Origin of the sequence: Pseudovibrio axinellae (assembly GCF_900110875.1) — a bacterium.
Taxonomy (GTDB): Bacteria; Pseudomonadota; Alphaproteobacteria; order Rhizobiales; family Stappiaceae; genus Pseudovibrio; species Pseudovibrio axinellae.
Window position 1 is genome coordinate 1 of sequence record NZ_FOFM01000003.1, and the last position, 115,343, is coordinate 115,343.

102 protein-coding genes and 1 tRNA gene (1 of these 103 running past the window's edge) are annotated in these 115,343 nt (G+C 51.1%); 54 read left to right on the top strand and 49 right to left on the bottom strand.

What is annotated here, in order from left to right:
* Positions 1–231: hypothetical protein (locus tag BMZ51_RS24285; protein ID WP_208979385.1), on the top strand; the 231-nt coding region annotated here is incomplete at its 5' end.
* Between the two features lie 654 nt (positions 232–885).
* On the opposite strand, the gene BMZ51_RS08485 is transcribed toward BMZ51_RS24285, so the two are convergent.
* Genes BMZ51_RS08485 through BMZ51_RS08500 form a run of 4 tightly spaced genes read right to left on the bottom strand, consistent with a single transcriptional unit; the run spans position 886 to position 4,193 of the window.
* On the bottom strand, positions 886–1,191 hold the full coding sequence (locus BMZ51_RS08485; RefSeq protein ID WP_068000774.1) for a hypothetical protein: 306 nt from the start codon (positions 1,189–1,191) through the stop codon (positions 886–888).
* Between the two features lie 12 nt (positions 1,192–1,203).
* Positions 1,204–2,277: a hypothetical protein gene (locus BMZ51_RS08490; RefSeq protein ID WP_068000771.1), complete on the bottom strand. Its 1,074-nt coding sequence runs from the start codon at positions 2,275–2,277 to the stop codon at positions 1,204–1,206.
* Positions 2,264–2,689: a hypothetical protein gene (locus BMZ51_RS08495; protein ID WP_068000768.1), complete on the bottom strand. Its 426-nt coding sequence runs from the start codon at positions 2,687–2,689 to the stop codon at positions 2,264–2,266. The genes BMZ51_RS08490 and BMZ51_RS08495 overlap by 14 nt, the downstream gene beginning before the upstream one ends.
* Positions 2,682–4,193, bottom strand: a complete 1,512-nt coding sequence (locus tag BMZ51_RS08500) for an FAD-binding oxidoreductase (protein WP_068000861.1) — start codon at positions 4,191–4,193, stop codon at positions 2,682–2,684. The genes BMZ51_RS08495 and BMZ51_RS08500 overlap by 8 nt, the downstream gene beginning before the upstream one ends.
* A gap of 632 nt (positions 4,194–4,825) precedes the next feature.
* On the opposite strand from BMZ51_RS08500, the gene BMZ51_RS08505 reads away from it, so the two are divergent.
* Positions 4,826–5,125, top strand: coding sequence for a TetR/AcrR family transcriptional regulator (locus BMZ51_RS08505; protein WP_139201362.1), 300 nt, complete (start codon positions 4,826–4,828; stop codon positions 5,123–5,125).
* The gene (locus BMZ51_RS08510) at positions 5,086–5,361 is read left to right on the top strand and encodes a hypothetical protein (protein ID WP_476748451.1); all 276 of its coding nucleotides are present in this window, start codon (positions 5,086–5,088) and stop codon (positions 5,359–5,361) included. Before BMZ51_RS08505 ends, BMZ51_RS08510 begins: the two co-directional genes overlap by 40 nt.
* Positions 5,362–5,412: 51 nt before the next feature.
* Here the strand turns inward: BMZ51_RS08510 and BMZ51_RS08515 are convergent, their stop codons facing one another.
* Positions 5,413–6,183 (bottom strand): GNAT family protein, encoded by a 771-nt coding sequence (locus tag BMZ51_RS08515; RefSeq protein ID WP_074882019.1) that lies wholly within the window; start codon positions 6,181–6,183, stop codon positions 5,413–5,415.
* Positions 6,184–6,775: 592 nt separating this feature from the next.
* Between BMZ51_RS08515 and BMZ51_RS08520 the strand changes: the two genes are divergently transcribed.
* From BMZ51_RS08520 to BMZ51_RS08555, 8 genes are all read left to right on the top strand, one after another.
* A complete protein-coding gene (locus tag BMZ51_RS08520; RefSeq protein WP_244271352.1) occupies positions 6,776–8,077 on the top strand; it encodes a CmpA/NrtA family ABC transporter substrate-binding protein in 1,302 nt (433 codons plus the stop codon).
* Positions 8,078–8,157: 80 nt separating this feature from the next.
* A complete protein-coding gene (locus BMZ51_RS08525) occupies positions 8,158–9,234 on the top strand; it encodes an ABC transporter permease (RefSeq protein ID WP_068000751.1) in 1,077 nt (358 codons plus the stop codon).
* Positions 9,235–9,244: 10 nt separating this feature from the next.
* Positions 9,245–11,011: an ABC transporter ATP-binding protein gene (locus tag BMZ51_RS08530; protein WP_068000748.1), complete on the top strand. Its 1,767-nt coding sequence runs from the start codon at positions 9,245–9,247 to the stop codon at positions 11,009–11,011.
* Between the two features lie 12 nt (positions 11,012–11,023).
* Positions 11,024–13,471: a nitrite reductase large subunit NirB gene (gene nirB, locus BMZ51_RS08535; RefSeq protein WP_068000744.1), complete on the top strand. Its 2,448-nt coding sequence runs from the start codon at positions 11,024–11,026 to the stop codon at positions 13,469–13,471.
* On the top strand, positions 13,468–13,809 hold the full coding sequence (gene nirD / locus BMZ51_RS08540) for a nitrite reductase small subunit NirD (RefSeq protein WP_068000740.1): 342 nt from the start codon (positions 13,468–13,470) through the stop codon (positions 13,807–13,809). The genes nirB and nirD overlap by 4 nt, the downstream gene beginning before the upstream one ends.
* A 26-nt stretch (positions 13,810–13,835) precedes the next feature.
* Positions 13,836–14,684 carry a formate/nitrite transporter family protein gene (locus tag BMZ51_RS08545; protein ID WP_068000739.1) on the top strand — a complete coding sequence of 283 codons (849 nt, stop codon included), beginning with the start codon at positions 13,836–13,838 and terminating at the stop codon, positions 14,682–14,684.
* A 134-nt stretch (positions 14,685–14,818) separates the two neighbouring features.
* Positions 14,819–17,497, top strand: coding sequence for a nitrate reductase (locus BMZ51_RS08550; protein ID WP_068000735.1), 2,679 nt, complete (start codon positions 14,819–14,821; stop codon positions 17,495–17,497).
* Positions 17,469–18,479 (top strand): precorrin-2 dehydrogenase/sirohydrochlorin ferrochelatase family protein, encoded by a 1,011-nt coding sequence (locus BMZ51_RS08555; RefSeq protein WP_068000732.1) that lies wholly within the window; start codon positions 17,469–17,471, stop codon positions 18,477–18,479. The genes BMZ51_RS08550 and BMZ51_RS08555 overlap by 29 nt, the downstream gene beginning before the upstream one ends.
* A 75-nt stretch (positions 18,480–18,554) precedes the next feature.
* Here BMZ51_RS08555 and BMZ51_RS08560 read toward each other — a convergent pair whose 3' ends face one another.
* The 5 genes from BMZ51_RS08560 to BMZ51_RS08580 all read right to left on the bottom strand — a co-directional run bounded on the left by BMZ51_RS08560 (position 18,555) and on the right by BMZ51_RS08580 (position 23,620).
* The gene (locus BMZ51_RS08560) at positions 18,555–19,139 is read right to left on the bottom strand and encodes an ANTAR domain-containing response regulator (protein ID WP_068000727.1); all 585 of its coding nucleotides are present in this window, start codon (positions 19,137–19,139) and stop codon (positions 18,555–18,557) included.
* Positions 19,140–19,342: 203 nt separating this feature from the next.
* Positions 19,343–20,086: a phosphonate ABC transporter, permease protein PhnE gene (gene phnE / locus BMZ51_RS08565; protein ID WP_068000724.1), complete on the bottom strand. Its 744-nt coding sequence runs from the start codon at positions 20,084–20,086 to the stop codon at positions 19,343–19,345.
* Positions 20,086–20,880, bottom strand: coding sequence for a phosphonate ABC transporter ATP-binding protein (locus tag BMZ51_RS08570; RefSeq protein WP_068000721.1), 795 nt, complete (start codon positions 20,878–20,880; stop codon positions 20,086–20,088). The genes phnE (BMZ51_RS08565) and BMZ51_RS08570 overlap by 1 nt, the downstream gene beginning before the upstream one ends.
* A complete protein-coding gene (locus BMZ51_RS08575; RefSeq protein WP_074881963.1) occupies positions 20,877–21,767 on the bottom strand; it encodes a phosphate/phosphite/phosphonate ABC transporter substrate-binding protein in 891 nt (296 codons plus the stop codon). The genes BMZ51_RS08570 and BMZ51_RS08575 overlap by 4 nt, the downstream gene beginning before the upstream one ends.
* Positions 21,767–23,620 (bottom strand): cytochrome c peroxidase, encoded by a 1,854-nt coding sequence (locus BMZ51_RS08580; RefSeq protein ID WP_068000718.1) that lies wholly within the window; start codon positions 23,618–23,620, stop codon positions 21,767–21,769. The genes BMZ51_RS08575 and BMZ51_RS08580 overlap by 1 nt, the downstream gene beginning before the upstream one ends.
* A gap of 130 nt (positions 23,621–23,750) precedes the next feature.
* Here BMZ51_RS08580 and mntR point away from each other — a divergent pair, with 130 nt between their 5' ends.
* The 3 genes from mntR (at position 23,751) to BMZ51_RS08595 (ending at position 27,440) form a co-directional block, all read left to right on the top strand.
* Complete coding sequence (gene mntR / locus BMZ51_RS08585; RefSeq protein WP_082825536.1) at positions 23,751–24,236, top strand: manganese-binding transcriptional regulator MntR; 486 nt, start codon at positions 23,751–23,753, stop codon at positions 24,234–24,236.
* Positions 24,237–24,948: 712 nt separating this feature from the next.
* Positions 24,949–25,515 carry a DUF1993 domain-containing protein gene (locus BMZ51_RS08590; protein ID WP_068000715.1) on the top strand — a complete coding sequence of 189 codons (567 nt, stop codon included), beginning with the start codon at positions 24,949–24,951 and terminating at the stop codon, positions 25,513–25,515.
* Between the two features lie 848 nt (positions 25,516–26,363).
* Positions 26,364–27,440 (top strand): alpha/beta hydrolase, encoded by a 1,077-nt coding sequence (locus BMZ51_RS08595; protein ID WP_068000712.1) that lies wholly within the window; start codon positions 26,364–26,366, stop codon positions 27,438–27,440.
* A gap of 55 nt (positions 27,441–27,495) precedes the next feature.
* On the opposite strand, the gene BMZ51_RS08600 is transcribed toward BMZ51_RS08595, so the two are convergent.
* Both BMZ51_RS08600 and BMZ51_RS08605 read right to left on the bottom strand, forming a co-directional pair.
* Positions 27,496–28,173, bottom strand: a complete 678-nt coding sequence (locus BMZ51_RS08600) for a dioxygenase family protein (RefSeq protein ID WP_203416109.1) — start codon at positions 28,171–28,173, stop codon at positions 27,496–27,498.
* Positions 28,174–28,188: 15 nt separating this feature from the next.
* A complete protein-coding gene (locus tag BMZ51_RS08605) occupies positions 28,189–28,794 on the bottom strand; it encodes a dioxygenase family protein (RefSeq protein WP_068000706.1) in 606 nt (201 codons plus the stop codon).
* A 176-nt stretch (positions 28,795–28,970) separates the two neighbouring features.
* Between BMZ51_RS08605 and BMZ51_RS08610 the strand changes: the two genes are divergently transcribed.
* On the top strand, positions 28,971–29,762 hold the full coding sequence (locus BMZ51_RS08610; protein ID WP_074881966.1) for an IclR family transcriptional regulator: 792 nt from the start codon (positions 28,971–28,973) through the stop codon (positions 29,760–29,762).
* 15 nt (positions 29,763–29,777) lie between these two features.
* Here BMZ51_RS08610 and BMZ51_RS08615 read toward each other — a convergent pair whose 3' ends face one another.
* Positions 29,778–30,656, bottom strand: coding sequence for a beta-keto acid cleavage family enzyme (locus BMZ51_RS08615; RefSeq protein WP_068000703.1), 879 nt, complete (start codon positions 30,654–30,656; stop codon positions 29,778–29,780).
* Positions 30,653–31,999, bottom strand: coding sequence for an aspartate aminotransferase family protein (locus BMZ51_RS08620; protein ID WP_068000700.1), 1,347 nt, complete (start codon positions 31,997–31,999; stop codon positions 30,653–30,655). Before BMZ51_RS08620 ends, BMZ51_RS08615 begins: the two co-directional genes overlap by 4 nt.
* A 120-nt stretch (positions 32,000–32,119) precedes the next feature.
* Here BMZ51_RS08620 and BMZ51_RS08625 point away from each other — a divergent pair, with 120 nt between their 5' ends.
* The 21 genes from BMZ51_RS08625 to BMZ51_RS08725 all read left to right on the top strand — a co-directional run bounded on the left by BMZ51_RS08625 (position 32,120) and on the right by BMZ51_RS08725 (position 52,916).
* On the top strand, positions 32,120–33,286 hold the full coding sequence (locus tag BMZ51_RS08625) for a CaiB/BaiF CoA transferase family protein (protein ID WP_068000698.1): 1,167 nt from the start codon (positions 32,120–32,122) through the stop codon (positions 33,284–33,286).
* Complete coding sequence (locus BMZ51_RS08630; protein ID WP_082825535.1) at positions 33,283–34,170, top strand: SMP-30/gluconolactonase/LRE family protein; 888 nt, start codon at positions 33,283–33,285, stop codon at positions 34,168–34,170. The genes BMZ51_RS08625 and BMZ51_RS08630 overlap by 4 nt, the downstream gene beginning before the upstream one ends.
* 12 nt (positions 34,171–34,182) lie before the next feature.
* Positions 34,183–35,082, top strand: a complete 900-nt coding sequence (locus tag BMZ51_RS08635) for a dihydrodipicolinate synthase family protein (RefSeq protein ID WP_068000695.1) — start codon at positions 34,183–34,185, stop codon at positions 35,080–35,082.
* The gene (locus BMZ51_RS08640) at positions 35,079–35,375 is read left to right on the top strand and encodes a (2Fe-2S)-binding protein (RefSeq protein ID WP_068000691.1); all 297 of its coding nucleotides are present in this window, start codon (positions 35,079–35,081) and stop codon (positions 35,373–35,375) included. The genes BMZ51_RS08635 and BMZ51_RS08640 overlap by 4 nt, the downstream gene beginning before the upstream one ends.
* Positions 35,372–36,793, top strand: a complete 1,422-nt coding sequence (locus BMZ51_RS08645; RefSeq protein ID WP_068000688.1) for an NAD(P)/FAD-dependent oxidoreductase — start codon at positions 35,372–35,374, stop codon at positions 36,791–36,793. Before BMZ51_RS08640 ends, BMZ51_RS08645 begins: the two co-directional genes overlap by 4 nt.
* A complete protein-coding gene (locus BMZ51_RS08650; RefSeq protein WP_068000685.1) occupies positions 36,790–37,884 on the top strand; it encodes an NAD(P)/FAD-dependent oxidoreductase in 1,095 nt (364 codons plus the stop codon). Before BMZ51_RS08645 ends, BMZ51_RS08650 begins: the two co-directional genes overlap by 4 nt.
* 1 nt (position 37,885) lies before the next feature.
* On the top strand, positions 37,886–38,671 hold the full coding sequence (locus tag BMZ51_RS08655) for an SDR family NAD(P)-dependent oxidoreductase (protein ID WP_068000683.1): 786 nt from the start codon (positions 37,886–37,888) through the stop codon (positions 38,669–38,671).
* Between the two features lie 99 nt (positions 38,672–38,770).
* Entirely contained in the window at positions 38,771–39,727 is a 957-nt protein-coding gene (locus BMZ51_RS08660; RefSeq protein WP_068000680.1) for an acetyl-CoA carboxylase carboxyltransferase subunit alpha, read from the top strand.
* Between the two features lie 384 nt (positions 39,728–40,111).
* Positions 40,112–41,383: an urea ABC transporter substrate-binding protein gene (urtA, locus tag BMZ51_RS08665; protein WP_139201372.1), complete on the top strand. Its 1,272-nt coding sequence runs from the start codon at positions 40,112–40,114 to the stop codon at positions 41,381–41,383.
* Between the two features lie 106 nt (positions 41,384–41,489).
* On the top strand, positions 41,490–43,109 hold the full coding sequence (gene urtB, locus BMZ51_RS08670; RefSeq protein WP_068000673.1) for an urea ABC transporter permease subunit UrtB: 1,620 nt from the start codon (positions 41,490–41,492) through the stop codon (positions 43,107–43,109).
* Entirely contained in the window at positions 43,106–44,257 is a 1,152-nt protein-coding gene (gene urtC, locus BMZ51_RS08675; protein ID WP_068000670.1) for an urea ABC transporter permease subunit UrtC, read from the top strand. Before urtB ends, urtC begins: the two co-directional genes overlap by 4 nt.
* On the top strand, positions 44,254–45,006 hold the full coding sequence (gene urtD, locus BMZ51_RS08680; protein WP_068000667.1) for an urea ABC transporter ATP-binding protein UrtD: 753 nt from the start codon (positions 44,254–44,256) through the stop codon (positions 45,004–45,006). Before urtC ends, urtD begins: the two co-directional genes overlap by 4 nt.
* A 15-nt stretch (positions 45,007–45,021) precedes the next feature.
* Positions 45,022–45,723: an urea ABC transporter ATP-binding subunit UrtE gene (urtE, locus tag BMZ51_RS08685; RefSeq protein ID WP_068000664.1), complete on the top strand. Its 702-nt coding sequence runs from the start codon at positions 45,022–45,024 to the stop codon at positions 45,721–45,723.
* A gap of 43 nt (positions 45,724–45,766) precedes the next feature.
* On the top strand, positions 45,767–46,582 hold the full coding sequence (locus BMZ51_RS08690; protein WP_068000847.1) for an urease accessory protein UreD: 816 nt from the start codon (positions 45,767–45,769) through the stop codon (positions 46,580–46,582).
* A 27-nt stretch (positions 46,583–46,609) separates the two neighbouring features.
* Positions 46,610–46,912: an urease subunit gamma gene (locus tag BMZ51_RS08695; protein WP_068000661.1), complete on the top strand. Its 303-nt coding sequence runs from the start codon at positions 46,610–46,612 to the stop codon at positions 46,910–46,912.
* A 10-nt stretch (positions 46,913–46,922) separates the two neighbouring features.
* The gene (locus BMZ51_RS08700; RefSeq protein ID WP_068000658.1) at positions 46,923–47,228 is read left to right on the top strand and encodes an urease subunit beta; all 306 of its coding nucleotides are present in this window, start codon (positions 46,923–46,925) and stop codon (positions 47,226–47,228) included.
* Between the two features lies 1 nt (position 47,229).
* Positions 47,230–48,942: an urease subunit alpha gene (ureC, locus tag BMZ51_RS08705; RefSeq protein ID WP_068000656.1), complete on the top strand. Its 1,713-nt coding sequence runs from the start codon at positions 47,230–47,232 to the stop codon at positions 48,940–48,942.
* A complete protein-coding gene (locus tag BMZ51_RS08710; protein ID WP_068000651.1) occupies positions 48,942–49,406 on the top strand; it encodes an urease accessory protein UreE in 465 nt (154 codons plus the stop codon). Before ureC ends, BMZ51_RS08710 begins: the two co-directional genes overlap by 1 nt.
* Positions 49,399–50,082 (top strand): urease accessory protein UreF, encoded by a 684-nt coding sequence (locus tag BMZ51_RS08715; protein WP_068000648.1) that lies wholly within the window; start codon positions 49,399–49,401, stop codon positions 50,080–50,082. The genes BMZ51_RS08710 and BMZ51_RS08715 overlap by 8 nt, the downstream gene beginning before the upstream one ends.
* Positions 50,079–50,720 (top strand): urease accessory protein UreG, encoded by a 642-nt coding sequence (gene ureG / locus BMZ51_RS08720; protein ID WP_068000644.1) that lies wholly within the window; start codon positions 50,079–50,081, stop codon positions 50,718–50,720. Before BMZ51_RS08715 ends, ureG begins: the two co-directional genes overlap by 4 nt.
* Before the next feature lie 192 nt (positions 50,721–50,912).
* Complete coding sequence (locus tag BMZ51_RS08725) at positions 50,913–52,916, top strand: metallophosphoesterase family protein (RefSeq protein WP_208979387.1); 2,004 nt, start codon at positions 50,913–50,915, stop codon at positions 52,914–52,916.
* A gap of 131 nt (positions 52,917–53,047) precedes the next feature.
* Here BMZ51_RS08725 and phnE (BMZ51_RS08730) read toward each other — a convergent pair whose 3' ends face one another.
* From phnE (BMZ51_RS08730) to BMZ51_RS08750, 5 genes are all read right to left on the bottom strand, one after another.
* Entirely contained in the window at positions 53,048–53,842 is a 795-nt protein-coding gene (gene phnE / locus BMZ51_RS08730) for a phosphonate ABC transporter, permease protein PhnE (protein WP_139201373.1), read from the bottom strand.
* 2 nt (positions 53,843–53,844) lie between these two features.
* Positions 53,845–54,660, bottom strand: a complete 816-nt coding sequence (gene phnE / locus BMZ51_RS08735; protein WP_068000640.1) for a phosphonate ABC transporter, permease protein PhnE — start codon at positions 54,658–54,660, stop codon at positions 53,845–53,847.
* Complete coding sequence (gene phnC / locus BMZ51_RS08740; protein ID WP_068000637.1) at positions 54,657–55,463, bottom strand: phosphonate ABC transporter ATP-binding protein; 807 nt, start codon at positions 55,461–55,463, stop codon at positions 54,657–54,659. The genes phnE (BMZ51_RS08735) and phnC overlap by 4 nt, the downstream gene beginning before the upstream one ends.
* A 68-nt stretch (positions 55,464–55,531) precedes the next feature.
* A complete protein-coding gene (gene phnD, locus BMZ51_RS08745) occupies positions 55,532–56,506 on the bottom strand; it encodes a phosphate/phosphite/phosphonate ABC transporter substrate-binding protein (RefSeq protein ID WP_068000634.1) in 975 nt (324 codons plus the stop codon).
* Positions 56,507–57,208: 702 nt separating this feature from the next.
* A complete protein-coding gene (locus tag BMZ51_RS08750) occupies positions 57,209–58,135 on the bottom strand; it encodes a LysR substrate-binding domain-containing protein (protein WP_068000631.1) in 927 nt (308 codons plus the stop codon).
* 247 nt (positions 58,136–58,382) lie between these two features.
* Between BMZ51_RS08750 and BMZ51_RS23885 the strand changes: the two genes are divergently transcribed.
* Positions 58,383–58,637: a hypothetical protein gene (locus BMZ51_RS23885; protein WP_139201364.1), complete on the top strand. Its 255-nt coding sequence runs from the start codon at positions 58,383–58,385 to the stop codon at positions 58,635–58,637.
* A gap of 75 nt (positions 58,638–58,712) precedes the next feature.
* On the top strand, positions 58,713–59,975 hold the full coding sequence (locus tag BMZ51_RS08755; RefSeq protein WP_068000628.1) for a NupC/NupG family nucleoside CNT transporter: 1,263 nt from the start codon (positions 58,713–58,715) through the stop codon (positions 59,973–59,975).
* 129 nt (positions 59,976–60,104) lie between these two features.
* On the opposite strand, the gene BMZ51_RS08760 is transcribed toward BMZ51_RS08755, so the two are convergent.
* Complete coding sequence (locus tag BMZ51_RS08760) at positions 60,105–60,554, bottom strand: GFA family protein (RefSeq protein WP_068000841.1); 450 nt, start codon at positions 60,552–60,554, stop codon at positions 60,105–60,107.
* Between the two features lie 82 nt (positions 60,555–60,636).
* On the opposite strand from BMZ51_RS08760, the gene BMZ51_RS08765 reads away from it, so the two are divergent.
* Positions 60,637–60,993: a winged helix-turn-helix transcriptional regulator gene (locus tag BMZ51_RS08765; protein ID WP_068000625.1), complete on the top strand. Its 357-nt coding sequence runs from the start codon at positions 60,637–60,639 to the stop codon at positions 60,991–60,993.
* 53 nt (positions 60,994–61,046) lie between these two features.
* Here the strand turns inward: BMZ51_RS08765 and BMZ51_RS08770 are convergent, their stop codons facing one another.
* The 7 genes from BMZ51_RS08770 to hutI form a co-directional block, all read right to left on the bottom strand.
* Complete coding sequence (locus BMZ51_RS08770) at positions 61,047–62,606, bottom strand: TRAP transporter large permease (protein WP_082825534.1); 1,560 nt, start codon at positions 62,604–62,606, stop codon at positions 61,047–61,049.
* Complete coding sequence (locus BMZ51_RS08775; RefSeq protein ID WP_068000838.1) at positions 62,603–63,121, bottom strand: TRAP transporter small permease subunit; 519 nt, start codon at positions 63,119–63,121, stop codon at positions 62,603–62,605. Before BMZ51_RS08775 ends, BMZ51_RS08770 begins: the two co-directional genes overlap by 4 nt.
* 151 nt (positions 63,122–63,272) lie before the next feature.
* Complete coding sequence (locus tag BMZ51_RS08780) at positions 63,273–64,373, bottom strand: TRAP transporter substrate-binding protein (RefSeq protein WP_068000622.1); 1,101 nt, start codon at positions 64,371–64,373, stop codon at positions 63,273–63,275.
* 115 nt (positions 64,374–64,488) lie between these two features.
* Positions 64,489–66,174 (bottom strand): urocanate hydratase, encoded by a 1,686-nt coding sequence (gene hutU, locus BMZ51_RS08785; protein WP_068000618.1) that lies wholly within the window; start codon positions 66,172–66,174, stop codon positions 64,489–64,491.
* An 11-nt stretch (positions 66,175–66,185) separates the two neighbouring features.
* A complete protein-coding gene (gene hutG / locus BMZ51_RS08790; RefSeq protein ID WP_068000616.1) occupies positions 66,186–67,013 on the bottom strand; it encodes an N-formylglutamate deformylase in 828 nt (275 codons plus the stop codon).
* Complete coding sequence (gene hutH, locus BMZ51_RS08795; protein ID WP_068000612.1) at positions 67,014–68,582, bottom strand: histidine ammonia-lyase; 1,569 nt, start codon at positions 68,580–68,582, stop codon at positions 67,014–67,016.
* A gap of 15 nt (positions 68,583–68,597) precedes the next feature.
* Positions 68,598–69,833: an imidazolonepropionase gene (hutI, locus tag BMZ51_RS08800; protein ID WP_068000609.1), complete on the bottom strand. Its 1,236-nt coding sequence runs from the start codon at positions 69,831–69,833 to the stop codon at positions 68,598–68,600.
* Between the two features lie 275 nt (positions 69,834–70,108).
* Here hutI and BMZ51_RS08805 point away from each other — a divergent pair, with 275 nt between their 5' ends.
* Both BMZ51_RS08805 and BMZ51_RS08810 read left to right on the top strand, forming a co-directional pair.
* Complete coding sequence (locus BMZ51_RS08805) at positions 70,109–71,485, top strand: formimidoylglutamate deiminase (protein WP_068000606.1); 1,377 nt, start codon at positions 70,109–70,111, stop codon at positions 71,483–71,485.
* 137 nt (positions 71,486–71,622) lie between these two features.
* Positions 71,623–72,333 carry a histidine utilization transcriptional repressor HutC gene (locus BMZ51_RS08810; RefSeq protein WP_068000603.1) on the top strand — a complete coding sequence of 237 codons (711 nt, stop codon included), beginning with the start codon at positions 71,623–71,625 and terminating at the stop codon, positions 72,331–72,333.
* A 25-nt stretch (positions 72,334–72,358) separates the two neighbouring features.
* Here BMZ51_RS08810 and BMZ51_RS08815 read toward each other — a convergent pair whose 3' ends face one another.
* The 5 genes from BMZ51_RS08815 to pdxR all read right to left on the bottom strand — a co-directional run bounded on the left by BMZ51_RS08815 (position 72,359) and on the right by pdxR (position 78,138).
* Positions 72,359–73,228: an SDR family oxidoreductase gene (locus tag BMZ51_RS08815; protein WP_068000601.1), complete on the bottom strand. Its 870-nt coding sequence runs from the start codon at positions 73,226–73,228 to the stop codon at positions 72,359–72,361.
* A 331-nt stretch (positions 73,229–73,559) separates the two neighbouring features.
* Positions 73,560–74,429: an ABC transporter permease gene (locus BMZ51_RS08820; RefSeq protein WP_068000597.1), complete on the bottom strand. Its 870-nt coding sequence runs from the start codon at positions 74,427–74,429 to the stop codon at positions 73,560–73,562.
* Positions 74,430–74,438: 9 nt separating this feature from the next.
* The gene (locus BMZ51_RS08825; RefSeq protein ID WP_068000594.1) at positions 74,439–75,221 is read right to left on the bottom strand and encodes an ABC transporter ATP-binding protein; all 783 of its coding nucleotides are present in this window, start codon (positions 75,219–75,221) and stop codon (positions 74,439–74,441) included.
* A 123-nt stretch (positions 75,222–75,344) separates the two neighbouring features.
* A complete protein-coding gene (locus BMZ51_RS08830; protein ID WP_068000590.1) occupies positions 75,345–76,331 on the bottom strand; it encodes a taurine ABC transporter substrate-binding protein in 987 nt (328 codons plus the stop codon).
* A 292-nt stretch (positions 76,332–76,623) separates the two neighbouring features.
* Complete coding sequence (gene pdxR / locus BMZ51_RS08840) at positions 76,624–78,138, bottom strand: MocR-like pyridoxine biosynthesis transcription factor PdxR (protein ID WP_068000584.1); 1,515 nt, start codon at positions 78,136–78,138, stop codon at positions 76,624–76,626.
* Positions 78,139–78,309: 171 nt separating this feature from the next.
* On the opposite strand from pdxR, the gene aptA reads away from it, so the two are divergent.
* Together aptA and BMZ51_RS08850 are read left to right on the top strand one after the other, a co-directional pair.
* The gene (gene aptA, locus BMZ51_RS08845; protein ID WP_068000581.1) at positions 78,310–79,647 is read left to right on the top strand and encodes an omega-aminotransferase AptA; all 1,338 of its coding nucleotides are present in this window, start codon (positions 78,310–78,312) and stop codon (positions 79,645–79,647) included.
* A gap of 79 nt (positions 79,648–79,726) precedes the next feature.
* A complete protein-coding gene (locus BMZ51_RS08850) occupies positions 79,727–82,282 on the top strand; it encodes a GcvT family protein (protein ID WP_208979388.1) in 2,556 nt (851 codons plus the stop codon).
* A 47-nt stretch (positions 82,283–82,329) separates the two neighbouring features.
* Here BMZ51_RS08850 and xsc read toward each other — a convergent pair whose 3' ends face one another.
* The 6 genes from xsc to BMZ51_RS08880 all read right to left on the bottom strand — a co-directional run bounded on the left by xsc (position 82,330) and on the right by BMZ51_RS08880 (position 89,981).
* On the bottom strand, positions 82,330–84,108 hold the full coding sequence (xsc, locus tag BMZ51_RS08855; RefSeq protein ID WP_068000578.1) for a sulfoacetaldehyde acetyltransferase: 1,779 nt from the start codon (positions 84,106–84,108) through the stop codon (positions 82,330–82,332).
* 220 nt (positions 84,109–84,328) lie between these two features.
* Positions 84,329–86,134, bottom strand: coding sequence for an aminodeoxychorismate synthase component I (pabB, locus tag BMZ51_RS08860; RefSeq protein WP_068000576.1), 1,806 nt, complete (start codon positions 86,132–86,134; stop codon positions 84,329–84,331).
* A 240-nt stretch (positions 86,135–86,374) separates the two neighbouring features.
* Positions 86,375–87,853, bottom strand: coding sequence for a methyl-accepting chemotaxis protein (locus tag BMZ51_RS08865; protein WP_068000573.1), 1,479 nt, complete (start codon positions 87,851–87,853; stop codon positions 86,375–86,377).
* 415 nt (positions 87,854–88,268) lie between these two features.
* Positions 88,269–88,748: a MarR family winged helix-turn-helix transcriptional regulator gene (locus BMZ51_RS08870; protein ID WP_068000570.1), complete on the bottom strand. Its 480-nt coding sequence runs from the start codon at positions 88,746–88,748 to the stop codon at positions 88,269–88,271.
* Positions 88,749–88,964: 216 nt separating this feature from the next.
* Entirely contained in the window at positions 88,965–89,633 is a 669-nt protein-coding gene (msrA, locus tag BMZ51_RS08875) for a peptide-methionine (S)-S-oxide reductase MsrA (protein ID WP_068000566.1), read from the bottom strand.
* A gap of 30 nt (positions 89,634–89,663) precedes the next feature.
* Positions 89,664–89,981 carry a hypothetical protein gene (locus BMZ51_RS08880; RefSeq protein ID WP_208979389.1) on the bottom strand — a complete coding sequence of 106 codons (318 nt, stop codon included), beginning with the start codon at positions 89,979–89,981 and terminating at the stop codon, positions 89,664–89,666.
* Positions 89,982–90,294: 313 nt separating this feature from the next.
* On the opposite strand from BMZ51_RS08880, the gene BMZ51_RS08885 reads away from it, so the two are divergent.
* Positions 90,295–90,384, top strand: a tRNA-Ser gene (locus BMZ51_RS08885).
* Positions 90,385–90,623: 239 nt separating this feature from the next.
* Here the strand turns inward: BMZ51_RS08885 and BMZ51_RS08890 are convergent.
* The 5 genes from BMZ51_RS08890 to BMZ51_RS08910 all read right to left on the bottom strand — a co-directional run bounded on the left by BMZ51_RS08890 (position 90,624) and on the right by BMZ51_RS08910 (position 96,821).
* Positions 90,624–91,607 carry a LacI family DNA-binding transcriptional regulator gene (locus BMZ51_RS08890; RefSeq protein ID WP_068000563.1) on the bottom strand — a complete coding sequence of 328 codons (984 nt, stop codon included), beginning with the start codon at positions 91,605–91,607 and terminating at the stop codon, positions 90,624–90,626.
* 284 nt (positions 91,608–91,891) lie between these two features.
* Entirely contained in the window at positions 91,892–92,890 is a 999-nt protein-coding gene (locus BMZ51_RS08895; RefSeq protein WP_068000560.1) for an ABC transporter permease, read from the bottom strand.
* On the bottom strand, positions 92,887–94,455 hold the full coding sequence (locus BMZ51_RS08900) for a sugar ABC transporter ATP-binding protein (protein WP_068000557.1): 1,569 nt from the start codon (positions 94,453–94,455) through the stop codon (positions 92,887–92,889). The genes BMZ51_RS08895 and BMZ51_RS08900 overlap by 4 nt, the downstream gene beginning before the upstream one ends.
* A 69-nt stretch (positions 94,456–94,524) precedes the next feature.
* Positions 94,525–95,445, bottom strand: a complete 921-nt coding sequence (locus BMZ51_RS08905; RefSeq protein ID WP_068000554.1) for a sugar ABC transporter substrate-binding protein — start codon at positions 95,443–95,445, stop codon at positions 94,525–94,527.
* Positions 95,446–95,948: 503 nt separating this feature from the next.
* Positions 95,949–96,821, bottom strand: a complete 873-nt coding sequence (locus BMZ51_RS08910) for a LysR family transcriptional regulator (protein WP_068000551.1) — start codon at positions 96,819–96,821, stop codon at positions 95,949–95,951.
* 92 nt (positions 96,822–96,913) lie between these two features.
* Between BMZ51_RS08910 and BMZ51_RS24050 the strand changes: the two genes are divergently transcribed.
* Entirely contained in the window at positions 96,914–97,084 is a 171-nt protein-coding gene (locus BMZ51_RS24050) for a hypothetical protein (protein ID WP_175485008.1), read from the top strand.
* A 13-nt stretch (positions 97,085–97,097) separates the two neighbouring features.
* Here BMZ51_RS24050 and BMZ51_RS08915 read toward each other — a convergent pair whose 3' ends face one another.
* The gene (locus BMZ51_RS08915; protein WP_139201365.1) at positions 97,098–97,373 is read right to left on the bottom strand and encodes a GIY-YIG nuclease family protein; all 276 of its coding nucleotides are present in this window, start codon (positions 97,371–97,373) and stop codon (positions 97,098–97,100) included.
* 860 nt (positions 97,374–98,233) lie between these two features.
* On the opposite strand from BMZ51_RS08915, the gene BMZ51_RS08925 reads away from it, so the two are divergent.
* On the top strand, positions 98,234–99,922 hold the full coding sequence (locus tag BMZ51_RS08925; protein WP_139201366.1) for a P-loop ATPase, Sll1717 family: 1,689 nt from the start codon (positions 98,234–98,236) through the stop codon (positions 99,920–99,922).
* Between the two features lie 32 nt (positions 99,923–99,954).
* Here BMZ51_RS08925 and BMZ51_RS23890 read toward each other — a convergent pair whose 3' ends face one another.
* Complete coding sequence (locus tag BMZ51_RS23890) at positions 99,955–100,218, bottom strand: hypothetical protein (RefSeq protein ID WP_139201367.1); 264 nt, start codon at positions 100,216–100,218, stop codon at positions 99,955–99,957.
* A 178-nt stretch (positions 100,219–100,396) separates the two neighbouring features.
* Here BMZ51_RS23890 and pheS point away from each other — a divergent pair, with 178 nt between their 5' ends.
* Positions 100,397–101,479, top strand: coding sequence for a phenylalanine--tRNA ligase subunit alpha (pheS, locus tag BMZ51_RS08930; RefSeq protein WP_068000541.1), 1,083 nt, complete (start codon positions 100,397–100,399; stop codon positions 101,477–101,479).
* A 27-nt stretch (positions 101,480–101,506) separates the two neighbouring features.
* Positions 101,507–103,930 (top strand): phenylalanine--tRNA ligase subunit beta, encoded by a 2,424-nt coding sequence (gene pheT, locus BMZ51_RS08935; RefSeq protein ID WP_068000538.1) that lies wholly within the window; start codon positions 101,507–101,509, stop codon positions 103,928–103,930.
* 137 nt (positions 103,931–104,067) lie between these two features.
* On the opposite strand, the gene BMZ51_RS08940 is transcribed toward pheT, so the two are convergent.
* Complete coding sequence (locus tag BMZ51_RS08940) at positions 104,068–104,496, bottom strand: DUF134 domain-containing protein (RefSeq protein WP_068000533.1); 429 nt, start codon at positions 104,494–104,496, stop codon at positions 104,068–104,070.
* A 1,286-nt stretch (positions 104,497–105,782) separates the two neighbouring features.
* Here BMZ51_RS08940 and BMZ51_RS08945 point away from each other — a divergent pair.
* Entirely contained in the window at positions 105,783–107,159 is a 1,377-nt protein-coding gene (locus BMZ51_RS08945; protein WP_068000530.1) for a tyrosine phenol-lyase, read from the top strand.
* Positions 107,160–107,378: 219 nt separating this feature from the next.
* A complete protein-coding gene (locus BMZ51_RS08950; RefSeq protein ID WP_068000829.1) occupies positions 107,379–108,665 on the top strand; it encodes an amino acid permease in 1,287 nt (428 codons plus the stop codon).
* Between the two features lie 235 nt (positions 108,666–108,900).
* Here the strand turns inward: BMZ51_RS08950 and BMZ51_RS24490 are convergent, their stop codons facing one another.
* Positions 108,901–109,602 (bottom strand): DUF2267 domain-containing protein, encoded by a 702-nt coding sequence (locus BMZ51_RS24490; RefSeq protein WP_244277615.1) that lies wholly within the window; start codon positions 109,600–109,602, stop codon positions 108,901–108,903.
* A gap of 91 nt (positions 109,603–109,693) precedes the next feature.
* On the opposite strand from BMZ51_RS24490, the gene BMZ51_RS24055 reads away from it, so the two are divergent.
* From BMZ51_RS24055 to BMZ51_RS08970, 4 genes are all read left to right on the top strand, one after another.
* Positions 109,694–109,831 carry a hypothetical protein gene (locus BMZ51_RS24055; protein WP_175485009.1) on the top strand — a complete coding sequence of 46 codons (138 nt, stop codon included), beginning with the start codon at positions 109,694–109,696 and terminating at the stop codon, positions 109,829–109,831.
* A gap of 366 nt (positions 109,832–110,197) precedes the next feature.
* Complete coding sequence (locus BMZ51_RS08960; protein WP_068000525.1) at positions 110,198–111,076, top strand: alpha/beta hydrolase family protein; 879 nt, start codon at positions 110,198–110,200, stop codon at positions 111,074–111,076.
* A gap of 193 nt (positions 111,077–111,269) precedes the next feature.
* Entirely contained in the window at positions 111,270–111,764 is a 495-nt protein-coding gene (locus BMZ51_RS08965; RefSeq protein ID WP_068000523.1) for a DUF2165 domain-containing protein, read from the top strand.
* Between the two features lie 137 nt (positions 111,765–111,901).
* Entirely contained in the window at positions 111,902–112,561 is a 660-nt protein-coding gene (locus tag BMZ51_RS08970) for a hypothetical protein (protein WP_068000520.1), read from the top strand.
* A gap of 231 nt (positions 112,562–112,792) precedes the next feature.
* On the opposite strand, the gene BMZ51_RS08975 is transcribed toward BMZ51_RS08970, so the two are convergent.
* Together BMZ51_RS08975 and lepA are read right to left on the bottom strand one after the other, a co-directional pair.
* The gene (locus tag BMZ51_RS08975; RefSeq protein ID WP_068000518.1) at positions 112,793–113,371 is read right to left on the bottom strand and encodes a PhnA domain-containing protein; all 579 of its coding nucleotides are present in this window, start codon (positions 113,369–113,371) and stop codon (positions 112,793–112,795) included.
* 226 nt (positions 113,372–113,597) lie between these two features.
* Positions 113,598–115,343 carry the 3' portion of a translation elongation factor 4 gene (gene lepA / locus BMZ51_RS08980; RefSeq protein ID WP_068000514.1) on the bottom strand. It continues 60 nt past the right edge of the window, so only the last 1,746 of its 1,806 coding nucleotides appear in the window; its start codon lies beyond the right edge, outside the window — the gene reads right to left on this strand; the stop codon is at positions 113,598–113,600.

The window sequence follows — 115,343 nt, forward strand, 5'->3', positions numbered from 1 at the left end:
CCCAGTGCGACACGGGAGGTCGCTATTGTGCAGAGCTTATGTGCTGTGAAGTTGCGGAGCCTCAGAAGCGCTCAGGCAGCGTTTGCTGGAAAGGCCATCAGCGGGGATAACAATGGTGCAGGCTTGGCATTGTGTAGCTTCCAAGCAAACCGTTGCAGCACTGATGAGCTTGTGAGCGCAAGCCCCGCTATGAATGGTTTGAAGCTAATATGGCAGCCGGAGGTAAGCTGAGAGGCTGACGCGCCTCGGTGGCGGATCAATCAAGCAGTTTCCTTCAAGTCGTTGAATTGCCGCCCAAACTCCCCATCCATGAACTTTGCGTTGTTTTGTGCGTTGCTATGTTAAGGTTTGCGTTGCTTGCGCGGTACAGCCGTTGCTGTGCGCGTTTGGGGGGAGCTTCGGCGTAAGCCGTGTCAGTGGGCCTAACCCCGTTAAGGTGCGCTTGGGGAGCTATCTTTGAAGTGCTCTAACAAGCGTCGAGCAGGATGAGACCGACTGCAGCTCAAACAGCACCGGAGTAACTGGGCAGGGGGATAGATTCGAGTGGTGGACGAAGTGAAAATAGATATCCCCTGCGTTTGGTGAAATCTGATGTTGGCTGGAGAAACACGTTATCCTCGGTAACGGACCGCAAATGGACGATACAACCGCTGTTCTTTCAAGAGTGGAATCTGCATTTGCATAAAGCGGGATAGTCTGTGACGCTGATTTCGTTTTGCCAACGGATTAACGCTGCTGTCGACAGAAGGTCGGTTTGTCCTTGTTGGTGTGATGAGAAAAGTCGGGCGCCTTAGGGCGTCCGAACAAGAAGAAAAACCATCATGAATCGAATACGTTGCATTATGCTTGGTATTTTCTGAATGCGATTAATTCGCGAGTTTCAGTTTACTCGTAGAAAATTGAGGTTTTTGAGAGATTGATACAGCTGCCGTTTGAAGAGGGGAGCACAGCCCACGCGCCAGCCTCGTAAAGGTGGGAGACAAGCTGTGGTTCTTCACTTGCAAACACTGCGATCTTATCGTCGTAACTCAGAATCCTGACTGAAGCCGGAAGCAGTTCCATCTGCAGGCTTTGCGGAAAGGGCACCGCCACTTCATCCGCGTTGCCAAAGAATGGCACGGCGAGCCCGATGGCCCCCCATGCTAAGCCGATGAGAACGAGGATAAGAGCTATATGCTTTGACTTGCGCAAATCAGAGTTCCGCTAGTAATCGTAAATATGCTCAACAACGACGCCTTGTTGCGCCAGCTCCTGAAGCGTCCGCGACAGAGCTGGAACCTTTGACTCTATCAACAATCTCTGCTGATTGCCCGTATTCCTCTCGGTTTCAGACAGGATAGAAGATGCTGACAAATTCGGTTTTTTTGCGGAACTTCCAGCAAGAACAGATATCAAAATGTCATCGTTGCCAGCAATCTCGTGGAACATGATGCCGTCTTGCGAAAGACGAAGCACCAGCTCAGTGAACTTGCGATACCGGGGCGTCTGGATGATGAGTTTATCATCAAGCTGCTGAACCACCTCCAGATCATACTCTGAAAGAAAATCTGCTCCGTAGGGACTGCTGATGACGGATTGCATGGTCAGTTCATCATGACCAACCGTATCCACCGCAGCCGCAATAGCTTTGGCGTACTGCGCCTTTGCCCACCACTCAAGATTTAGTGCAAACCACCGCTCCCAGCTCCGCACGCCATTATCGGTTGTTGCGGCGTTGAGTTTTTGACGTGCACCATCAAAGTCAAACCGATACCAGGGTGTCTGGTGGAGGAATTTGGCGTAGTCTGATGAAACGCTGTACTCAAGCCGGTCCTGCAAGGAGGCATTGTTCGTGCTGGTCGCTGCTGTCAGCCTGCCCAAAGTCTCTTCATAGGCCGCTTTCATCAGCATCTCGAAGGAGAAGCTAACCCCGATGGTGTAGATGGTGGCTTTGGTGTCAAACTGAGCCGCCCCCCGTGTATCCGCTTCACTCTTCAGCGCGCACAAACTGGACCAGAAGCTGCCAATGGCGTTCAGATAGTTGAATTCATGTGGCATGCCGTTTTCGAGTGTGGCGGCATAGTCCTCATAAGCATAAACAATGTGCCATTCCGGGTAAGTCAGAAAACTGCGGGCTTCCTCGCGCCTGTGAGCAGGCTCCAGCAGACTCTGGTAGTTATCGGCAACCTGCGGTGACGTGCAGGCCTGCTCCACGTATAAAATAGGCGCTGCAGCACCAACACCAATGACCAGAACCAGACATAAAACGCCGATGGAGAGCCGTTTAAGAAGCTTCACGTTGGCTCTCCCTTACAAACTTCTCACGTCCCCAAAAGCTTGCTGTCAGAGCGAAACCGCCGAGTGCAAAGTGTGGCAGGTTCGCAAGAATCTTCAGGCCGAGCGGGAAAGACTGGAAGCCGATCGTAAAGATCGCAAAATCCAAGTAACCAGACCCCGTCAGCAACCCGAACACAGCATCCGCCAAATACAGGGCGCCGAAGTAGCGCAGGAATATTCGCGATGCATTTTGTGAGATCAAAGCAGCAACAAGAGCCCATGTGGCACTTGCTCCATGAAGGCTGTCATCAAATAAATCCAGGGCAAAGATGCTGAAAACATACCCATTTTCATCAGGAATGCCGGGGATGTAGTTGAGCGATGTAACAGCGAAAAGGATCAGGGCATAAGCAAATGCAATTTTTCTATACATTCAAAGGCTCCTTGGCTGACATGTACGTATCCCAAAGCTGATTGGTAAACCGCATCTGAGGGTCGTATTTCTGCTTCAGCGCGATGAATCTTTGATGGTCAGGGTAGGCACGCTCAAACTGGTCCTGCGTTGCGTGCAGGCGGTAAGGCAGATAATAGGTTCCGCCAATTGCCAATGTGCGCTCGATAAGGGCGCGGGTCATCCTTGCCATATCCGCTTCGCCGCGCTTCGACTTCTCCTGAGAGAAAAGCATCACAGCCGCAATCCGGTCTGTTGGGGCAAAAGGCAATACACTCTGCGTGTCTTTGCGAACGTAGCGCAGGGTGATATTGAGCAATTCCTGATAGGAGGAAGGAATGACATCCTTACAGGCCTCTATAAACTCCGCAAACCGTGCAGGTTCAACAAAGTATTCGTGCAAGATATCCGTTCTGTTGGGGTCTTTATCATCCAGCGTAATAACTGGCTCATTGAGCAAGCTGTTGCGAGTAACGGGACCACTGCCCAATGAGGCGCCAATGCCAGTTTCAATATCCCAGCGCGTCCTTTTGATTGACTCAGAATGCAGCTGACCACGGAAAATATGTCGGGATGCCTTGCTGATAAAGCCAGAACCACTTGCCGCTGGCAAGTTTGATTGATCTTCATCTGGACGATAAACAATCAACAATGAATCTTCAAAGAAGCGATCAATATCAACGTTCATGCGGCCATAGGCCATCTGGATGGACGGATCTTCCGCAAGCACCTCTTGCATGCGCAAACCATATTCGGCAGAGGGCAATTCGATGAACTCGGGAAGCAACCGACTGTTCGGAACCATGTCCAGCTCCAGTTCGGTGATGATGCCAAAGAGCCCGTAACCACCCATGGCAGCGTTGAACAGCTCACTGTTCTCAGATGGGCTACAGCGCCGTGTCTGACCATCTGCAAGCACGATTTCCAAAGACCGAACCGTTGACCCGCACCCGGAAAACGGAACAGGCCAGCCGTGAGCATTAACGGAAAATGTGCTGGCCACGCCAAAGTCATTGTTGGACTGCATTACAGCAGGTGAAAAGCCATTTGCGTCCAGTTTTGTGATTACTTCATGCCACCGCACGCCACCTGAAACGGTGTAAGTTTTGCGCTCTGGGTGAAGCTCAATGGTCCCGCCATGCAATGAAAGGGCAGCCCCATTGGTTGGCAGAGACTGTCCACCCATTGAATGGCGGGCAACACTTGCCATCACAGGGTGATTTTCGTCGGCCGCCTGCTTCAATTGCGCTGACAGCTCTGTGCGCAGCGCATCGCTGGAAAGGCCGGAGAAGGTCTCGTGCTTTTTGACAGTTACTTGAGTGAGTTCGCCAGCGTCACTCAAAATAGTGTCAGCTACTTCATTTTGCGGATCTGCTGGGAGTGCGCCGCCATAGGACCGAGGGGAGGGTGAAAGAAAATGATACCCGGCAGCACCTGCAAATGCTGCGCCACCAAGAAGAAATGCTCTTCTACTGATTTTTCCCATAAATGCCTCTGCAATAATCAAATGAATATCCATCAGAGTTAGGGGGCGGTACCTGTAAATGCAACCGATTGTTGGTTTTACCTATGTGTTCTCCAATTATTGCTTGGCCAGGATTCAACGCTATGTTGGCCTCGTTTATCCGGGCAGTTATTGCTTGGCTCTTCGCTTGCTAGGCTTTCGCTATGCGCTCTGTGAAATGACTACATAACTAACTTACAACCAGCGGCGATGACGGAAGTCTTTGTCGATCAGATTGAACCCACAGTGGAGTGTGCAATCATAGCTTTTTGCGAATAGTGATGTGGGTGAGTTTTAAAGTAAGCCAGCATGACGGCCTCAGAAGAAGACCGCTTGCCAGGTCGCCGCTTCTCAAAAAGGCGGCAGTTTTCAGAGCGAGGGTCTGCAGGCTGTCGGCTTCTTCGGGGCAGTCGTGCTGGCTATGGGGAGTTCCAGTTGGGCACGCGATGAACGCTTAAAGCTGTCCGTGTTTTTCTGGTATTTCTGAACTGCCTTTTCCTGCTCTTATTTCACCTGCGAAAATTGGGGTTTTTTCGCAGGTGTCGTGATGCGCACACCCCTGCAAACAGGATTTAACTGGGACTCCACCACCTCAGGATTTGAATGTGGCCTTGATGAAAGCACCGACCTGCGCGAACTTTTCGCAAATTACCGGCATGGCAAAACCTAGTTTCTACGCAAACTTCGGCGGGAAAGAGGAATTCTTTCTCAGAACCTTGCAAAGATACGCGCAGGTCGTTGCTGAGCCACTTCTGCAAGCGCTATTGTCCGAAGATGTGTCGACACGGGCAGAGTTTCAAAGGCTACTTATGACAATCGCATCCACTGTGGCCACAAAGGGGGGCCGAGAGGATGCTTCATATCCGCCTGCTGTTTGGAATACACAGGCTTGCCAGAAAAACTACGCCATGTAAGCGATGAGCTGATGGAGCGTCGGCTTTCGGTTTTCTGTCAACGGCCGGAAGTTGCTAAAGAAAATGGTGAGATAGCACAGGACACCAGCGTGGTAGCGATGGCTGGTTTTTTATCTGGGCAGACCCTTGCGATCACCGGAAGGGCCCGTGCCGGGGCGGAGATGGACAGGCTGAGTGATTTCATCCAAGTCGCGCTCACGGTTTTCGACAAACACAATACTGTAAGCGATCCCTGAAGCCAGCGTAATAAGACGGGCGTATCTATCGTTTGCACCTTTCGCGGTGCCTCAACCCACGTTGTACTCATAGGGGCGGGTTTCGGTTATGAATTTGAAGCCAACTTTTTCCAAAATGGGTCGGCTCATGTTTGAAGCATCAACACTCAAATATTGAACGCCTCGTTCGTCTGCTTCCGCTGCACGGACGCCGAGCAAATTACGATAATATCCCTTACCTCTGGCAGCTTGAAGTGTGGAGCCACCCCACAAGCCCGCAAAAGGGCTTTCAGGTGTATAGGTTATCCAGGCAGATGAGACTGGGACTTCGTTTTCATAAGCAACGTAGATCGAAATTTGATCAGGTGTAGTCTGAATGCGTCTTATAAGGTCCTGTTTTAGGCCCGAAAAGTCAGTTCCCCAGACCTGCTCTGAGACCTGCACCGCATCCTTCACTCCAACTTCACTATCCACTCGCTGAATAGTGCTTCTGGTTGTTGCGCTATCAAGGCTCAGTTTGCCAACTTTGCAGAGCATGAAGGCCTCAGTGTCACCTGGGGTGAAACCTTGTGATACTAACTCTGCAGGCAAAGTTGCAGGTTCATCGGTTCCATAAACTTTCCATTCAAACGATTTTCCTCGTTTGGAAAAGTAATCAATCTCGTCCTGAACCGCTTGGTTGATGCTGTCTGCCGGGAACCGATACCCCGCGATATAAGAACCATATTCTTCGGTGGCGACCACCCGAATGGTATTGCGCGTATTTACTTTTTGCGCGTGGAGAGGATGGCATCCTTCACGCTCATGTCGATAATACAATTCCATCAATTCAGAAATAGTCATGCCGGTGCCTCGCCCAATCATACCGCATAGTTTGTGCCCGTTCTCATCAAGGCCTGTCGCAGGTTATCGGAAATTTGCGCGCTTCTATCAATGGTTGAGTTCATAGCGTCGCAAACATGGTGTGAGATGACCTCACCTGAAAAGCTCTCAGGGCAAAGCCTGAACGCGGCTATCTGCACTTTCAAAGCTATATTTGCTTAAGCCTGCCAATTTTCTGCACAGTTGCTGCCCATGCTGCCTGTTTCTTGCCCACCAATTATATGTGCCTTTTCCACACTCAACCTAACGCTACGAAAACATTGATGAATTCCATATGAGACGATCTGGCATGAATTCTGCTTAGAAGAGCGTACATAAAATTTTGCGTCCAACGAGGGGCGCTTTAGGCAAAGCCGCCAACCTGACTTACTCATTCCCTCACGCCCTGCGCTGAGTGACGAGACTGGTCAGTTGGCGGCTTTTTTTGTTCTGGCGGCGAGCTGGCACCAATGTATTTGAGGGCATCTGGACTATGACACCAACTAGGAAACGCAGTTTTAAATCAGCTTGTATCGCGGGGCTCTTGGTGGGCTCCAGTCTTGTTTCGCCAGCCATGGCTGAAATGCTGGATGTCGAAAAAGATGAACTCAAGCTAGGGTTTATCAAACTCACCGATATGGCGCCTCTCGCCGTAGCCTATGAACTTGGCTATTTTGAAGAGGAGGGCCTGTTTGTAACATTGGAGCCGCAGGCAAACTGGAAGGTGCTGCTGGACAGGGTCATCACCGGTGAGCTGGACGGCGCACATATGCTGGCAGGGCAACCACTTGCAGCAACAATCGGCTATGGCACCAAGGCGCATATTGTAACGCCGTTTTCCATGGACTTGAACGGCAACGGCATCACAGTTTCCAACGAAGTTTGGGACATGATGAAACCGCACATTCCCTCTGGCCCGGACGGGAAACCTGTTCACCCAATTAAAGCTGACGCTCTTAAGCCTGTGATTGAGCACTTCAAAGCTGAAGGCAAGCCCTTCAACATGGGGATGGTGTTCCCAGTGTCCACGCACAATTACGAGCTGCGGTATTGGCTTGCTGCGGGCGGCATCCATCCCGGGTTTTACGGTGAAACCGATGTTTCTGGCCAACTCCAAGCTGATGCGCTGCTTTCTGTAACGCCGCCACCACAAATGCCGTCAACGTTGGAAGCGGGGACGATCAACGGCTATTGCGTTGGGGAACCCTGGAACCAGCAAGCGGTGTTTAAAGGCATCGGTGTTCCGGTGGTAACAGACTACGAGATCTGGAAAAACAACCCGGAAAAAGTCTTCGGTCTTTCAAAAGCGTTTGTCGACGCAAACCCGAACACCACCCTTGCTCTGACCAAAGCGCTTATTCGTGCAGCAAAGTGGCTGGATGAGAATAACAATGCCAATCGTGCAGAAGCGGTCGAGATTTTGTCGCGCTCTGAATATGTGGGCGCTGATTATGAAGTCATTGCCAACTCTATGACTGGAACCTTTGAGTATGAAAAAGGTGATCAGCGGGCGGTTCCTGACTTCAACGTGTTCTATCGATATTACGCCACCTACCCGTATTACTCCGATGCTGTTTGGTACCTGACGCAGATGCGTCGCTGGGGACAGATTGCGCAATTCAAGCCAGACAGTTGGTATGACGAGACTGCCAGATCCGTCTATCGCCCTGACATTTACATCAAAGCCGCCGGTATGTTGCTTGAAGAAGGTCATGTTGCCGAAGAGGAGTTCCCGTGGGGGAGTGATGGCTACAAAGCGCCAACGCCAGCAGCGGACATTATTGATGGTGTGCCCTACGACGGCAAAACGCCCAACGCTTATTTGGAGAGCCTGAGCATCGGGCTCAAGTCCGGTGAGGTTGTTTCCGGGTCTTAAGTTCTTTTATGGCTGCGCTGCTCGCTGGCAGCGCGGTGCTTTCGAAAAATCAAAGAGTTTAGAATAATGGACACCTCACCATGAGCAATATTTCACAGGGGATTTCCGCTGATGGTTCAGCGGGCAAAGAGCGCTTCAAAGCGGTGCTGCGAAAGCTCTCTAATCTTTCACAAATTCTGGGGTTGGCCTGGTTCGTCCCGCTGTTTCGTCTGGGCGCTGGAGAGAACCCAAAGGAACAACTTGCAGAGTTAAATCGCACACTAGTGATTCCGCTGGTTGGCGTGCTGTTCTTCTTGTTTGTGTGGGGCGTGAGCGCCCCGCGCATTCAAACATCACTTGGCGCGATCCCCGGTCCGGTTCAGGTGTGGGAGCAGGCAGGCAACCTATGGGATGACCATGTGCGTGAGCGTGAAAAGGCAGAAGCATTTTATGCGCGCCAAGATGCACGCAATGCCAAGCTGGAAGCCGCCGGCCAGTCAGACAAGGTCAAGCACCGCAAATATACCGGGAAGCCGACTTATCTGGATCAGATACTGACGTCTTTGTTTACTGTTAGCCTTGGGTTTGTAATAGCGACCGCCGTTGCTGTGCCATTGGGCATTGCATCTGGCCTGTCGCGAACCGTCAATGGTGCTCTCAGCCCGCTTATTCAAATTTTCAAACCAGTCTCACCACTGGCATGGCTGCCAATCGTGACAATGATTATTTCGGCTGCCTACTCGGACCCTTGGAGCTTTATGCCCAAATCCTTGTTGGTGTCGGCAGTGACTGTAACGCTGTGCTCGTTGTGGCCCACGCTGATCAACACTGCGCTCGGCGTTGCCTCTATCGATAAAGACCTGATGAATGTTGGTCGCGTGCTTCAGCTCTCAACGCTGAAGACAATCACAAAGCTTGTTTTGCCTTCATCCTTGCCGCTGATTTTTACCGGCCTGCGCTTATCGCTCGGTGTTGGCTGGATGGTGCTGATCGCAGCCGAAATGCTGGCTCAAAACCCGGGCCTTGGCAAGTTTGTGTGGGATGAGTTCCAAAATGGATCCAGCCAGTCCTTAGCAAAGATCATAGTTGCCGTGCTTACCATCGGTCTGGTCGGCTTCATGCTCGACCGGGTGATGTATGCCTTGCAGAGCATCTTTAGCCACAACGCGAGCCGGTAGGGAGGAAACCATGACAATCCTCGAAATATCTGGCCTGACGAAGAGTTACGGCGAAGGTGATGACAAGCGGTGCGTGCTGCAAAATGTGAACCTTAAGGTGCAAGAAGGTGAATTTATTGCCATTGTCGGGTTTTCCGGCTCTGGCAAAACCACGCTGATTTCGGCTCTTGCAGGCCTGATTACCTCAGACAAAGGCGGCGTTATTTTTCGCGGTAAGGAAGTGGACAGTCCAGCTCCCGAACGTGGCGTAGTGTTCCAGTCTTACTCTTTGCTGCCATGGCTTACCGTTTCTCAAAACGTTCAGCTTGCAGTTGATAGCGTCTTTAAGGCCAAACGAAAATCAGAGCGGGCACAGATTTCTGATCACTACATTGAGATGGTGGGCCTGTCTCATGCCAGCGACCGGCGCCCGGCAGAGCTTTCGGGGGGGATGCGCCAGCGCGTGGCGGTTGCCAGAGCGCTTGCGATGCGACCAGACGTTTTGCTGATGGATGAGCCATTGTCTGCGCTGGATGCTCTGACACGGGCCAAGCTTCAAGATGAGTTTGCCGATATCTCTCAAAAGGAAGAGAAAACCATCATCCTTGTCACCAATGATGTGGACGAAGCTATTCTTCTGGCAGACCGTATTATTCCGCTCAAACCCGGCCCGAACGCGACCTTTGGGACGGAGTTTAAGGTCAACTTGCCCCGACCCCGTGACCGTGGAGCGATGAACTCTGACCCGGAATTTACGCGCTTGCGGGCAAAAGTAACGGAGTACCTGCTGAAGATCAGTCCGGGGCAAGATGCTGAGAACGAGACAGAACAGGTTAGCCTGCCCAATATCGTTCCGCTGGCGCCTAAGGTCAAAGCCAGCAAGGAGGAGTTGCCGGCGGCCTATAGGCGTGAGGCAGAAGCGATAAATGCAGACCGCTATCTGGAGCTCAGCCAGCTCACAAAAGTTTACCCGACCCCGCAAGGCCCACTGACGGTCGTCGATAACCTCTCCATGAATGTTAAAAAAGGGGAGTTTATCTCGCTGATTGGGCATTCAGGATGCGGAAAATCTACTGTTCTTTCAATGGTCTCTGGCCTGAATGATATCAGTGGCGGCGCCATTATTCTGGACGGTAAACACATTACCCAGGCAGGCCCTGATAAGGCCGTTGTCTTTCAGGCCCCCTCGCTGATGCCATGGCTGACAGCCTACGAAAACGTCGCCCTTGGGGTCGACAAGGTGTACCCAAATGCAACTGCAAATGAGCGTGATGATGTGGTGCGCTATTACCTTGCACGCGTTGGTCTTGCTCAGGCTGCTGATACGTTTGCAGCAGATCTTTCCAACGGAATGAAGCAGCGGGTCGGCATTGCAAGGGCATTTGCCCTTTCTCCTAAAGTGCTGCTGCTGGATGAGCCGTTTGGCATGCTGGACAGCCTTACCCGCTGGGAACTGCAAGACCTGCTGATGGATGTGTGGAAGCGCACACAGGTGACCGCCATTTGCGTAACTCATGATGTGGATGAGGCGATCTTGCTGGCGGACCGGGTGGTGATGATGTCCAACGGGCCAAATGCCACCATCGGCAACATCATGGACGTGGACCTTCCGCGCCCACGCAGCCGCAAAGCCTTGCTCGATCACCCGGATTACTACGCCTACCGCGAGGAACTACTTGATTTCCTTGAGGCCTATGAGGGCGGCGCAAATCCGAGCGAAGAGCAGCTGCAATCTATCCAGCACAAACGCGCCGTGCGCCTCGCTCGCCAAAAGGCCAGCGTTGATGCGGCAGAATGAGGGCACGAAAACATGACAAAGAAACTAATAGTTATCGGTAATGGCATGGCCCCGGGGCGCATGCTGGAAAAGTTGGTGGAGGCAGATGCTTCTGCCTATGACATCACAATTTTTAATGCCGAACCACGGGTAAACTACAACCGCCTGATGCTTTCACCGGTGCTCTCTGGTGAGAAAACCTATCGAGATATCATCACCCATGATGATGCGTGGTACGCCAGCCATGGGATCACCCTGCAAAAGGGTGAAAAAATCACTTCAGTTGACCGTGACGCCAAAACAGTCACGAGCGCAGGTGGCATCACCGCATCCTATGACAAACTTGTAATCGCAACCGGCTCTTCACCCTTCATCATACCGGTGGAAGGACATGAGCTGGAAGGCGTGCTGGTTTACCGCGATCTCGATGATGTGGACGCGATGCTGAGCGCAGCCAAATCAGGCGGGCGCGCGGTCGTCATTGGGGGTGGTCTGCTGGGTCTGGAAGCTGCAGCCGGGCTGAAAGAGCAGGGCATGGATGTAACCGTGTTGCACCTCATGCCAACACTGATGGAACGCCAGCTCGACGAGGCCTCAGGGCACCTACTGGAAAAGGCCTTCAAAGATCGTGGTGTTGATGTGCTGACCAAAGCCAACACCAAACGCATTCTGGGAAGCTCAGGCAGGGTCACCGGGGTTGAGCTGGAAGACGGTGTGATCATCGATGCAGCAATCGTGGTTATGGCTGTCGGCATTCGCCCCTCCACCCAACTGGCAAAAGCAGCGGGTCTGGATGTTAAGCGCGGGATTGTGGTTGCAGATGATATGCGCACATCAGACCCGGACATCTTCGCTCTGGGCGAATGTGTAGAGCACAATGGCCACTGTTATGGCCTTGTTGCGCCCTTGTACGACATGGCGACCGTCATCAGCCAAAATCTGCTTGATGGCAGCGCTCTTTACGAAGGCTCTGTCACTGCAACCAAGTTGAAAGTCACCGGGATCGACCTTTACTCTGCAGGAGACTTTGCGCAAGGAGAAGGCCGTGAGGAAATCGTCCTGCGAGATGCCACTGCAGGCGTTTATAAGCGGTTGGTCTTGCAGGAGAACCGCATAGTTGGCGCAGTGCTGTATGGGGAGACCTCTGACGGTCCCTGGTTCTTTGATCTTTTAAAAAAGGGCAAAGACGTCAGCGAAATGCGGGACACGCTGATTTTCGGGCAGGCCTTCCAAGGGGGTACTCCGCTGGACCCCTCAGCAGCCGTTGCAGCCTTACCGGATGACGCAGAAATCTGCGGTTGCAATGGCATTTGTAAAAGCACCATCACTTCTGCCATCACCTCAAAGGGCCTGACGACACTAGAGGAGGTTCGCACTCATACCAAAGCCAGCGCCTCTTGCGGCAGCTGTACCGGATTGGTGGAACAGCTTATGGCGGCAACGCTGGGCGCTGCGTATAGCCCGGCTGCAATTACACCGGTGTGTGGTTGCACAGACCTTGGTCACGACGAGGTCCGCCGTTTAATCCTTGCCAAAGAGCTGAAGAGCATTCCGCAGGTCATGCAAGAGCTGGAATGGAAGACCTCATGTGGCTGTGCCAAATGCCGACCGGCTCTGAATTACTATCTGGTCTGCGATTGGCCAGAAGAATACGCCGATGACTACCAGTCCCGCTATATCAACGAGCGCGTTCACGCCAATATCCAAAAGGACGGCACGTATTCTGTGGTGCCACGCATGTGGGGCGGAATGACCAGTTCTGCTGAGCTGCGTGCAATTGCGGATGTGGTTGATAAATATGACATTCCGAGTGTGAAGTGCACGGGTGGACAGCGCATTGATATGCTGGGTGTGAAAAAGGAAGACCTCCCGTTAATTTGGGAAGATCTTGGCAAAGTCGGCTTTGTGTCCGGCCATGCTTACGCCAAGGGCTTGCGCACGGTGAAAACCTGTGTCGGGACAGATTGGTGCCGCTTTGGCACTCAGGATTCCACTGGGTTTGGCATCCGGCTTGAGAAATTCATGTGGGGGTCATGGACCCCGGCCAAGCTAAAACTGGCAGTCTCTGGTTGCCCGCGAAACTGCTCGGAAGCCACCTGCAAGGACATTGGCATCATCTGCGTTGACAGTGGCTTTGAAATCCACTTTGGCGGTGCTGCGGGCTTGGAAATTCAGGGCACACAGGTGCTCGGCACGCTTCCTACTGAAGATGAAACTCTGGAACACGTGGTCGCTTTAACTCAGATGTACCGCGAGCAGGGGCGTTATCTGGAGCGCATCTATAAATGGGCTGATCGTATCGGATATGAGGAAATCCGGCGTCAGATCATGGAGGACGCCGATAAGCGCAAACATTACTTTGATCGCTTTGTTGCCTCCCAGAAAGTTGCTCAGGTCGACCCGTGGAGTGAGCGCGTTTCCGGCAAAGACAAGCACGAATTTAACCCGATGAAAACCTTAGAGATGGAGGCCGCGGAATGAACGCCAATATCAAAACCTGGATTGAAGTCGGGTGCTTAGAGGATATTCCCCGCAATGGTGCAAGGTGCGTCAAGAACGGGGAAATGACCATCGCAGTATTCCGCACAGCACGCGATGAGGTCTTCGCTTTGGAAGACAAATGCCCTCACAAAAAAGGGCCGTTAAGTCAGGGGATCGTGCACGATAATTGCGTCACTTGCCCCCTGCACAACTGGGTGATCTCCCTGAGGAGTGGCAGCGCTCAAGGGGCCGATGAAGGTCATACCCAAGCTTTCCCAGTGAAGCTTGAAGGCAACGTTGTCTTTATCGACCTGTCTTTCTCCAAAACGACTGGCTGAATCAGGATTCAGCGGAAAGGATACTTATGTCCTACGTCACGCCACGAGAATTCGCCACCAAGATGATTGATGCAGGCGAAGCCAAAATTTTTATGTCGACCAAAGACACGCTTATTCGAGCGTATATGGCAGGTGCAATCTTGGCACTTGCGGCAGCTTTCGCTGTAACTGTTGCGGTCAATACTGGCCAGTTTTTAGTTGGCGCCCTCCTTTTCCCGGTGGGCTTCAGCATGCTCTATTTGCTCGGCTTTGACCTTCTGACCGGGGTCTTCACGTTATGTCCTCTCGCTTGGTTTGATAAACGCCCAGGCGTTACTGTCAAAGGCATTTTGCGCAACTGGGGCCTGGTATTTATGGGGAACCTGGGTGGTGCAATCACCGTTGCCATTTTCATGGCGATTATTTTCACGACCGGTTTCACCCATGAGCCGAACGCCGTTGGCTTGAAAATCGGACTAATCGGAGAAAGCCGCACAGTCGGGTACGCCGAAGCTGGTGGGGCTGGCATGCTCACTCTCTTTGTACGTGCGGTGATGTGCAACTGGATGGTATCGACGGGCGTTGTCGCGGCCATGATGTCCACCACGGTCTCCGGCAAGGTCATCGCAATGTGGATGCCAATTCTGGTGTTCTTCTACCTGGGCTTTGAGCACTCTATCGTCAACATGTTCCTGTTCCCATCCGGCCTGATGTTGGGCGGCGACTTCACCCTGATGGACTACATTTTCTGGAATGAACTGCCGACGGTAATTGGCAACCTCGTAGGCGGCCTGACCTTTGTTGGCGCGATGATCTACGCCACCCATTACAAGCCTTCCAAGCAACAGGAGCTGATAACAGACCCCGTATCATCTGTAGGTGTTGCGGCTGAATAAGGCCACACCTCCTGCCAGAAAGGGCTGGCAGGAGGTGTGTCGAAACCAAGGTTAGAGCCGTTTGATGCGTGCAAATTGCTCTAACCACCAACTTATGCAGCTGGGTGACGACCAGATTACGAGGGAGATGCATCATGCAAGAAGCGCGAGTAGTCAAGACAACCTGTCCGTACTGTGGGGTTGGGTGCGGGGTCCTTGCAACGCAAATGGAGGATGGCTCTGTAGAGGTTAAAGGCGACCCGGATCACCCGTCGAATTTCGGTAAGCTTTGCTCCAAAGGTGCAGCTCTTGGCGAAACGCTGGGGCTGGAAACCCGGCTGCTTTTCCCGCAAATACGGGGCAAACGGGCAAGCTGGGATGATGCTCTTTCGCTTGTTGCAGATCGTTTCAGCTCGGCAATCAGGCAGTACGGGCCAGACAGTGTCGCCTTTTATGTTTCCGGGCAAATTCTGACAGAGGATTACTACGTCGCAAACAAGCTGATGAAGGGGTTTTTGGGCTCAGCCAATATTGACACCAACTCACGGCTTTGCATGGCCTCCTCTGTTGCTGGGCACAAACGTGCGTTTGGCGCTGACACCGTGCCATGTTCCTATGAAGACCTTGAGGATGCGGATCTGCTGGTTCTGGTGGGAAGCAATCTGGCTTGGTGCCATCCCGTGTTGCAAAGGCGCATTGAAGATGCTCGCAAAAGCCGGCCCCATATGAAGGTTGTTGTGATTGATCCCAGAGAGACCGCAAGTTCAGACGGAGCGGACCTGCACCTTGCCATCGCTCCAGATGGAGACGTTGCCCTGTTTAGCGGATTGCTGGCGTATTTGAGCAAGGCAGGTGTCGTAAACCATGAGTATGTAAGGGATCATACAGCAGGATTTGTTGAGGCCTTGAATGAGGCTCAGCGATGGGAGGAGGCAAGCCTGGTGGAAGCGACAGGCCTGAGTGCAGGTCAGTTACACCAGTTCTATGACCTGTTTGCGCGCACGAGCAAAACCGTCACGCTGTACAGCCAGGGGGTCAACCAGTCGGTCAGCGGGACCGATAAAGTCAACGCCATTCTTAATTGTCATCTGGCCACTGGCCGTATTGGCCAAAATGGCATGGGGCCATTTTCGATCACCGGCCAACCCAATGCCATGGGCGGGCGTGAAGTCGGCGGCCTCGCCAACACGCTTGCCGCGCATATGGAGCTGGACAATACAGAGCATCGCTCACTTGTTAAGCAGTTCTGGAAAGCGCCAGCGCTTGCACCCAAGCAAGGCATGAAAGCTGTCGAGCTGTTTGATGCAGTGGCAAGTGGACGTATTAAAGCACTTTGGATTATGGGCACCAATCCAGCCGATAGCTTGCCAAATGCAGGCAAGGTGGAAGCCGCGCTCGCAAGCTGCCCGTTTGTTGTGGTTTCTGAGGTGGTGAAGCAAACAGACACCAGCCGCCATGCTCATGTCCTGTTACCCTCTGCTGCATGGGGTGAAAAAAGTGGGACGGTGACAAACTCCGAGCGCCGAATATCACGCCAACGGCCATTTTTGCCCATGCCAGGAGAGGCCAAACCAGACTATTGGCAATTTGCACAGGTGGCTCGGCGTATGGGGTTTCGTCAGGCCTTTGACTATGGCGGACCCGACGCAGTGTTTCGCGAACATGCAACCCTTTCGTCTTTTGCAAATGCTGGCGCACGTGATTTCGACATCGGTGCGTATGCAGACATCACAGCAGAGGCCTATGCAGAGCTATCACCGTTTCAATGGCCAGCTCCAAGCGAAGGCAATGTAAACCCACGCCACTTCTTTGCCGAGGGCGGCTTTTATCATGCAGATAAAAAGGCACGCTTCATACCGCTCAAACGCAAGGATCACCTGCCAGCGCGCAAATCAGGTCAAACGAAATACGCGTCCACTGTCAGGTTAAATACAGGCAGAATTCGCGATCAATGGCACACTATGTCCCGCACCGGTCTCTCTGCACGTCTGTCTGCTCATTCTGCTGAGCCGTTTTTGGAGATCTCTCCGCAAGATGCCGAGGATGCCGGTCTACAACAAGCTGATATTGCTCAGGTCACCAGTCCGCATGGGAGCGTGCTCCTGCGTGTGGTGGTCACATCCCGTCAGAAAACGGGTGCGGTCTTTGCACCACTCCATTGGACAGATCAATTTGCAACAAACGCACGTATTGACAGGTTAGTGACAGCAGATTTGGACCCGTTTTCTGGTCAACCTGCATATAAACACACTGATGTTTCGATTTCTCCTTTTAACGCAGTTGTTTATGGCTTTGCAGTCACCCGAAACAAGCCAAGTCTTAAGGGGCTGGATTATGCTGCCGCTGTGCGTTGTGATGGTGGTTGGCGTATGGACTTTGCCCATGGGTCTTATCTGGATCAAAGCGCATTGCTCAAACATCTCAGGGCACCTCAAAAAAATTCCGGTCATTGGAGCGAGTATCGCCAAAGCGGCGACGCTTACCGAGCTGCGTGTTTTGATGAAGATGGTTTGGTGGTCGCCTGCCTAACCTCTGCAAAGCCGGTGTCGCTTTCACGCTCTCATCTGGTTTCCCTATTAGCAAAAGAGGAGTGGTCGCAACAAGATCGCCTTTCTGTTCTAGCTGGTTTCCCATCTGCAACCCAGCCTTCCAAAGGTGCAATTGTTTGTGCCTGCATGAATGTGGGTGTCAACGAAATCGGCAAGGCGATAGCTGAAGGCGCGCATTGTGTTGATTCTGTTGCAGAAATCACAATGGCTGGTACCAACTGCGGCTCATGTCGCACTGAAATTGAAAGGATGCTGCATGGTCAGTTCCAGCAAGCGGCACAATAAGCCAGCCAGAATCTCTCGTATTGAGAAACTTTCAGTTCTACCGGTCTTCTTCAATTTGCAGGGCAAGCAAGTTTTGATCATTGGGGGAAGCAATGGTGCTTACTGGAAGTCAGAATTGTTAGCAGCAGCCGGTGCAAACCTGCAAGTTATTGCCCCAGCAGACCATATAGCAGAGGACTTTCGCCAGTATTTGGAAGTTGCCGACAAGAACCACGTCATGTGGGAGGATCGCAACTGGGAGAGCGAAGACCTGAAAGGGAAATCTCTTGCAGTTGCTGATTTAGAAGAGCTGCAAGAGATCGAGCGCTTTAAACAAGCTGCAAAGCAACATGCTTGTCCGTCCAACCTGATTGATAAACCGGAGTATTGTGATTTTCAGTTTGGGTCCATCGTCAGTCGCGGGCCTTGTGTGGTGGGGATCTCAACCAGCGGGGTTGCGCCAGTTCTTGGTCAAAGCATCCGGCTGCGCATTCAGGCCTTGCTTCCGCAGTGGCTTGAGCAATGGGGAGAGTTGGCACAACGTATTCGCCCGCAAGTGATGAGGCGTTTTGTCAGCGGCGTTGACCGTCGGAGATTTTGGCAGAAATTCTCAGAAAAAGCATGGGACAGCGCGCCCAGCCAATCAACCATCCATGGCATTTATGGGCAGTTAAAAGAAGAGGGGCAAGGCGAACAGGAAAACCAGAACAACCTCCTGTATTTTCGAAAGAAAACACGCTCTGAAGTGAGTGAGGGGGCCTCTGTTGTTGAGGTGTCCCAGCTCGGTGCTGACTATTTGACACTACGCGATTTACGCCTCTTGCAATCCGCCAGCCGCATTGTCAGCGCGCCAGATGTTCCCGAAGCCGTCCTTCGGCTTGCACGTCGTGAGGCATTGCACCAAACGCTGGAAAACGACCAGCGTGTGAAGGCAGGTGACGAGAAAGGGTGCGTTCTTGTGCGAATGAAGAGCGATAGCTTGCAACAAAACTCGGTCGGGTAGGGCCCTTTGAAAGTTGCGTGCGCCCACAGCCCAGGGCACACAAGGGCTAAAGGTGGTGCACGTGCTGATAGCCGACTAAAGCAGTTGCGAGGCAGTAATGATGCTGTTTGCGACTTCCACTATCTTTTGATTCTGGTTCATCGCAGTCTTGCGCAGGGCTGCATAAGCTTGGCCTTCAGAGATGCTTCGACTTTTCATGAGAATAAGCTTTGCGCGGTCAATGCTTTTCTGGCTCTGCAACTGCTCTCTGGCATTTTCCAACTCATCCTCTAAGCACAAGTTGGCATTAAATCGCGCAAGTGCCAGATCAACCACACTCGCGAGCCTGTCCTGATGCAAGCCGTCCACGATAAACGCGGAAACTTTGGCGTCCACAGCTGCTTGAATTGATGCAGGCTCCGCCTCGTCCACGAACATGACAACGGGAAGCTTTAGGGAATGAACGAGCCGCAGCACACTGTTCAGCTCCGAGCCGCTTGGTACTCCAAGACTAAAGATGACCATATCCGGGTGCAGCTCTAAGATAACACGCGCAATGCCATCCAGCGCGCAAGCTGTCATCACACAGTTATAACCGGCACCCTCTAATCCAGCCTGAATTGTGCGCTGTCGGGCCACATCGTCGTCAACGACCAAAATATCAAGTTGCTCTGTTTTCATGATATCTATTTTTGCATGCAGGCTTTAGATCCGCAATTTATGCGACGAGCATATTTTGAGCATACAACCTCAAGAATTGCCAATAATGCTTGCAACTGCCCCAAAGTTAAGCGCTGACGTCACCCCGCGTGTGTTTCACAGCGTGCCTGCTACACGCCGCCACGAGGTCCGTAGGTGCGGGCGCCGTCAAATGGGATCTTGGGTCACGAGAACTTTCGCCGGATAGCTGAATTGATAAGCTCGATCAGGACAATCAGCACAGCAATCACAATCGCAACAGTGGCTGCCTTGTCGTATTGAAAGGAGCGGACATAGGTCTGGATGTAAAAACCAACGCCCCCCGCACCAACAACACCCAGCACAAGGCTTTCCCGCAGGTTCAACTCAAAGCGGAAGATGGTATCGCGCAGGATGACCGGCGCCATTTGCGGCCAGATCCCGAACTTCAACCTCTGCAAACCAGAAGCGCCCATGCTGTCGAGAGCAAGAACGGGGGCCGGTTGAACATCATCAATTGCTTCTGCATAAAATTTTGCAAGCATACCCGTGGCATGAAATGTGATCGCCAAGATACCAGGTAGCGGACCAAGCCCCACAGCACCAACCATCAACATTGCGACGAGGATCAAGGGGATGGAGCGAATCAAAGCCAGAAGGGAGCGAACCGGTCTGTAAACTGCGGCAGGCATCAAAGTCTGCGCCGCGAGGACGCCCAAAAAGGTTGAGATGAAGACTGAACCGAGTGTCCCAAGAATGGCGATCCTGAGTGTTTCCAGCAGGCCTTTTTGCACTTCTGGCCAGACAGAGAAGTTTGGCGGGTACATTCGGCTTAGGAAATCACCCATGCGTACGCCGGAACTTACCAGCTTGCTCAGGTCAATATCTGCGCTGACGCCAGACCAGATAACCACTGCAACAAGCGCAAGTGTGAGAGGAAACCCGCGCATCAGCCTATTTTCCTCAGCAGCTGAGGCTGTTCGCTTGCCTGATACAGAACGCGCATATCAAGAGAGGTGAGCTCGCTAGTCGGACGATCAACGATGATCTTGCCATCTGCAAGGCTGAGAATACGGTCTGCGAATTTGCTCGCAAGTTCTGGTTGGTGACTGCTGAAGATCACAGTGATATCTCGTTTGGCTGCAAGGGATGTGAGCAATTGCAGCACAGCCTCCGCACGCATCGGGTCAAGGTTACTGATTGGCTCATCTGCTAAAATGAGCTTTGGTTCCTGGGCAAGGCAGCGGGCAATCGCCACGCGCTGACGTTGACCTCCAGAAAGCTGGTCGGTACGGCGCTCTGTAAGGTCAATCAAATCCACGTCTTCAAGGGCTTGCGTCACAGCCCGCTCATCCTCAACGCTAAACCTGCCCATTAGGGAGGCGAGGGTACCCATGCGGCCTAAACGGCCATTGAGCACATTTTGCCACACACTTGCGCGCTCGATGAGGGCAAATTCTTGAAAGACAAAGCCGATGTCAGCACGGTGTGCTCTGCTCAGCTTTTGCCCCGGCAGCACAGTCTTACCAAGCACACTGGCCTGACCCGTCCAGCTTGCAAGCCGCCCATCCAAAAGGGCAAGCAAACTGGATTTGCCTGCCCCCGATGGCCCAATCAAGGCGACCCTTTCCCGTTTGGGGATCGTTAAAGAGACAGCATCCAGCGTCGCCTGTCTCGCTCCACTATATTGGTGCGAGACAGAAGAGAGAGTGACTGCTGGATGCTGCCGAGTTTTTGTTGTCATTTCATCAGTCCGTAACGGCGGGCGAGTGCACGAACTCCGTCATAATCATCAGTGTTGGATTTAACATAGCCTTCAGGGCCGTAGATGTAGGCGAGGTACTGCTTATTTTCTGCGGTGTTGAGTGCAAGCATAGCCTCAACAAACTTGGCTTCAAGGCCAGCGTCAAGACCATTGCGGGCAATGACCATGTGGCTTGGAATTGGCTCTGATTCCGCAATAGAAATCACTTCAGACTGCTGCTGCGGAGTGAGCAGCAAGTCTGCATATTGGCTGGAGCCAGCAGCGTCAACAAGGCCAGCTGCCATCGCCTGCATGCTTTGCTGGTACCCGCCTGCAAAGTAGCTGCGGTCAAAGAAATTGCCAGCATCACTAGGCTCTGCAAACAGCCCAGCTTCTACAAACAGGTTGAGCGGGTACATGTAACCAGATTCAGAAATGGGGTCTGCAAAGGCAATTGTCTTACCCTTCAAATCTGCAAGGGATTTAATCCCGCTATCCTTGCGTACAAAGATACGCCCTGTATAGCTCGCAGCGCCCTTGTAGATTTCTGAAAGTAGAGGCTTCGCCCCGATTTCCTTTTCAGCCAGCACGAAAGGAAGCGCTCCCATAAAGGAGATATCGGCATCACCATTGCGCAGGGCCTCAACAGCCGCTGCATGGTCAATGGTCACGAAGCCTTTCACCTCAACGCCGGTCTGATCGCTCAGCCACTTTGTGATCACCTTAATGTCCCCCAGCAGCTTTTCCGGGTTCTCCTGCGGAATAAAGGCCAGCTTCAGCTCATCTGCTTGAGAGTGCTGAGCAGCAAACAAAGAGCTGGAGAATGTTCCAGCTGCCATGATGAGGGCAGCAACCGCGCCTTTTACAAAATTACGACGGCTTCCCATCAGTACATCCTCTCGTCAACTTCATTCTGCAGTGCTTGGAAGGCCTGCCAGTTTGCGTCTGCATCCGCCCATTTGTCATTTGCAACAGCTATTCCAACGGCATGAAGCAAGTTCGCCAGCTGGTAGACCTCTGACTTTGCAGAGAGGTTTTTCATAGTAGAAGCATCCGCTTTCAGGTCTGGTGCCACTGTTTCGACGAGGACCTTTATATTGGCCTTATCTTTCATCGGAAGCAGCGTATTAAGCGTGGTTGCAAACGTGGTTAGCTCGTCAAAAGCAAGGCGGAACTCGGTCTCTTTTCCTTCGAATACCTGATAGGGTTCGTCTGCATCGCCCACTGCCTCAAGATAGGCGGTCAGGTCAGCACGGGCGTTTTCATCAAGTCCAAGATCCTTTGTCGTGTTGAACCAGTCAACGACGCGTGCAAGGGTTGGAAGAGATCCATCGTGAAAATACGGGGCCGAAAACTTTGCGCTGCGCAGTGTCGGCACGTCAAACGCCATCGGGGTACCACCTGGGAATGGTGGTTCATCTGAGCCAATATCGTAAATCTGCCCGTTGCGGAAATTTTGTTCTGGAACGTGGCAACTGGCACAGGACTTACCATTCATACCGTCAAATGGCTGGTTGAATAGGCTCTCCCCACGCATCGCCGCGGCAGAAGCTTGTTCTGTGAGGCGTCCCTGGCGGTCAATCTTGCTGTTGGGAAGAAAGTCAAACTCTCTCATATAGGCCATGAGCGCATCGAGCATATAAGGTGTCGGCTCAGCACCGGCAAACTCAGTCACAATCACATTGCGTGTAAAGCGACGCAGGCTTGCTTCCCGCCCATCGCGGCCATAAGGCGCTGTGAACCGAATACCGCGAAGGCTTGGTGTGTCGATGTGATCATCCCTGCGATCATTAAACATGGGAGCAAAGAAGGCGCCATCCACGTCCAGTCCGCCAGCATGACTGCTTAGTCCGGGAATAAAGAGTTCACGGTTTACATCACTGCGGTTGTGACAAGTGGAGCACGTCATTCCCAGATCACGGGCAGGGCTACCGAAAATTTCTGGGCTGTCAAAGAGCATGTCACCATAGGCAACCAGCGGCAGTTCGGTTTCGTCACCGCCCGCGCTTTCAAACTGGAGCACCAGCAACGGCAGCTGTTTCTGGTTTGCAATGTTAGAGCCCGGTGGCAACGTTACTGGCAAAGCAACGGGCTGACCAGATTTCACGACGCTTTCAGGAATAGGCGTGAGTTTGGCTCTGTTTGAAAATGATTTTGTACCGTAGTTCGCAAGCACATACTCAGCAATGGTGGCTTTCGCCTGCTTAAACTGAGCTGGATTGGCCGCATTTTTTCCTGCACCCAAAAGGCCTTCAGTCCCCAAAGCCGATGACATTTCAAGCCATGCAAGACCAAGACGTGAAAATGCCTTCTTGTCTCCAGCCTGAATGCCGTCTGCAAAGGCCCGGTAAAAGCCCTGTGCGTTTAACATGTGCTGGCGTGCTTCAGCCGTTCCCAGAGCAGCCTCAGAGGCATTCAAGCTCTCAAGCATTTGTTCTGCGATGACGCGGGTCACAGCCTGGAAGAAAGCTTGCCTGTCCTCTGCCTTCAACGCAGCATCAACCGCATCGCGTTGCGGAGCTGAGATCAACTCAAAAGCAGGCGTAGCAGGCGCGGCTCCCGGCGCAGGTTGCTCCCAACTGTCGCGCAGCTTGTTCCACGGCACCGGCGAAAGGTTACCCATGAATAATGAAAGTCGATAGGCCGCCGCTTCGGGAAGCCACGGTGCCTCTTTTAAAGCTGTTGCCTGAACCATGCCTGGCAATAGGCACAGCCATAAGGCTAATAGAAAGGAGCGCATTTGATAAAGTATCCTGAGTCTTATAAAGTTAGCTTTGGCTAAGTATTGTTGCTAGTGCTATGAAATTGTCAAGCCTAAAAGGACGCGGTATAATGGTTTGGAGAAAAACACTTTTAAAGTTTCATAGTGCATGACCCAAAAAACTCCCGAGATCTCTAGTTCGTCTCTCGTTTCACAAGCTTCTGAAGGTGCTGACAGCACAGCAGGTTCGCAGGCTGAGCGATTTGAATCGGTTCGCCGCGCGCATCAAAGTGAAATGGCGGAGGATTATGTGGAGCTCATTGCAGAACTAATTGTGGAGCATGGGGAGGCCCGCCCCGTTGAGATTGCAGAAAGACTTGGTGTCTCTCAACCCACAGTGACAAAGAACCTTGCACGACTAAAGCGAGATGGCCTGGTGATCCACGCGCCTTACCGCTCGGTATTCCTGACGGATGAGGGAAAAGCACTTGCCGAAATCTGCCGCAAGCGGCATCGCATCGTGGTCAACTTTCTAAAAGCCCTCGGCATTAAAGAGTCCATTGCAGAACACGATGCAGAAGGTATTGAGCACCACGTCAGCAAAGAAACCCTTGCTGCCTTCGAGTCGTTCACCCAAAGCCCGAGCAAACCGTAAACTCCAAAACCGACCGGCTTTAAAGGCATCAGTGGCCCAGTGTGGGAGAGTAACAATCTCTCCTACTGACAAGCCCCCCCAAACAGCAAAGACAGCCTGCACAAGATGCCCAATAAAAGGCAATATATCCGCCAGAGTACACCTGCTCTCAGATACATTTTTTGGGTGTTAACGGATGATAGCGAAGAACCCATTACTGACGTTCAACAGCTCCCAGTTCCTCGCGGGTGAAATAAGTCGCTTGGTGACCAAACCGGACATTCGCCCTGTCACGGGAATTTCTATGCTACGCCAGCTAGTTTTGTCTGCGGACAAGGCGCTTGTCAGCGCTTCGGACAGACGCATGACATACTCTACGAGTGATTTGCTACGTCTAAGGCAAGTTGCGAACTGATTGCGACCGCCTCACTTAGAGATGGCGCGCGTCTTGTCTAGAGAAATTAAACCACCTCTAATAAAGTTTCACCCTGAAGGGTCTAATCTGAAAAAAGCATTACCCTGAATGCTCGCTGTGTACCGTATTTTAGGTGAGCAGCCAAAGCAGCAGTCGAAAAACAGTAGACTGCAACAATGACTCCCTGGAGGAAAATATCACTCCCTAAGTTCATACGTTAGCGCAGATCTCAGCCAACATGAGCGATCCTTGCTCATAACTTAGGAATCACCCGATAGTGTTAACTCAAATAACTTTGAAAAATGAGAGACCGTACCAATGCAGCTAACCAACGTCCTTATACCCACCTACGCTCAAATGCTACGAGGGCTTTCAGGTTGGCTCGATAAGGCACAAAAGCAATTGCCGCAAGCAGAAGCCGAGGCTTTGTTATCTGCACGGCTTGCACCTGATATGTATCCCTTATCGTCTCAAGTTAGTTTTGCCTGCTTCCAAGCTCAGGAAGCGACATACCGACTTAGAGGTGAACCCGTGTCGGGCGCATTAGAACAAATGGCCGCCGATGGTCAGAATGCAGCAGAACAACCGGGTTCAATCGCAGATGCTCAAAGCCGGATTAGTGAAACTCTCGCGTTTCTTAATGCCCTTGATATAAACACGCTTGATGCTGGTGCGGAACGGCAGATGTCGCTTGAGCTTCCCACAGGTATGATTTTTGACATGACAGGTGAACAATACGCGCGGGACTGGGCGCTGGCCCAATTCTACTTTCACCTGATGACGGCTTACGCAATTCTTCGAAGTCAGAAGATTGAACTCGGAAAAGCTGATTACGTGCCGCACATGTTCGCTTATCTTCGCCCCGGAACAATGCCGCAGAATTGATGATGATGTGGGTAGAGTAGAAAAGTCTAGAGCTTGTTGGCTCAGGGTTATTTCCGTGTCTTTCTAGGGTGAAGCTCTTTTTCATCCCACAGGTAGACGCTAGCAGCTCTGACTTAAGCCACCTGAGTAGTTTAAGTGCAGAGTTACGAGATATCGTGAAGGCACCGGATGAGCTAATTCAACCCACAATAGAGCCACCTGAATGGCTACTTGTAGCCCGCCGTGCTAGCAGTGGCTTACTATTGACCTAGATTTCTGCGCTCAGCGAACGGCAGGTAAGTCCGCATTCCGGTCATGTAGGCAGGCCAGAGTGATTGGCAAGAATGGATAAAGAGTCCTACCCTTCTGCATGAAATCAGCGTTTTAAGACGTCATGAGGTGGAACAATGGCCGTAGTCACTAAAGTTTGACCGAAGCCCAGCTCTTGGCAAAGAGGGTGGGGACCTTGCATAGTTTTCTTGCTTTGGCCGGTAAAACGACGCCAACTTTCGGTGGTGTCAAGCGTGCTCTCATCTAGTGCTATCATCAAGTAAATAAACAAAATATCAGAGCCGCCCCGCAGAGCGTTTCCGCGCTCGGTGCAGGCTGATACACGCCTGATCGCGCCGTTGGTTCATAAGCTGCACCGGGCGAAAGAGGGCGACCCAAGGCGCTCGGGCGATGAGTTTCGCCCAAAATTGGCATCGACGCAGTTTTTTGGCGTTGGCAGGGGCTCTCTTACACGTATGATGCTCTTCTGCCTTAGCGTATTCAAATATCTTAGTTGCTGTGCAGGCCCGTCAGATCCTTCAACTTGTTGCTCAAAAACTTAGAGACTGCCCCAAACCCATTAGGAGAGGTAGGCTGCAATGCTCAAAGCTATTTCGGTTCCAGAAGGCCCATATAAAGTGGGATCAATCAGCCTCTCCAAAACGGATATGAGCCGACCTTCAAGGATTGGTTCAAAGGTAATGGGGCGGAAGCTATTCGTAAAAATATGGTACCCGGCCATGCCTGCAAAAGAGGCTGCATACCCTGAACGCTTGTGGCAACAACTGCAAGGTCGCAAAGACCTGCCGCTGATAATGCGCGGCGTCATTCGCTACCAAAATCGCTATCAAACTCATACGTTTAGCAGTCTTGATAGTGCTGAGACCAACGACACTCCAAGGGTTGTGATCTATAGCCATGGCCTTATATCCTTCGCCTCTGAAAGCACCCACTTGATGGAGCATCTGGCCAGCCATGGTTACATAGCAATTGCTGTTGAGCACGAAGAGCAATTGCAAGAACTTACAGGGCTCAGGCAAAAGACATCAAAGGAGCAGAGAAAGGAAGACGCCCAGCTGAGCGCAAGTATTCAGCAAGCGAGTGGAGTGAGCAAAGCTGAGCTATCGCGGACCTATTACTCAAAGGCTGAAAATACAAATCAGATCACCTCCCAAAGAAGCTCGGATATCGCTTATTTGACAGAGCATTTGGATGAACTTCTTCAGTCCATACCCAATTGGAGGAGCGAGGTCCCTCGAAAGCTACCGGTGGCCCTTGCAGGGCAATCACTCGGAGGGGCGGTCGCTACAGAGTTTACAAAATTCCACGACCGTTCAGTTGGCGTGGTTAATATCTATGGCGGCATGTACGGAACACAAACCTCTGTCCCCATTTATGTGCCGTACCTGATGATGTACAGTCAGGATAATACGAGCTCAAACGCTGACTACATCCGCGACAGTGCCGAGCACCGACACATCTGTGTGACCGTACCAGAAACAAAGCATTTGAACTTCCACGAACTCACCATGAACCTTGGCTTTTTGCGGTGGCTTAAGCAAACAGGCAAAGCAAGGCCGCAAGCTGTGATTGCCTACAAAAACAAGCGGATACTTGAGTTTTTAAATAGTCTGGACTGGGATCAGAACGAGCAAGATCAGGTGATCTGCACCTGACCATCAGCACATATTGGGGGATTTCTCCCCCAAAACCCTTATGGCATTCCCCGGTTTAATCTTCAAAAAATGTAGCGTTCCGCCCGCCGACGACAATGTCGAAACGGTATCCATGATGCACGTCGATATGGGGCGTTTCATAAACCTGCCCGACGTTGCGCTCAAAAGCATCACCCATCAAGGTCGCCATGGGGTCGGTCGCGTTGTTTTCTTCACCTGGAAAGTACATCTGGGTAATCAAGCGAGATGATCCCCCACTCAGCGAGATATGGATGTGCTTTGGTCGGTAGCGGCCAATGTCCGGGCGGGCAAGGTAGGCACCGGGGCTGATGGTCCAGAAAGTATACCTTCCCTCGTCATCGGTAGTCACACGCCCCAACCCGAGGAAATTTGGATCCAGCTGAATGCCGGAGTGATCCTCAATATGGGTATAGCGACCAAACATGTTGGCGTTCCATATTTCCAAAAGCGCATGGCGCACAGGCTGCCCGGTTTGCGTACAAACCCGGCCAGACACTTCAATAGGCGTGCCTTGTGCTCGTGGTGCACCCGGCGCGATCCGTGTCAGGTCGTTTTCGCCTTGGCGTGTTACTGCCTGCTGCGGGATATAAGGCACAAAGCTTTCACGCGCAGCTTGCGGGATCAAACGCAGGCGTTTGCGTGGGGTTCTTTGGTCAGAGGTGTTATCAGTTGGGCCAACTTCCAACAGCCTGCCTTGTAATGTCATAGTCATAAGCTCTCACTCCCCTTAGCTCACCAGGTCGTCAAAAAACGGGGTTTCTTGATCGCCTGCCATGATAATATCGAGCAGGTATACCTCTGCCCCATCCGCCGTGCGGCCATCATGACGGGCAATCAGCTTCGGCTTGTCTTCCTCAGAAAGGGACGAAAGCAGGGAGTCTGTATCGTTGCCTTCAGCATCTTCAAAAAAGACCTGCGTGACCACGCGGTTAATACCGTCAGAAAAGATCGTGAGTGTTATGTTCGGTGCTCGGCCCTTTGAAGAACCCGGGAAAATGGTACGGAACGAGTACTCACCAGCTTTTGAGCGCAAACGCCCGTAACCATTAAACCACGGATCGAGATCCGGGTTATCTGCGTGGGCGGGCGTGCGGTAAACACCTTTGGCGTTGGCCTGCCAAAATTCCATGACAACACCGTTCGCCAAGTCGCCATGACGATCAAGAACACGCCCGCGCAAGATGATGTGCTTCCCCTCAGGCGCAACAATGAGGCCGGGGTGAATGCTGGTCAGGTCCTCCAGACGCTCATCACGAAAATAGATAGGAAAGTAGGGACCAACCGTGTCCTCATTGGTTGGAAAGAGCATATTTTGTTTGTCATTCGCTGACATTAAAATTCCTCCGTTGCATTTAATTTGTTTTGTATATAAAACGATCTCAGCGTATTTGCGTTTAGCCCGATTCAATTAAACTGCTTTAACTAACTGTTTTCGTAGATATTTTGATCCAAAAGACAGAACCCAGTTTTCGGAAGTATGTTCACCAAAAGTGAGAAGGTTCCAACCAAATGGCCCAATCTCCCAACCATGCTGTCTATTTTGTACCCGGACTGCATCGCGGACTTCGTGTCCTTGAGATCCTGGCGGCTGCGCACGAACCTATGTCGCTGAGTGATATTGCCCGCGCGCTTGAGATCAGCCGGTCCTCTGCATTCCGCCTTGTTTACACTCTGCGCGAGATGGAGTTTATCAAGGATGCTGAGCTGAAGAATACGTACACGCTGGGCGCACGGGTATTGAACCTTGGTTTCGCTTATCTCAATCAGCAACCGATCACGTCTATCGCACGCCCCCATCTGGCGGCTCTGCGTGATGAAGTTGGTATCAGCGCCCACCTGTCCGTGTTGGAAGGGCAAGATGTGCTTTACCTGGGCTCGCATCAGGCGCGCACTGGCTTTGTCAGCAACATGGTGACCGGCACCCGGCAACGCGCCTATGCCTCTGCGATTGGGTGGTGCCTCTTGGGCGACATGGGTGAAGAAGACATCAAGGCCTTCTGTGAAGGGCAGGCGCTGGATCCGGTCACAGAGCATACGCCAGCAACCTGGCAAGTGCTGTATGAACGCGTGAAAACCGCGAAGGAAACCGGCTACATTATTTCTCGCGGTTTCCGTGATCCAGGTGGGTCCAGTGTGGCAGTGCCAGTCAAAGACAACACCAATGCGATTGTCGCGTGCGTTAATATTTCTGGTCCTGACAGCGGTTTCGACTTTGACCGCATTGACAGCTTTTACCTTCCAGCAGTCCAGAACGCTGCTCTGCAAATCTCGCGAGAGCTGGGATATGGTGGCCAGAAATAACAACATACCGCTGCCTTACCCGATCTCAAGAATAGTGCGCGCTTCATTTGGAGTAGCGATCGCGCCCCCAAGGCTGTCGACGATGGACACGGCCTTTTCGACCAGTTGAGCGTTGGAGCTGCAAAGCTCTCCATCGCGGATCTGAACCGTGTCTTCCATGCCAATACGCACGTGACCGCCTAACAGGAACGACTGCGCAAGCATGGGGAATGCCATACGGCCAATGCCAAACGCTGACCAAACTGCTCCCTCTGGCAGCTGACTGACAAGATAGGCCATAGTCTGCGGGTTTGCGACTGCACCAAAGCGTACGCCAAGAACCAGCTGCATCATCAAGCGGCCTTTCAAAAAACCCTTTTTTAGAAAGTGTTTGACCATGTGCAGGTCCCCGCTGTCGAAGATCTCTATTTCTGGCTTCACGTGTGCAGCGTAAATTCGCTCTGCCATCACTTCAAGGTTTTGCGGAGTATTTATGACACTGGCCTGACCAGACCACATGGTGTTGAAGTCCAGTGTGCATACTTCAGGCCTCAGCCGCTCCACATGAGCAACGCGCGCTTCCGGGCGGCAAAGGGTCGATCCCTCCGCTGCTACTTGCGGGTTTTGTGTTGAGGGAACAAAGCGGCCGCCTTCTCCGGTGGTCAGGTTGAGGATGACATTTTCGTTGACCGTGCGAATGCGGTCCACGAGCTCCTCATACAGGTCCATTCGCATGGAACCCTTACCCGACTTGGGGTCACGTACATGTAAATGCACGATGGATGCGCCAGCCTTTGCAGCATCCAGTGCAGCACATGCAATCTGCTCTGGGGTGATGGGCAGGTTGGGGTTTTGGTCAAGGCGTGTCAGGTTTCCCGTGACAGCAGCGGTGAGAATTGTCTTGCCTTCATTCATGTCAAAGCCCCCAGTTTTCCAAGTTCCATTTCAATGACATCGCCAGTCATGCGAACGATCTCGTCAATCTCTTCGGGGGGAGAGGTATAGCTTGGTGCCAGCAACACGTGGTCCCCACTGGTTCCATCAGCGCAGCCTTGGGCAGGGTAGAGCATCAGCCCGGCATCCATTGCAGACCTCTGAATTTTGGGCGCAAGACCAAGGGAAGCTGCAAACGGCTCTTTGGTTGCCCGCTTTTTCACAAGCTCAACACTCCAGAACAGACCGCGTCCGCGGATGTTGCCCACATTTGGGTGGTCCTCAAGGCGAGCCATGAGAGAGAGCTCGAGCTGTTCGCCGCGAGCACGCACATTTGCGAGCAATTTGTTTTGTTCAATATAGGTCAGGACAGCAAGGGACCCTGCGGTTGTAATGGCATGAGACATATAGGTATGACCATTCCAGAGGCGTCCACTGTTCATGGCGATCTTATCGATGACATTTTGGGCTGCAAGTACGGCTGCAATGGGTTGGTATCCCGCACCAAGACCTTTCGCCATGGTGGTTATATCAGCGTGGATACCTTCTTGCTCCAGTGCGAAGTAAGTGCCGGTACGACCCATTCCGCACATGACTTCATCAGCGATATATAGAACCCCGTGCGCATTGCAGATTTCGCGAATACGCTTGAAGTACCCCTTTGGCGCAGGTTGAGTGCCAAGGGAGGCACCCACAACGGGCTCCGCAACAAAGGCAGCAACGTTTTGGGGGCCAAGCTCAAGGATTTTGTCTTCCAACAGGTTCGCCATGCGAAGCGAGAACTGCGCCTCAGTTTCTCCCTCCTTCTGCATGCGATAGGCATAGGGAGTATCAATATGCTGAACATCCATCAAGAGCGGCGCAAATGGGGCTCTGCGTCCCGCATGCCCGCCGACAGCAAGAGCGCCTAGGGTGTTACCGTGATAACTGGGCGCGCGCGCGATGACTTGCGTGCGGCTAGGCTCATCATTTTCCAGGTGATACTGACGGGCAAGCTTGAGTGCGGCCTCCATAGCTTCTGAGCCGCTGCCTAGGTACATAACGCGGCCTTCGCCTGTACCAGCCGGTGCTTTACTGACAAGGAAATCAGCTAGTTGCTCTGCAGGTTCATTGGTAAAGCTGCCTGTATGGGCAAAGGCGAGGCGATCAATCTGGCGCTTTAGCGCTTCGCGTACAAAAGCGTTGTCATGTCCCAAACAAGACACAGCAGCACCGCCGCAGGCATCTAAAAACCGATTCCCATTTTCATCAATCAGCGTATTGCCTTGTCCCCCAACTGCAACAGGGAGAGGGGTTGTCAGGTCTCTGTGTAGGATATGGCTCATAGTTCGCCGCCTTGATACTGCGCTTACTTGACTAATATATCAAACAGTGTTTTGTATATTAGACAAACAAGCAGAGATCAAGGCGAATTCGCTTGGACATTGAAACTATAGAGACCCGCTATGCAATCCGCTTTGGATGACCTGAGAGTTATCGAAATGACCCACGTGTTGGCTGGGCCTTTCTGCGGGTACCAGCTCGCATTGCTAGGCGCCGACACCATTAAGATTGAGACCCCGCAAAACCCTGATTGCGCGCGTGGACGCGGCCCGGATGCAGCGCTGAACTCAAAAGGACTAGGCCTCAACTACCAAGTTCAGGGAGGCAATAAACGCTCTCTTGCTCTCGATATTTTTCAGCCAGAAGGTCGGGAGATCCTCCTACAGCTGCTTTCAACGGCGGATGTTTTGATCGAAAATTACTCCACGGGCGTTTTGGATGAGCTGGGGCTCAGTTATGCAATCGTTAGTAAACTGAACCCGCGTTTGGTTTATTGCTCCATGTCCGGTTATGGCGCGACAGGGGAAAAAGCGGATAAGGGGGCCTATGACAATACCATTCAGGCAACCAGCGGTCTTATCGCTCAAAGTGGCGGAGTAAAACCCGGCGTTTCCGTCGTGGATTATGCAGCAGGTTATTCGGCCAGTTTTGCTATTCTGGCAGCGTTACTGCAACGTGTTCGCACAGGCACGGGGACGCATATTTCCGCAAGTATGTTGGAAGTGGCAATGACATTGATGGCACCAGAAGCCTCTGCTGCCCTTCACTCCACCAAATGCGCTAAGGTCCGTGAAGCAGGTATCAGCGCCTATGAGACCTCCGGGGGCCGTATCATGCTTGGTGCGTTTACGCCCAGCCAATATGGCAAGCTGAAACGATGCTTTGACGACAATGGCATCTCCGCCTGGTTTCTCTCAGATATTCATAACTGGGAGGATATATGGAGCCGTTCTACCCAGATTACTGCCCATCTTGCGCCCATTCTATTGGCCAAAGATGCCCAGGAGTGGGTGAAACTGTTTCGCCACTATGATGTTCCAGCTGAAGAAATCATCGAGCTGGATGAGGCTGTAAAAGCCACACAGCTTGCACAGCGCGGCTATTTTGTGCCCTCACCAGAGGATGAAAACCTTCAGCTTCCCATTGCTCCATTCCAAATGAGTGAAGGAGGGCCGCGTTTACACACAGCGCCGCCGACACTGGGGCAGCACAGTCATCAGGTCTTGACGGAGCTAGGCCTTGATTCCAGCCGTATTGAGCTGCTGAAAGCGAGTGGTGTTGTGCAATGATCGGACCAAAGCATGTCCTCACAGCAAGGCCGCGATTTGAACTTCCTAAAGGGCTCAAACACAAGGGCGAACCCTCGAAATGGGCGCAGATGACGCGTCCCGGCATGCAAATGCATTCTTTTTTAGAAGGGGCTTTCTTTGATGATGAAGAAAACCTCTGGCTTTGTGATGTGCCATACGGTCGGGTGTTTAAAGTCAGTCCGCTGGGCACATGGCAGCTGATGCACCACATCGATGGTGAGCTGCACTCTATGCGAATTGCCCCTGATGGGCGGCTTATTGCGGTTGATTATCGCCACGGCTTAATTGAGCTGACCAGCTATGACAGATTTACTGTCTTGAGTGCGGGATACGGCTCTGAAGAGTTTCTGGGTCTTTCTGATATGTGCTTCGGGTCTGATGGGACGCTGTGGTTCACTGATAGTGGCCGCACCAGTTTGAGCGATCCAGCAGGCAGGCTCTTTTGCCTTCCCGTGGGTGGTAGCGTTCAACTGGTCGCTGACTGCGTGCCTTATTCCAACGGTGTATGCCTTTCTCCCGATGGAGCGTGGGTTTATGTGGCTGCAACCCGTGCCAATCAAGTGCTCAAGCTTTCCAGCAATCTGCCAAAGACAGGTAAGCCGATGGTTGGCACCTACCTCCAGCTGTCAGGTGGGTTGGGGCCAGATGGCCTTGCTACCAACGCAAAGGGCTTGCTTGCCGTGGCGCAGGCACAGGCCGGGCGCGCTTATATCTTTACTCCGCTGGGCGACCTGCATGCTTTGGTGCACCTGCCAAAGGGATTGTGGACCACTTCAGTGGCGTTTCACCCTCAAGAGACCAACCGACTTATGATTGTTGACGCCCAGTTCGGCTGCGTCTTCGATGTTCTCCTTCCCGATTAACGGAGCCAGACTATGAAAAAAGAAGACCTGCACGGGTATGTTCCCGCCATCGCAACGCCCTTTAACGAGCGTGGTGAGATTATGGAGGATGCCTTTGCGGATCTGTTTGAATTCCTGATCAGCCGTGGAGCCAGTTCCATATGTATTGCAGGCGATAACGGGGAAAGCTGGGCACTGTCTGCTTTAGAAAGGGGGCGTCTGGTTCGCCTTGCAAAGGACTGCTCCAAAGGCCGCGTCAATGTGATGGCTGGTATCTCTGCCCCAACAATAGAGGCGTCGGTGGCCTACATCAATGCAGCGGAGGAAAACGGGGCAGATGCTTTGCTTTCAATGCCGCAAACCTATGTGCTTAAAGCCACAGATGCAGAATTGATGAACCGTTTTGATCAGGTCAGCGCAGCAACCAAACTGCCATTGGTGCTTTATAACTCGCCCCGCCGCATGGGCTTTTCTTTGACCGTTGATCAGATTGAGCGCCTTCATAACAGCCACAACATCATCGGTATTAAAGAATCTCAACGTGACTTCTTCCATCACACCCACCTGCTCGCACGTCTGGGTGAAAAGATCTCCGTTATGACGGGGCCGTGTCATTACATTATGCCTGCCTTTGGTTTGGGGGCGAAAGGCTTTATCGCCACGGGTCCAGAGTTCACAGACCTCATGCCCTCTCACATGGCAAAAGTTGCAGCTGGAGCACCAGAGCACACGTATCGTCATGCGCATTACCAGCTTACGGTTTTGTATGAGCTGTTGATGGGGACAGCCACATGGCCCGCATCATTCAAAGCCGCGCTCAATCTGATCGGTCAGCCTGCTGGCGTGCCACGCGATCCGGTCATGGCTGCAACACCTGCCGACATTGATAGGATTAAACGCAGCTTTGACCAACTGGGGATCAGCTACCTATGATCAGGCTTGTTCCTGACCAGTCCAGCGCCATTAAACGCTCTGAACAAGTGACTTTTTACTTCGATGGTGAGCCAATGCTCGGCCATGTGGGGGAGAGTGTTGCGGTTGCAGTTCAGCGCAATGGCCGCCAACGCCTGCGCCAAGCGCCCAATGACGGGGCAGCAAGGGGTATGTTTTGCTGCATGGGCCTTTGTCAGGAATGCACGGTGCGCGTTGATGGGCGGGTGGTGGAAAGTTGCCGGACCACAGTGAGCAGCGGCCTCAAGGTCACATCTTTGGATGCTCGCTCATGACAAAAATCTACGACACCGCAGTACTGGGCAGTGGACCTGCAGGAGCAAATGCAGCGCTAAAAGTGAGTGAGTGTGGTTTGTCTGTTGTCTTGCTCGATGAGCAACCTGCCGTTGGTGGGCAGGTATGGCGTGCCAAAAGCTCTGCCATCTTATCTGCACCTAAAACGAGCGAGAGTGTTGCAGGTGATGCGCTACGCACGTCTGTTGCAACTGCTTGTATTGAGCACAAAGGTGATACCCGTGTTTGGCAGATAGAGCGCGATGACGCGAACTGGATGCTTTACTGCGTAAGTGGTGGCAAAAACGAGACCATAACAGCAAAGACGCTTATTTTAGCGGCAGGGGCTCAGGAGTATGTGCAGCCGGTGCCGGGCTGGACAACACCGGGCGTGATCGGCCTTGCCGGTGCAACTGCTTTATTGAAACAGGAACTTCAGGTTCCAGCTGGTGCAACCATTGTTTCTGGCAGTGGTCCACTTGTGTTTTTTGCTGCAAGCGAAATTCGCCGCCTTGGAGGAAAAGTAAAGGCCGTCATCACACCCAACAGCTTTGGAGAGTGGCTGAACGCCCTGCCAGCTATGCTCTCAAAACCGGGCCTTTTGATGCGCGGTCTGCGCTGGATCGCAGACTTGAAACTGGCCGGTGTCCCGATCTATTGGCGCCATGCGGTAAGCAGAGTGTATGGTCAGCGCGAGCCGGAATTCGTCTCCATTCAAGCCCTTGATCAAGACTGGTCTCCAATTGGCGAAACATTGTCCTTGCAGGCTGATAGCCTATGTCTGGGAAATGGGCTTGTCCCATCAGTTGAAGCAGCACAACTGGCAGGCCTTCCCTTGATCCATGCACCAGCCTTAGGGGGCTGGGTGCCAGAGGTAAAAGAAGATGGCAGGACGGCTGAGCCGGGTCTTTTTGTCTGCGGAGATATGGCCGGAATTCGCGGTGCTGCGGCAGCTGAGATCCATGGCGCGCTCGCGGGCCTTTCTGCTGCATCTTATCTGGGAAAAGATGCGGCCAAGCAAAGACCCGCACTTTTGCGGAGTTACCACAAGGCCGCGCGTTTTGGGTTGGCTATGAGCTCTTTGAGCATCCCGCGCAAAGGCCTGAACAAGCTCTCAACCTCTCAAACCATCATGTGCCGCTGTGAAAGCATAAAGCGCGAAGAGGTTTTGGAAGAAGTGGCAAGCGGTGCGCAAAGCACCAGCGCTGTTAAGTCTGGACTGCGGGCAGGCATGGGGCCGTGTGGAGGCAAATATTGTCAACTGGCTATAGCTCGTCTGATTGCGGCTGAAGTCAATCAGGATGAGGCGGAAATCGGCCCGCCAACACCGCGTCCTCCTCTCAGACCAGTCCCAGTTGATGCACTGGCGGGCACTTTTAAGTATTCTGATCTGCCAATTCCAAGGCCAGCACCGCTATGACATCATGTTTCGATATTGCCATTGTTGGTGGGGGAATTATGGGCTGCGCCTCAGCCCTGAGGATGGCAGGCGGAGGACTAAACTGCTTCCTTTTGGAGAAAGGGGACTTGGGCCAAGGGGCCTCTGGTGTAAATGCCGGCACGCTTAGCCTGCAAATCAAACGAGTGAAGCTGATGCCCTACGCTATCGCAGGTCATCATCGCTGGGCGAAAATGGGCGAGGCGGTCGGGTTTAAAAGGACCGGAGGTTACACACTTGCATTTACGCAGCGGGAAGCCGAGCTCTTATTTGAACGCCAAAAGCAGAAAGCCGATGCTGGCGCCCCCATCCGTTTTGTCTCTCAAGCTGAACTGCAAAACGCGGAGCCTCACCTTGCTCACCGCGTTGTTGCAGCAAGTTATTGCCCCGAAGATGGATATGCCAATTCGTCTTTGACCGGGCAGTACTACCGCTCCAAACTGCAAGAGGCTGACATTCCTTACCGTGAGCAGTGCCCGGTTGAAGCTATCTCCCGCGCAAACGGCCTTTTCTGCCTGAAAACACCTCAGGGCACAGTAGAGGCCAAGCGGTTGCTTTTGGCGGCGGGTGCCTGGCTAAAACCCATCGCATCCCTTCTGGGTGTGGACCTGCCTGTAAGAGCGCGTGTGAACACAGTTTCTGTCACAGAGCGAATGCCAGAACTGACAAAATCGGTGATTGGACATGCCACAGGCCTTTTGACCATGAAGCAAAAAAGCAATGGGAGCATTCTTATTGGTGGCGGCTGGCAAGGCAAAGGGAGCCCGCAACAGGGGCGGGGCCAGGTAAACGCTGAAAGTTTGCAGTCAAATTTAGCGCTGGCACAATACGCGCTGCCCGAGCTGGCACGCGCCCGCATCCTGCGCAGCTGGACAGGCTTTGAGGCGAACACACCAGATTTCTACCCGCTCGCAGGCCCGTTGCCGGGTATCGAGGATGCCTATGTGCTGGGCTGTGTGCGGGGAGGCTACACAATTGGCCCCTACATCAGCGAATTAATGGGTGATTTTATACTGGGCAGAGAGCCGGAACTGCCGCTCTTTGATCCTGCAAGAAGTTATAGTGAGGATTAACATGAGCTCAATCTCAGTAGACCACGTGCGTCTGGATGGAAAACTTGCTGTCATCACTGGGGGAGGAAGTGGTATTGGAGAAGCGGCGGCGCGTGTTTTTGCTGATGCAGGCGCAACCGTCGTCGTGACGGGGCGCCGCCTTGAGCCGCTACAGCGTGTTGCAAAGGAAATTGGCGGTCATGCAATTGCCTGCGATGTTTCTGATCAGGCACAGGTGATTGACCTGTTCGCACAAGCCAAACAGATCACTGGCAAGGTTGATGTGCTTCTAAATAACGCTGGTGGTCCCGGCCCTATTGCTTGCGTTGCAGATGTGGACATGAAGGCCTGGGTTGAAACGATGAACATCAATCTGGTTGGAGCAATGTTTTGCCTTCAAGAAGCTGCAAAGATTATGAGTGAGCAGGGCTCTGGCTCGATCATTAACATGTCCTCACTAATGGGGATTCAGGGATACCCCATGCGCTCTGCCTATGTTGCTTCAAAGTTTGCACTCATCGGCATTACAGAAACGATGGCCAGAGAGCTGGGTGCCGTGGGCGTGCGTGTCAACGCACTGATGCCGGGCGCAGTGTCTGGAGAAAACATGGATCGTATTCTTGAGCGCCGCTCAGCAGCCGAAGGACGACCTGTTCATGAGATTGAAAAAGAAAACTATACAGATGTGGCTGCGCTCAAGCGCTGGGTTACACCGCAAGAGGTCGCACGCGCTGCACTCTTTTATGCTTCAGATCTATCCTCAGCCATTACGGGCGATAAAATGAAGGTTGACTGTGGTCGTTTTTGACTGTGGTATGTTCTTAGCAATTGACAATAAACCTTTTTTCCCTTGGGTCATTTTTTGAGCTACCACCACAAAATCGCTTGGTTTAATCATTAGAGGTGCATGATGATTTACTTAGGTTTTGAGCATGAGATTGCCAGTCTTGAAGGTCGCCTCTCTGAGCAGCTTAATGGTTTCGATCAGGAGCTGACCTCTGAAAAGCCAAAAGATGCCGAGCTTTTAGAGCGGCAGATCGCCGAAACGATGACCGCTCTTTATTCCAACCTCTCGCCAGCACAAACGGTGCAAGTGGCACGCCATCCGGCGAGGCCTCATGCTCTCTCCTATATCCATGCCCTCTTTGATGATTTTGCAGAGCTGTCAGGGGATAGAACGTTTGGTGAGGATCACGCAATCATTGCTGGCCTTGGGAGATTTAGAGGAACCCCTGTCGCCATTTTAGGACAAGAAAAAGGTTCAGACACTAACTCAAGGCTGCTGCATAATTTTGGAATGCCTATGCCTGAAGGGTACCGCAAGGCAGTCAGGTTAATGGAGCTGGCGGATCGGTTTGGTTTGCCGGTTCTAAGCTTCGTAGACTCCGCAGGCGCATTTCCAGGAGTTGAGGCGGAAGCCAGAGGGCAGGCCCAGGCAATCGCGACAGCGATCTCCACTTGTTTGAGTATTTCAGTCCCTAGTGCGGCCTTCATTATAGGTGAAGGAATGTCCGGCGGTGCGATGGCGATTGCCGCGATGAGCCGCGTTTATATGCTTAAAAATGCAGTCTATAACGTCATCACTCCAGAAGGTGCGGCTTCAATTTTATGGCGCGACGCTTCAAAATCAGAAGAGGCCGCCAATACCATGCAAGTCACTGCGGACGCGCTCCTGAAGTTTAAAGTTATCGATGGAATAATCGACGAACTGGTTGGTGGGGCCCATCGGCACCCGGAACAGGCGATCTCATCAGTAGGAAGTTGGATTGAGACCGCGCTCAGCGAGATGGCGTCTCTGTCCCCTGAAGATATTATTTCCCAAAAACGCAGCCGTTTTATCGAAATTAGCCGAAACCTAGGATGAACAGCCAGCTGTCCAGCGCAATTTTGGCTTAGATAATAGAAGCTGAATCAGGTCTTCGGACGGAGCCTGAAGGAGTAGCGGCTTAAGAACTTTGCAGGTGATTATAAATTAGTCACACAGCATAATTGCTTATTTGTATGGCATTTTTCGTCAGTGATGCGTGGCAAATGTTAAGCTAATATTTCAATTTATTTTCGATAAGTACATATACGTCAATATGTTATAACTCATTTTCTCCTCCCGATACCATTCTGGCACGACCTTTGCGAATGAAGAACCATTCTTAGTAAGGGGATGCATGTACGTGCCTGCGTAAACAGCAACAGCGCGGCACTCACTTACCAATCGGAGGCGGGAATGGTTCATTTGACTAAAAAGGCATCGATGGCAGCAAGTGTTGGGCTGATTGCAACAACAGTGCTCACAAGCGCTGTCCAGGCAGCAGAAACGATTAAAGTTGGGATTTTGCATTCACTATCAGGAACAATGGCGATTTCAGAAACAACGCTGAAAGACGTCATGCTCATGCTGATTGAAGAACAAAACAAAAAAGGTGGTGTTCTTGGAAAGCAGCTGGAGCCCGTTGTCGTCGACCCAGCCTCTGACTGGCCGCTATTTGCCGAAAAAGCACGTGAACTGCTCGCTGTCCATAAGGTATCAGCAGTCTTTGGAAACTGGACGTCTGTCTCGCGTAAGTCAGTACTTCCGGTGTTTGAAGAGCTGAATGGGATGCTGTTCTACCCCGTGCAATACGAAGGTGAAGAGAGCCAGCGCAACGTGTTCTATACAGGTGCCGCTCCAAACCAACAGGCCATTCCTGCAGTTGACTACCTGATCGAGAATGAAGAGGTCGAACGCTGGGTTCTGGCAGGTACAGATTATGTATATCCGCGCACAACCAATAAGATCCTTGAGGCCTATTTAAAGTCCAAGGGTGTTGCTGACGAAGATATGATGATCAACTACACCCCGTTTGGTCACAGCGACTGGCAAACCATCGTTGCTGACATAAAAACATTTGGCTCATCAGGCAAAAAGACCGCTGTTGTCTCTACCATCAATGGTGATGCAAACGTTCCTTTCTATAAAGAGCTGGGCAATCAGGGCATTTCTGCGCAAGATATTCCGGTTGTGGCGTTTTCAGTGGGCGAAGAAGAGCTTGCAGGTCTCGATGCCAGCCCGCTTGTCGGTCATTTGGCGGCATGGAACTACTTCCAATCTGTAGAAACCGAAGCAAATGAAGAGTTCATCGAAGCATGGCAAGAATTTACGGGTGACGACAACCGCGTCACCAACGACCCGATGGAAGCGCACTACATCGGCTTCAATATGTGGGTGAAGGCCGTCGAAAAGGCTGGCACTACCGATGTTGATAGCGTGATCGACAGTATTGTCGGCGTGTCCGTTCCCAACCTTTCCGGCGGTTACTCTGCCATGATGCCAAACCACCACATCACCAAACCAGTCCTGATTGGCGAAATTCAAGAGGATGGCCAATTTGATATCGTGGATGAGACGGATGGCTTGGTTGCTGGTGATGCCTGGTCTGACTATCTGCCAGAATCCGCCAAGCTGATCGCGGACTGGCGTGCACCAATGGCCTGCGGGAATTTCAACGTGGAAACCAAATCCTGCGGCGGCGTGGTCAGCAATTAATCGAACCCAAGACCTGAGAGGCTGGCGGGATGGCAAAGAAACACGGCTCCGCCAGCGTCTTACATAAACCGGCTCTACTGCTGCAAAAATACCATTGGGGAAATCGATGAAACGCTTTATCCGGCATGTCGCGCTCTTGCTTGCTTTTGCCTTGTGCGCTGTGCCAGCTGCACAGGCTGATGAAGAGCTGACGCATTTGATCAGCGCACTGGCTAACGGCAAACTCAAAGAAATGCCTGCCAAAATCAGTGCCCTCGAAAAGGCAGGGAATTCAAAGATCGTTCCTTTGTTTGAGGCATTGAGCGCAGGTACACTATTTTATCGCAAAGCTGATAAAGCAGTCTTCATTACCCGCAGCAGTGCCGATGGTATTACTTTGATGGCCCCTCTCACACTGCAAGAGCAGGGGGTGACAACTAAGAAATCCTTGAAGAAAATCAAGGTCAATAACAAGCTCCGCCGTCAGCTTAAAACGGCCATTGCAAATCTGACGCTGTTAAGCCCCGACGTCTCGCTCCGATTAAGCGCGGCGAAGGAGTTGTTCAAATCATCAGATCCAGCTGTTCTGCCGTTGCTGGAAGAAGCATTGCACCAAGAGAGCGATGCCTCCGTGAGGCAGGCAATGCAGGAGTCTTATGCGGCGATGACGCTGAGAACGCAGCATGCATCGCAGCAGCACCGCCTTGATGCAATTGAGACGCTCAAGGCTATGGGCAACCAACAAGCGCTTTCCGTTCTAACCGGGTTTGTCGCCAGCGCGAGCGAACCAGAAGAACGCGACGCTGCAACGAGTGTCATCGCCTCAATCAACAAACGGCTTGCCAGATGGAGTGTTGCGCAAAACGTTTGGTACGGGTTGTCTCTCGGTTCTGTTTTGTTACTTGCAGCCATCGGCCTGGCTATCACTTTTGGCGTGATGGGCGTGATCAACATGGCCCATGGGGAAATGGTGATGATTGGCGCATACACCACCTTCATGGTGCAGGAGGTCATTCGCAACTCTTTTCCGGGGCTCTTTGATTATTCACTCGCCTTCGCTCTGCCATTGGCTTTCCTTGCCTCTGGTGCAGTTGGGTTTGCCATGGAGCGGGGAATTATCCGCTTTTTGTATGGCCGTCCTCTGGAAACCTTGCTTGCGACCTGGGGCGTTTCGCTGATGTTGCAGCAAGCCGTCCGCACTGTCTTTGGACCTACGAATAAAGAGGTGGGGAACCCGGACTGGATGTCTGGTGCGTTTGAACTGGGCGCGATGACGCTTACCGCTAACCGTATATGGATATTGGCATTCGCATTTGTGGTGTTTGCAGTGTTGTTGGTGGTATTGCGCCGGACACAGTTTGGTCTGGAGGTCCGAGCAGTTACGCAGAACCGCCGGATGGCTGCGTCAATGGGAATTCGTACGCCCTGGATTGATGCGCTCACATTTGCCCTGGGGTCTGGCATCGCGGGCATGGCGGGTGTTGCACTTTCACAAATTTCGAATGTGTCGCCCAACCTTGGTCAGCTCTACATCATCGACAGCTTCATGGTTGTTGTCTTTGGCGGCGTCGGCAACCTTTGGGGAACCTTTGTGGGAGCCATGACGCTTGGAGTGGCCAACAAATTCCTGGAGCCCTACGCCGGGGCGGTCTTGGCCAAAATTCTTACCCTCGTATTCATCATATTGTTCATTCAGAAGAAACCGCGCGGCTTGTTCGCGCTTAAAGGAAGGGCAGTGGACCTATGATTTCCAAAAGCCTGTTCACCAAGCTTGGTCCTCAATCTATTTGGATTGTTGCTCTGTTGTTCCTGATTGCCGCCGTAGTACCACTGCTTAATCTGGCGTTGCCGGAAAGTCATCCACTGCATGTCCCGAGTTATCTGGTTGGTCTTTTTGGCAAATACTTGTGCTATGCAATGCTTGCATTAGCGCTCGATCTGGTGTGGGGGTATTGCGGTATTCTCTCTCTTGGGCACGGCGCGTTCTTCGCGTTGGGCGGTTACGCGATGGGGATGTACCTCATGCGCCAGATCGGCACTCGCGGTGTTTATGCTCACCCAACCCTGCCAGACTTCATGGTGTTTTTAAACTGGGAAGAGCTGCCTTGGTTTTGGCTTGGGTTTGACCAGTTCTGGTTTGCCGCGCTCATGGTGGTTGCGGTTCCGGGCCTACTCGCTTTCGTCTTTGGCTGGTTTGCCTTTCGCTCACGCGTCACAGGGGTGTACCTTTCCATCATTACGCAGGCGATGACCTATGCCTTACTGCTTGCTTTCTTCCGCAATGACATGGGGTTTGGCGGCAACAATGGCCTGACCGACTTTAAGGACATGCTCGGCGTCTCACTACAATCTGATGGCACCAGAGCTGCTTTGTTCTCCGCTACGGCTGTTGCTCTTGGCTTGTCGTTCCTGCTCTGCTCACTGATCGTAAACTCCAAGTTTGGCAAGTTGCTCGTTGCAATTCGCGACGCTGAAAGCCGCGCTCGCTTTCTGGGGTACCGGGTCGAACACTTCAAACTCTTCGCGTTTGTGGTTTCCGCGATGATTGCAGGCGTTGCAGGAGCCCTCTACGTACCTCAGGTTGGCATCATCAACCCGGGAGAATTTGCGCCCGCCAATTCAATTGAGGTTGTGATCTGGACAGCCGTTGGCGGCCGCGGAACTCTGTTTGGTCCAATCTTTGGGGCGTTGCTGGTTAATGGCGGAAAAAGCTACTTCACGGCAGCCTATCCGGAATATTGGCTCTTTGCCCTGGGTGGCTTGTTTGTGCTGGTAACTCTGTTCCTGCCAAAGGGAATTGTAGGTGTGTTAAGTCAGCTTCGCTCTGCTGCGCAAAAGCAGTTGGGGCAGCGAGCCTCTGCCGAAACAGGCGCTAAACCGGAGGCGGCAGAATGAGCCCTAAAGAAAAGCAGCCCTTACTTTATTTAAACGGAGTTTCCGTCTCCTTTGATGGATTTAAGGCCATCAATAACCTGTCTCTTGTGGTGGAGCGCGGTGAAATGCGCGCAATTATTGGCCCCAATGGGGCCGGGAAAACCACCATGATGGATATCATAACCGGTAAGACACGCCCGGATGAGGGAGAGGTGTTTTTCGAAGGGGATACAGACCTTACTAAGTATGATGAAGCGGATATTGCCTGTCTTGGAATTGGCCGCAAATTTCAAAAACCAACAGTTTTCGAAAATCATAGTGTCTACGATAATCTGGCTCTCGCGTTCGATGAAGATCGCGGGATACTGGCAAACTTATTCCACAATGAGACGCGCTCAAGGCGAGGTCGCATAAACGAAATTCTCGATACAGTTCGTTTGTCCCATCGCAAAGATTTTCTGGCATCCGAATTGTCTCATGGTCAGAAACAGTGGTTGGAAATTGGCATGTTGCTTGCGCAGGACCCAAAGCTCTTGCTGGTAGACGAACCCGTTGCGGGAATGACCGATGCCGAAACCGTCGAGACAGCCAATCTGCTGCGTGAAATCTCAAAAAACCACTCAGTCATTGTTGTTGAGCACGACATGGGCTTCATCCGTGATCTGGATGTGAAAGTGACATGTCTGGCCGAGGGCTCGGTCCTTTCAGAGGGGTCGCTCGACCATGTGGCCTCCGATGAAAAAGTGATCGAAAGCTACCTGGGTCGTTGAAGGGAGGACTGCACCATGCTCACACTCGATGTTTCAAATGTTAATCTGCATTATGGCGCTGCACAGGCGTTACGCCATGTTTCAATTCATGCAGAACTGGGAAAAGTAACCTGTGTCCTTGGCCGCAACGGAGTTGGAAAAACCTCACTCTTGCAAGCTATCACGGGCCACCAAAAGATTTCGCAGGGCGAAATTAACGTAGACGGCTCACCCCTTGGGATGGCTAAACCCTATACCAGAGCAGCACAAGGCATCGCTTATGTACCCCAAGGGCGAGAGGTTTTCCCTTTACTTACCGTGCGCGAAAACCTTGAGACCGGTTTTGCACTCTTGCCCCGAAAGGACAGGTTCATTCCACCAAAAGTGTTTGAGCTGTTCCCGGTTCTTAAGCAGATGATGGATCGGCGTGGAGGGGACTTGTCAGGTGGTCAGCAGCAACAGCTGGCTATCGGCCGTGCACTTGTCACGCGCCCGCGCCTGTTGGTGCTTGATGAGCCGACTGAAGGTATACAGCCTTCCATCATCAAAGATATTGGCGTGGCGATCCGCAGGCTAAAGGAGGAGGAAGGCCTAACCATATTGCTAGTTGAGCAGTATCTCGACTTTTGCCGCGAGTTGGCTGATGCTGTCTACATATTGGATCGGGGGGAAATTGTACATTCAGGTCCCGCCAGCGATTTGGATGAGGCCCATGTCCGCAGACATCTTACCGTTTAAAGCAGCGTCTGGTTCGATTGCGCCAGAGCCACCCAAGCTTCGTATGCAACGGGCCTTTGGGGTTGGACGGGTGAGCTTTAAAGCGCCACCAAGCCCCAATGCACCGCCTGCACTTGATGAGCTGTATCAGGAGGGAGCGGCGAAGATTCGCTTGCCGAAGGTTTACAGCGATATGGCTGAGGCTGCCTTGATAAATACGAGTGGTGGTCTGACCGGTGGGGACATTATGAATTGGCGTGTCGATCTTCATGCCAACACAAAGGCCGTTATCTCCACGCAGGCCTGTGAAAAGATCTACCGTGCCAGTGAGGATACTGCGCGGGTCACCAACGATCTGGTGGTTGGCGAAAATGCAGAATTGCATTGGTTGCCGCAGGAAACCATCCTCTTTAACGAAGCCTCACTGACACGCAAACTCCATGTAGAACTCGCGCCAAGCGCGCGTTTTGTCGGCGTAGAAGCAATCATACTGGGGCGTCAGGCGATGGGTGAACAGGTCGAGTCTGCCTTCTTTAAAGACAGCTGGAGGGTGCACCGGGGTGGGAAACTTCTTCATGCAGATGAATTGAGCCTCAGCGGTTCTGTTGCAGAGCTGTCTCGAAACGCAGCGGTCTTAAACGGCGCACGCGCGTTTGCATCCCTGCTTTTTGTAGCTCCGGAAGATCAGGAAGTGCTCAATGCCCGTGCCAGAACCCTCCAGTGTGAACAGGACCGTGCGGTTACGGCACTAAGCGCCTTTAACGGCAAGCTTGTCGGGCGCGTTGCGGCTGCCGATGGCTTTGCATTGAGGCAGGCGCTTATCCCGCTACTTAGTGGCTTACGAGAGGGATACTCACTGCCGAAGCTTTGGAATCTATAGTTATTTAATGTGTTTAGAGAGGTCGCGATGAACCTTACACCAAGAGAAAAAGACAAACTGCTGATCGCGATGGCCGCTATTGTGGCTCGCAACCGGCTGGCGCGCGGGGTAAAGCTCAATCACCCTGAAACCATTGCAATTATCACTGACTTTGTCGTTGAAGGTGCACGCGATGGCTGCTCTGTTGCTGAGTTGATGTCTGCTGGCGCGCAGGTGCTCACGCGCGCTCAGGTCATGGAGGGGATCTCTGAGATGATCCATGACATCCAAGTTGAAGCCACGTTCCCAGATGGCGTCAAACTCGTCACCGTTCACAACCCCATTCGTTAGGAAGGCCAATATGATCCCTGGAGAAATCATCGTGACCGCCGGACAGCTGACACTGAATGAAGGGCGTGAAAGCATATCAATGACTGTTGCAAATACAGGGGACCGCCCCGTACAGGTTGGCAGTCATTACCACTTTGCCGAGGTGAACCGCGCACTGGATTTCGACCGTGCCAAGGCACAAGGCATGCGTTTGGACATTGCGCCCGGAACAGCAGTCAGGTTTGAGCCTGGTCAGACAAGGCAGGTTGCACTCATTTCATTTGGAGGCACACAGCAGATAAAAGGCTTCCAGATCAACCAGGTGGAGACAGTGTAACATGGCGACCACAATCTCAAGAGCTGCCTATGCTGACATGTTTGGCCCCACCGTGGTAGACAAGGTACGCTTGGCTGACACAGAGCTGTTCATTGAAGTTGAGGCTGATCTGACCACCTATGGTGAGGAAGTGAAGTTCGGCGGCGGAAAAGTCATTCGTGATGGAATGGGGCAAAGTCAGTTGGCCCGCTCAGATGGTGCGGTAGATACAGTCATCACCAACGCGCTTATTGTCGATCACACTGGTATCTATAAGGCAGATGTCGGTCTGAGGGATGGCAGAATTCATGCAATCGGCAAAGCGGGCAACCCAGATACGCAAGATGGCGTAACAATCATTATTGGCCCTGGGACTGAGATCATTGCTGGAGAAGGCAAGATCCTCACCGCCGGCGGAATGGATGCCCATATCCATTATATCTGCCCTCAGCAGATCGAAGAGGCGCTGACCTCTGGTGTAACCACAATGCTTGGTGGTGGCACTGGCCCTGCCCATGGAACACTTGCAACCACATGCACGCCTGGTCCGTGGCATCTTGCAAGAATGATTGAGGCTGCAGATGCCTTTCCCATGAACCTGGCTTTTGCAGGCAAGGGCAATGCCTCGCACCCAAAAGCACTGGAAGAGATGGTGTTGGCCGGTGCAAGCGCACTGAAACTACACGAAGATTGGGGCACAACTCCCGCTGCCATCGATATGTGCCTGAGCGTTGCTGATGCTCATGATGTGCAGGTGATGATCCACACAGACACGCTTAACGAAAGTGGTTTTGTTGAAGATACAGTAGCGGCAATGAAAGGGCGCACCATCCACGCGTTCCATACCGAAGGTGCTGGTGGGGGACACGCTCCCGACATCATCAAGGTATGCGGATTGCCCAATGTCATTCCTTCTTCGACGAACCCGACGCGCCCCTATACCGGGAATACGATTGCAGAGCATTTGGATATGCTGATGGTCTGTCATCATCTGGATACCAATATCCCTGAGGACGTGGCCTTTGCAGAAAGTCGCATCCGCAAGGAGACCATCGCCGCAGAAGATATGTTGCATGACATGGGGGCCTTCTCCATTATTGCCTCCGACAGTCAGGCAATGGGCAGGGTGGGTGAGGTGCTCATTCGTACATGGCAAACGGCTGATAAGATGAAGCGACAGCGCGGCCAACTGCCAGAAGAAACGGGCGATGCAGATAACGTCAGAGTGAAGCGGTATATTGCCAAATACACAATCAACCCGGCCATAGCGCACGGACTTTCCAAGCATATCGGCTCGATCGAAGTTGGAAAGCGCGCAGACCTTGTTCTGTGGTCGCCAGCCTTCTTTGGCGTTAAGCCTGATATGGTGCTCGTGGGTGGCACCATCGCAAGTGCTTTGATGGGGGACCCCAACGCCTCGATCCCAACACCGCAGCCTGTCCATTACCGGCCAATGTTTGGAGCCTACGGCAAAAGCTTGACGAACTCATCGGTGACTTTTGTCTCTCAAGCTGCAAAAGACGATGGTCTTCGCGCAAAACTTGGGACAGCCAAAGACATGGTGGCGGTCGAAAACACCCGCTCTGGCCTCTCCAAGTCCTCAATGGTTCATAACAATTTGATGCCACACATGGAAGTCGATCCAGAAACCTACGAAGTGCGGGCAAATGGTGAGCTGCTCACATGTGAGCCAGCAGATGTTGTTCCGATGGCACAAAGGTACTTTTTGTTCTGATGAAAAAAGCAACTTCTTTTAGTCGGGTAGGGACATATTCAGGCAAAGCCGATTACCTGCTGTATCTGGCTCACTATGAACGCCATGTTCGCCGTAAACGGCTCGTAGCAGCGTGCGGAACCGCGATCCTTGTGGATTTGCCCGAGTCTGTTGTCTTGTCAAATGAGGATGTGCTTGTTTTGGAGAACGGTGAAATGGCAATGATTGCCGCACAGATTGAGCCTTTGTACAAGGTCACAACCAAAGACAATATTCATTTTGCGGAGCTGTGTTGGCATTTGGGAAACCGCCATTTGCCTGCCCAAATCCAGCCGCCCAACATCTATATTGGCCGCGACCATGTCATCAAGCAGATGTTGGAGGGACTGGGTGCAACACTAGAAGAAGTGGAAGCGCCTTTCTCGCCAGTGCATGGTGCCTACCATAAACACAAGTCACACAGCCACGCTCACGCCCATGACTGAGGCTGTAACGGTTCCGGCACTTCTCCAGTTGATGACATGGCTCTCTCCTGCATTCCCTGTTGGAGCGTTTGCATACAGTCACGGACTGGAAACGGCTATTCAATCCCAGCTCATCACAGATAAGTCTGAGGCTCAGGATTATCTGCATGATCTGATTGAGCATGGGAGTGGTTGGAATGATGCACTCTTGCTCGCAGCCGCGTGGCGCGCCGTCCATCATGAACAGGGTGGGGAACTCAACGCGGTCAATGAATTAGCACTTGCGTTGTGTCCTGGGCATGAGCGCTATCTGGAGACCACATTGCAAGGGGATGCCTTTTTGAAGGCTGCCAAGCCGTGGGGGGCAGACAGCGTACGCGTCAGATTACAGGCCAAAGATATCGCTTACCCCGTTGCAATTGGCGCACTCGCTAAATCCAGTGGCATTGGAGAAAGTGCTTCAGTTGCGGCTTACCTACATGGGTTTTGTAGTAATTTGGTTGCCGTAATGATGCGTTTGGTCCCGCTTGGCCAGAGTGATGGCATGGCTATTATGGCCCACATGTCGCCTCACATGGAAGATGTGGCCATCCGCGTGACCAACTCAACATTGGATGATTTGGGCAACGTATCATTTTATGCAGACTTTCTTGCAATTGCTCACGAACATCAGGAAACAAGGATTTTTAAATCATGAACTCCCCAAATGGACCTTTGCGGGTTGGCATTGGTGGTCCGGTGGGCTCTGGAAAAACGAGCCTGACAGGAGCGTTGTGTAAGGCTTTGAGTGGCAAGCTGTCTCTTGGTGTGGTCACCAATGACATCTACACCAAGGAAGATGCTCTGGCTCTGGTCAAAATGCAGGCCCTTTCACAGGATAGGATCATTGGAGTCGAAACGGGCGGGTGTCCGCACACGGCCATCCGTGAAGATGCAACCATCAACTTGCAAGCTATCGACCAACTTTGTGAACGGCACCCGGACTTGGATGTCGTTTTCATTGAATCTGGCGGAGACAATTTGGCAGCAACATTTTCGCCAGATCTGGCGGACGTCACCATCTACGTTATTTCGGTGTGTCAGGGAGAGGAAATACCACGCAAAGGTGGCCCAGGTATCACGCGCTCAGATTTATTGGTGATCAACAAGAGCGACTTGGCTCCCTATGTGGGTGCAGACCTTACCGTCATGGACCGCGACGCCCAAAGAATGCGGGCTGGTCGTCCGTTTCTCATGACAGACATGAAAAGTGGAACCGGCCTTGGAGAGGTTATTAATTTTTTGCTTGAATCTGGCGGAATAAGCTTGCCTGAAAGCGACAGTCTGGCCGTTTAATGTGTGCCCGCAAACAATTGCAGTTCCGGCAAAAAATTAGATATCAGTCCTCACCAATAATGGCGAGGGAATGCAAAGTGGCCTCTTACGAAGGGTCGCGCGGGTAAAGGCACTGATGCAGCCTTTGGTAAAATAGTGTGGTGGCTCTCTATTGGATTGTGAGGTTTGTGTGCTTATCTCTTAGCGATGAATTTGACTTTTGAATACTGGAACCATCAATCCCGCCAAATGCTTGATACCCATTCTCTCCCCCCTGTCTTTGCCGGCCCGATTTTGCGCAGGTTAGAAACTGCGCGATTGACATTCTGGCTTGCTGTGCGTGCGCCTGCTGACGTGAAAATCGAACTCTTCCTTGAAAGCAGCGATCCGCAAACCTATGAGCTGTCAAAAGAACACGCCACGCAAAACATCATCACAGCAGGTGATCACCTCCATTACCTGCTCATTGACCTGCCGCTCAATCAACCACTTCCCTATGACACATGGGTTAGCTATCGCTTATCGTTGCAAATGATGGATGAGGTTGGGGCAGGGTGGCAAGATCACACCGTATGGGCTCCTGATCTTTGCTATGAAAACCAAAGCCTGCCGGGTTTCATGCTCCGCTCAAAGGTAACATCTCTCTTACATGGATCCTGCCGCAAGCCACATCATCAATCTGGTGACGGCCTCGTCGCTGCAGATAAGTTCTTGGAAAAACACATCCAGTCTGCGCAAAACCAAGAGGCAGATCAAGGCAAGTGGCCAGCTGCCCTAGTGATGAGCGGTGATCAAATCTACTCAGATGATGTAGCAGGTCCGATGCTGCGCACAATTCACGCGGTTATCGAGCGCCTCGGGCTTGGTGATGAGCAACTGGACCGTTTGGAAAGCCGAAACCCGGAAACGGCTTCACAATTATATCGTGACAGAGACACCTATTACCGCCGCGAGAACTTTCTCCCGAACCTGGAGAAAAACCGTGCTCTGTGGCTTGTCTTGTTTGGCGGAGCCGAAAAGCCGATCTTTACCGCAGATCACGCGCATAACCACCTGATCACACTTGCCGAATTTTTGGCGATGTATTTGCTCGTGTGGTCGCCGGTGCCCTGGTCCATTGTCGACATAACACCTCCTGACGGGCTGACAGAAGAAGAAGCCGAACTTTACGAGCGTGAACAAAACATCTTGAAAGAGTTTGTGACGGGCCTGAGTAAAGTGCGCAGGCTTTTTGCTCACCTCCCAGTTGCGATGATATTTGATGACCATGATGTCACTGATGACTGGAATTTGAACAGGGACTGGGAAGAAACCGCCTATGGGCACCCATTTTCGCGCCGTATCATCGGAAATGCACTCTGCGCCTACATGCTCAATCAGGGGTGGGGCAATCGTCCCGAGGCATTCTCTGGCGAAATGCTCTCGCAAATGAACCAGGTTTTCCAAACTCCCGGCAACAATGCTTATGATGAGTTTTTGGATGAACTCTTCAGCTTTGAAAAATGGGACTACCAATGGCAGTTAGACCCGCCCCTGCTGGTTTTAGATACGCGCACGCGCAGGTGGCGATCAGAACGTGCTGGTTACTTGCCCTCTGGCCTTTTGGATTGGGAGGCGGTGACCGACTTACAACGTGCCTTGCACGGAAAGCATAGTGTTCTTTTGGTTTCGGCAGCTCCGATCTTCGGAGTTAAACTGATCGAAACACTGCAAAAACTGCTCACCTATATGGGCAAGCCGCTGATGGTCGATGCCGAGTATTGGATGGCCCACCCAGGAACCGCCGATGGCATCTTGAATGTGTTTCGGCATCGTAAAACACCAGACCGGTTCACGATCCTCTCGGGTGATGTTCACTACTCTTTCGTTTATGACGTCGAACTTCGAGGGCACTCCAGAGGCCCGGATATCTGGCAGATTTGTAGCAGCGGTATTAAAAACGAGTTTCCTGCCAAACTGCTCGATAAGCTCGACCATTTGAACCGCTGGCTCTACGCACCGCGTTCACCCTTAAACTGGCTGACAAAGCGGCGTGGTATGAAGGTTATTCCAAGAAAGCCGGTAGGCACCCACCACGGCAGGCGCCTTTTGAACGCAAGCGGCATTGGGTTGGTAGAGTTTGATAAGCACGGTGGTCCAGAACAGATCAGCCAGCTGTTGCCGGATGGGAACCAGGTTGTGTTTGTGCGAAGGGAAGAAGAAGCCCGCTGGGATTAGTTTGATTAAATCCAAAGCAGCAACACAAGTGATGGTCGCTAAGGCGTTACTTAAGGTGGGGTAGTTGTAAGCGGCTTTGATGAGATTTTCCATGCTCAACAAAGCCGCTTACGCATCTTAGGGACAGGCTATTAGAGAATTTTTCTCCGAAGCCACGCGGAAATCACTTCGCCCACGATAACTAGTACAATGATCGCGAGAAGGATGGTCGCAACTTCCTGCCAGTTGAAAGTGTCGATAGCCCCTTGCAACATGACGCCGATACCACCAGCACCAACCAACCCAAGAACGGTCGATTCACGCAGGTTGATATCCCAGCGCAAGATGGAGACCGCCCAGAAGGTTGGCATGACCTGCGGTACAATGGCGTACATGATGACTTTAAAGCGCGATGCACCTGTAGCTTCAAGAGCTTCAACTGGCTTGTGGTCGATCTCCTCGATCGCCTCACCTAAAAGCTTTCCGACAAAACCGATTGAGCGGAACATGATGGCGACGATACCGGCAATGATACCCGGGCCGAAAATCGCAACAAACAACAAGGCCCAGATGATGGTGTTGATGGAACGACTTGAAACCAGAATGAAACGCCCAATCCACAATGTTGCTTTATTGGGTGTCGTGTTCTGCGCCGCCATATAGGCAACCGGCAAGGAAATAAGAACTGCAATAGCCGTAGCCAGAGTCGCGATATTAACGGTTTCCCAAAGCACCATCAAAATGCTGGATAGGTTTCTTGTGTCGGGTGGCACCATACGGCTAAACAGGTCGCCCATCTGGCGAGGAGAATCCCACACCCATTCCCAAATCACATCAATACTGGTTACAGACCAATACAGAATTACGGCGCTCAGGAGAAAGAACGTATAGCGTAGAATTCGCTGACGAGGTGTGAAACGTGCCCACTGTTCGGGAAAGATTTCCATACTCATTTGATCGACTTCCTGATCTGACCGCTGATGGCTTCACTGACAAGAATGACGCCGATGATTACCAAGGTAATGGTCAAGGCAAAGTCATAATCGTAGCGGCCGAAAGCATTGGCGAGCGTTGCTCCGATACCACCTGCTCCAACAATGCCCACAACAGCAGACGCACGTAGATTGCTGTCCAGCTGGTAGATCGTCAGACCGATCTGGCGCGGCATGATCTGAGGGAAGACTGCGTAGATCAACGTGGAGAGGAATGGCGCACCCACAGAGCGCATAGCTTCCACTTGCCCGAAGTCGATTTCCTCAATGCGTTCAGCCAGCATTTTCGCAACGAAGCCAACTGAATATACAATCAAGGTCAGGACACCGGCAAACGGTCCAAATCCAACTGCCTTAACGAAGATAATGGCAACAATGACCGGGTGGAAACTGCGGGCAACAATAATGATAGCACGGCCAAGAAAGTAAACTGGCTTAATAGCCACATTCCGTGCGGCCATGAAAGCGATAGGAATGGAGAGAACGACTCCGCCCACGGTTGCCAGGATTGCTATCTTGAGGCTTTCAAGGAAGCCGTTAAGCAGCAGGCCTCCACGCTCAAAGCTTGGCGGCCACGCTCCGTTGAAGATGCGTGCTGCGCGAGTGAGGCCCTGACTGGCGCGGTTCCAATCGATTGGCAGGTTAACGAGGGTAAAACCGAAGTATACGAGAACTGCAATTATAACCCCCCACCGGATATAGGGGTTGGCGATGAACGGTGGCTTTTGCCACGTATCACGCACAAGTTGTTTTTGCGTGTCTGCTTTGCTCATGTTGCGACAGCTCCCACGTCTCCCGAGACAGTGGATTGCTGAACATCAGCACCACGGTCAGCAGCCGGTGTGCCTGAGTAAATGCTGTCCATCGCATCTTTATCTAGGTCGGAAGGAAGCGCATCAAAAATGATGCGGCCATAGCGCATACCAACAATACGGTCGGTATATTCTTTGGCTTCAGTCACATTGTGAATGTTGATCAGAACAGGCAACGCGAATTCGCGGGAAAGGTCACGAAGCAAGCCCATGATCTGTTCACTGGTCTTTGGATCAAGGGATGCGGTTGGCTCATCAGCCAACAGGATCTCTGGTTCCTGCATCAGTGCACGTACAACACCCACACGCTGGCGCTCACCACCAGAAAGCTCGTCTGCGCGCTTGTCCGCATAATGGGCGATGCCCACACGGTCCATCAGCTCATAGGCGCGACGAATGTCTTCTTTTGGGTACTTACGTGCAATAGCCCGCCAAGTGGGCAGGGAACCCAGTCGGCCAGACTGCACGTTTTCCATAACTGTCAAACGGTCAATCAAGTTGAAGCTCTGGAAAACCATGCCGATTTTATGGCGTGCCTTACGCAGTTGACTGCGATTAAGGCTGGTCAAGTCGGTTCCGTTCAACTGAATTTGGCCAGAGCTAGGCTCGACCAGTCGGTTGATACAGCGCAGCAGCGTGCTCTTACCAGCTCCAGAAGACCCAATGATCGAGACAACGCTCTCGCCCTTGATTTCTAGGTTAAGGTTTTTGAGAACAGGCTGGCCGGTGTCATAACGCTTGACCAGATCGGTGATTTTTAACATGTCAGTCTCCAGAATGCAGACCGGAGGCGAGAACGCCTCCGATTCATTCGTATATTCCAGCTTAGATCTTACTTCTTCAGACCTTCAGGTGTGTAGCTAACACCGTTGGCAGCCTGAATTTCGCGGATCACAGACCAGTCTTGCTTGTAAGTGATTGGGATGAACTTGCTCACACCGGAGAATTCTTCACCCAGCGTTGTTCCAGAAAAGTCGAAGGAGAAGAAAGCTTCTTTAACTTTCTCGACCAATTTTGGATCAAGGTTGTGAGCGTAGTTGAAGGACGTGGTCGGGAACGGATTGGATTCCCAAATGATTTTTACATCTTCCTTGTCGAACAGGTCGCGGTCGGCCATACGATCAACCACTTCAGAGGCTACTGGTGCAGCATCGTAGTCGCCTGCGACAACACCCAGCATGGACTGGTCATGCGAGCCGGAATACACAACGTCGTAATCCTGTTCTGGGGTAATACCCAGGTTCGGGAAGAGCGCACGTGGAGCCAGGTTGCCGGAGTTGGATGTTGGCGAAGTATGCGCGATGCGCTTGCCTGCCAGGTCTTCCATTGTGTTGAGACCGGAATCCTTACGGGTATAAACCTGTAGCTTATAACCGAACTCACCTTCGTCAGAGCCCATGAGCGCAAACGGAACAGCGCCAGCCAGGTTCACAGCAAACGGGGTTGGGCCCGTAGAGAAGCCTGCAATGTGCAAGCGGCCGGAGCGCATGGCTTCAACTTCTGCGGAGTTGGACTGAACAGGGAAGAACTGAACGCGCTTGCCAGTCACCTTTTCCAAGTGATTAATGAAAGGCTCCCAGATGTCAGCGTAAACAGCAGGATCCTCGGTTGGTGTGTAAGCAAAGACCAGTGTGCCTGGGTTAACCAGTTCGTCAGCAGCCGGTGCATCAGCAACCATGTCACCATTTGCATCACAGTACATTACATCAAGTGCACCGCGATCTGCGCAATCGGCAGCAAATGCAGAACCGCCAGCGAACATGGCAGTTGCGAGCGCGCCAGCAGCGGCACTTCTCAAAAATGTCATTGGAATCCCTCCCAGGAGTTTCATTTTTACGAACCTATTCGTAATAGGCCCTAAGCGGTTTTACTCTATAGACTGCGAAGGCTACACCGCCTAGAAATTGTTTTCTCTCCACAAGTTCCGCTTTGCCATCTAATAAAATGGCAAATTAAAGTGGATTCCATTGACATAAACTCAATGAAGTAAGATCCTGTGGCGTTCTGAACCTCACAAAATGCTCATTTTCGTTTAAGTTCGTTTTTTTGCGTATTATTTCGTCGTCGCATTTAGTGAAAGTGATTCGCTTTTTTTCGAATCAATTTTGTGAAAGATCCTTCCACCAGCTTCTATCGAGCAGGGCAGTGACGCACTGCACAAATCCAGTAAGTGGTGCCAAAATGATTGGGGTGTCGGGTGCACATTCGCAAATGAGTGAACTTGCGTTCGCAAATGACCTCGCAAATACCCGCAAGTCAGAGTTTTTTGATTCAGGTGGCAACGAGGGGGCTTCTCAATTGAGATTTAGCGATCAGTTTTGACAAAGGATTGATCGCCTTATTGCCCAAGGTTCAATGATGGCGGAGGTACCTTCTGGCGGGTAGCACACGACGCTTATAACCCGCACTTACACGCCCTGCTAACGTGCAAAGGCATCGGCAAATGAACGGGAGTGATGACCTATGTATGTGAGCTGCTGGTACTCAGGAGTTGGCGGAGCATACCTACTCAGGTCTCTCCGACTTGCGGCTTGTAGTCGAACTCGATGAATTGCAGGAACTTATTGAGTATGGGAGTCTGGTAGTTCTTTTTATAGATCGCGCAAAGGTCCGCAGGGATCTCTTCCTTTAGCCGAATGAAGCGTACGTTCTTGGACTTCTGGCTTCGGAAACAATCACTTACCAACGCAATGGCCTGTCCAGAGGCAACCAGCGCAAGCAAGGTGCTGGGTTCTTGAACCTCAAAAGTCATTTTTGGATAAAACCCGTGCTCTTTACATTTGGAAACAAGAAACGGGGTTGAGTTGGATATCGTGCGGTCGAGAACAGCGATTTCCTCGTCTTTAAGCTCTGCCAGAGCAACCAAACGTCGGTCTTTGAGGGGGTGAGTGTTTGGTACAGCAAGCGTAAGATTCTCTTTAACCAAAACGCGTGAGTTCAATGTAGGCTCATTGAGCGTGTCAACGTATCGGCAAATACCTAAATCAACAACCCCGCCGTGGAGCGCTTCTTTCTGCTGATTTGGTGCCAGCTCTGTAAAATTAAGTGAACAGTCTGGGTGTTTGGCCTTAAAGTCTGACAGAAGGTTGGCAAATCCATCGAGAAAAGCGCTGCTGACGATCCCAATGCTAAGGGTGGAGTTTTCTGCGCGTCCTTGTCGCTGCGTATTGGTAATCGCGTTATCCAAGGCATTAAAAACTTGCTCGCATTCAAGTTTAAGCGCACGCCCTGTTGCCGTTAAAGATACATTTCGCGAGTCCCGATGAAAAAGCGAAAGCCCGAGAGCGCCCTCCAACTCTTTAATTTGAATAGACATAGGCGATTTGGAAATATGCAGTTCTTCCGCTGCGCGGCCAAAGTGACCACTTACTGCAACTTGATGGAAGTAACGAAGCATCCGCAAAGTAATGCGGCCTGAATTGATGAGATCGTGCATGAATTTTTTTGTTTTTTTTATCTTGTTCTAGGTTGCTGCCCGGATAATTCTACTGTCTCTACCATATAAGTTCTGTAAGAACTATGATCTACGAAATAATCCGTATTTTTATCGGTTTTCTACGTAATATTTTATAGTTCGTTTCGAAGTTCGAAACGATTGATGTATTTAAAAAACTTAATAAATGCCTCTTAAGTAACTAGGTTGCTGCTCACCAAAGGGAATTTATTAAAAGGTGAGGCAAATTATGAAATCCGGTCAGTCCACAATTCCGCCCAGGCAGGGCGAATGTGCTTGGCCAGTTCTGTGCCTCAATCCCATGACGTTTGATCGGTCTTACGCACCAACTTCCACGGTAAGTGATTTGTCTGACGCATCAGTTCCCGATTATGTACTTGAAGGTTTTACAGTCGCAGATGTTTCTCGTTGTTTCTCAACGACAAAGCATTTGTTGGATGCGGGTGGCCATCTCAACTTCCCACCGATAGGCGGGTACGGTTAGTCGCCTTCCAGTACATCTAGAAATCTCCCCAATCATAAACAACAACATTTCTCAGAGCCTCTGGGAGGAGCTCACATGTTCGCAACAGGTTTTCTAGGCATCGCAACTCTGATTGTTATTGCTCTGTTGGTCTCTACCAACCGCAAAGCGATCAAACTTCGCACAGTAGGTGGTGCTCTTGCGCTGCAGATTGGTATCGGCGCTTTCGTGCTTTATGTACCTGCTGGCCGCGCAATGCTCCATGGAATGTCCAAGGGCATTGCAGGCGTAATTGACAGTGGTCGCTCTGGCGTCAACTTCCTCTTTGGTAACCTGACCAATGGCAATCTTTCCGATACTGTCGGCTTTGTATTTGCCTTTAACGTTCTGTGTCTGGTTATCTTTTTCTCCGCTTTGATTGCAGTGCTTTATCACTTGGGCATTATGCAGATTGTTATCCGCTTCATCGGCGGTGGCATGGCAAAATTGCTAGGTATTTCCCAAGCAGAATCCATGTCAGCAGTCTCCAACGTTTTTGTGGGCCAAACTGAAGCTCCGCTCGTTGTGAAGCCATACATGCCAAAGATGTCCGACAGTGAGTTCTTTGCTATCATGTGTGGTGGTATGGCATCTGTCGCTGGTACCGTGCTGGGCGGTTATGCATTAATGGGCGTGAAGATCGAGTATCTCCTTGCAGCTTCCTTTATGGCTGCTCCAGGTGGTCTGCTCTTTGCAAAACTGATCCTGCCAGAAACCAAAGATGTAAATTACAAAGTCGATAAGGCTGTTAGCTTTAGTGAAGACAAACCAGAAAACGTGCTGGCTGCCGCTGGTCAAGGCGCGATGAATGGCTTGCAGCTTGCAGGCGCAATCGGTGCAAACCTTGTTGCGATGATCGGTCTGATCGCTCTGGTTAACATGATGCTTGGCGGCCTTGGCGATATTGCTGGCTTTGAGCTTTCCTTGGAAATGATCCTTGGTTGGGTTTTCGCTCCAATCGCGTACCTGCTCGGCGTTCCGATGGCTGATATCGGTGTAGCTGGCTCATTGATCGGTAAGAAACTGGTCGTAAACGAGTTCGTTGCCTACCTAGACCTGAAGAACTACCTCGTAGATTCAGCGGCGATGGAAATGGGTCTGCCTGTTATTCAGGAAAAGACCAAGGCAATCGTTTCGTTTGCATTGTGTGGTTTTGCGAACATCTCCTCAATGGGCATCCTCATCGGTGGCCTGAGTGTTCTGGCTCCAAGTCGTACAAACTTCATCGCAAAATACGGTCCTCGCACACTGTTGGCGGCAACCTGCTCAAACCTTATGAGTGCTGCAATCGCGGGTATCTTTATCTCCCTGGCAATGTAAAGGTTTCTTCCTTTCCTTATATTGCCTGTGACGGGAGGAGCTTGGCTTCTCCCGTTTCCTATTTGTGAAAGACCCAAGCAAATTCGAGTAGGCTACCTATCCCTCACACACTCCCCCAAGTGAGACGTGCTAGCTGCTTGCCCCTTCTTCAATTATTTTTTCTGCACCTTGTGGTGGCATTTCCGGGAACGCTGGAAGTGTCTTGTCGATTTCGTCCCAGGATGGTGCTCTGCTGGCGTAGACAGTTACCTGTGCCTCGATGATTTCTGGCTGGTCAACAGTGGATGCACGAACAAAAATCAGCTCGCTCATTGACGAATTGAGAGAGTAGACAGCGCTGCCGCACGTCGGGCAGAAGCAGCGTGTCACAACATTACCGCTATCAACTGGTTTTGCATAACGTGTCAGCTCGCCAGTCACTTCAACAGCCTCTTTCGGCAACGCCGCATGCGTGCAGTGTCCGGTTCCAGAGGACTTACGGCAGTCATCACAGTGACAATGCGCGGTGATCTGCGGCATTACTTTTGATTTCAGCTGTACATTCCCGCAAAGGCAGGACCCTGTAAATGCAGTTTCCATGATACTATCCATTGTTAGTATTGATATGTTTTAGTGACTTGTGAATTGCAAGTCACTATTCACAATAGGAGAGAATGGCGGTATGTCAACCGAAATCCGTTCCGGCTGCCCCATCGCGAATACGCTTGATATCGTGGGTGATCGTTGGAGTCTCTTGATCCTGCGGGATATGTTCAACGGTAAGAAAACCTTCTCAGAATTCCTAAACTCGCCAGAGAAGATAACAACCAGTGTGTTGACTGTTCGCCTCAATCAGCTGTCAGCCACCGGGTTGGTGCAAAAGGAACTCTATCAGTCAAATCCCAAACGCTATCAATATCTACTGACGGATCAGGGCAGGGACATGCTGCCAGTGCTTCAAGAAATGTGCCGATGGGCAAATAAGCATATGCCGGAGACTTGGGTCGCTCCTGAGAAGTTTATGGAGAAGCGAACATAAAAAAGGCTGGACGCACAGCCCAGCCTTTTTGAAAATCACAGAACGCTTCTGGCTCAAAAGAGCATTGACGGTAACCAGGTCGCGATCGTTGGAAAAGACCAGACCAGCCCCATGCCAACGATCTGGAGTAAAATATAAGGGAGTACGCCCTTATAGATCATGCCAGTTGTGATCTCCGGCGGGGCAGCTCCGCGCAGGTAGAACAACGAAAACCCAAAGGGCGGGGTCAAAAAACTGGTCTGCAGATTAATGGCAATCATGACGGAGAGCCAGATTGGGTCAAAGCCCATCATCAAGAGTGTTGGTCCCACGATTGGCAGCAAAATCACAGAAATCTCCACAAAGTCCATAAAGAAGCCAAGTGCGAAGATAAGAGCCATCACGAACAACAGGGCTCCGACTTCCCCACCAGGCATCGCAGAGATCAGCTCTTCAATACGCACATCGCCGCCTAACCCACGAAAGATCAATGAGAAGACGCTTGCCCCGATGATCGTTGCAAAGATCATAGCTGAAATGGACAGTGTATTTGTCATAACAGGAGCAAGGAGCTTGGCACGCCACATCCGCATGACGCTCTGAATAAGGCCACTCACCCCCACTGCCAGCAGCGCGGAAGATACAGCTGCCAAGGTCCAATCCATCGCTGTCAGGTCGTTCTTTTGCAACCGAATAGTGGTTGAACTTGCAAGGAAGATAACAAGCAGCAGCGCTGCAACACTTGCTGCCAGAAGCATGTTTGAGTGACCGTTGCTGAGACGGAAGCCAGCAAGCAACAAGGCCCCGACAGCGCCAACCGCCGCTGCTTCAGTAGGTGTTGCAACACCACCAAGAATGGAGCCCAACACCGCAATGATCAACGCAACAGGGGGAACCAGCACGGATGCAACTCGTGAAGCAGAAGTCTTTCCAAGAAGCTCTTGGTCCATTGCCGGTGCAACACTGGGCTGGAAATATGCACGCACTAGGATATAGACGATATAAACACCAACCAGCATCAGGCCGGGGATCAAGGCGGCCGCGAACGTCTGCCCTACGCTGATCGTCTCGACGGTGAACTTACCCTCGGCAAACTGTGCCTGCTGATAGGCGTTGGACATAACTTCAGACAGGATAATAAGCAGAGTGGACGGCGGAATAATCTGACCAAGTGTACCAGCCGTGCACACAGTTCCAGCAGCAAGCTTTGGATCATATCCGTTGCGCAGCATGGTCGGCAAAGCGATCAGCGCCATGGTGACAACCGTTGCGCCAACAATGCCTGTAGAGGCGGCTAGCAACCCGCCGACCAAGACAACAGAAATACCTAAACCACCGCGCAAAGAGCCAAAGAGCTTTGCCATCTCTTCCAGCAGGTCTTCCGCAATCCGGCTGCGTTCCAGAACAAGTCCCATGAACACAAACAGCGGAATTGCGATCAGCACTGTGTTGGTCATTGTGCCGAAAATGCGTTGTGAAAGAGCGCCCAGCAGACCAGTGTCGAATGCTCCCGTCATCGCTCCGATAACAGCAAAAATGACTGCAACACCGGCAATCGTAAAAGCAACAGGGTAGCCAAGCAGGATGGCAAGGCACAATCCCGCGAACATGAAAATGTCGAGAAACTCAGTCACAGCTTAGGCTCCTCAACAGGGACGCCGGTCAAGAACAAGATGTCGCGCAATATTCCAGAAACCCCTTGGGTTATCAGCAAAATACAAAATGCAGGGATTAGGCTTTTAAGCAGGAAGCTTGCAGGGATGCCGCCAACAGAGATCGGTCCCTCCAAAATTTTCCAGCTGTTGGAAACAAAAGGCCAGCTTACCCATAGCAACAAGCCAACGGTTGGCAGAAGGAAGCAAACTGCTCCGATGATATTGATCACGGCTTTTGTTTTTTGGCTCGCCTGACCATAGAAAATATCAACGCGTACATGTTTATCAGTCAGGAGTGTGTACCCGGCGCCAAGCATAAAAATGGCGGCATGCATATACAACACGCCTTCTCCAAGGAAGATGTAGCTGATGCCAAATAGGTAGCGCAGCAGCACAATGGCGAACTGCAACAGCAACATGATGAGAGCAAACCAACAGATGGTGTGCCCAACGATGCGGTTGATGGCATCAAGTTTAGAAATAATAGAAGTCATCGGCATTATCCGATCAGGCAAGAGCGCATTCTTATTGTCCTGCAAAAGCATGGAGGCAAAAGCACGGGGAAGGGACGGCGCTCACGGGAGTGCCGTCCTTAGGTCAACGAAGGAGATAGCCTTGCACCAAGTACAAAGGCAATCCAGCGCGTTAGCCGTAGTTGATGTCCATAAGGCGCATGTTCATCTGGCCGTTGTCTGCCAGAGGTTTGTATTCCTTCATGGCTTCACGATAGGTGAGGAAGCTTTCAGTGATGCGCTTTACAAGCTCATCATCGTTTTGGCGTAACTCGCCAATCACTTCACCAGCAGCATTGCCCATTGCCAGAATAACGTCCTCTGGCATATTGCGCACGACAACGCCTTTTTCGGCAACCATCTTCTTCAGAGCTTTTGCATGATTGGTCGTGTACTCAGTCCAAACATCATTGTAGAGCGAGGAACAGGCAAACGCGACAACCTGCTTCAAGTCATCAGGAAGCGCGGCGTAAGCCTCGGAGTTCATTGCGCACTCTTCAGCCGAAGAAGGCTCACCAACACCCGGGAAGTAGTAGTTTTTGGCAACCTGATAGAAGCCCAGAGCTGAATCAGTCCATGGGCCGATAAACTCGCCTGCATCCAGCGTTCCTGTCTGCAGCGCCTGGAACATGTCGCGGCCACCCATTGCCTGAACAGCCATGCCCATCTTGGTGCACATTTCAGATGCAAGACCAGTGGTACGGAAACGCAGACCTTTCAGGTCTTCAGCAGAGTTGATCTCGGTGCGGAACCAACCAGCTGCCTGTGGGCCTGAGTTGCCACACAGGAACGGCTTCAGGTTAAAGCGCGCATACATCTCATCATAGAGCGCCTGACCACCGCCATGCGCCATCCAGCCGTATTGTTCGTCCGCAGTCAAACCAAATGGCTGAGAACCGAACAACAGGAAGCCTTTGGACTTGGAGCCCCAATAAGCAGGAACGGAGTGGTAAAGTTCTGCAGTCCCCTCCGATACTGCATCAAACACACCACGACCAGGAACCAGCTCACCTGCTGCATAAAGCTTTACTTCAATGCGGCCACCAGAGAGCATGGTAATACGGTCTGCCAGCATCTGCGCTGCAACACCAGGACCTGGAAGGTTCTTCGGCCAAGAAGTGACCATCTTCCATTTAATTTTGTCAGAAGCCATTGCAGGAGCAGCCAGAGCTGAAGCAGCAACAGCGCCAGTTGCGGCAACACCTGCGCCTTTTAAAAAGTCACGTCTCTTCATAATTTTTCCCCTCAAAAAAATTAGATGAAAAAGGGCCAACCAGGTGGTCCCTTATCGGTTTCACCAAAACCTTGAAGTTTCAGAACGGTACTCTCCATTTACCGCTCTGAAACTGTTACTTGCCTAACGAAGGTAAGTTCAAACCATTCTCCTTGGCGCAATCAATTGCCAATTGGTAGCCTGCGTCCGCATGGCGCATGACACCTGTCGCGGGGTCATTCCACAGCACTCGGCCAACACGCTCATCAGCTTCTTTCGTTCCGTCACAACAAATCACCATGCCGGAATGCTGGGAAAAGCCCATGCCAACACCACCGCCATGATGCAGCGATACCCATGTTGCACCAGAAGCAGTGTTCAGCAGCGCATTAAGCAGCGGCCAATCAGAAACAGCATCAGAGCCATCCATCATGGACTCAGTTTCGCGGTTTGGAGAAGCAACAGAGCCTGAATCCAGATGATCTCGTCCAATGACGACGGGAGCCTTTAGTTCACCGTTGCGAACCATTTCGTTAAACGCAAGACCGAGGCGGTGACGCTGTCCAAGGCCAACCCAGCAGATACGAGCCGGCAGTCCCTGAAACGAGATACGCTCCCGCGCCATCTCCAGCCAGTTATGAAGGTGCGGATCATCCGGGATGAGCTCCTTCACCTTCTGATCTGTCTTGTAGATGTCCTCTGGATCGCCAGAAAGCGCAGCCCAACGAAATGGGCCAACCCCTTTACAGAACAACGGGCGGATATAGGCAGGAACAAACCCCGGGAAGTCAAAGGCGTTCTCTAAGCCTTCTTCAAATGCCATCTGGCGGATATTATTGCCATAATCAACAGTCGGAATACCGCGTTCATGGAAGTCCAGCATCGCCTTCACATGCACTTTCATGGATGCGCGGGCCGCTTTCTCAACCGCCTTTGGATCGCTCTCGCGCTTTTCCTTCCACTCAGCCATGGTCCAGCCCTGCGGCAGATAGCCGTTAATCGGGTCATGAGCAGACGTCTGATCAGTCACAATGTCAGGGCGTACGCCGCGCTCAACCAATTCAGCGAAGATGTCAGCCGCATTGCCGAGCAAGCCAACAGACTTGGCTTCACCAGCCGCAGTCCAGCGCTCAATCATCTCCAGCGCTTCATCAAGCGTCTTGGCTTTCTCATCGACGTATTTGGTGCGCAGGCGGAAATCGATGCTGTCTTCGTTACACTCAACGGCCAGACAAGACGCTCCGGCCATGACCGCAGCAAGCGGCTGAGCGCCACCCATACCGCCAAGGCCACCAGTCAGGATCCACTTGCCTTTCAGATCTCCACCATAGTGCTGACGACCAGCCTCAACGAAGGTCTCGTATGTGCCCTGAACAATGCCCTGAGAGCCAATGTAAATCCATGAACCAGCGGTCATCTGGCCGTACATCGCCAAACCTTTTTTATCCAGCTCGTTGAAGTGGTCCCAGTTCGCCCAATGAGGTACAAGGTTGGAATTGGCGATCAGAACGCGAGGGGCATTTTCGTGTGTGCGGAACACGCCAACCGGCTTGCCGGATTGAACCAGCAAGGTTTCATCAGCTTCCAGTTTTTTAAGGCTATCGACAATGGTGTCGAAGTCTTTCCAAGTTCGTGCAGCGCGACCAATGCCGCCATATACGACTAATTCATGCGGGTTCTCAGCAACATCCGGGTGCAGGTTATTCATGAGCATGCGAAGCGGCGCCTCGGTCAGCCAGCTTTTCGTGTTCAGTTCGGTCCCGGTTGGCGGGAAAATATCGCGGGAATTTTTACGTGGATCGGATGTGAGCGTGTCAGTCATGGTCTGCTCCGTTAACGGCTTGTTCTAGCGCTTGCAAACACCCCGGAAAGGGCCTGCGCTTCTAACTTTGTAAGAATGGTTTTGAGAGTGGCGCGGGTCGTGAGGGCGCGTTCTGGAGCATAGGCCCAGGGGCTCTGCTCAAACATATAGGCCCGTTGTGCTGTTTCCATCTGAATGGCGTGGACACCGGTCTCTGGTTGACCGTAGTGACGCGTTGTCCATCCGCCTTTAAAGCGTGCATTAACAACAGTCTCCACACTCTCGTTCTGACGGCAACTGTCTACTGTGATGGCTTCAATCAGCGGTGCGCAGGTCTGGCCCACATTGGTGCCAATGTTGAAGACAGGAAGCTCACCTTCAAACAAAAATGGAACGTTGGAACGGATCGAATGACAGTCATAAAGGATCGCCACACCAAATTTTTGACGAACCCGTTCCAGTTCCTCTGCAATGGCGTCATGATAGGGGGCATGAAACTCAGCACGGCGAGCGTCCACCTCATCCTCGGAAGGCTCCTGACCATCGCGATAAATTGGACGGCCATCAAAGTCTGTCAGCGGGCAAAGCGTGGTTGTGTTCTGCCCTGGATAGAGGGAAGCGCCAGCAGGATCGCGATTTGCATCAATCACATAGCGATGCATCGGCGTTTGGATCACGCTAGCGCTTTCCAGCAACCCGTCATAAAGGCGGTTGATGTGCCAGTCCGTGTCAGCAAGCGCTTGGCCAACTTTATTGAAGCGGTCCCAGATCGATAAGGGAACATCAGTCCCCCCATGTGGCTGTGCAAGCACGATGGGGCTGTCGCCACGTTTGATGAGTGGAGAGAAAGAATAGGCCATTCAAACCTCTTCAAGTTCAAAGAAATCAGCAGAATGCGCTGCGTCAAATATTTGGCCTGAAGCCACCAGATCCGCAGCCTTTTCCAAGTCTGGAGCCATGTATCGGTCATCTTCCAGTCTTGCCACTTTCCCACGCACGGCAGCCAGAACATCTTGCAAAAGAGGGCTTGTTTGCACTGGAGCTCTAAATTCAATCCCTTGGGATGCCATCAACAATTCGATCCCGATGATTTGGGAAAGGTTGGCGTTCATATCGATCAGACGCCGTGCTGCATGAGTCGCCATTGAAACATGGTCCTCCTGATTTGCGCTGGTCGGGGTGGAATCAACAGAACAGGGTGCCGCCCGCTGCTTGTTCTCGCTGTAAAGCGCCGCAGAGGTCACATCCGCGATCATAAAGCCAGAGTTGACGCCCGGCTTAGGTGTTAGGAATGGTGGCAAGCCGTAGTTCAGGGCAGGGTCAACCAGTGTTGCAATGCGCCGCTGTGTAATGGCTCCAATTTCAGAAATGGCAAGCGCCGTTTGGTCTGCTGCAAAGGCAACCGGTTCTGCATGGAAATTACCACCAGAAACAATGGAGCCATCTGCAAATACCAACGGGTTGTCAGTTACCGCATTGGCTTCAATCTCCAGCGTGCGCCCAATATTTGCCAGCATATCAAGACACGCGCCCATCACCTGCGGTTGGCACCGCATACAATAGGGGTCCTGCACCCGCTCATCATCATCGCGGTGGCTTTCTCGAATGGCAGAACCACTCATCAACTCGCGGATTGTAGCCGCAGCTGAAATCTGCCCCTTGTGGCCACGAAGCTCATGAATTTCCGGACGGAACGGAGCGCCAGAGCCCATAAGCGCGTCAACTGACATAGCTCCGGTAATAAGCGCGGTCTGTGCAAGGCGGTGTGCTTGGAAGAGCCCTGCCAGAGCAAGTGCAGTTGAAACCTGCGTACCGTTGATGAGCGCTAACCCTTCTTTGGCTTGCAACTGAATAGTCTGGATACCAGCACGCTGCATCGCCTCATTGCCTGAGACTCGCTGACCACCAAAGAAGGCTTCCCCTTCACCAATCATCACCGCAGCAATATGGGAAAGTGGGGCAAGGTCACCAGAAGCCCCAACACTGCCTTGGCCCGGAACAACAGGTACAACGTTGTGAGCCAACATTTGCTCAAGGCATTCAATCAGGTCCCAGCGAACACCAGAAGCGCCACGTCCAAGGGATGCCAGTTTAAGCACGATCACAAGGCGTACAATATTTTCGGGCAGCACATCACCAACACCGCAACAGTGAGAGAGAATAAGGTTTCGCTGCAATGTGGCAGTGTCATGCGCCGGAATTTTAACGGACGCCAGCTTCCCAAAGCCAGTGTTTACGCCATAAACAGGACTATCACCTTGTGCCGCAGCCTGCACAATCGCGGCGGCGCGTTTCACTCCGGATTTAAAAGACCGGTCCAACTCAACATTGGCCTCGCAGCGGAAGATTTGTTTGAGCTGAAGCAAGGTGATTTCACCTGGCTTTAGAACCAGCGTTTCTTTTGGTGTTGCGTGTGGGGGAGTGCTCATAGGGTGCCTCAGTGCTTAAGCTACGTGTGTTTTTGTGATGTTTTTGCCGAGGAAATACAGGCGATTGAGAGGGTTGAACCCGATGCGGTAGGCCAGTTCAGCTGGCTCGGTCACATCCCAAATAGCAATATTTGCGTTTTTACCTGCTTCCAGCGTACCGCAATTGTCCTGCTGCCCAAGTGCAAGTGCCGCGTTGCGCGTAATCCCAGCCAGTGCTTCCTGCGGCGTCATGCAAAACAGCGTGCAAGCCATGTTCATGCAAAGCAGAAGCGAGGTGAGCGGGGAGGATCCTGGATTGGCGTCCGTTGCCAAAGCGACCGGAACCCCCGCATCTCGCAGCAACTGGAGAGGGGGATGCTGTGTTTCACGAAGGTAGTAGAAAGCACCGGGCAGAAGAACAGCGACGGTGCCTGCATCCTTCATGGCCTGAACGCCAGCCTCATCCAAGTACTCCAGATGGTCGGCAGACAATGCCTTATGGTGCGCGGCCATGGTTGTGCCGCCGAGATTAGAGAGTTGTTCGGAGTGAATTTTAACAGGCAAGCCCAGCTCTTGGGCACGATCAAATACGCGAGAAACTTGCGCCGGTGAGAAAGCTATGCCCTCACAAAATGCATCAACGGCATCGGCCAGACCTTCAGATTGAACCGCTGGGAGAACCTGATCACAAACAAAGTCGATATACTCATCGCTTCGCCCTTCATATTCAGGCGGCAAAGCATGAGCTCCAAGGAAGGTTGTGAGAACCTGAACAGGGCGCAGCGTGCCTATCTTGCGCGCAACACGCAACATCTTCAGTTCGCTATCTAAATCAAGTCCGTAGCCGGATTTGATTTCTAACAGCGTAACCCCTTCACGCAGCAATGCATCCACACGAGGCAGCGCATATGCCAGCAGCTCATCTTCACTTGCAGCGCGGGTTGCTGCCACAGTCGAGCGGATGCCGCCACCAGCCCGGGCGATCTCCTCATAAGTTGCGCCGTTAAGGCGCATTTCAAACTCACGAGCCCGCGAACCGCCGTAAACAATATGCGTGTGGCAATCGATGAGAGAAGGTGTTGCAAGGCGTCCACCTAGATCTACTTGCGGGAGCGCTCGCCACTTTGTGGGCAAGTCGTCTTTAGGCCCAACCCAGCAGATTTTGTCACCTTCCAATGCAATAGCTGCATCACAGATTAGGCCATAGCCTGGTGTGTCTGACTGCAAAGTTGCAGCATTGACATTGGTGAGTACGGTTCGCCCGCGTGTCATGGACCCTCCCAAAATTCCACGTGAATTCACTTCATTAAAAACCTACATGGAAATCATATAATGTCTATACATAAAAAATGTGCAATGTGAGTATTTGACAAGCATACACACCTTTGAGGTCTCATTATATCGCTAAATTCTGCGGTGAAATGAACTTTTTGGTGATATCCAATCACTGTAAGGTGGTTGTGTGATGTGCATTTATGTATATGCTTAATGTAGGTTCGGTTGATCAAAATTGATTTTACTTTCACGGCAAACCCATTGAGTGAGCAATGAAATCTATCTTTGCAGGGCAGGCATTACTTCCAACAGGCCTTACTAAAAACGTTCGGCTGCATGTGGATGAAACGGGCAAAATCACCTCAATAGAAACAGGGGTTGAGCCTGCCGGAGATGAGGTTGGCAGTTTGGGCAAACTTATTTGCCCAGCTCCCGCAAACCTGCACTCTCATGCCTTCCAACGGGCGATGGCAGGCATGACTGAGGTGCGCCAAAAGGGAAAAGATAGCTTCTGGACCTGGCGTGAGCTGATGTATCGCTTCCTCGGTAAATTAGGCCCGGAACAGGTCGAGGCCATTGCTGCGCTGGTCTATATGGAGATGCTGGAAGCAGGTTACGCAAGTGTTGGGGAGTTCCATTACCTCCACCATCAACCAGATGGTACAGCATATGCAAACCTTGCTGAAATGAGCAACCGTGTCTTTGCAGCAGCCAGCCAAACTGGCATTGGGCTCACGCATTTGCCAGTGCTGTATTCTTATGGTGGAGCAAGAGAACAAGCACTCAGCGGTGGGCAGCTGCGGTTTGGAAATGATTTGGACCGTCACCTTCAACTTATTGAACAAGCTGAGAAAACGCTCGCCAGCGCGCTCCCCTCTGATTGCCGGGTTGGCATAGCTCCCCATTCGCTCAGAGCCACCAATCCCGAGCAACTACGAGCAATAGCAAAAGTGTTCGCGGGTAAGCCGGTTCACATCCATATCTCAGAGCAAATGAAGGAAGTGGAGGCCGTTCAGGAATGGCTCGGTGCACGGCCTATTGAATGGTTGCTAGAGAATGTGGACGTACGCGACAACTGGTGCTTTGTACATGCAACGCATATGAGCGAAGCTGAAACGGTTGCCATGGCGAAGGCAGGTGCGGTTGCTGGCCTTTGCCCTATTACCGAAGCAAACCTTGGCGATGGCATCTTCAACGGCCCAACCTTCATTGAAGCCGGTGGTGTTTATGGCATCGGGTCGGATAGCAACCTGCGTATATCGCTCTCCGAAGAACTGAGAATTCTTGAATACAGCCAACGTCTTAGAGATCAGTCACGCAATGTTATGCTGTGCGGTGAAGGCTCCGTTGGTACAGCAATGTTTTATGCAGCCGCAAAGGGAGGCGCGCAGGCTCTGGGGCGTCATACCGGAACGCTCGCTAAGGGATACCTGGCGGACGTTGTCGCCATCGATACGGCACGTGTTGAGTTTTCTGGGCTAAAGCCAGAGCAGTATCTGGACTATTGGATCTTCGCAGGCGATGACCGTGTTGTGAGCGATGTGTGGTCTGCAGGGCGGCATATGGTTGAGCATGGCGAGCACATTCACAGGCAGGCAATCGCGGCAAAGTACCGGGAGCAGATTGCAGTGTTACTGGATGAGGCTTAAACGTATCAACGAAAATCGCAGACAGGTTTTGCGAATGATAAACGATATATAACAGATAGTTAGGGCGCGTATCTGGACACTAGTAGGGCGCTTTAATACCGCAAAATTTATGTGATGAACAAAGACAGGACAGGCGCTTGAGATCCTATAAGGAAATCCGAGGCATTTTGCAGGGACGTATCACCAGCCATCAATGGCAACCAGGTGATCTGCTTCCAAGTGAGCAAGCGCTTTCTGAGGAGTTTGGCTGTACACGCGCAACCGTAAACCGCGCCATGCGTGAACTGGCAGATGCTGGTTTGGTTGAACGTCGCCGTAAAGCTGGAACGCGTGTGATTCAACCCAATTCTCACCCTGCCACCATCACAATTCCAGTCATCAGGCAGGAGATTGAGGACAAGGGCCAGAGCTATCGATACCTTCTGTTAGAGCGCCTGGAAGCTTTGCCACCGGAAGATGTTCGAACTCAACTCGGCTTGTCTGATAACGAAAAATCGTTGTTTCTTAAGAGTTTGCATTATGGAGACGGCATTCCGCAGCAGCTTGATATACGCTGGATCAACCTTTGTGCAATTCCAGAAGCAGCCGAGGAGAGCTTTGCAGATATCGGCCCCAATGAATGGCTGCTTCAACGGGTTCCGCACCCCAATATCGAGCATGTTTTTCGCGCAGATCAGGCGACAGCCGAAGAACAGAGGCTGCTTCAACTGGACGAAGGGGAGCCAGTCTTTACTATAGAACGCCGCACATGGATTGTTGGGGAAGGCATCACCTATGTGCGCCTTGTTCATCCAGGTAGCCGCTACCGCATGGCAACGCGCAGTTCAACAGAGCCGACTTTCAGCTAACATAGCAACGCGTTGATTTGCGTTTTTATGTGTTATTTTGCGTTTCTTTGTTCAGCACTTCGGCAAAGTGGTCTTCCAGTCGAATCCTGCCGTAACACTTGCCAACCATGTCCATACGCATAGCGCTCAAAAAGAACTGGATTGGCCCATAGGTCTTCGCGGAGGTGAAGGTCTCTAGAATTTTTTGTGCAGCAACACTTATCCAGTTTGGCAGGTGGGTAATCCTGGCTTTTTTGTTCAGGCTTTTAAACGCAATTTCTGCCAGTTCATTGTGTGTGTATTTTGTAGGGCCACCAACTTCGGCAAAGGTCTGTTCACTGCTGATAATTTCATAGCACGCTGCTGCAAGGTCCTTGCCGTGAATCGGATTGATGCGGTATTTTCCAGAACCGAAAACGTAAACGCGGCCCGACTTAGCCATGTTTAAAAAGTCTTCTAAGTCTGAAAAGTATCCGCTGGGGGAAATCACGGTGCTTTTGATCGGTGCAGCTTGGAGTGTTTTTACAAAATGCTGCTTGGCGTGCACCAGCTCCACATTCAAAAGTTTGGTCGCGTTCAGAACGTGGATATAGGCAAACTGAGGAACGCTGTTCTCGACTGCAAGGTCGAGCAGGTTCTTGTTAGCGCGATAATCTACATCGTGATAGGTGAGGCCGTCTTTTTGGCGCGTGATTCCCAGCGCAGAGACGACCAGATCCACATCTTCCATCAATCCCATTAAGGTTGCGGCGTTGGTTGCTTCACCTTCAAAAAACTCTGTCGCATCCAGTCCTTTGGTGTGCGCAGCAGCAGTACTGCGTACCAGCGCGCGCACGGCCCAACCCTGCTGTTTGTAGTGAGCGACAAGATAGGCGCCCAGATAACCCGTTGCACCAGCGATCACGACTGTTTTCATCACTATACCCTCAAAAATCATGCGCTTGAAAGGCAAGCAACCAAGGAACACAACAGGGTGCGAGCAGCCTTTAGCAGGGTCGCACAGAAGAAGCTGTTGCTAAGAGCGAAAAATGCTCAACTGGCGATAAGTCTTGTCTTTTGAAGCAGTGATAAGTGCTCCCAATCACGATTGGAAAGTACCTTTCACTGACCATGAAGATGAGCGCTTCATCCGCCAAAATCAACCGGTAATTTTATAAGAAAGTAAGGTTCGTTTTGAGAAGAGCCAACCAGAGAAAGGAGAGCTGCTAAGCTCTTCCTCTTTCAGAGTGAGTGGCCTGTTTTTATAACTAGCCCTTGCCTTGCCAAGGGATCAGAAGACGTTCCAGATATCGCATACCAAGCTCAATGGTGTACCCAATGAGCCCGATCACAAAGATGCCGATCACAACCGTGTCCGTTTGCAAAAAGTTCTTTGCAATCATAATCATAGAGCCAACGCCCTTATCTGCGGCCACAAGTTCTGCCGCAACCACTGTTCCCCAGCATACGCCCATTGCCGTACGCAGGCCGGTGAATATTTCGGGGAGCGCGTTAGGGAGAATAACGTGAAACAGGATCTGCAACCGAGATGCGCCTAGCGAGTACGCAGCATGTACTTTTGAAATCTTCACACTGTTCACCCCAGAGCGCGCGGCCAAGGTCATGATGAAGAGAGATGCGAGGAACAACAGGAAGATCTTGGCTGTTTCATCGATGCCAAACCATAAAATGATCAACGGAATAAGAGCGAGTGGCGGAATCGGGCGCATGAACTCGACAATTGGGTCAAATAAACCACGCGCGATAGAAGAAAGCCCCATGGCAAGCCCTAGAGGTACGCCAACAGCCGCGCCAAGAACGACACCGGCAAGTACGCGGAAAACAGAGATACCAATGTGATCACAAAGCGCCACATTGCGGAAGCCTTCGGAAAGCAACTTGCTGATACGGGCCAGCGTTGCATTGATAGACGGCCAGTAAAAGCTTTCCAACATGCCTAATGCACTGGCTATACCCCATGCAGCCAACAGCAGAACAACTGTCAAAATCGAGTAGAACCGACCTGAATTCACCGCGCTGGCGTCCCCAAAGCGAACGGTCTTTTGCTGTGTGAAGACATTGTCTTTCAAGCCAAGCCAAACAGAAAGGCCGGACGGGGGCGTGTGGTGTTTGCTCATGTCAGCCTCCTACGCTGGTTCCAGCTCTTTTTCATTGCCCATAATTTCCTCTTCCATCTCCCAGATGAGAGAGAGAACCTCTTCGCGTGTTTGAACAAACTCAGGCGAAGCTTTGATCTGCCGTGGGCTTTCCACCAAGCCGCGATCAGCAAACGGTAATTGGTATTCACGCAAAATCCTGCCAGGGCGTGGTGCCATCACAATTAACCTTTCACCAAGGAACAGCGCTTCCTCAACAGAGTGAGTGATTAAAATGATGGTCTTTCCAGTTTCTTTCCAAAGCTTGAGAACGAGGCTTTGCATCTTTTCGCGCGTCAGAGCATCAAGAGCGCCAAGTGGTTCATCCATCAAAATCACATCAGGGTCATTTGCAAGGCAGCGGGCCAGCGCCACGCGTTGCTGCATGCCACCAGAAAGCTGGTAGACTGGTTTCTTGCCAAAGTCCTGCAGCCCGACGATCTGCAAAAGCTCATCGACCTTGCGTCTGGTTTCAGCGGCGCGTTTTCCTGCCATTTTCGGGCCAAAAGCGATGTTCTTTTCAACGGTCATCCACTCAAATAACGCACCTTGTTGAAACACCATCCCGCGATCAGGGCCGGGCTTTGTAACCTCTTTACCTTCCCGCATCACGCGGCCAGAGGTTGGCCGAAGGAAACCTGCAATGATATTGAGAAGAGTTGTCTTTCCGCATCCCGACGGGCCAAGCACAGAGATGATCTCACCATCTCTCACATCCAGATGTACGTTATTGAGAGCATGGACCTGATCACCGTTGGGCAGGGTGAACACCATCGAGATTTTGTCGGCAACTATTCCACTCACGGCTCTTCTCCCAGTTCCTCGTAAAATGCCTGGTTCACCCGGCCTTATTCTTGGAAAAATGGCGGGGCAAAGCCCGCCATGTTCGGAAGTTGGTTATTTGAGGTAGCTGGCGTCAACAAATGTAGAGTAGTCATTGAGCGCCTGATCCAGCCCACCAGCTGAAACCATGACATCCGCGACGCCTTTTGCGGCTGCCTGAATGCCGCCACCAAGCCAGTCTTCGCTCAACTGTTCTTCGTTACTTGGAAAACCGAAGTTGGCGATCATCTTTTGGGCCAGCTCATTATCCATGCCCGCGGCCCGTGCAATCTTGCCAAGGGCTGCATCCGGGTCGGCATTGTAGGCGGCGTTGGCCTGATTGGTGACTGTCAGAAACTTTGTCACCAGTTCGGGGTGTTCCTCAGCAAAGCTGTTGGTCACGTTCACAACATCAAAGGTATTGATGCCAACTGCTTCCTGTTCAGCACCTGTCATCAAAGGGGTGCCAACGGTTTTCATCCGGTCAAGTGCGCCCCCAAATGCACAACCCATCACCACGTCCCCACGCAAAACTGCAACGGCCGCATCCGCAGGGTTCATCTGCACAAGGTTGACCTTGTTGATATCAACGTTGAGGTGCTGCAAAGTGCGTATGAGTTTGTAATGCGTAACGTTGCCGATTGGGGTTGCAACTTTCTGTCCTTCCAGCGCGGTCGCATTTTCCTTGGTGATGCCGGAATCATTGCGAACAATGCAAAGGTCATTTTCCGCGTAGGTGACAGCAACGCCAACAAGCTTGATGGGTGCCCCTGAGGAAACGCCAACGACGAACGGAACGAAACCGTTGCTGTAAGCAATCTGTACATCACCGGAAACCATGGCCTGTACCATCTCGTTTCCATTCCCAAAAGCGCGCCACTCAACCTCTAAACCAAGAGCATCATCATAAGTCTTGTCGATTTGTGCGGCTTGGTTCGCTGTCGGCCACTCCAGAAAATAAGCGACGGTAATTTTATCAAGGGCTTGAGCAGATTGCAGTCCAAGCCCCGTAATCAAGCCTGCTGCAAGAGCCAGTTTACCCGCGAGCTTCCCAAATGCCATGATGATCCCCCTAGTGGTGCTAAATTATTATTTCCTCTTTTGTTTTTCGTCGTATCTCGTGGCTGGATACTTGCTCGATTTAATTATGTTCACGAATGAGGACACTATGAAACCGTTGGTCCCGGTAGTGCCAGTTACTGCGTGCTCATGGGGCCAGATAGTATTTTTGAAGATATGATTATATATATCTATGTAAGAGCGTGAAAATATCTATGATGCATACGCAGTGCTCCTGTTGAGGTAGAATAAATAAATATAACAATACCCTATCTCTTGATCGGAATTGTTATATTTAGGTGGGTATTGGCATTGTTTTACGTGTAGAGCGAGTGGTTATCATGGGCTTGTTTGCTATATGAGAAAGTAACTCTATGCCTCTTGGTATTTTTTCTGCATCTATGGAAGAAAATCCTAGCCGAAAGTAATTTTTACCTTGGTTTGGGTTTGCGAAGAAGACGTTTCCTGGCTCGATCAAAATACCTCGCTGCATTGCTTCATCGGCCAGTGTTGATGCGTCTAGGTCTGGCGGTCCACAGACCCAGAATGAGGAGCCGCCAAACGCAGAGACCTGCGCCCAACCGGGGAAGTGACGCGCCATCGCTTCGCTTAGGGAATTCCAGCGGTTGGAATAGGCGTGGTGAAGCTTGCTGATGAGGGCATCTTGTGAGCCCTGCGCCAGAAACAAAGCAACACTGCGTTGGTTGTTGCCGGGTGGATGGCGCAGCATCAATCGCCGCATGGCACGCACCTCTTTGATCACTTGCCGAGGCGCAACAATAAAACCAACTCGCAGCCCTGGCATAATGGATTTGGAGAGGCTGCCCACGTAAAGCACGCGTCCAGAGGTATCAATGGAGCGCAGAGCAGCAGTCGGCTGCCCGCGATAATTGGTTTCGTATTCGTAGTCATCCTCTATAATCAGGGCATCAGATTGAGCCGCCCATTCCAGCACCTCACGCCGCCGTTTCATAGTCATGGTCGTGTTGGTGGGAAACTGATGGCTGGGGGTCACATAAACCAGCTTTGCGTCGCCTAGTTTTGCAACCTGTATGCCCTCCTCATCAATCGGTATGGCTCGAATATCGGCACTACGAAGCTGCATAATATTGCGCACATCAGGGTAACCGGGGTCTTCAACCGCAACAGGTGTGTCCTGTTTTACGAGCAAGTGCGCAATCAGAAACAAGGCATTTTGTGCGCCCATTGTAACGAGGATTTCGTCCGGCTCTGCAATAACACCGCGCCGTATCAGGATACGGCGCTGAATTTGTTCAATGAGCATAGGGTCATCAGCCGTAAAGCGGTCATCTGTCCACGCATCCAGCCATTTGATACTCATTGTCTGGCGCACACAATCCCGCCATGCACTGATAGGGAAAAGCGTTGGGTCGACCTGGCCGTAAATGAAGGGGTAGGGGTAGCTGTGCCAGTTTTCTGTTTTTAGAATATTGAATTGAGTTGAAGGCGTTAACCGCAGCTTCTCACCCCAGTCCACGCAGTCATCCCGATTCTGCTCTTTGCTGGGCGCTGTCTCGGGGAGTTGCCCAAGGTTCTCTACCATCTCTGGCGAAACATAAAAGCCGGAGCGCTCGCGGGTGTTCAGGTAACCATCAGCCGCCAGTGCCTGATAAGCCAACATGACTGTATTGCGAGAGACACCCAGTCGCTTTGCAAGGGCACGTGTGGAAGGGACCGGCGTGTTTTTTGCAAGTTGGCCTGAGAGAATTGCGGAAACGAGCATTTCTCTAATCTGGCTTTGCAAGGTTGAGCTGTTGTCGCGATCGACCGAAAACAAGCTGTATCTCATGATGAGCCGTCCCTTCAACATAACCGTGAAGTATCAGCATGATTTCAACTGGCTCTATGGTCAAGAACAACTGGACCTATCTGCCAGAATATTTCACCGACATGATTTGATGAACAGTGCCTTTAGGGCAGTTGCTGGTGAATGACACAATGTTCCGGGAGAAATATTGAGATGAGTGTTCTTGTAGAAACCATTGAGCAAACAAAAACAAATTCTCTCGAACAGCACTGGATGCCATTTACGGCCAACAAAGACTTCAAGCGAGCGCCCCGTCTTATTACACGCTCCGAAGGGATGTACTTGTGGAACCAAAATGGTGACCGTCTGGTAGACGGTTCCTCCGGCTTGTTCAACGTGCCAGCAGGCCATGCGCGCAAGTCAATTGCAGATGCCGTTCATGCTCAAATGATGCAGAACGGATACACAGCGCCATTCCAGCTGGGTCAGCCGACATCCTTTGAGTTTGCCGCCAAACTCACCAAAATTATGCCGGAGCCGTTCAATCATGTGTTCTTTGTGAATTCGGGCTCTGAAGCCATCGATACCGCGCTGAAAATGGTCATGGCCTATCATCGTGCCAATGGTGATGCACAGCGCACTCGCTTTGTCTCCCGTGAGCGGGCGTACCACGGTGTGAATATGGGCGGGGTCTCTTTGGCAGGTATGGTCAAAAACCGCGAAACTTTCCCGGTTGTCATGCCAAACATCGTCATGATGCGCCATACGTGGAACGAGGAGAACGCCTTCACAAGAGGCCAGCCGGAAACCGGTGTGGAACTGGCAAACGATCTGCAGCGCTTCTGTGAGACCTACGGTGGCTCCACAATCGCTGCTGTGTTCATTGAGCCTGTCGCGGGTTCTACCGGAACGCTCGTCCCGCCAAAGGGGTATTTGGAGCGTGTCCGCCAGATCTGCGACGAGCACGGCATTCTGCTGGTGTTTGATGAAGTGATCACTGGCTTCGGTCGTCTTGGCAAACCGTTTGCAGTGGATGCGTTCAACGTGATGCCAGACATCATCACATTGGCAAAAGCACTCACAAACGGAGCAATCCCGATGGGAGCCGTTGCTGCGTCAGATCAGGTTTATGAGACCATCACCGAAGCAGCACCAGAAAATGCCATCGAGTTCTTCCACGGATACACATATTCGGCACACCCAGCAGCCTGTGCAGCAGGTTTGGCGACGCTTAAAATTTACGAGGAAGAAGGCCTGTTCGAACGAGCGGCCGAACTGAGCGATTACTTCCTTGATGCGATCTGGTCCCTGCAAGATATCCCGATTGTGAAGGATATCCGAGGCTACGGGCTTATGGGCGGCGTAGAGGTTCACCCGCTTCCCGGTAAACCCGGCATCCGCGGCAACGAGATGCAAAAGCGGTTGTTCTGGAACGGCTGTCACGCCAAATGGACGGGGGACACAGCCATTCTGGCGCCAGCGTTTATTGCAGAGCGAAGTCATGTCGATGAGATCGTGGATGCAATGAGGAAAACGCTCATAGCTGAATAGATCGAAGAAAGTATTGTTTTGAGAAGAGCACATTTGTGCTCTTCTTTTGTTTTTCAAATTGGTTGAGGGGAGGCGATCAATGACGAAGTCTATTCCGCAAAATGCGCGTGTTGTGATCATTGGTGGCGGTATTGCTGGGTGTTCAGTTGCGTATCATCTGGCAAAGCTTGGCTGGCAGGACATCGTGCTGCTGGAGCGCAAGCAGCTCACCTGCGGCACCACCTGGCATGCCGCAGGGCTGATCGCCCAATTACGCGCATCCAAAAACATGACGCGCCTCGCAAAATACTCGCAGGAGCTTTATGGCGAGCTGGAAGCTGAAACTGAAATCGCGACAGGTTTCCGCCGCAACGGCTCAATCACAGTCGCCTTAACCGAAGAACGCCGCAGCGAGATCCTACGCTCAGCCGCAATGGCGCGAGCGTTTGGGGTGGAAGTGGAAGAAATTTCCACCTCAGAACTGTTGGACCGCTACCCCTATGTAAATGCGCAGGATGTAACAGCAGCCGTCTACCTGCCAAAGGATGGGCAGGGCGACCCGGGTAACATCGCGCTTGCTCTTGCCAAAGGTGCCCGCCAACGCGGAGCACAGGTGTTTGAAGGTGTCAAAGTCACAGGCATTGCTAAGAAAAATGGAGCGGTCTCAGGTGTCTCTTGGCAGCGAGATAGCAGTGATGAACAAGGCCATATTGCAGCCGATTATGTGGTCAACTGCGCTGGTATGTGGGCGCACCAACTGGGCAAAGTGGCTGGTGTCAACGTGCCGCTGCATGCCTGTGAGCATTTCTATATGGTCACAGATAACATCGCAGGCCTTCCCCAACTCCCCACACTGCGCGTGCCAGATGAATGTGCCTACTACAAGGAAGATGCCGGCAAAATCCTGCTGGGCGCGTTTGAGCCAACCGCCAAACCATGGGGCATGCAGGGCATTTTGGATGACTTCTGCTTCGATCAACTGCCAGAAGACATCGAACACTTTGAACCCATTCTGGAGCAAGCGGTCAATCGTTTCCCTGAACTGGCAGTGACGGGCATTCACACCTTCTTCAACGGCCCTGAAAGCTTCACTCCGGATGATGCCTATCATCTGGGCGAAGCACCGGAACTGAAGAATTTCTTTGTCTGTGCTGGCTTCAACTCCATCGGCATCCAATCCGCTGGTGGCGCAGGCATGGCGCTTGCGCATTGGATGGAGCATGGTTATCCGCCCTTTGATGTTTCCGACGTTGATATCCGGCGCATGCAGCCGTTCATGGGCAATAAAACGTTCCTCTATCAACGCTCGAAAGAAACGCTCGGCCTGCTCTATGCCGATCACTTCCCCTTCCGCCAGAAAGCCACGGCACGCGGCGTCCGTCGCTCTCCGCTGCATGAGCATCTCAAACAAGCAGGCGCAGCGTTTGGTGAAGTTGCTGGTTGGGAACGCGCCAATTGGTTTGCAGAGCAGGGGCAGGACCCAACCTACGACTACTCCTGGAAACGCCAGAACTGGTTTGAAAACTCCAAACGAGAACACCTCGCCATCCGCAACAATGTCGGTCTCTACGACATGTCTTCCTTCGGGAAAATCCGCGTGGAAGGCCCGGATGCAGAAGACCTCCTCAATCATATGTGCGGCGGAAACATGTCTGTGCCTGTAGGCAAAATTGTCTACACGCAGTTCCTCAATGAACGAGGTGGTATTGAAGCCGACCTCACCGTCACGCGCCTCTCAGAGACTGCTTATCTACTCGTAACTCCAGCAGCCACTGTTATCCGGGAACTCAGCTGGCTCAATAAGCACAAGGCTGGCGCCAATGTGGTCATCACCGACATTACAGCAGGTGAAGCCACATTGATGGTGATGGGGCCAAACTCAAGAGAGCTGCTCTCCAAAGTCTCCAATCACGATTGGTCCAACGAGAACCATTCATTCGGAACCATGCAGGAGATCGAACTCGGCATGGGATTGGCCCGAGCCTATCGTGTGTCCTATGTGGGAGAGCTTGGCTGGGAGCTCTATGTCTCAACCGACATGGCCGCCCACGCTTATGAGACACTGGTGGAAGCAGGCGCCGATATCGACCTGAAACTCTGCGGTCTCCACGCAATGGATTCCCTGCGTATTGAGAAAGGCTTCCGACATTTCGGACACGATATCACCGAGGAAGATCATGTTGTGGAAGCAGGTCTCGGCTTTGCTGTCAGCACCAAGAAACCATCCTTCATCGGCAGAGACGCAGTCTTGCGAAGGAAAGAAGAGGGCCTCTCATCCCGAATGCTGCAGTTCAAGCTGAAAGATTCAGAACCACTTCTGCATCACAACGAACCAGTCCTGCGCGATGGTGAGATCGTCGGTTACCTCACCTCCGGCAACTACGGCCACACTCTGGGCGGTGCCATTGGCCTTGGCTACGTGCCGTGCAAAGGCGAAACAATCAAAGACATGCTCGCCTCCAGCTACCAGATCGACGTCGAAGGCACACTCTGCGACGCAAAAGTATCCTTCCAGCCAATGTATGACCCCAAAGGACTACGTATGCGCGGGCTGAAGGAAGCTGGAAAGCGCAGAACTGAAGACAACACCTCGCACGGCATAACAGATACCTTAAAAGAAAAAAGCCCGAGCAGTGGTCAGCTGCGCGGGCTTTAAGGTTCATGCCCCTCTCTGAGGAGGTGAGATGGGCACTGCTGGGGGACTTACGCGAGTTCTTGTTCGCGCATATCTTCCGCGTTGATGCCAGCGACAGCAACAGGTGCTTTCATGGCGTCTCTGCGGAAAGGCTCACCAAGTTCCTGGTTGAGGATCACCTCAATGAATGTGGTCTCGTTACGCTGCATTTGGCCTTCAATGGCTTCATTCAAAGTCTGGCTCAGCTCGTCCATGCTGAATACTTGCACACCTTTCAGGCCACATGCTTCCGCAATCTTGGCGTACTGAACTTCCAGATTAAGCTCAGTGCCAACGAAGTTGTCGTCGTACCACAGCGTCGTGTTGCGCTTCTCCGCACCCCATTGATAGTTGCGGAAGATCACCATGGTGATTGGCGGCCAGTCATCGCGACCACACGCTGTCATTTCGTTCATGGAAATACCAAAGGCACCGTCACCAGCAAAACCAACCACTGGCACATTAGGACGACCAATCTTTGCGCCCAAAATGGCAGGCAAGCCGTAACCGCAAGGCCCGAACAGACCCGGAGCAAGATACTTCCGCCCCTCATCAAAACTCGGATAGGCATTGCCAATGGCGCAGTTGTTGCCAATGTCAGAGGAGATAATCGCCTCTTTCGGCAGCGCTGCCTGAATAGCGCGCCATGCCATGCGTGGAGACATGCGCTCTGGTTCACGGTCGCGCGCGCGCTCGTTCCATGTCGTGCCCGGGTCATCCTCCTCATGGTTCATGGAGGAGAGCTGTTGCAACCAGGCAGACTTGGTCTGGTGCAACAGTGCTTCGCGGTCATTGCGGCCATCATCACCCGCATGGGCCGCTAGCTCTTGCAAAATCTGCTCCGCCACAGCCCGCGCATCACCCTGAATACCAACGCTAACTTTCTTGGTCAGGCCAATGCGGTCGGAGTTGATGTCCACCTGAATGACCTTTGCATTTACGGGCCAATAATCCATTCCGTAGCATGGCAGAGTGGAAAACGGATTGAGGCGCGTGCCAAGCGCTAATACCACATCAGCTTTGGAAATTAACTCCATCGCCGCCTTGGAGCCGTTGTAACCAAGCGGACCAACACTAAGCGCATGATTGCCGGGGAAAGCATCATTGTGCTGATAACCACAACACACCGGCGCACTCAGCTTTTCCGCCAACTTAACTGAAGCCTGAATAGCGCCACTGAGCACAACACCCGCGCCGTTCAAAATGACAGGGAACTTTGCTTCGGAAAGCAACGCTGCCGCCTGTTTGATAGACTGCTGCCCACCGCGTGGTTTCTCCATGCGTACGATCTGCGGCAGCTCGATATCAATCACCTGTGTCCAGTAATCGCGCGGTATGTTGATTTGGGCAGGGGCACAGCCACGCCATGCTTTCTCAATCACACGGTTCAAAACTTCTGCGATACGGGAGGGATCCCGCACTTCTTCCTGATAACAAACCATATCCTGAAACAGAGCCATCTGCTCAATTTCCTGGAAGCCACCTTGTCCGATGGTTTTGTTGGCTGCCTGGGGAGTAACAAGCAGCAAGGGGGTATGGTTCCAGTAAGCGGTTTTGATGGGGGTCACGAAATTGGTAATGCCCGGTCCATTTTGAGCTATTGCCATGCTCATTTTACCTGTGGAGCGGGAGTACCCGTCTGCGCTCATGCCGGCATTGCACTCATGGGCACAATCCCAAAACTTTATGCCAGCAGCGGGAAAGAGATCTGAAACTGGCATCATTGCTGAGCCAATAATGCCAAAAGCGTTATCAATGCCATGCATTTGCAGGACTTTTACAAAAGCCTCTTCGGTGGTCATCTTCATCGTGCAACTCCTCCCAGCACGTCACAAGCGAATGCTGTGACCGGCACATGTGGTATGCTGGTCAGCCTAGCTTGAGCTGGCAAAGGGCATTAGGGCCAGATTAGACTATCCCATAGTCCAGATGCACTGAATCGATTGAAGATAAACACCAAATGTGACCACCAAGGTCTTGAGGCTAAGGCATTTCAGGGCTCAATCGCCTTTTTTAATACTGCGGGTATTAAAGGGCTTTGGAGCTTTCACAAACCAGGCTTGCCGGGATCAATCCACGCAAAGAGTTGCCAACATAAAGGACATCCGCTTCTTTTAGATCCTGCAGTGTCAGGTCTGCTTCCTCGGCATATCCGTAATCCAGCAATCCGGCTCGAAACACACTCGGCAGCAAGCCATGAGTATGGGCAGGGGTTAGCAACTTCCCCCCTTTAAGAAGGAACAAACTGGTGAAGCTACCCTCAGTCAGATAACCGAGCTCATTAAGGAAGATCACCTCAGTACAGCCATGCTCTGACGCATAAGCGGTGCGGGTTTGATCATAAAAAGACCGCCGACTGGTCTTGTGGAACAAGAAACGATCCTGTGAATGGACTGGTTCATCAGCAACGCAAATACGCCAGCTTTGGGCGTGAGAATCTGGCATATCCTGAGCAGTAAGCGCCAATCGGCCATCTTCAGAAAGGTCCAGCCGCACCCGCTGTGGGCTTGTAAAGTTGTCAGCATGGTTATGAAGCACTGCTATGGCCTGCTCCACATTCCAGTTGAACCCGAAATAAGCTGCGCTATCTGCAAGACGGTGGAGGTGGCGTTCCAAAAGCGTATATCCGTCCTTTGGTGTCCATCCCATCGTTTCAAAAAGGGTGAAAGGTTCGTGCGACACATTAAGGAAGTTTAGCTTTAGCAGGCACTCATCGTATTCTGGCGAAGCACCGGAATCAAATACCACGCCTGAGCCTGTTCCAACTTCCGCAGAACCATCTTCCTCAACCACCAAGCTACGAATCGCAACGTTAAAGGTGAAGTCTCCGCTGGGCTCAATCAAGCCGATGGACCCAGTGTAAATACCGCGCGGATTTCTCTCCAGATCGTTAATAATCTCCATCGCTGAAAGCTTGGGCGCACCTGTGATGGAACCGCAAGGAAACAGCTCAGCAATAATGTCCGGCAGTTCCGCCCCATCAACCAACTCTCCAGTGGTGGTGGACGTCATCTGGAAGAGGCTCCGATATTGCTCAACCTCGCAATGGGATGGCACGCGTACACTGCCCGCCTTGGTGATGCGAGACAGGTCGTTGCGCATCAAATCAAGGATCATGGTGTTTTCAGCGCGTGACTTCTCATCACTTTGTAACCACTGCTTAATGCGAGTATCTTCCGCTGTTGTGCGTCCGCGCTCGGCAGTGCCCTTCATCGGGCGCGTGGTCAATTGCTGCCCCTTACGCTCCAAAAACAGCTCAGGAGAGATCGAAAGAACCTTTTGATCACCCAAATGCATTAGGGCTGCATAGCCAACTGGCTGCTGAAACAACAGTTCATCGAACAAACCGGCTACGCTGCCCGTTTGCTCCAACTCCGCACGCATGGTCAGGTTAATCTGATAGATATCTCCCTGCGCCAAGTGCTGCTGTGTTTTAGCAAATGCGCCCTCATAGTCGCCCTTGCTCATGTCAAACTGTTTGATCTGGATGGTCGGGGCAGCCTCATCGGCTGCAGCCTGTTTCAACCACTCATGTTCTTCACTGCGAGAAAGAAGGGTAGGTGCATCATAAACGCCAAACCATGCAAGAGGCACGGTGCCAGACCCCGTAAAACGGGCTTTCAGCTTGTCTTCAAACGCAAATCCAAATTCGTAAGCAAAGAAACCTGCTAAATAGGCACCAGCCTTGCGCTCCCGTTCTAACGCGTCAAGAAACGGGCGAACTTCGTGAAGATCATTGCAGGTGAGGACGCGTTTGGGACTATGAAAGAGGCGCGCAGGCTCATTGCTAAGCCTGTCGACAAGAAGAACTGTTCCACACGCAAACTGCGCCATGCTTTCCCATTCTTTTTCGGAGTATCCAATCACAGGAGCTGAATACCAGTAGATTCCGCCAAGGCAATCACAAAATTCTCTCCAAGTAAGTTTGTTGAGTAATTTTGCAAGGATGTAATCTGTTTTGCAAAGAAAACCTCGGAAAACCCTGAGGCATGACCAATCGCTGGGGCAGCTTTATTGCGGCCAAGAAAAAGGGCCGCCAATGGCGACCCGCATCATCATCTCAATGTATTGATCTTAGGCGGCATCGTGGAAGAAGCGCTCAAGAGTATCGTGAACCTTGCTCAGGTCATCGTCGACCCTACTAGCTTTCTCGTTCACATTGGCCACCGAGCTTGCCGCTTCATTCATAGCGTTGCTCAAGCTTTTGGTGCTCTGGGAGACCGCCTGTGTTCCCTCTGCGGCGGCTGCAATGTTCTCAGAGATTTCGTTGGTTGCATCGCCTTGTTGAGTAACAGCCTCTGCAATCACGCTGGTATGAGAGTTCACTTCATCCATAGTCTGGGAAATGGAGCCAATCGCATCAACCGCTTCGCGGGTGCGGTCCTGAATTGCAGATACCTGCGAGGCGATTTCTTCTGTCGCTTTGGATGTCTGGTTGGCCAGCTCTTTAACTTCAGCGGCCACCACTGCAAAGCCTTTACCAGCTTCTCCTGCACGTGCAGCCTCAATCGTTGCGTTCAGTGCCAACAAGTTGGTTTGCTCTGCAATAGCCTGAATGAGCGTTACAACTTCGCCGATGCGGCTTGCAGCTTCAGCAAGGCTGCCAATGGTGTCGTTGGTTTCCTGTGCGCCTCGTGTAGCTGCTTCAACCATGTCGCTGGCTTGTGCAATCTGGCGCGCAATCTCGCCAATGGAAGAAGACAATTCTTCAGAAGCCGCCGAAACCGTCTGCACATTCTCAGATGCTGCGTTAGAAGAGGTGACAACCTGCGTTGTATGATCGGTACATTCATAGGTCGTGTTTTCCAGCCTGCGTGAGGCGGTAACGATGCTATGTGTGTTCTCCGAAAGGCTCTTCAGCTGGCCATCAACCGCATCCCTGAGTTGGGAGATATGTTTCTCCAGGGAGGTGATGCGCTCAGATTGCTCTGAAACTGTGCGTTCACGTTCAGCAAGTTCCGTAGCAAGCGCCTCAGCGCTGGAGGAAAGGTTGCTTTCGCTCTCATCACTATCAGAGGCTTGCGTCTCGCCCTGATGTCCCAGGAAGGCCATGGTAACACCGGCGAGAAGAACAAGGATGATCAGGTTGCCCGAGGTTGTGCTCTGCGCGCTCAGCAAAAAGTCTGGTAAGATAAAGAGGCTGCCAAGAAGATAAAGCGCAGCAACTGCGATAAAACCGGAAAGAGCAGCGCTCGTACGTGAAGAGCCCAAAGCAAGCAATGGCGCAAAGAACAAGATATTGAAGTCTACTTGCCAGCCTTCTGCATACCCGCCAAGTGCAGCAGCACAAGTTGCGACAGCAGCAAGTAAAGCAAGACATATACCGGAAACAAGCTCAGTGAGGCCAGAATCTTTGTCTTTGAGCCATAATCCGGTTGGAATTGCAGCAAGTAGAAAGGCAGAGCCTGAAAGTATGCTCATAGTACCGGTGCCTCCAGCCCAGCTCATAGCAAAGCTTAGGAGAGCCAGAACCCAGCCCAGACTGATTGGCCAACTGGTCGAACCCACGTCAGATTGGCCTACTTCTTCTTCAAATCCGACTGCAGCACTCATGTCAGGTCTTCCCTTAATGGTATTGGCGTATGCCATACCGAAATACATCCATCCAATGTCCTAAGTGCATCCCGGGCCGATAACGACTTGAAAGCAAACCGAGATACGCCATATTGCAAGCAATCAGCATGCAATTGGATTGCAGCAGGTTGCTTCGCTGAGCAAGTTCTCAGGTAATGACGGGTGGTTACCTGAGAAATCCTCCTTAAAAGAAGATCACAAGCACGGTTTTGTTATGCAAATGAATCTACTCAAATATTGGTTTTAATTTGTATTGGATTTATGCTTAAGAGAAGCTTAACGACGCAGTCTGTAAAGCAAAAAAAGGCAGATAGCACCAAATCACTTGCTTCGGTGTATCTGCTTTAAAGACATTGGCATTGAAATTAATTTGCAAAGTCATGTGAAGTAAGGTTTAGGCAGGTTCACTCTCTGCTAAGGTTTCATCCTTCAACGGATTGTCGTAGCAGTAGCGAGTAGAAGAAGAACTCTCTACGTCATTCAGAATGAACTTAAGCATGGAAGAAAGGTTCTCCAGCTGGCTTTCATCTATATTGCTAAGCAAAGAAAGAGCAGCTTTGCGGCGCGCTTCTGCAACATCAACTGCCTTTCGCTTCCCGCGAACGGTCAGCTCCACCATAACTTCCCTGCCTCTGCGGCGTAAACGCCGAACCAGCCAGCTCTTTTCAAGACGATCTATTAAGCGTACAGTTGCTGAATGACTCAAACGAACTTCTTTAGCAACGGCCCCGATTGATATGGCTGGTGAACGTCTCATAATAAGAAGGGCAGCAACCGCACTCGTTGAAAGGTCACCATAAGCATCAACACTTGCGTCTTCTAGTGCTGTGCTTACAGCGGAAAGTTGGTCTGCAATATGATTTGTGTTCATCATAAATTTAATCTCAAATATATTGTCCCGAAGATTCTGACTTTGCGTCATTAATAGGTAATACTAAAGCTGAGATTTAACAAATGCAAGTTTAATAAAATTGAAAATAGTAAGTATTTCTATTTTGTGCATTCTACACAACCAATAAAAACAGCCAATTATACCCGTTAATACTGGTCTCCTGCTATTATCCATACCTTATTTTTGATCACCTATCGATCAGGGATTAGGAGGTGCAACCGGCAGTGGACAAGTTGCTCCGGTACCTTGAAGTCCACAGTATCCATCTGGATTTCGCGCTAAATACTGTTGGTGGTATTCTTCAGCATAGTAAAACTCTTTGAGTTCTTCAATCTCGGTGGTGATGGTAGCTGTGTTTCCAATTTTCTTTAGGGCCTGCTGGTATGTATTTGCAGTTTCCTTAGCTGTCTTAATATCATCTGGGCTCGTCAAATAAAGCGCAGATCTATACTGTGTCCCGACGTCATTTCCCTGGCGCATGCCTTGGGTTGGGTCATGGCGCTCCCAAAACGTCTTCAGCAACTGCACCAATGTAATCTTGGCAGGATCGTAGACCACTTTGACCACTTCAGTGTGCCCTGTCTGGCCAGTACATGTCTCATGATAGGTAGGGTTCTTTGTCGTTCCACCTGCAAATCCAACAGCGGTGACATGCACGCCCGGAAGTTCCCAAAAGGCGCGCTCTGCCCCCCAATAGCAGCCCATTGCCACATACAGCACCTGAAAGCCTTCTGGATAAGGACCATCCAGATCGTGACCATTCACGAAGTGTTTGCCTGGTGTTGTAATTGGAGTATCCCGCCCAGGAAGCATTGTACCTGCTTCGGGCATTTGAAACTTGCTTGAGAGCATTCTGAGAAAGGACATTGTTCACTTACCTGTCATGGGGACTGGGTATCACAGCAGTGTTCTGCTGATGCGGCGGCGTTTGTCTCCGTACCATAGCATAATCAGGCCGATAGGACCGAATATTACCCATGGGGGCATTAAGAGAAGGCTCTGAATCACCGGGTCCCAAAGTGTCGGGCTAATGTATCGCTGGATAGCCGCCTGTGATGCATTGAGTGATGCAGGTGATAGATCAAACCAGACCAACCCCAGCGGAGTAGACGTCCAGCTGGAGATCGCAATGCTCTTGGTCGCGTCGACTACAAACGACACCAGCGCTACGGCCACAAACCACACACCAATAAAACGCAGCAAAAATCCAACCAAGTGCCTGCTTCCTTTTTCCGTATGCGCAATTCGCAAAAGAATTTGATAAGCGCGAATATGCACAGTCTACCCGATGCAATTTATGGTGTAACCTATCAGAACATGGATAAACCTTGTTCCTAACATCTAGTCAAAATCACGTAATTAAATGTGATAGGTAGTTGAGTGTAAGGCCGAAAATGCGTTTGTTTTCATTTTAGTTCCACAGACTGGGGAAAGGTGGCAAAAAAAATGAAAACAGCACTTGCGGCCCCACCCAGTTTTGCATATACCCCCTCTCACGCCGCCGGGGCTAGCCTTGGTGTTGCGAAGCGGAGAGGTGGCCGAGTGGTCGAAGGCGCACGCCTGGAAAGTGTGTAGGCGGGTGACCGTCTCCAGGGTTCGAATCCCTGTCTCTCCGCCATTAATTTTCCCAAAATTTCCGATATCTTCTGAGAGCCAAACAGCTTTGTTTGTTTGTGCCACGATGATTTCAGATGCAGGTTTTTGCGTGTTTAAAGTGGGCTCAAGGGAGAGCGCTTTTCATTACGTGATGCAGTATCAGTGATGTTAAAGTACTGAGCTTACAGCAACAGTGCGCATGTAGGTGCTAAGGCCACTAAGGTTGCCCTCAGCAGTCTCATAGGGCCTGTTCTACGCTGCTTATAGCGCTCTGGTAGATTCGCGGGCTATAAGCGAACACGCGATGGGGTTCTCAGCGCCATTCTCAGTAGGATTAAAAATCTGATGAATGGCAGCAGCTGCAAGCGCTTCGATCGGTTGGCGGACGGTCGTAAGGCTGGGTATGACAAGCGCTGCCAAGTTAATATCGTCAAAGCCGGAGACTGAAAGATCGGTTGGAACATCCAACTTCAGGTCATGGGCACAGCGTAAGACGCCTATGGCTTGTTGGTCACTGGCAGCTGCTATCGCAGTCGGTCGCTTTTCAGCTGGCTGACCCTCTAAGATTTTGCGGCCTATTTCATTTCCAGAATCAAAATCAAACTGTCCCTCGTAAACAGTAAGTGTAATTGGATCCTCAGAAGAGTTCAGGTCACTAATTTTTGAAAGAAACCCGTCTTTGCGATCACGGGCAACCTTTGTGGAAAGCGGGCCAGAAATATAGGCGATACGGCGATGGCCAAGGGAATATAATAGTTCTGCAATCTCTCTTGAACCGTTAAAGTGGTCTGCCGTCACCAGTGGGTAGGCGCCAAGCTTTCGGTCAAGGGCGACGATGGGAACCTCGGCGGATACATCTACGCATGCATTTGATGTTGCCACCAAAATAATACCTCGCACAGCGCGATCAAGCAGCGCAACAAGCTGTGTTCTTTCGTCCTCAGGAGACCCGTGCGAATTGGCCAGCATCACCGAGTGATGGCGCTTGGCAGCCTCCATCTCGATAAACTTTGCAAGTTCTGCGAAAAACGGATTGGTGATGTCCGGCACCACTAAACCAATAATATCAATGCTGTTGGTGCGTAGGGCTCTGGCCGCTAAATTGGGCTTGTATTCAAGCGCCTTCATTGCTTCAAGCACACGCAACTTTAAGGGGTGCTTGACGGTTTCATTCTTGGAAAGAACCCGCGAAACTGTTCCGACAGATACCCTTGCCTTTTTGGCTACGTCTTTTATCGTGGGCATTCAAACACCTATTCTCGTCGCAGTGTACTGCCCTTATCTACGCCTAGATATGAGATAGAGAAACAGGCTTTGCCTACTCTATTGGTATCAATATACCAATCTCCTCTAATAGAGGCTTTCTAGGAGAAATCCTCCACTTTTCTGTCTCTATCACCGACATAATCAGATTGACTGGACCTGCAACACGCCATGGGTTTTAGAAGAGTTCTTAGTATCAAAGTGGGTGCTGGCCAGCCTTGCAAGGCAATCACTGTGTTCAGCACCCACTTTGCCATATAAAGCACTTACCGCCTTGTATATTTTGCTCGGTAATAATCCAGGATAACGGCGATAATGATAACCACGCCGGTGATCATCTGGCGCATGAAATCGCTCAAGCCAATAAGGATTAAGCCGTTCGCCAGAACCCCGATAATGAACGCACCAATCAGCGTCCCAATAACAGAGCCGCGTCCACCGTTCAGGCTGGTACCACCAATAATGACCGCCGCAATTGCGTTAAGCTCAAACCCAATACCAGCGATCGGACTGGAGATATTAAGGCGGGCCATATAAACCACTGCCGCAATGCCAGCTGTTAATCCACAAATCGTAAAGGCGGCAATCTTGTAGCGATACACCGAGTGCCCTGCGAGACGCACAGCTTCCTCGTTATTGCCGATCCCGTAAAGAAGCCGCCCAAACACGGTGAAGTTAAGGATGAACCAGGCAATAAACACGAGCGCGAGAGCCACCATGAAAACGACCGGGACGCCATAAAACATCGCGGAGCCAAAATCTTCAAAGGCAAGCGGAAACGAATAGATTGTCTGGGCGTTGGAAGCTTGAAGCGCGGCACCACGGGCGATATTGAGCATCCCAAGCGTGATGATAAACGAGGGCAGGGACCAACGGGCCGTAATGGTGCCGTTAATAGCCCCGCAAACAACCCCAACAGCGGTTGCTGCTATCACGGCAAGGACAATCGCCTCGAAAGGCCCCAGACCAGCCAGTGTAATGGCTTTCCCGGCGATCACAGATGCGAAGGCCATGACTGAGCCGACTGACAAATCAATACCACCTATGAGAATGACAAAGGTCATTCCAACGGCAAGGATCAGGTTAATCGTGACCTGAGTCAGAATGTTTGTGATGTTGTTGGCTGTAAGAAAGTGCTCGGTGAAAATCGAGAAGAAAAGGATGAGAGCTAAAAGAGCAAGGCCAATACCAGCATTGTGAAGCACAGTACGGATAGAAAAGTTTCCGCTCGCTTGGGCGACCTCATCGCCAGTTTGAATAGTCATGATGTATGTCCTTCGCCGGGTTGAGCCTGCCCGTATGCCAGTTTAAGGATATTCTCCTCAGAGAATTCACTCGGCTTCAATTCACCTTGAATTGCGTGTTCAGCAAGCACGACGATGCGATCCGCCAATGTCATCAATTCAGGCATCTCAGAGGAAACCACTAAAAGAGCCACCCCTTCTTGAGCCAAGTCCTTCAAAATGCTGTAGATCTCTGCTTTCGCGCCAACGTCCACACCCCGTGTTGGCTCGTCCAGAAGCAAAACCTTGGGGTTGCAGGCCAGCCACTTGGCCAGCACAACCTTTTGCTGGTTGCCGCCTGAAAGGCTTGAGGCTGGATCAGCGGTCTTGCCGTATTTCAGTTTAAGTCTGGACCCGCTCTCGCGCGCTTGCCGGTTTTCTTCAGTAAATTGAATAAGCCCGGTTTTGCTAAGCTCGTGAATGTTTACTAAAGAGGTATTTGCCGCAATCGGCATATCCAGGATCAGGCCTTCGTCTTTGCGGTCTTCGGTTACAAAACCGATGCCGGCTTTGATGGCATCTTGCGGGCCTTTGAAATTGACCTCTTCGCCATCACGATAAACTGTCCCCGAGTGAATAGGGTCTATGCCGAATATCCCGCGCAAAATTTCGCTGCGGCCAGACCCGACGAGCCCTGCAATCCCAACAATCTCACCATAATGAAGGTTGAGCGAGATGCCCGTGTCACCTGTGTTTTGCATGGTACGCATCGCGTCGATCTGCAATGCGACAGGTCCAAATGTCTGCTTATCTGTGTGTTGACGCGTTCCAGCTTCAAGGTGTCGGCCAACCATACGCTGCACAACGCCCTCAGGCGTCATATGACTGATCTTGTCCGTAGCAACTGTTTTGCCATTTCGAAAGACAGTGACCCGGTCGCAAATAGCGAAAACCTCATCCAGGTGATGAGAGACAAAAACGACTGTCACTCCTTCAGACTTAATCGCGGCGATGATCTTAAAAAGCCGCTTGGTTTCGCGCTCTGTGAGCGTTGCGGTTGGTTCGTCCAAAATGAGGATTTGGCTTTTCGATTGCAGCGCGCGGGCGATCTCGATGAGCTGCCGATGGGCGATACCCAGTGAACCAACAGGCACGCGAACATCAATATCAGTGAGCCCGATAGCATCAAGGGCTTCGCGGGCACGCCGGTTCATCTCCCCCTTGTTTAAAAGCCCGTACTTATTTCTGGGAAGGCGCTCAATGGAGATGTTTTCGGCAATGCTGAGGTGTTCGAGCAGGTTGAATTCCTGATGAACAACCTGAATGCCGCGCGCTTTTGCTTCCTGTGGGCTCTCTGGTTGGTAAGAGGTGTTCTCAAGTGAGATGTTACCAGAGTCGAACGAATACACACCTGAAAGAATCTTGATGAGAGTGGATTTTCCGGCGCCATTCTCTCCAACAAGGGCGTGGACCTCACCTTGTTTGAGGGAGAAGCTAACTCCGTCGAGCGCTTTAACACCCCCGAAGTATTTCTTAACGCCTTGAACATCCAGAAAAACTTGGTCAGTGTCAGCGACCGGCGCTTCAAAGAGCGATTGTGCTGGCATATTGCGTCCTATTAATTGGGAGGCAAAGGGGGAAGACCCGCTTTAAAACAAAGCGGGTCTGCTTCTTGTTTATTTTCCAACAACAAGCTCAATTGGGGTTGTTACCCAGCCTTCAAGGTCTGGGCCGCCAGCTACAACTTCCAGAGCCATGGAAATTGCGTTTGCCGCCATGGCCTGACCAAACTGATCAACCGTTGCGAGCATCCGGCCATCATAAATCATTGGGCCAACAGCATCGATATTATCGAAACCAACAACCATGATGTCATCACGTCCAGCGCTTTCAAGCGCTTTAACAACGCCGATTGCCATGGAGTCGTTTGCCGCCATAACGCCCTGAATATCTGGGTGTGCTGTCAGCATGTTTGAAAAGACAGAGTTTGCCTCTTCGGTTTCCCAGTGTGCTGTACGGCTGTCCACCAGGTCCAAACCATACTCTGCAACTGTATCCCTGAAGCCGCGTGCACGCTGTATGCCATTGTCCGCGCCTGGGTTGCCTTCAATGATTACGACTTTGCCGCCCTTACCAAGCTTTTTAGCCAGTGCGTCGCCAGCCATTTTGGCACCGCTGCGGTTGTCTGGACCAACAAATGCCAGGTTCACGCCTTGCTGTTTTTTTACTTCCTCATCAAGGGCAACATCGAAGTTTACAACGACGATTCCTGCGGCCATCGCCTTTTTCAAAGGACGCACCATTGCCCGTGAATCGGCTGGCGCAACAACAATGGCGTCAACACCCTGAGTAATGAAGTTTTCTACTGCGTTGATCTGAGATTCAAAATCTGTTTCGTTTTGCATGCCAACAGCAAGGAGTTTGTAATCGCCTCGCTGTTTTTCGTGTGCTTTTGCGCCTTCTAGCATGTTCTGAAAGAACTCATTTGCTAGTGATTTCATGATGAGACCGACGACTGGTTTATCTTCAGCCTGCGCAGCACTTGCAAGCATGACAAGGCTTGTAGCCGCAGCCACAGCGAACTTTTTAAACTTCATAAGAAGCCTCCCAACTATATTATGAAACGATTCAAATACCGGTTTCACTCGACCTATCTATTGAAATATTACAGGGTGTTCACTGTCAATATGAATGGTTTCATTAAATTGAATGCATTCAACAACTCGGGAAGTTGACCATGCAGAAAGCCGCATATTGGGGTGAATTTTCGTTGTCAGGATGGCTTGGAAACAGACAGGCTCAGATAATTAATAGGATCCACTGAAAATTGCTAGTGCTCAGATATTTCACTCAAAATTTGGATTTGTGAAGATTATGGAAATCTGCATGATGCGTAGATTTACGAGGGCAATCGACTGAAAAGCCGAGCAAAATTAGGTGCGCTGTTTTGGCACTATCTTAAGGTAGGTCTGTGTGTGGACAACCATCATAAATTGCAGGTTGGCTTGGTGCTACTTTAGATATTAGTACCGATAGGTTCGAGCGGTGGGGGCCTCAAGCCAAGCAATTTTCCTGCAAATCTGCCTTGCCCGCAGAGATGCTAAATCGTTGCTTCTAAATCGGCCTGAGATGGCTGACGGTGTGCTTCAATCACCTTCACAATACGGTCTGTCATTGCCCGCACCTCAGGCAAATGCCGTCGGTCATCATGCAGGGTGACCCATTGGTTTTGGGTGAGTTGTTCAATCACTGGCCCAGCCCGCCTTAGATTCTCGCTCACATCGCCCAGAAAGAACGGCAATACAGTAATTCCAGCTCCAGCGCATACCAAATCAAACAGGGCGGCTTGAGAACTTACATAGGTTGTAATCTGCGCTGCTTGATGCTCCAGGACCCAGCGGGTTGAACTTGTGGTCGCAAACTCGGGCAAAAGACCGAGCCAGGGGGCATCACTGCCTTCTGGCAAATCCGCTGAGATGTAAGGTGCAAACATAACAGAGGGTAAGCGCTTGCTGGCAAGGCCAATCTCAGCAGGGGCAGAGTTGCGCAGGCCAATATCAATCTCGCGCTTTTTGATGTTCAGCCGATCCTCACTGCTGATAAAAACGGCGTCAAACGGGTCTCCTGTCTGTCGCAATTTCTTCATGTGATGGCTTAGAAATTTCATAGTCCAGGTGCCCGCAGAAACCCGCACCTGTGGGCGCTGAGATTTTGCACTGAGCCACTGCTCAAACCCGGCATACGCACATTGAAACGGCTCTAGCTGGTCCAGAACCTGCCTGCCGTCATCGGTTAATGTGTATCCCGTATGCACACGGTCAAACAACTTAAGCCCAACATCCGTTTCCAGTTGTTGCATACGCCGGCTTAATGTGGCGGGGCTGCACGCCAGCCGCTGCGCTGCTTCACTCAGCGTGCCACAAGCAGCTAACACCAAAAAGGCGTTGAGGTTATCCAGTAATCGAACCTTCATTTTTGAAAACCGCTTTCGAAAATTGGCCGCTATCGGGCAGGGCAAACACACTTGAGAATAGGCACAGTTCTCCTCAATGAAAAGCAGCCAGCATGATGATACTCCCACTTCAGGAACCTGACAGAAACCCGCCAAACCCAACCCACCAGCAGTTGGAAGATTATTACACCAACTACGCCAGCACCAGCGCACGCCCCTACTTCCTCGCCATGGCCTCCATCGTGGCGGCTGCCTTCACCCTCCTGTACGTCTTCACGCCGTGATCCCAGCCTCGGCTCAAAAACCTAAGCAGAGTGACAAATCCTCCCAATGAGGGTTCTTCTCTTCAATCGCCTGAATCTTCCATTCCCGCCGCCAGCGCTTCATCTGTTTCTCTCTGCAAATAGCCTTATGAGGTTCCTCGTAAACCTCATAATAGACAAGCTTGGAGACGCCATATCTGGCCGTAAAACCTGAGTTCATCTTCGTCTTATGCTGATGCACGCGCTCAGACAGATTATTGGTCATGCCCGTGTAAAGCGTCCCATGCTTCCGGCTTGCAAGAATGTACATGTAGTAAAACATCCACCAAGTATGCAGCCAGAAATCCCCTGCCACCACAGCACAAACTCACCAATCAATACAGGGAGTATAGATCCCGGCTCGGCGACCAAAACGACACCAGAGGCAACCACTCTGCTCACCACCTCCACTGCAAATCCAGCCCCACCTCAAACCTCAGCACCTCGCACCCCACATCCCCTCGGTGTCATCCCGGGCGAAGACCCAGGACCCATACCCCCGGAACCAGCGGGTAACGTCAAACAGCAGCAACAGGGCACAACATTCCCCTGCATCCACCGCATCAACAAACGCCCTCCATCATCAAATGAAGTTCGCATTGGCAAACGAGGAGAGCTCCGGCAGGCCTCGCCTCCCGCCCTGCATTCATCAGCAACGCAAGTGGTTATGGGTCCCGGCTCGGGGGCCGGGATGACACCAGAGGCAACCACTCTGCTCATCACCTGCACTGCGAAGCCAGCACCCTAGCACGGCGCGCTTTCGCATTTATAGCAAAGCGTTTGCCGGTATAAGATAGGGAGAAAGTCAGATAGTTAAGCGAGTAGATCCGGCTGACGTGGGGTTTTTAGGTCTCTCAGATGAGTGAGAAACACAACTCCACAACCTGTCAACGCCCAAACCCAAAACCTCCCCCACTCATGCATTTCTGCAACGGTTGGGAGGGGGCTCCGCTAACGAACAGCGTATTTTGCAAATAGAAATAGCTCCTGAGTGTTGAAGGGTAAGAAATGGTATTCCAAATATTAGAGTATTGAAATCTAAAGCTTTTTATTGGTCTATATATATTCATACTGAATAATATGTATTATGAAAGTTATTTTATATCAAATTTTAGATATTTGGGTGATGGTGTGGCTAAGAAGCAAAGTAATCCAATAATTAGTTATGATGCCCGCATAGGAAATGTTTCTGCAGAAAATGACTATGATTTCTTAAATAACTGCTTTGTTTCACACCGTGCAGTTAGCGAGATTATGGACCTAGAATCTGCTAAAATGATCCTCGCAGGTCGAACTGGTGCTGGTAAAACCGCTATTCTTAAGCATATTGAAGAAAAAAATAGAAAAACCTCTGAAATTATTCCTTCAGATATGTCCATGCACTATATAAGTAATTCAGATATCATCAGGTTTTTGGATGATATCGGTGCTAATCTTGATATGTTCTTTCAAACGCTTTGGAAACATGTTTTGATTATTGAATATATCAAAATGAAGTACCATTCGAACTCCGAGCCTAATTCTACTTATTTATTTGATAAAATACTTGATTTTTTTGCGTCGGATCACAAGCGAAAGATTGCTGAGCAATATATTGAAAAGTGGGGGTCCGTATTCTGGATCACCATGGATGAAAGCATTCGAAGTCTTACAGAAACTTATGAGCGCAACATAACTGCGGAACTAGGAGTTGATGTAAATAAGTTCAAAACAAAGGCTGGGTATGGCCAAAACTTGAGTGCTCAACAGAAAAGTGAGTTTGTCGCTCGTGCTCGAAAAGTAATTGATAGTGGACAGCTTGCTGCTCTTTCAAGCGTAATTGAGGCGCTTTCTAATGGCTCCAAGGAGACAAATCGAGGGCGCACATACTATATTTTGATAGATCAGCTCGACTTAAACTGGGCAGAAGAGCGGATACGATTTCGATTGATCAATGCGCTGATCCAAACTCTTCAAAAATTTCGAAAAATCCATGACTTAAAGATTATAGTCGCATTGAGATCAGATGTGTTGGAACGAACGAAACAGGAAAACGATGAGTTAGGCTTTCAAAGTGAGAAGTATAAAGACTACATCTCAGAGATACGTTGGAGTACCCGGGAACTTAACGAGCTACTACAAAAGCGTATAAACTATCTCTTCAGGAAGAAATATACGAAGGATAATGTGTGCTTTGATGATATATTTAGCCATGAGATAAAGCGTAAAAAATCTTTAGATTATATATTAGCTCGTACTCTATTTAGGCCACGAGATGCTATCGCATTTGTTAACGAATGTTTGAAAGAGGCTGATGGAGCGTCTGAAATAACTCCCAAGCATATAAATGCAGCTGAACTTGCGTATGCTGTGGATCGAAAACAGGCATTGATTGAAGAATGGAAGTCTGCATACCCTTCGCTAGCCAGTCTGCTCTCAGTTTTAGAGAATAGATCTGATGTCCTTCTTTTTTCTGAGTTCAGTTCAAAGCAAAACATGGAAGCTTTGGCTTATAGAATTGCTGATAAGGACAAAGAAGCATTTGATCCGCTGTTTGTTGCCGCAGAAAAAGTGGCTTTCTGGACGGCAGAACAACGCGGTGATCCCTATGATGAACTAGCGAGAAAATCACTTGTGGTCCTCTACAGGGTCGGTGTTGTCGGTTTAAAGCTAAGCTCCGAAATTCCTTATAGTTATAGCCACCTAGGAGCATCGTCTATTTCGGAAAGTTCCTTCAAACATGATACGAAAATTAGAATTCACGAAATGCTACATCGATCCCTAAACATTTATAGCGGCAACAAAAATAAGCATCAGCACCGAAGTTACGAGACGTCCTAAGGCTTTCCCCTTCCCATCCGACACCTTTTCCGCTACCATCCAACATACCACCACCAATCCTCAAAGGATTCCCAATGCCGCTGCGCATGCACATCGCTGTAAAAATCACCGCCCGTGTCCATGATGGTCCGGCGTGTGGGCGATTTATGGGCTTGGCTTAAAGCTCCCTGACATGAGTGAGAACCGCGCCGCTGAGCCTTTGGGCTCGCCCGTTTGGCGTCCTCATTTAAGCAAGAGCGTTTAGGCAGCGGGGCAGGGCGTGTCATTGCACGTGCAACTCCAGTGGGTGTTTTCACCGCAAATCCTCAGTTTCCGCTGAAAAACGGGAGTATTGAGGAAATCTAAGAGCCTGATTATCAATCAGCCCCTTTATTGCGCTGCCAGCATTCGTTAAAAGACCTCCACGAATTTTATCTGCCCGGCTCTGACTCAAACTGTGTTCAGCTGCTGGCACATGCAAACCCTTGAGGGATTATGTCCGACCTCGAAACACTCGAAGCCGAGATTAACACCGCGATTGCCGGTGCTGACTCTGAAGCCGCACTGGAAGATGTGCGTGTTGCCGCCCTTGGCAAAAAGGGCAGCGTTTCTGAAAAAATGAAAACGCTTGGCAAAATGACGCCGGAAGAGCGCAAGGAAATGGGCCCGCTGCTCAATACCCTCAAAAACCGTGTTGGCGAGGCAATTGCAGCCCGCAAAGACGTGTTGAAGGAAGAAGCACTCAACGCCCGTCTGGCATCAGAAACAGTTGATGTAAGCCAGCCTTTGCGCAACACCCCGGCAGAAGAAGGCCGCATCCACCCTGTTTCTCAGGTTACTGAAGAGCTGGTCGCAATTTTCGCGGACATGGGCTTTTCCGTTGCTGAAGGACCCGATATCGAGACAGACGAGCTGAACTTTACAGCTTTGAACTTCCCGGAAGGCCACCCAGCCCGCGAAATGCACGACACCTTCTTCTTCAATGAGAAGGAAGAGGGCGAGCGCATGTTGCTGCGCACGCATACATCCCCAGTACAGATCCGCACCATGCGCTCTCAAGAGCCGCCACTGCGGATTATCATTCCGGGCCGTACATACCGTTGTGACAGCGATCAGACCCACACACCAATGTTCCACCAGATGGAAGGCCTCGTGATCGACAAGACCACGCATATCGGCCACCTGAAAGGCACATTGGAAGAATTCCTCAAAGCGTTCTTTGAGGTCGATAATGTGGAACTGCGTTTCCGCCCAAGCTTCTTCCCATTCACCGAACCTTCCATGGAGGTGGACGTGAAGTGCGATCGCTCTGGTGCAGAAGTGAAAATTGGCACCGGTAACGATTGGATGGAAATCCTCGGTTGCGGCATGGTTCATCCAAACGTATTGCGCAACTGTGGTCTGGACCCGGATGTGTACCAGGGCTTTGCATGGGGAATCGGGATCGATCGCCTCGCAATGCTCAAATACGGCATGAATGACCTGCGCGCCTTCTTTGATGCAGACGTACGCTGGCTGAAGCACTACGGCTTCCGCCCACTGGACGTTCCATCCCTTATGGCAGGCCTTTCCAAGTAATCTTGGTCCTAACAAAAGAGCAGACACATGAAATTCACCCTTTCCTGGCTCAAGGACCATCTTGAGACCGATGCAAGCCTTGATGAAATTGTTGAACGCCTGACACTCATCGGGCTGGAAGTTGAAGAAGTCACCAATCCGGCTGACCGTCTTGGCACATTCAAAATCGCCCGCGTGTTGGAAGCTGTTCAGCACCCGAATGCAGATCGTCTGCGCGTGTTGAAAGTAGACACCGGCGAAGGCGAGCCAATGCAGGTTGTGTGCGGTGCACCAAATGCCCGTACCGGTCTGGTCGGCGTATTTGCCAAACCGGGCGATTATGTTCCTGGTCTGGACGTAACACTTGCAGTTGGCAAAATCCGCGACGTGGAAAGCTTCGGCATGATGGCTTCCGAGCGGGAGCTGGAACTTTCAGACGAACATGACGGCGTTATCGACCTGCCAGAAGATGCACCAGTTGGCACCCCATATGTAGAGTACGCAGGTTTGGATGATCCGGTCATCGAAATCGGCCTGACGCCAAACCGTCCAGATTGTGCTGGCGTTTACGGTATTGCGCGTGATTTGGCAGCGTCCGGCATAGGCACGCTCAAAACACCGCAAAAAACGCAAATCAACGCACACAGCAACGCAAACGACCCAAAAGTCCTTATAGATCTGGGAGATAACCCAGAACACTGCCCTGCATTTGGCTATCGTGTGGTCCGTGGCATTCAAAACGGCCCGTCCCCTAAGTGGATGCAAAAGCGTTTGATTGCGATCGGCCTGCGCCCGATTAATACCCTTGTCGACATCACAAACTACATGACGTTCGATCAGGGCCGCCCGCTGCATGTCTTTGATGCAGATAAGGTTTCTGGTGATCTGACGGTACGTCACGGTAAAGCTGGCGAAGAACTTGTCGGCCTTGACGGTAAAACATATGCCGTTGATGAAAGCGTTGTAGTCATCGCAGATGACAACGGTTTGGAGTCTCTCGGCGGAATTATGGGTGGAGAATCAACAGGTTGTGACGAAACCACAACCAACGTTGTGATCGAAAGCGCGCTGTGGTGCCCAAATCGCATCGCTCGCACCGGTCGTAAACTGGGAGTATCTACCGACGCACGCTACCGTTTTGAGCGCGGTGTTGACCCTGCATACATGGTGGAAGGGCTTGAAGTTGCAACCAAATTGGTCATGGACCTGTGCGGCGGCGGCGAAGCGTCCGACCTCAACGTTGTAGGAGAAGTGCCTCAGGAAGAGCGCATTATTGAGTTCCCACTGAGCGAAGTAAAGCGCATCTCCGGCTTGGAAGTCTCTCATGGCGAGATCAAAGCCATCCTCTCGCTCCTCGGTTTCTGGGTCGCTGGCAACGGTGATGTGGTTAAAGTTGCTCCCCCAAGCTGGCGTCCTGACGTACACGGAAAAGCTGATTTGGTAGAAGAGGTTATGCGCATTGTCGGCATCGACAAAGTGCCAACTGCTACCCTTCCACGCATGGAGCCTGTCTCGCAGAAGGTGCTGACCCTCAGCCAGATCCGCCGCTCCAGTGCACGCCGCGCGCTTGCAACACGCGGTATGAATGAGGCCGTACTCTGGTCCTTCATTTCAAAAGCCCAAGCTGAGCTGTTCGGTGGCGGTAACCCAATGTTATCATTGGCAAACCCGATTTCCTCCGACATGTCAGACATGCGCCCGTCTTTGCTTCCAGGCCTCCTTTCCGCTTCCCAGCGCAATGCGGACCGTGGTTACGCAGATGTTGCTCTGTTCGAAGTCGGCCAAGTCTTTGAAAACGATACTGAAAATGGCCAGAAAATGGTTATTTCCGGCATCCGTCGCGGCACAGCAAAGCCAATGGGATCAGGTCGTCATTGGTCACAAAACGCTGATAATGTTGACGTATTCGACGCAAAGGCTGATGCAGGCGCTGTCCTTTCTTCGATTGGTGCTGCGGTAGACAAGCTGATGGTGTTCACAGATGCCCCATCCTACTATCACCCTGGTCGCTCCGGTGCGCTGAAGATGGGTCCTAAAAATACGCTTGCGTATTTCGGTGAAATTCACCCTAAGACCTTGGAAGAATTGGACATTGAAGGACCGCTTGTTGCGTTTGAAGTGTTCATTGATGCGGTTCCGGCACCCAAGAAAAAGCCAACCAAATCCAAAGGTGCGCTGAATGCGGTGGACCTGATGCCAGTCAAACGGGACTTCGCGTTCCTGGTAGATGCATCGCTTCCAGCTGATAAGCTGCTTCGCGCTGCCAAAGGCGCTGATAAAGCTTTGATCACAAACGTGAATCTCTTCGATATTTACGAAGGGAAGGGTGTTCCGGAAGGTCAGCGATCACTCGCGATTGATGTGACGCTACAGCCAACCAAAAAGACCCTCACGGACGAGGATATTGAAGCAGTCTCAAACAAGATTGTTGCATCCGTTCAAAAGGCTACCGGCGGTACCCTGCGCGGATAACACGACCTTAAGCAATGAAAAAAGCGGCCTTCACAAACTGGAGGCCGCTTTTTTAAAGGTTGATATCACCTATGCAACGCGGTGATTTGTAAAAGGCCGACCTCTTGATCGTAAATGGGGGTATCGCTCCAGCCACTTCAAGCGTCATCGACGCCTTCTTCTGGCATTACACCAACGTCCTGTGAAACAACACTAGCCCGACCACAGAACCCGCGCCGTCGCCGTATTTGTTGGCAGTCTTGACTGTTCAACTCAGTTTTGGGCCTGCAGGCGTGTACAAGGTCAACCCCACCCCCGTCGATCTTAAGCGCCATTCCTTCTGTCAGAGCCGTCGCCACTGTGGTGCGCGCGTGCGAAACCAGCCGTGAGAATGTCGGACGCGAAATTCCCATTAAGTGAGCTGCTGCAGTATGTTCCAGCCCTTCAGCATCGGCTAACCTCAGGGCCTCAATGCCATCTTCATTCAACACAGCAGCCTTCAATTCGCTCAATGGTACTCCTTGCGGCTTGAAAAATCGAACTTTGGAACTCTTTTGAACCATCCGGCGTTTTTTGGGGCGGGGCATATCAAGTGCTTTCTAGTAATGATCTTATGTTCATAAAGATGGCAGGCTCGGACAGATCAAACAAGTTCGTAAATGAACATAAGTTCATTACCGGAGATGCAAGCGCTCCAAGATTTAAGAAATGTTTAGCAGAAGGGTCGTGGTCCTAGTTAAGCTAGGAGCACTCGTAAAGAGAGCGAATGATTCGACGGAGAATGAGCGTGCTCTCATTTTTCCTTAGTGATGAGCTCAGCCAAACAAAATAATGCACCGGTAGGTTAACACTCAAAGTAATAATCCTGTGGAACCAAGAATATAAATACTGCGTACACTGAGCTGAACGGAACCGAAATTTCGTGATCTGAAATACCAGGCTGCCCCTTGGTATTTCAGAGATCTGATGATTGAAACCTAATCGCGCATGGGCGGGAACTCCTAGCGAGCCTACGCTCGTAAGTAGTATTTCTTTTTGACTTTACCGCAAAAAATTACAAACTCCTGCGTGTGTAATTAATTTAGAAACTGAATTACATTGGGACTTGGAAAATGCGCTGGTATCAAGTGTATTTGAATAAATTGAAGAGCTATAAATTACCTTGGCACATCGAAGATGTTTCCATGGCGAATAACCTGCACCTCGTCTAACGGTTCCCAAGCTTGCAGCAGTGTCGTTCCTGCTGCATGGCCGCATGTGACCCTGCCTTTAGCCTCTTATAGTCTGCCAAAGATGCAGAGCGCGAAAGCCAGCAAGAACATGCACTCATCTTCAATCAAGTAAATGTCCATATCAGTTTGATGAAATGCAATAGGTGTATCTGAAAATCTGTGATTGGATGCTGGCAATACATTTGAGTTCCAGGCTTAAACTATGGAACGTTGATATTGCTTATGCGGTAATAGAGTTTTTGTAACTTTTGCTTTTGTTTTATGAGCAAGGGACGGGATCTCTTTAACTAATGCTTGGTTGAGGAAATATATAGATCGCAGCGCGACCAAGATTAATCGATGCTAGTAATCGTTTGGTCAAGTAATACGCTTGTCAATTTGAATGTTATGCGTATTTCATAGAGGTTTAAGTGACTGCGATCTGTATATTCATCATATAGATATGCACATGTTGATATTGTTACTTATTGTTAAAAGCCAATATCTCGATATTTAATGATGAACGAAAGCGAAACGGCGTATCAAATTCTCCTGTTTTCTATTTTATACTAATAGTTACATGAGATGTGCGCCTTTCACCAATTCGATTACATAAACCACAGCCAACGCAATAACGAAGAAGCAAGTAAAAGGACGCTCTTATGTCTAAGTTTATGCCAGAACCGTTCAAGATCAAATCTGTTGAACCAATGTACTTCATTTCTGACGAGCGTCGTGAAGCAGCAGTCCAGGAAGCTGGCTTCAACACATTCCTGTTGAAGTCTAAAGACTGTTACATTGATTTGCTGACTGATTCCGGTACATCCGCAATGTCAGACAAGCAGTGGGCTGGCCTTATGGTTGGTGATGAAGCATATGCTGGCTCTGAAAACTTCTACCACCTGGAAGAAGTTGTAAAAGAATACTTCGGCTTTAAGTACCTGATCCCTACTCACCAGGGCCGTGGTGCAGAAAATATCCTGTCCACCCTTACAATTAAACCGGGCGATTACGTGCCTGGCAACATGTACTTCACCACAACGCGTTTCCACCAAGAGCGCAACGGTGCAACATTTGTTGACGTAATCTGCGATGAAGCTCACCAGCCAGACCTTGCAGACGTGCCTTTCAAGGGTAACGTTGATATTGCCAAGCTGCAGAAACTTATCGATGAAGTTGGCGGGGACAAGATCCCTTACATCTGTCTTGCTGTGACCGTGAACCTTGCTGGTGGTCAGCCTGTTTCCATGGCAAACATCAAAGCAGTCAGCGAGCTTTGTCACAAGCACGGCATCAAGGTGATGTACGATGCAACGCGTTGTGTTGAAAACGCATTCTTCATTAAAGACCGCGAAGCAGGCTTTGAAGACAAGTCAATCAAGGCAATCCTGCTTGAAATGTTCTCCTACGGTGATGGCTGCACCATGTCCGGCAAAAAAGATTGCCTGACAAACAACGGTGGCTTCCTGTGCATGAACGACGAAGAGCTGTTCCTTGAAGCAAAAGGCATGGTTGTTCAGTTCGAAGGTATGCCTTCATACGGCGGTCTTGCAGGTCGTGATATGGAAGCGATGGCAATCGGCATTACAGAATCCGTTGAATACGACTACATTGCACACCGCGTAAACCAGATTCGTTATTTGGGTGAGCGTTTGGAAGCGGCTGGCGTGCCAATGGTTAAACCATACGGCGGTCATGCAATCTTCTTGGATGCACGTGCATTCCTACCTCATCTTGACCAGCAACAGCTTCCTGCACAAGCCTTGGCAGCTGCGATCTACCGTACCTCTGGTGTTCGTACCATGGAACGCGGCATTGTTTCAGCTGGTCGTGATGTAAAAACGGGCAAGAACCACGTGCCAAAGCTTGAAACTGTTCGTCTGACAATCCCACGTCGCGTGTACACATACGCTCACATGGACTACGTCGCAGACGCAATTATCGAGCTTTACAAAAACCGTGAAAGTATCCGTGGTCTTGAGTTCGTATTTGAACCAAAAGTACTACGCTTCTTCACTGGCCGCTTCAGCGAAATCTAAATAATCGCGGTTCCAAGTAGTAAAGATACGTATTGCGATTGAAGAATTGGAGGAGAGGAAGTTTTCTCTCCTTCGGTTTCAAATATAAAAATCCAGTTCTTAGTTGTTAATATAAATCAATACTACGTATTAGTGTCGTTGCTCTTGTCGTTTGTGGGCGGCGATAAAAATATTCCTTATTGGTCACGGTAATAAAAAACCAGAGTTGGGAGGCTCATGATGACCATCGCAACCGAACAAGTACAATCTCCAGAAGATTCAGAGGCAGAACCTTCGAAAAAAGGTCAGGGGACCATCCTCGGCGCTAGTGTGATTGCAGCGGGCACTGCAGTCGGCGCCGGCATGTTCTCACTGCCAGTAGCAAACAGTGGCGTGTGGTTCAGTGTTTGCCTCGTTCTAATGATTGTAGTTGGCTACATTATGCATAGTGCGTCTATGTACATTATGGAGGTAACGCTTCACTTCCCGAAAGGGTCTAACTACGACAGTCTTGCCAAAGGAACAATTGGCAACTTCGGGCGACTGATCAATGGATTGTCAGTCGCTTTTTTATGTTATGTACTTACCTACGCCTACATCTCAGGCGGTAGCTCTATCATCACATACTCGCTCTCAATCTTCGGTGACATACATATGCCATCCGGTCTGGCGAGTTTGATCTTTGCTGTGGTGTTGCTCTCGATAGTACTTTGCGGAACAAAGGTCGTTGATCGTGTCACAACAATCTTGATCGGCGGCATGCTGATCACCTTCTTGATGAGCTTGAGTGCGCTGATTGGTAACTCTTCCACTGCAAATCTGTTCCCAGACATTAGCCTGGCTGATCGCACACCTTATGCGTTCTATACAATCAGCTTCCTGGTTGCGAGTTTCGGACTGCAGATCACGGTGCCAACGGTCACCAACTACCTTGGTAAGGACGCAAAGCGCACGGGAAAGGCATTGGTCTACGCAATCTTGCTCGCTGGCGCTTTCTACTTCCTCTGGATGTTTGCTGTGTTCGGGAATCTCTCGCGTGATCTGTTCCCTGAAATCATCGCAGAAGGTGGCAATATTGGTAGCATTATAGGCGCACTTGGCGAGTCCGGTATCGGCACAAATATCTCTGTCGCGCTGCAGATATTTGGCAATATGGCTGTTGCAACATCCTTCTTGGGTGTGTCGCTCAGCTTGTACGATTACATCGCTGATTTGTTCAAGTTTGACACCAGTGTTTGGGTGGGGAAATTGCAAACGTGTTCAATCGCATTTGTACCAACCATCATCCTCGCAATCTTGTTCCCTAATGGGTTCATCACAGCTATCGGCTATGCAGGTGTCGTGCTGGTGATCTTCAGTCTGCTGACACCGATCATCATGGTGCGCATCTGTCGTCAACGTAACCCGGGCCTTTTTCAGGTCTCTGGTGGTACCACCAGGCAGGCTATGGTCTTTGGCTTTGGTATTGTCGTGTTCATCATCACAGCGTTTGAACTGACAGGGAACCTGCCTATCTTTGGTCACTAGACAAGGCCTCAATTGCATCAGAGGCACTGCTGAAGATGCATTAAATCCAGCCAGCATTCTAGGATCAATCAGCTTGCCGCGACATCCCTCAGTTGCGGCAAGCGTGTCTTAGATGGTCTCAGCACTCTTGTAGCACGCAGAGCCATCAGAAAAGGGTGCTTACTCCAGGGAGGGGGAGCACCCTTTTTGTGTAAGGGCAGCTGCCAGATAACGAGCTCCGGCAAAAGCACCGCTCTCAACGACCTTCTGCTGGCAGATCAATACTCCAGTACCGAACAGCGTCTGCTCCCAAGGTTTCCAAAGTTGCTTGGAAATGAGAAAGATCCACATACTGTCGTAGCGCCTTGCTCACCTGACAGACGGCTGTTTCCTGTGAAAAATTATGATGGGTGCGAAGGGCTTTTACGTCCATGATCCAGTCCTGATAATCTCCAAAGCGGCTGATGAACTGCTCCGTTTGCCAGTCACTTACGAAAATTGCACGCAATACAGGAGGAAGAGCATCTGCAAAGCGCAGAATCTTCTCGGGAGACAAACGGTGACGAAAGGTCAGCAATACCGCCTGTACGCTAGTGTAGGTCTGGTTGCGGGTTGTCAGGCCGAGCGTTTCCTGGGCGTCTTTGAGAAAGGATTCGAATTGCTGCGAAGCGAGTTGGTATTCCTGTGGCATGGGCATAACAATTTTTCCTGAGAATGGCATCACACACGCGGTTACTGAATTCCCGGAAAAGCATAGCTTATCATCTTGCAGTGCAAAACTATTCTTTCTTTGCCAGAACACTTTGGTGATTAATAGGTAAGAATACGTATATACGCTGAGGTCTGGGCATAGAGTTGGCGAATCGAAAGAGGCGTGGCAGAGATGTATAAAATAAAATTTGGGGCGCGACATTGTGCGCTGCAAAATGACAGATAAAGCAAAGTCCGAACCGCTCATCGGTATCATGAGCGTCAGCCAAGCTTGAAAACTGTATTGACATAGATCAAGCTGCTATCTACCCTTCAGTTGTCATTGAAGTGGAGGTACTATGACTTTCGGCTTGGTATTATTCATTTGTGTATTCTTTGCGATCCTTGGAATGGTTGTGGTTTCTGAGTTTGCTTTGCGCGGTAGATCAACAGATAGCGTTGTCGCTGGTCTGGATGCTGATACCAGCAAGGAATAACTCAAAGAATTGTCCAACTGAGTGTTGAGCGCAGGTTTCTGAGGACGGAAAGAAACCTGACGTGGACCACAATGACGAGGCAGCTAGAGCTAGAGTATCGGGGGATTCTAGCTCTGCTGCCTTTTTATTTATCTAGTAAAATCAAATCATTATAATAACTACCTTACTGCTATTAGTAATTTTATGCTGGTGGTCTTAATGCTCAAAGTAAGGTTGAACTAATATTATTACTCGCTTCTGTATTCATGAAATCTTCTGATAAATCGAAGTAATTTCATTCACCTTCTGTATTTGCCTGATCGTTATCACAAAAAATTGTACGCAGATTGATGTGCGTATATCTGTGATTTTGTGAAGGGAATTACCATGGCTACAAGTGAGAGGCGCACGGAAAAAGTATCGATCCCAAGCGTGGGCGCAACACTGGTTGGCACGGCTTATTGGCCCGCTGGTGAGCCGAAATCATCGATCTTGATTAATTGTGCAATTAGTGTACATCAGGCATTTTATGTTCGGTTTGCCGAATGGGTCGCGGAGCAAGGACACCTGTGTCTTACTTATGATTATCGCGATTTTGGAGCATCCTCTAAGGTGCATCCTCGCCAGTCTGAAGCAACGATCTCTGATTGGGGCGTGTTTGATCAGCAGGCTGCATTGGAGGCCCTTTTGCAGCTGGCGGATACTCCTAAGGTTCATGTGATTGGGCATTCTATGGGTGCTTTCATGATGCCACTCCATCAAAATCTTAGGAAAGTGGATCAGGTCACAGCTGTCGCGTGTGGCCATGCATACTGGCGTGATCACCATCTACCTTATATCTTCGCTGTGTTGGCTTATTGGTACTTGCTTGGTCCGGTGGCTACACGCATGAAGGGATACTTGCCCGGCAAATCAATGGGACTGGGCGCGGACTTTCCTGCAGGTGTTTATTGGCAACTGCGTAAATGGTGTACCTCACCAACGTTTTTTAAATGCGACCTTGGTGACACACTGCCGCTGATGCTGGAGGAGCCGTTCACAGGCCCGCTGCGGATCATGTCCCTCACAGATGATGACGTCGCTCCCACGGCCTCTGTTGATCGCTTTGCATCATGCTTCAAAGGAGCGCAGATCACACGTCAGCTGCTTCACCCAGCTGATTATGGAATTGGTGCCGTCGGACACATGAGCGCATTTTGTAAACGAAATGCCGCCTTGTGGCCGGAGATTCTAGGTGCATCTGAACTTAAAAACGCTGCTGCCTAACTTATTCCACACAGATGGAAATCTCCTTTCGGATTATGTTAGAAAGCCGACCAAAATATCGAAGTAGTCTGTTGCACCTTTGAGTGCTGACAGACTGCTTTTACATGACGAAAAATTGAAAATTACAAGCTTAACCGTTGACTGACCCATATATGAGCGTGGGCTTCTCTAGTTTCGAAAAACAGGTAATTTCGTGGTTTTAAGGCTGATAAAAATTCTGGTCGCATGGGCCTTTGGAGCGTTCGCAGCCCTTGTGTGTATCAGCAATTTTCAAGAGGCCTCAATAAACCTCGGTTATATCCAAACCGTTATTTCGATGGTTGATGTGTTCCCCACGAGCCCAAGGTCTCGGGCCTTTTTACCGCTGGAAAGCATCTCAACTCTGTTAAGCATAATCGTGGCGCTTGATGGGCTCATTGCATTCCTGCTGATTATTGGTGGCCTGCGCATGCTCATCAATATACAGGGCCCAGCTTTACAGTTTAACCGCTCCAAGTCTGTGGCCTCGTTTGGCTACTGCGTTGCGTTCTTGCTCTGGTTTGTGGGCTTTGTGACCATCGCTGGCGAATGGTTCCTGGCCTGGCAATACCCGATGGGGAAGGGTGCTATAGATATCTCTTTTAATATCAGTATGGTCGCGTTGTTGGGACTGATCTTTTTAAATCAAAAAGATGATGAGGTGACGTGAGACGATCCAAAATCTCTTAGTTTCCCTCTATTAGATGTGACCTGAGACTATCCAGCCGAAGCATTTGAAGGACTGCTTTCGTCAGGAATTTGCTCCACTTTTGAAATGCAGAACTCTTGTATTGATTGGGAGCGGATATGGATACCACCTTCGGGAGGAATGGATTTTCTGGCCAACCTGCCGCGCCTAATAAGCGGGTGCACGAGACCGTTCCATTTCGCTTTCTCAGCAACAACTACCTGATTGGGCTTGGCTTAGCGCTTCAAAAAAAGAATTTTAATGAATACCTGACAGGAAGCGGCAATACCGTTCAGCGCAAAATAGGCACGCAGGTACAGAGGGTAACGCTTCAGTACACCAACAAATCCTTTTACTTTTCATCCATCAGCAATGGGGCAATCGTGGTTTTCGATTATCTGTCTCAAGATGAAAAGCTGGCACAGATCAACTCATTCGCTCATGTTGGCAAACAATTTGCGATGATCAAAAAACAACAGATCAGCGAACTACATGAAATCGCCAAGAAAACGCGGGCGGCCAGCGCGATAGACCTGCTGCTTGATGACTATCCGGGGTCCTTGACCATGTTACACCCGGTCAAGATACACAGGTGGATAGGTAAGGATCGGATCGATTGGTATGCCCGTCAAGGCGGACGTCATTATCGCATCAAAACCTCCAATGCAGGCGCTGCTTTGAAACAATGGTCTGACGATAAGGTCCTGCTCAGGCTGAATAAAGGTCAAGTTCGACTGCATGAACATATTCTTCAGACCCGCGGCGTTGCACAAGGCTAATCTGGAGCCGGCTTAAGACATCGCCTTGTCAGCCTTAGCACTATCAAGAGTTGAAAAGACAAGCCCAAAGTCATTTGGGGTGTGTCATGAGCAAATGAATCCTATGCTGCTCAAAGCGTGCTGGCATGGAATGGCGAAGAGCAGGGCTTTTCGCGGCGAACAGGCGTCATTTAAACGAAAAAAGCGACTCGATGAGCCGCTTTTTATCTTTTTCAATAAAGCGCAGGTGCTTTATGACTTTTTCACGAACTCTGTCAGGATGACGATCCGCTGGTCATTTACGCGGCCTTCAATATGCTCTGCGTTGTCGTGCACCAGTGAGATGTTGCGAACAGCGGTTCCCCGTTTTGCGGTGAAGCCTGCGCCTTTTACCTTCAAGTCCTTTATGAGAGTGACGGTATCACCAGCACTCAGCACCGCACCATTGGTGTCTTTGTGGATAACAACGTCTTCATCATCACCAATATCCTGGCCAGCCTGCGCCCATGCCAGTGTCTCGTCCTCAAGGTAGAGAGTGTCGAGCAAATCACGGGCCCACGCTTCACCAGAAAGACGGTTCAACAAGCGCCATGCACTTACTTGAACAGCAGGTTCTGTGCTCCAAGCGCTCTCATTGAGGCAGCGCCAGTGATTTTGGTCCAATTCTGCACCATCTACAATTTGTACAGAGCAGGTGGAGCAGGCCAGGATAGATTTATCAGCACCCTCGCGAGCATCTGGGCCAACAGCAACGGCACGCAGATCATCAGTCGCGCCGCACAGTTCGCATTTGTTCTCTGCGCGGCTGCGCAGGTCATTCTCAAGTGACATGATTTACGTACCTTCCAGAAACTTCAGGATTATTCACGAATAAAGGCGGCCCATAAGACCGCCTTTAAATTCCAAAAAATAAGGCTTTTGAGCCAGCGACTTACCGTAAAAGTGCTTGTCCTATTCTTGGGCCCAGCACAATCACCGCTGCAACGCTGCCTTCCTCGCACGGCTTTCGCATCCGCAAATGACACTTCGTCATTCGCGTTGTTACGCAATCCGATGCTCAGTCATCCATCTTCAGCGCTTGAATGAACGCTTCCTGAGGGATCTCAACCTTACCAAACTGGCGCATCTTCTTCTTACCCGCCTTCTGCTTGTCCAGCAGCTTGCGTTTACGAGAAGCATCACCGCCATAACATTTCGCGGTCACATCCTTACGCAGAGCAGAGAGTGTCTCACGTGCAATCACGCGTCCACCAAGAGCTGCCTGAATAGGAATTTTGAACATATGACGAGGGATCAGTTCTTTAAGAACCTCACACATCGCACGTCCGCGTTTATCTGCCTGCGAACGGTGAACCAGCACGGAGAGAGCATCAACTGGCTCGTCGTTTACCAGAATAGACATCTTGGCCAAATCACCAGCACGGTATTCGCTGATTGTATAATCAAACGAAGCGTAGCCTTTAGAGATGGACTTCAGGCGATCATAGAAATCGAAGACCACTTCGTTGAGCGGCAGGTCATAAGTGACCATAGCGCGAGACCCAACGTAAGAAAGGTCAACCTGTACACCGCGGCGATCCTGACACAGCTTCAGGATTGGGCCAAGATACTCATCCGGCGTCATGATGTTGGCACGGATCCATGGTTCACGGATCTCTTTGATCTTCACAACATCGGGCATATCCGCCGGGTTGTGCATTTCAAAGTTGGAACCGTCAGTCATCTCCATCTCATAAACAACAGATGGTGCTGTTGCGATGAGGTCCAGATTGAACTCACGGGAGAGACGTTCCTGAATGATCTCTAGGTGCAGCAGACCAAGAAAACCACAGCGGAAACCAAAACCAAGCGCAGCCGATGTTTCCATCTCATAAGAGAAAGATGCATCATTAAGGCGCAACTTGCCCATGGCAGAGCGAAGGTCTTCAAAGTCGTTCGCATCAACCGGGAACAGGCCACAGAAAACAACAGGCTGTGCAGGCTTAAAGCCCGGCAGCGCTTCGGTGCAGCCCTTCTTGTCATGGGTTATCGTGTCACCCACGCGGGTATCCGCAACTTCTTTGATGGAAGCTGTCAGAACACCAATTTCACCGGGTCCAAGACGGTCCGTTGTAACAAAGGCTGGGGTCATCACACCAACGCGGTCAACTGGATAAACAGCGCCAGTACCCATCATCTTGATGGTGTCGCCTTTTTTCAGTTCACCGTCGATGATGCGAACCAGAACCATCACACCAAGGTAGGTGTCGTACCAGCTGTCCACCAGCATGGCTTTCAACGGTCCGTCCGGATCGCCTTTTGGTGCAGGAAGTTGTTTGACGATTGCTTCCAAAACATCAGGAATACCAAGTCCGGTCTTCGCTGAAATCATCACTGAGTCAGAAGTATCAAGGCCGATCACATCTTCGATCTGCTCTTTGATGCGATCCGGCTCAGCAGCAGGCAAGTCGACCTTGTTAAGCACGGTCACGATATCGTGGTCGTTGTCGATGGCCTGATAGACGTTCGCAAGCGTCTGCGCTTCCACACCTTGGGAGGCATCAACCACCAAAAGGGAGCCTTCCACCGCAGCAAGGGAGCGCGAAACTTCATAGGCAAAGTCCACGTGACCTGGGGTGTCGATCAGGTTCAGTGTGTACTCTTCACCATTGTCGGCCTTGTAGATCAGGCGAACGGTTTGAGCCTTGATGGTAATGCCGCGCTCCTTCTCGATATCCATGGAATCGAGAACCTGCTCCGTCATCTCACGATCAGTGAGAGTGCCGGTAGACTGGATGAGGCGATCAGCCAAGGTAGACTTACC

Excerpts from the sequence above, each read along its gene's own strand:
- BMZ51_RS08495 (WP_068000768.1), bottom strand. The coding sequence starts at position 2,689 with ATGTATAGAAAAATTGCATTTGCTTATGCCCTGATCCTTTTCGCTGTT.
- BMZ51_RS08500 (WP_068000861.1), bottom strand. The coding sequence starts at position 4,193 with ATGGGAAAAATCAGTAGAAGAGCATTTCTTCTTGGTGGCGCAGCATTT.
- BMZ51_RS08505 (WP_139201362.1), top strand. The coding sequence starts at position 4,826 with ATGAAAGCACCGACCTGCGCGAACTTTTCGCAAATTACCGGCATGGCA.
- BMZ51_RS08515 (WP_074882019.1), bottom strand. The coding sequence starts at position 6,183 with ATGACTATTTCTGAATTGATGGAATTGTATTATCGACATGAGCGTGAA.
- BMZ51_RS08520 (WP_244271352.1), top strand. The coding sequence starts at position 6,776 with ATGGCTGAAATGCTGGATGTCGAAAAAGATGAACTCAAGCTAGGGTTT.
- BMZ51_RS08525 (WP_068000751.1), top strand. The coding sequence starts at position 8,158 with ATGAGCAATATTTCACAGGGGATTTCCGCTGATGGTTCAGCGGGCAAA.
- BMZ51_RS08530 (WP_068000748.1), top strand. The coding sequence starts at position 9,245 with ATGACAATCCTCGAAATATCTGGCCTGACGAAGAGTTACGGCGAAGGT.
- nirB (WP_068000744.1), top strand. The coding sequence starts at position 11,024 with ATGACAAAGAAACTAATAGTTATCGGTAATGGCATGGCCCCGGGGCGC.
- nirD (WP_068000740.1), top strand. The coding sequence starts at position 13,468 with ATGAACGCCAATATCAAAACCTGGATTGAAGTCGGGTGCTTAGAGGAT.
- BMZ51_RS08545 (WP_068000739.1), top strand. The coding sequence starts at position 13,836 with ATGTCCTACGTCACGCCACGAGAATTCGCCACCAAGATGATTGATGCA.
- BMZ51_RS08550 (WP_068000735.1), top strand. The coding sequence starts at position 14,819 with ATGCAAGAAGCGCGAGTAGTCAAGACAACCTGTCCGTACTGTGGGGTT.
- BMZ51_RS08555 (WP_068000732.1), top strand. The coding sequence starts at position 17,469 with ATGGTCAGTTCCAGCAAGCGGCACAATAAGCCAGCCAGAATCTCTCGT.
- BMZ51_RS08560 (WP_068000727.1), bottom strand. The coding sequence starts at position 19,139 with ATGAAAACAGAGCAACTTGATATTTTGGTCGTTGACGACGATGTGGCC.
- phnE (WP_068000724.1), bottom strand. The coding sequence starts at position 20,086 with ATGCGCGGGTTTCCTCTCACACTTGCGCTTGTTGCAGTGGTTATCTGG.
- BMZ51_RS08570 (WP_068000721.1), bottom strand. The coding sequence starts at position 20,880 with ATGACAACAAAAACTCGGCAGCATCCAGCAGTCACTCTCTCTTCTGTC.
- BMZ51_RS08575 (WP_074881963.1), bottom strand. The coding sequence starts at position 21,767 with ATGGGAAGCCGTCGTAATTTTGTAAAAGGCGCGGTTGCTGCCCTCATC.
- BMZ51_RS08580 (WP_068000718.1), bottom strand. The coding sequence starts at position 23,620 with ATGCGCTCCTTTCTATTAGCCTTATGGCTGTGCCTATTGCCAGGCATG.
- mntR (WP_082825536.1), top strand. The coding sequence starts at position 23,751 with ATGACCCAAAAAACTCCCGAGATCTCTAGTTCGTCTCTCGTTTCACAA.
- BMZ51_RS08590 (WP_068000715.1), top strand. The coding sequence starts at position 24,949 with ATGCAGCTAACCAACGTCCTTATACCCACCTACGCTCAAATGCTACGA.
- BMZ51_RS08595 (WP_068000712.1), top strand. The coding sequence starts at position 26,364 with ATGCTCAAAGCTATTTCGGTTCCAGAAGGCCCATATAAAGTGGGATCA.
- BMZ51_RS08600 (WP_203416109.1), bottom strand. The coding sequence starts at position 28,173 with ATGACTATGACATTACAAGGCAGGCTGTTGGAAGTTGGCCCAACTGAT.
- BMZ51_RS08605 (WP_068000706.1), bottom strand. The coding sequence starts at position 28,794 with ATGTCAGCGAATGACAAACAAAATATGCTCTTTCCAACCAATGAGGAC.
- BMZ51_RS08610 (WP_074881966.1), top strand. The coding sequence starts at position 28,971 with ATGGCCCAATCTCCCAACCATGCTGTCTATTTTGTACCCGGACTGCAT.
- BMZ51_RS08615 (WP_068000703.1), bottom strand. The coding sequence starts at position 30,656 with ATGAATGAAGGCAAGACAATTCTCACCGCTGCTGTCACGGGAAACCTG.
- BMZ51_RS08620 (WP_068000700.1), bottom strand. The coding sequence starts at position 31,999 with ATGAGCCATATCCTACACAGAGACCTGACAACCCCTCTCCCTGTTGCA.
- BMZ51_RS08625 (WP_068000698.1), top strand. The coding sequence starts at position 32,120 with ATGCAATCCGCTTTGGATGACCTGAGAGTTATCGAAATGACCCACGTG.
- BMZ51_RS08630 (WP_082825535.1), top strand. The coding sequence starts at position 33,283 with ATGATCGGACCAAAGCATGTCCTCACAGCAAGGCCGCGATTTGAACTT.
- BMZ51_RS08635 (WP_068000695.1), top strand. The coding sequence starts at position 34,183 with ATGAAAAAAGAAGACCTGCACGGGTATGTTCCCGCCATCGCAACGCCC.
- BMZ51_RS08640 (WP_068000691.1), top strand. The coding sequence starts at position 35,079 with ATGATCAGGCTTGTTCCTGACCAGTCCAGCGCCATTAAACGCTCTGAA.
- BMZ51_RS08645 (WP_068000688.1), top strand. The coding sequence starts at position 35,372 with ATGACAAAAATCTACGACACCGCAGTACTGGGCAGTGGACCTGCAGGA.
- BMZ51_RS08650 (WP_068000685.1), top strand. The coding sequence starts at position 36,790 with ATGACATCATGTTTCGATATTGCCATTGTTGGTGGGGGAATTATGGGC.
- BMZ51_RS08655 (WP_068000683.1), top strand. The coding sequence starts at position 37,886 with ATGAGCTCAATCTCAGTAGACCACGTGCGTCTGGATGGAAAACTTGCT.
- BMZ51_RS08660 (WP_068000680.1), top strand. The coding sequence starts at position 38,771 with ATGATGATTTACTTAGGTTTTGAGCATGAGATTGCCAGTCTTGAAGGT.
- urtA (WP_139201372.1), top strand. The coding sequence starts at position 40,112 with ATGGCAGCAAGTGTTGGGCTGATTGCAACAACAGTGCTCACAAGCGCT.
- urtB (WP_068000673.1), top strand. The coding sequence starts at position 41,490 with ATGAAACGCTTTATCCGGCATGTCGCGCTCTTGCTTGCTTTTGCCTTG.
- urtC (WP_068000670.1), top strand. The coding sequence starts at position 43,106 with ATGATTTCCAAAAGCCTGTTCACCAAGCTTGGTCCTCAATCTATTTGG.
- urtD (WP_068000667.1), top strand. The coding sequence starts at position 44,254 with ATGAGCCCTAAAGAAAAGCAGCCCTTACTTTATTTAAACGGAGTTTCC.
- urtE (WP_068000664.1), top strand. The coding sequence starts at position 45,022 with ATGCTCACACTCGATGTTTCAAATGTTAATCTGCATTATGGCGCTGCA.
- BMZ51_RS08690 (WP_068000847.1), top strand. The coding sequence starts at position 45,767 with ATGCAACGGGCCTTTGGGGTTGGACGGGTGAGCTTTAAAGCGCCACCA.
- BMZ51_RS08695 (WP_068000661.1), top strand. The coding sequence starts at position 46,610 with ATGAACCTTACACCAAGAGAAAAAGACAAACTGCTGATCGCGATGGCC.
- BMZ51_RS08700 (WP_068000658.1), top strand. The coding sequence starts at position 46,923 with ATGATCCCTGGAGAAATCATCGTGACCGCCGGACAGCTGACACTGAAT.
- ureC (WP_068000656.1), top strand. The coding sequence starts at position 47,230 with ATGGCGACCACAATCTCAAGAGCTGCCTATGCTGACATGTTTGGCCCC.
- BMZ51_RS08710 (WP_068000651.1), top strand. The coding sequence starts at position 48,942 with ATGAAAAAAGCAACTTCTTTTAGTCGGGTAGGGACATATTCAGGCAAA.
- BMZ51_RS08715 (WP_068000648.1), top strand. The coding sequence starts at position 49,399 with ATGACTGAGGCTGTAACGGTTCCGGCACTTCTCCAGTTGATGACATGG.
- ureG (WP_068000644.1), top strand. The coding sequence starts at position 50,079 with ATGAACTCCCCAAATGGACCTTTGCGGGTTGGCATTGGTGGTCCGGTG.
- phnE (WP_139201373.1), bottom strand. The coding sequence starts at position 53,842 with ATGGAAATCTTTCCCGAACAGTGGGCACGTTTCACACCTCGTCAGCGA.
- phnE (WP_068000640.1), bottom strand. The coding sequence starts at position 54,660 with ATGAGCAAAGCAGACACGCAAAAACAACTTGTGCGTGATACGTGGCAA.
- phnC (WP_068000637.1), bottom strand. The coding sequence starts at position 55,463 with ATGTTAAAAATCACCGATCTGGTCAAGCGTTATGACACCGGCCAGCCT.
- phnD (WP_068000634.1), bottom strand. The coding sequence starts at position 56,506 with ATGACATTTTTGAGAAGTGCCGCTGCTGGCGCGCTCGCAACTGCCATG.
- BMZ51_RS08750 (WP_068000631.1), bottom strand. The coding sequence starts at position 58,135 with ATGCACGATCTCATCAATTCAGGCCGCATTACTTTGCGGATGCTTCGT.
- BMZ51_RS23885 (WP_139201364.1), top strand. The coding sequence starts at position 58,383 with ATGAAATCCGGTCAGTCCACAATTCCGCCCAGGCAGGGCGAATGTGCT.
- BMZ51_RS08755 (WP_068000628.1), top strand. The coding sequence starts at position 58,713 with ATGTTCGCAACAGGTTTTCTAGGCATCGCAACTCTGATTGTTATTGCT.
- BMZ51_RS08760 (WP_068000841.1), bottom strand. The coding sequence starts at position 60,554 with ATGGAAACTGCATTTACAGGGTCCTGCCTTTGCGGGAATGTACAGCTG.
- BMZ51_RS08765 (WP_068000625.1), top strand. The coding sequence starts at position 60,637 with ATGTCAACCGAAATCCGTTCCGGCTGCCCCATCGCGAATACGCTTGAT.
- BMZ51_RS08775 (WP_068000838.1), bottom strand. The coding sequence starts at position 63,121 with ATGACTTCTATTATTTCTAAACTTGATGCCATCAACCGCATCGTTGGG.
- BMZ51_RS08780 (WP_068000622.1), bottom strand. The coding sequence starts at position 64,373 with ATGAAGAGACGTGACTTTTTAAAAGGCGCAGGTGTTGCCGCAACTGGC.
- hutU (WP_068000618.1), bottom strand. The coding sequence starts at position 66,174 with ATGACTGACACGCTCACATCCGATCCACGTAAAAATTCCCGCGATATT.
- hutG (WP_068000616.1), bottom strand. The coding sequence starts at position 67,013 with ATGGCCTATTCTTTCTCTCCACTCATCAAACGTGGCGACAGCCCCATC.
- hutH (WP_068000612.1), bottom strand. The coding sequence starts at position 68,582 with ATGAGCACTCCCCCACACGCAACACCAAAAGAAACGCTGGTTCTAAAG.
- hutI (WP_068000609.1), bottom strand. The coding sequence starts at position 69,833 with ATGACACGCGGGCGAACCGTACTCACCAATGTCAATGCTGCAACTTTG.
- BMZ51_RS08805 (WP_068000606.1), top strand. The coding sequence starts at position 70,109 with ATGAAATCTATCTTTGCAGGGCAGGCATTACTTCCAACAGGCCTTACT.
- BMZ51_RS08815 (WP_068000601.1), bottom strand. The coding sequence starts at position 73,228 with ATGAAAACAGTCGTGATCGCTGGTGCAACGGGTTATCTGGGCGCCTAT.
- BMZ51_RS08820 (WP_068000597.1), bottom strand. The coding sequence starts at position 74,429 with ATGAGCAAACACCACACGCCCCCGTCCGGCCTTTCTGTTTGGCTTGGC.
- BMZ51_RS08825 (WP_068000594.1), bottom strand. The coding sequence starts at position 75,221 with ATGGTGTTCACCCTGCCCAACGGTGATCAGGTCCATGCTCTCAATAAC.
- BMZ51_RS08830 (WP_068000590.1), bottom strand. The coding sequence starts at position 76,331 with ATGGCATTTGGGAAGCTCGCGGGTAAACTGGCTCTTGCAGCAGGCTTG.
- pdxR (WP_068000584.1), bottom strand. The coding sequence starts at position 78,138 with ATGAGATACAGCTTGTTTTCGGTCGATCGCGACAACAGCTCAACCTTG.
- aptA (WP_068000581.1), top strand. The coding sequence starts at position 78,310 with ATGAGTGTTCTTGTAGAAACCATTGAGCAAACAAAAACAAATTCTCTC.
- BMZ51_RS08850 (WP_208979388.1), top strand. The coding sequence starts at position 79,727 with ATGACGAAGTCTATTCCGCAAAATGCGCGTGTTGTGATCATTGGTGGC.
- xsc (WP_068000578.1), bottom strand. The coding sequence starts at position 84,108 with ATGAAGATGACCACCGAAGAGGCTTTTGTAAAAGTCCTGCAAATGCAT.
- pabB (WP_068000576.1), bottom strand. The coding sequence starts at position 86,134 with ATGGCGCAGTTTGCGTGTGGAACAGTTCTTCTTGTCGACAGGCTTAGC.
- BMZ51_RS08865 (WP_068000573.1), bottom strand. The coding sequence starts at position 87,853 with ATGAGTGCTGCAGTCGGATTTGAAGAAGAAGTAGGCCAATCTGACGTG.
- BMZ51_RS08870 (WP_068000570.1), bottom strand. The coding sequence starts at position 88,748 with ATGATGAACACAAATCATATTGCAGACCAACTTTCCGCTGTAAGCACA.
- msrA (WP_068000566.1), bottom strand. The coding sequence starts at position 89,633 with ATGTCCTTTCTCAGAATGCTCTCAAGCAAGTTTCAAATGCCCGAAGCA.
- BMZ51_RS08890 (WP_068000563.1), bottom strand. The coding sequence starts at position 91,607 with ATGCCCACGATAAAAGACGTAGCCAAAAAGGCAAGGGTATCTGTCGGA.
- BMZ51_RS08895 (WP_068000560.1), bottom strand. The coding sequence starts at position 92,890 with ATGACTATTCAAACTGGCGATGAGGTCGCCCAAGCGAGCGGAAACTTT.
- BMZ51_RS08900 (WP_068000557.1), bottom strand. The coding sequence starts at position 94,455 with ATGCCAGCACAATCGCTCTTTGAAGCGCCGGTCGCTGACACTGACCAA.
- BMZ51_RS08905 (WP_068000554.1), bottom strand. The coding sequence starts at position 95,445 with ATGAAGTTTAAAAAGTTCGCTGTGGCTGCGGCTACAAGCCTTGTCATG.
- BMZ51_RS08910 (WP_068000551.1), bottom strand. The coding sequence starts at position 96,821 with ATGAAGGTTCGATTACTGGATAACCTCAACGCCTTTTTGGTGTTAGCT.
- BMZ51_RS24050 (WP_175485008.1), top strand. The coding sequence starts at position 96,914 with ATGATGATACTCCCACTTCAGGAACCTGACAGAAACCCGCCAAACCCA.
- BMZ51_RS08915 (WP_139201365.1), bottom strand. The coding sequence starts at position 97,373 with ATGTACATTCTTGCAAGCCGGAAGCATGGGACGCTTTACACGGGCATG.
- pheS (WP_068000541.1), top strand. The coding sequence starts at position 100,397 with ATGTCCGACCTCGAAACACTCGAAGCCGAGATTAACACCGCGATTGCC.
- pheT (WP_068000538.1), top strand. The coding sequence starts at position 101,507 with ATGAAATTCACCCTTTCCTGGCTCAAGGACCATCTTGAGACCGATGCA.
- BMZ51_RS08940 (WP_068000533.1), bottom strand. The coding sequence starts at position 104,496 with ATGCCCCGCCCCAAAAAACGCCGGATGGTTCAAAAGAGTTCCAAAGTT.
- BMZ51_RS08945 (WP_068000530.1), top strand. The coding sequence starts at position 105,783 with ATGTCTAAGTTTATGCCAGAACCGTTCAAGATCAAATCTGTTGAACCA.
- BMZ51_RS08950 (WP_068000829.1), top strand. The coding sequence starts at position 107,379 with ATGACCATCGCAACCGAACAAGTACAATCTCCAGAAGATTCAGAGGCA.
- BMZ51_RS24490 (WP_244277615.1), bottom strand. The coding sequence starts at position 109,602 with ATGAGCGGTTCGGACTTTGCTTTATCTGTCATTTTGCAGCGCACAATG.
- BMZ51_RS24055 (WP_175485009.1), top strand. The coding sequence starts at position 109,694 with ATGACTTTCGGCTTGGTATTATTCATTTGTGTATTCTTTGCGATCCTT.
- BMZ51_RS08960 (WP_068000525.1), top strand. The coding sequence starts at position 110,198 with ATGGCTACAAGTGAGAGGCGCACGGAAAAAGTATCGATCCCAAGCGTG.
- BMZ51_RS08970 (WP_068000520.1), top strand. The coding sequence starts at position 111,902 with ATGGATACCACCTTCGGGAGGAATGGATTTTCTGGCCAACCTGCCGCG.
- BMZ51_RS08975 (WP_068000518.1), bottom strand. The coding sequence starts at position 113,371 with ATGTCACTTGAGAATGACCTGCGCAGCCGCGCAGAGAACAAATGCGAA.